General features: G+C 70.6%; 71 protein-coding genes and 2 pseudogenes. 43 read left to right on the top strand and 30 right to left on the bottom strand.

Going from position 1 to position 97,198, the window contains the following annotated elements:
• Window positions 1–114: 114 nt before the first annotated feature.
• Window positions 115–1,062: an endo alpha-1,4 polygalactosaminidase gene (locus CAP_RS30175; protein ID WP_197041419.1), complete on the bottom strand. Its 948-nt coding sequence runs from the start codon at window positions 1,060–1,062 to the stop codon at window positions 115–117.
• Window positions 1,063–1,184: 122 nt separating this feature from the next.
• On the opposite strand from CAP_RS30175, the gene CAP_RS30170 reads away from it, so the two are divergent.
• On the top strand, window positions 1,185–2,354 hold the full coding sequence (locus CAP_RS30170) for a hypothetical protein (protein ID WP_197041418.1): 1,170 nt from the start codon (window positions 1,185–1,187) through the stop codon (window positions 2,352–2,354).
• A 183-nt stretch (window positions 2,355–2,537) separates the two neighbouring features.
• Here the strand turns inward: CAP_RS30170 and uvrB are convergent, their stop codons facing one another.
• Complete coding sequence (gene uvrB / locus CAP_RS30165) at window positions 2,538–4,673, bottom strand: excinuclease ABC subunit UvrB (protein WP_044247173.1); 2,136 nt, start codon at window positions 4,671–4,673, stop codon at window positions 2,538–2,540.
• 274 nt (window positions 4,674–4,947) lie between these two features.
• Here uvrB and CAP_RS30160 point away from each other — a divergent pair, with 274 nt between their 5' ends.
• The 3 genes from CAP_RS30160 to CAP_RS30150 all read left to right on the top strand — a co-directional run bounded on the left by CAP_RS30160 (window position 4,948) and on the right by CAP_RS30150 (window position 10,860).
• Window positions 4,948–7,977 (top strand): TIGR03960 family B12-binding radical SAM protein, encoded by a 3,030-nt coding sequence (locus tag CAP_RS30160; protein WP_044247143.1) that lies wholly within the window; start codon window positions 4,948–4,950, stop codon window positions 7,975–7,977.
• A gap of 452 nt (window positions 7,978–8,429) precedes the next feature.
• Window positions 8,430–9,149, top strand: coding sequence for a sensor histidine kinase (locus tag CAP_RS30155; RefSeq protein ID WP_044247141.1), 720 nt, complete (start codon window positions 8,430–8,432; stop codon window positions 9,147–9,149).
• Between the two features lie 193 nt (window positions 9,150–9,342).
• Window positions 9,343–10,860: an NHL repeat-containing protein gene (locus CAP_RS30150; protein WP_156041273.1), complete on the top strand. Its 1,518-nt coding sequence runs from the start codon at window positions 9,343–9,345 to the stop codon at window positions 10,858–10,860.
• A gap of 103 nt (window positions 10,861–10,963) precedes the next feature.
• Here CAP_RS30150 and CAP_RS30145 read toward each other — a convergent pair whose 3' ends face one another.
• Window positions 10,964–11,419, bottom strand: a complete 456-nt coding sequence (locus CAP_RS30145; protein ID WP_044247138.1) for a YybH family protein — start codon at window positions 11,417–11,419, stop codon at window positions 10,964–10,966.
• 42 nt (window positions 11,420–11,461) lie between these two features.
• Window positions 11,462–11,854: an NFACT RNA binding domain-containing protein gene (locus CAP_RS30140; protein WP_052376343.1), complete on the bottom strand. Its 393-nt coding sequence runs from the start codon at window positions 11,852–11,854 to the stop codon at window positions 11,462–11,464.
• Window positions 11,855–11,996: 142 nt separating this feature from the next.
• Here CAP_RS30140 and CAP_RS30135 point away from each other — a divergent pair, with 142 nt between their 5' ends.
• Window positions 11,997–12,503, top strand: coding sequence for an HD domain-containing protein (locus CAP_RS30135; RefSeq protein ID WP_052376340.1), 507 nt, complete (start codon window positions 11,997–11,999; stop codon window positions 12,501–12,503).
• Window positions 12,500–14,869 carry a hypothetical protein gene (locus CAP_RS52705; protein WP_044247136.1) on the top strand — a complete coding sequence of 790 codons (2,370 nt, stop codon included), beginning with the start codon at window positions 12,500–12,502 and terminating at the stop codon, window positions 14,867–14,869. Before CAP_RS30135 ends, CAP_RS52705 begins: the two co-directional genes overlap by 4 nt.
• On the opposite strand, the gene CAP_RS45855 is transcribed toward CAP_RS52705, so the two are convergent.
• Together CAP_RS45855 and CAP_RS30120 are read right to left on the bottom strand one after the other, a co-directional pair.
• Window positions 14,858–16,213 (bottom strand): formylglycine-generating enzyme family protein, encoded by a 1,356-nt coding sequence (locus CAP_RS45855; RefSeq protein WP_156041271.1) that lies wholly within the window; start codon window positions 16,211–16,213, stop codon window positions 14,858–14,860. The genes CAP_RS52705 and CAP_RS45855 overlap by 12 nt on opposite strands.
• Window positions 16,214–16,256: 43 nt before the next feature.
• The gene (locus tag CAP_RS30120) at window positions 16,257–17,198 is read right to left on the bottom strand and encodes an alpha/beta hydrolase (protein ID WP_197041417.1); all 942 of its coding nucleotides are present in this window, start codon (window positions 17,196–17,198) and stop codon (window positions 16,257–16,259) included.
• 224 nt (window positions 17,199–17,422) lie between these two features.
• On the opposite strand from CAP_RS30120, the gene CAP_RS30115 reads away from it, so the two are divergent.
• Both CAP_RS30115 and CAP_RS30110 read left to right on the top strand, forming a co-directional pair.
• Window positions 17,423–18,106, top strand: coding sequence for a hypothetical protein (locus CAP_RS30115; RefSeq protein WP_156041269.1), 684 nt, complete (start codon window positions 17,423–17,425; stop codon window positions 18,104–18,106).
• Window positions 18,087–19,406 (top strand): N-acetylmuramoyl-L-alanine amidase, encoded by a 1,320-nt coding sequence (locus CAP_RS30110; protein WP_044247132.1) that lies wholly within the window; start codon window positions 18,087–18,089, stop codon window positions 19,404–19,406. The genes CAP_RS30115 and CAP_RS30110 overlap by 20 nt, the downstream gene beginning before the upstream one ends.
• A gap of 191 nt (window positions 19,407–19,597) precedes the next feature.
• Here the strand turns inward: CAP_RS30110 and arfB are convergent, their stop codons facing one another.
• Window positions 19,598–20,032, bottom strand: coding sequence for an alternative ribosome rescue aminoacyl-tRNA hydrolase ArfB (arfB, locus tag CAP_RS30105; RefSeq protein ID WP_044247130.1), 435 nt, complete (start codon window positions 20,030–20,032; stop codon window positions 19,598–19,600).
• Window positions 20,033–20,659: 627 nt separating this feature from the next.
• Here arfB and CAP_RS30100 point away from each other — a divergent pair.
• The 5 genes from CAP_RS30100 (at window position 20,660) to fdhA (ending at window position 26,297) form a co-directional block, all read left to right on the top strand.
• Entirely contained in the window at window positions 20,660–21,112 is a 453-nt protein-coding gene (locus CAP_RS30100) for a hypothetical protein (protein WP_156041268.1), read from the top strand.
• A gap of 112 nt (window positions 21,113–21,224) precedes the next feature.
• Window positions 21,225–21,674 carry a hypothetical protein gene (locus tag CAP_RS30095; RefSeq protein ID WP_156041267.1) on the top strand — a complete coding sequence of 150 codons (450 nt, stop codon included), beginning with the start codon at window positions 21,225–21,227 and terminating at the stop codon, window positions 21,672–21,674.
• Window positions 21,675–22,498: 824 nt separating this feature from the next.
• On the top strand, window positions 22,499–22,942 hold the full coding sequence (locus CAP_RS30090) for a hypothetical protein (RefSeq protein ID WP_156041266.1): 444 nt from the start codon (window positions 22,499–22,501) through the stop codon (window positions 22,940–22,942).
• Window positions 22,943–23,323: 381 nt separating this feature from the next.
• Entirely contained in the window at window positions 23,324–25,087 is a 1,764-nt protein-coding gene (locus tag CAP_RS30085) for an AMP-binding protein (protein WP_044247122.1), read from the top strand.
• Between the two features lie 22 nt (window positions 25,088–25,109).
• Window positions 25,110–26,297 carry a formaldehyde dehydrogenase, glutathione-independent gene (gene fdhA / locus CAP_RS30080; RefSeq protein WP_044247121.1) on the top strand — a complete coding sequence of 396 codons (1,188 nt, stop codon included), beginning with the start codon at window positions 25,110–25,112 and terminating at the stop codon, window positions 26,295–26,297.
• Between the two features lie 76 nt (window positions 26,298–26,373).
• Here the strand turns inward: fdhA and CAP_RS30075 are convergent, their stop codons facing one another.
• On the bottom strand, window positions 26,374–27,057 hold the full coding sequence (locus CAP_RS30075; RefSeq protein ID WP_044247119.1) for an O-methyltransferase: 684 nt from the start codon (window positions 27,055–27,057) through the stop codon (window positions 26,374–26,376).
• An 81-nt stretch (window positions 27,058–27,138) separates the two neighbouring features.
• On the opposite strand from CAP_RS30075, the gene CAP_RS30070 reads away from it, so the two are divergent.
• From CAP_RS30070 to CAP_RS30060, 3 genes are all read left to right on the top strand, one after another.
• Window positions 27,139–28,062 (top strand): LysR family transcriptional regulator, encoded by a 924-nt coding sequence (locus CAP_RS30070; protein WP_044247118.1) that lies wholly within the window; start codon window positions 27,139–27,141, stop codon window positions 28,060–28,062.
• Between the two features lie 89 nt (window positions 28,063–28,151).
• The gene (locus CAP_RS30065) at window positions 28,152–28,661 is read left to right on the top strand and encodes a DUF4112 domain-containing protein (RefSeq protein WP_052376338.1); all 510 of its coding nucleotides are present in this window, start codon (window positions 28,152–28,154) and stop codon (window positions 28,659–28,661) included.
• Window positions 28,662–28,762: 101 nt separating this feature from the next.
• Window positions 28,763–29,923, top strand: a complete 1,161-nt coding sequence (locus tag CAP_RS30060; protein WP_044247117.1) for an NADH:flavin oxidoreductase/NADH oxidase — start codon at window positions 28,763–28,765, stop codon at window positions 29,921–29,923.
• Window positions 29,924–29,929: 6 nt separating this feature from the next.
• On the opposite strand, the gene CAP_RS30055 is transcribed toward CAP_RS30060, so the two are convergent.
• The 6 genes from CAP_RS30055 to gltB all read right to left on the bottom strand — a co-directional run bounded on the left by CAP_RS30055 (window position 29,930) and on the right by gltB (window position 40,389).
• Window positions 29,930–30,682 (bottom strand): energy transducer TonB, encoded by a 753-nt coding sequence (locus tag CAP_RS30055; protein ID WP_044247115.1) that lies wholly within the window; start codon window positions 30,680–30,682, stop codon window positions 29,930–29,932.
• Between the two features lie 264 nt (window positions 30,683–30,946).
• The gene (locus tag CAP_RS45850; RefSeq protein WP_052376337.1) at window positions 30,947–31,693 is read right to left on the bottom strand and encodes an energy transducer TonB; all 747 of its coding nucleotides are present in this window, start codon (window positions 31,691–31,693) and stop codon (window positions 30,947–30,949) included.
• Entirely contained in the window at window positions 31,690–32,382 is a 693-nt protein-coding gene (locus tag CAP_RS30045) for an RNA polymerase sigma factor (protein WP_081865406.1), read from the bottom strand. The genes CAP_RS45850 and CAP_RS30045 overlap by 4 nt, the downstream gene beginning before the upstream one ends.
• A gap of 219 nt (window positions 32,383–32,601) precedes the next feature.
• Window positions 32,602–34,116: an acetyl-CoA hydrolase/transferase C-terminal domain-containing protein gene (locus CAP_RS30040; protein WP_044247113.1), complete on the bottom strand. Its 1,515-nt coding sequence runs from the start codon at window positions 34,114–34,116 to the stop codon at window positions 32,602–32,604.
• A gap of 128 nt (window positions 34,117–34,244) precedes the next feature.
• Complete coding sequence (locus CAP_RS30035) at window positions 34,245–35,762, bottom strand: glutamate synthase subunit beta (protein WP_044247112.1); 1,518 nt, start codon at window positions 35,760–35,762, stop codon at window positions 34,245–34,247.
• Entirely contained in the window at window positions 35,755–40,389 is a 4,635-nt protein-coding gene (gene gltB, locus CAP_RS30030) for a glutamate synthase large subunit (protein WP_081865405.1), read from the bottom strand. The genes CAP_RS30035 and gltB overlap by 8 nt, the downstream gene beginning before the upstream one ends.
• Window positions 40,390–40,664: 275 nt before the next feature.
• Here gltB and CAP_RS30025 point away from each other — a divergent pair, with 275 nt between their 5' ends.
• From CAP_RS30025 to lnt, 5 genes are all read left to right on the top strand, one after another.
• On the top strand, window positions 40,665–41,999 hold the full coding sequence (locus tag CAP_RS30025; protein ID WP_197041416.1) for a DNA polymerase IV: 1,335 nt from the start codon (window positions 40,665–40,667) through the stop codon (window positions 41,997–41,999).
• Window positions 41,996–42,970 carry a D-2-hydroxyacid dehydrogenase gene (locus CAP_RS30020; RefSeq protein ID WP_052376335.1) on the top strand — a complete coding sequence of 325 codons (975 nt, stop codon included), beginning with the start codon at window positions 41,996–41,998 and terminating at the stop codon, window positions 42,968–42,970. The genes CAP_RS30025 and CAP_RS30020 overlap by 4 nt, the downstream gene beginning before the upstream one ends.
• Before the next feature lie 391 nt (window positions 42,971–43,361).
• Window positions 43,362–44,477 carry a hypothetical protein gene (locus CAP_RS30015; RefSeq protein ID WP_275936544.1) on the top strand — a complete coding sequence of 372 codons (1,116 nt, stop codon included), beginning with the start codon at window positions 43,362–43,364 and terminating at the stop codon, window positions 44,475–44,477.
• Between the two features lie 67 nt (window positions 44,478–44,544).
• Window positions 44,545–45,384 (top strand): hypothetical protein, encoded by an 840-nt coding sequence (locus CAP_RS45845; protein ID WP_156041265.1) that lies wholly within the window; start codon window positions 44,545–44,547, stop codon window positions 45,382–45,384.
• Window positions 45,381–47,174: an apolipoprotein N-acyltransferase gene (gene lnt, locus CAP_RS30005; protein WP_063748777.1), complete on the top strand. Its 1,794-nt coding sequence runs from the start codon at window positions 45,381–45,383 to the stop codon at window positions 47,172–47,174. Before CAP_RS45845 ends, lnt begins: the two co-directional genes overlap by 4 nt.
• Here the strand turns inward: lnt and CAP_RS30000 are convergent.
• Together CAP_RS30000 and CAP_RS29995 are read right to left on the bottom strand one after the other, a co-directional pair.
• Complete coding sequence (locus CAP_RS30000; protein ID WP_052376333.1) at window positions 47,126–48,082, bottom strand: hypothetical protein; 957 nt, start codon at window positions 48,080–48,082, stop codon at window positions 47,126–47,128. The two genes, lnt and CAP_RS30000, sit on opposite strands and share 49 nt — an antisense overlap.
• Before the next feature lie 4 nt (window positions 48,083–48,086).
• A complete protein-coding gene (locus CAP_RS29995) occupies window positions 48,087–49,379 on the bottom strand; it encodes an MFS transporter (RefSeq protein WP_044247110.1) in 1,293 nt (430 codons plus the stop codon).
• A gap of 176 nt (window positions 49,380–49,555) precedes the next feature.
• Between CAP_RS29995 and CAP_RS29990 the strand changes: the two genes are divergently transcribed.
• On the top strand, window positions 49,556–51,301 hold the full coding sequence (locus tag CAP_RS29990) for a MutS-related protein (RefSeq protein ID WP_063748776.1): 1,746 nt from the start codon (window positions 49,556–49,558) through the stop codon (window positions 51,299–51,301).
• Window positions 51,267–52,817 (top strand): GMC family oxidoreductase, encoded by a 1,551-nt coding sequence (locus tag CAP_RS29985; protein ID WP_156041264.1) that lies wholly within the window; start codon window positions 51,267–51,269, stop codon window positions 52,815–52,817. Before CAP_RS29990 ends, CAP_RS29985 begins: the two co-directional genes overlap by 35 nt.
• A 6-nt stretch (window positions 52,818–52,823) precedes the next feature.
• Here CAP_RS29985 and CAP_RS29980 read toward each other — a convergent pair whose 3' ends face one another.
• Window positions 52,824–53,732: a hypothetical protein gene (locus CAP_RS29980; protein ID WP_044247107.1), complete on the bottom strand. Its 909-nt coding sequence runs from the start codon at window positions 53,730–53,732 to the stop codon at window positions 52,824–52,826.
• A 240-nt stretch (window positions 53,733–53,972) separates the two neighbouring features.
• Window positions 53,973–54,905 carry a hypothetical protein gene (locus CAP_RS29975; RefSeq protein ID WP_044247106.1) on the bottom strand — a complete coding sequence of 311 codons (933 nt, stop codon included), beginning with the start codon at window positions 54,903–54,905 and terminating at the stop codon, window positions 53,973–53,975.
• Between the two features lie 163 nt (window positions 54,906–55,068).
• Between CAP_RS29975 and CAP_RS29970 the strand changes: the two genes are divergently transcribed.
• Window positions 55,069–56,106, top strand: a complete 1,038-nt coding sequence (locus tag CAP_RS29970; RefSeq protein WP_044247104.1) for a zinc-binding dehydrogenase — start codon at window positions 55,069–55,071, stop codon at window positions 56,104–56,106.
• 280 nt (window positions 56,107–56,386) lie between these two features.
• Window positions 56,387–57,187 carry an HNH endonuclease gene (locus CAP_RS29965; RefSeq protein WP_044247102.1) on the top strand — a complete coding sequence of 267 codons (801 nt, stop codon included), beginning with the start codon at window positions 56,387–56,389 and terminating at the stop codon, window positions 57,185–57,187.
• A gap of 530 nt (window positions 57,188–57,717) precedes the next feature.
• Here CAP_RS29965 and CAP_RS29960 read toward each other — a convergent pair.
• The 3 genes from CAP_RS29960 to CAP_RS29950 are packed head-to-tail and all read right to left on the bottom strand — an operon-like array spanning window position 57,718 to window position 60,860.
• Complete coding sequence (locus tag CAP_RS29960; protein ID WP_044247100.1) at window positions 57,718–58,899, bottom strand: vWA domain-containing protein; 1,182 nt, start codon at window positions 58,897–58,899, stop codon at window positions 57,718–57,720.
• 4 nt (window positions 58,900–58,903) lie between these two features.
• Entirely contained in the window at window positions 58,904–59,743 is an 840-nt protein-coding gene (locus CAP_RS29955; protein ID WP_044247099.1) for an AAA family ATPase, read from the bottom strand.
• A gap of 19 nt (window positions 59,744–59,762) precedes the next feature.
• Complete coding sequence (locus tag CAP_RS29950; protein ID WP_044247097.1) at window positions 59,763–60,860, bottom strand: phospholipase D-like domain-containing protein; 1,098 nt, start codon at window positions 60,858–60,860, stop codon at window positions 59,763–59,765.
• 222 nt (window positions 60,861–61,082) lie between these two features.
• On the opposite strand from CAP_RS29950, the gene CAP_RS29945 reads away from it, so the two are divergent.
• Window positions 61,083–61,649 (top strand): biopolymer transporter ExbD, encoded by a 567-nt coding sequence (locus tag CAP_RS29945; protein ID WP_044247095.1) that lies wholly within the window; start codon window positions 61,083–61,085, stop codon window positions 61,647–61,649.
• Between the two features lie 77 nt (window positions 61,650–61,726).
• Here the strand turns inward: CAP_RS29945 and CAP_RS29940 are convergent, their stop codons facing one another.
• Window positions 61,727–62,638: a formate dehydrogenase accessory sulfurtransferase FdhD gene (locus CAP_RS29940; RefSeq protein ID WP_197041415.1), complete on the bottom strand. Its 912-nt coding sequence runs from the start codon at window positions 62,636–62,638 to the stop codon at window positions 61,727–61,729.
• A 275-nt stretch (window positions 62,639–62,913) separates the two neighbouring features.
• Entirely contained in the window at window positions 62,914–64,374 is a 1,461-nt protein-coding gene (locus CAP_RS29935; protein WP_052376330.1) for a serine/threonine-protein kinase, read from the bottom strand.
• 455 nt (window positions 64,375–64,829) lie between these two features.
• Here CAP_RS29935 and CAP_RS29930 point away from each other — a divergent pair, with 455 nt between their 5' ends.
• The 4 genes from CAP_RS29930 (at window position 64,830) to CAP_RS29915 (ending at window position 72,865) form a co-directional block, all read left to right on the top strand.
• Window positions 64,830–65,696, top strand: a complete 867-nt coding sequence (locus tag CAP_RS29930) for a hypothetical protein (protein WP_197041414.1) — start codon at window positions 64,830–64,832, stop codon at window positions 65,694–65,696.
• Window positions 65,697–65,703: 7 nt separating this feature from the next.
• Entirely contained in the window at window positions 65,704–70,140 is a 4,437-nt protein-coding gene (locus CAP_RS29925) for a serine/threonine-protein kinase (RefSeq protein ID WP_044247094.1), read from the top strand.
• 10 nt (window positions 70,141–70,150) lie between these two features.
• Window positions 70,151–70,819 carry a metallophosphoesterase family protein gene (locus CAP_RS29920; protein ID WP_044247093.1) on the top strand — a complete coding sequence of 223 codons (669 nt, stop codon included), beginning with the start codon at window positions 70,151–70,153 and terminating at the stop codon, window positions 70,817–70,819.
• 567 nt (window positions 70,820–71,386) lie between these two features.
• Window positions 71,387–72,865, top strand: a complete 1,479-nt coding sequence (locus CAP_RS29915; protein ID WP_044247092.1) for a DNRLRE domain-containing protein — start codon at window positions 71,387–71,389, stop codon at window positions 72,863–72,865.
• 137 nt (window positions 72,866–73,002) lie between these two features.
• Here the strand turns inward: CAP_RS29915 and CAP_RS29910 are convergent, their stop codons facing one another.
• The 3 genes from CAP_RS29910 to CAP_RS29900 form a co-directional block, all read right to left on the bottom strand.
• A complete protein-coding gene (locus CAP_RS29910) occupies window positions 73,003–73,905 on the bottom strand; it encodes a hypothetical protein (protein WP_044247091.1) in 903 nt (300 codons plus the stop codon).
• A gap of 1,208 nt (window positions 73,906–75,113) precedes the next feature.
• The gene (locus tag CAP_RS29905) at window positions 75,114–75,455 is read right to left on the bottom strand and encodes a hypothetical protein (protein ID WP_044247090.1); all 342 of its coding nucleotides are present in this window, start codon (window positions 75,453–75,455) and stop codon (window positions 75,114–75,116) included.
• Complete coding sequence (locus tag CAP_RS29900; protein ID WP_156041262.1) at window positions 75,452–76,354, bottom strand: hypothetical protein; 903 nt, start codon at window positions 76,352–76,354, stop codon at window positions 75,452–75,454. Before CAP_RS29900 ends, CAP_RS29905 begins: the two co-directional genes overlap by 4 nt.
• A 198-nt stretch (window positions 76,355–76,552) precedes the next feature.
• Between CAP_RS29900 and CAP_RS29895 the strand changes: the two genes are divergently transcribed.
• From CAP_RS29895 to CAP_RS29875, 5 genes are all read left to right on the top strand, one after another.
• Window positions 76,553–78,562, top strand: coding sequence for a class I SAM-dependent DNA methyltransferase (locus tag CAP_RS29895; protein ID WP_231511764.1), 2,010 nt, complete (start codon window positions 76,553–76,555; stop codon window positions 78,560–78,562).
• 121 nt (window positions 78,563–78,683) lie between these two features.
• On the top strand, window positions 78,684–79,847 hold the full coding sequence (locus CAP_RS48900; protein WP_197041413.1) for a restriction endonuclease subunit S: 1,164 nt from the start codon (window positions 78,684–78,686) through the stop codon (window positions 79,845–79,847).
• Complete coding sequence (locus CAP_RS29885; protein ID WP_044247087.1) at window positions 79,844–82,894, top strand: type I restriction endonuclease subunit R; 3,051 nt, start codon at window positions 79,844–79,846, stop codon at window positions 82,892–82,894. The genes CAP_RS48900 and CAP_RS29885 overlap by 4 nt, the downstream gene beginning before the upstream one ends.
• Window positions 82,891–83,664: a M48 family metallopeptidase gene (locus CAP_RS29880; RefSeq protein ID WP_044247086.1), complete on the top strand. Its 774-nt coding sequence runs from the start codon at window positions 82,891–82,893 to the stop codon at window positions 83,662–83,664. The genes CAP_RS29885 and CAP_RS29880 overlap by 4 nt, the downstream gene beginning before the upstream one ends.
• 572 nt (window positions 83,665–84,236) lie before the next feature.
• The gene (locus tag CAP_RS29875; RefSeq protein ID WP_044247085.1) at window positions 84,237–84,887 is read left to right on the top strand and encodes a glutathione S-transferase family protein; all 651 of its coding nucleotides are present in this window, start codon (window positions 84,237–84,239) and stop codon (window positions 84,885–84,887) included.
• 176 nt (window positions 84,888–85,063) lie between these two features.
• Here CAP_RS29875 and CAP_RS29870 read toward each other — a convergent pair whose 3' ends face one another.
• Window positions 85,064–85,342: a hypothetical protein gene (locus CAP_RS29870; RefSeq protein ID WP_044247084.1), complete on the bottom strand. Its 279-nt coding sequence runs from the start codon at window positions 85,340–85,342 to the stop codon at window positions 85,064–85,066.
• Between the two features lie 529 nt (window positions 85,343–85,871).
• Here CAP_RS29870 and CAP_RS29865 point away from each other — a divergent pair.
• Window positions 85,872–86,348 carry a hypothetical protein gene (locus tag CAP_RS29865; RefSeq protein ID WP_044247083.1) on the top strand — a complete coding sequence of 159 codons (477 nt, stop codon included), beginning with the start codon at window positions 85,872–85,874 and terminating at the stop codon, window positions 86,346–86,348.
• Window positions 86,349–86,548: 200 nt separating this feature from the next.
• On the top strand, window positions 86,549–87,289 hold the full coding sequence (locus tag CAP_RS29860; protein ID WP_156041261.1) for a hypothetical protein: 741 nt from the start codon (window positions 86,549–86,551) through the stop codon (window positions 87,287–87,289).
• Between the two features lie 82 nt (window positions 87,290–87,371).
• Here the strand turns inward: CAP_RS29860 and CAP_RS29855 are convergent, their stop codons facing one another.
• Window positions 87,372–88,559, bottom strand: coding sequence for an amidohydrolase family protein (locus CAP_RS29855; protein WP_044247081.1), 1,188 nt, complete (start codon window positions 88,557–88,559; stop codon window positions 87,372–87,374).
• 130 nt (window positions 88,560–88,689) lie between these two features.
• On the opposite strand from CAP_RS29855, the gene CAP_RS29850 reads away from it, so the two are divergent.
• The gene (locus CAP_RS29850) at window positions 88,690–89,499 is read left to right on the top strand and encodes a putative signal transducing protein (RefSeq protein ID WP_044247080.1); all 810 of its coding nucleotides are present in this window, start codon (window positions 88,690–88,692) and stop codon (window positions 89,497–89,499) included.
• Window positions 89,500–89,589: 90 nt separating this feature from the next.
• Here CAP_RS29850 and CAP_RS29845 read toward each other — a convergent pair whose 3' ends face one another.
• Together CAP_RS29845 and CAP_RS55865 are read right to left on the bottom strand one after the other, a co-directional pair.
• On the bottom strand, window positions 89,590–91,350 hold the full coding sequence (locus tag CAP_RS29845) for an ATP-dependent nuclease (RefSeq protein WP_044247079.1): 1,761 nt from the start codon (window positions 91,348–91,350) through the stop codon (window positions 89,590–89,592).
• 38 nt (window positions 91,351–91,388) lie between these two features.
• Window positions 91,389–91,547, bottom strand: a pseudogene (locus CAP_RS55865) (AAA family ATPase); the annotation flags it as partial.
• Between the two features lie 160 nt (window positions 91,548–91,707).
• Here CAP_RS55865 and purL point away from each other — a divergent pair.
• The 5 genes and pseudogenes from purL to CAP_RS29815 form a co-directional block, all read left to right on the top strand.
• Window positions 91,708–94,056: a phosphoribosylformylglycinamidine synthase subunit PurL gene (gene purL / locus CAP_RS29835; RefSeq protein WP_081865401.1), complete on the top strand. Its 2,349-nt coding sequence runs from the start codon at window positions 91,708–91,710 to the stop codon at window positions 94,054–94,056.
• Complete coding sequence (locus tag CAP_RS52700; RefSeq protein ID WP_044247077.1) at window positions 94,053–94,532, top strand: hypothetical protein; 480 nt, start codon at window positions 94,053–94,055, stop codon at window positions 94,530–94,532. The genes purL and CAP_RS52700 overlap by 4 nt, the downstream gene beginning before the upstream one ends.
• Window positions 94,529–96,001 (top strand): GMC family oxidoreductase N-terminal domain-containing protein, encoded by a 1,473-nt coding sequence (locus CAP_RS29825; protein ID WP_044247076.1) that lies wholly within the window; start codon window positions 94,529–94,531, stop codon window positions 95,999–96,001. The genes CAP_RS52700 and CAP_RS29825 overlap by 4 nt, the downstream gene beginning before the upstream one ends.
• Window positions 95,998–96,474 (top strand): GNAT family N-acetyltransferase, encoded by a 477-nt coding sequence (locus tag CAP_RS29820; RefSeq protein WP_052376328.1) that lies wholly within the window; start codon window positions 95,998–96,000, stop codon window positions 96,472–96,474. Before CAP_RS29825 ends, CAP_RS29820 begins: the two co-directional genes overlap by 4 nt.
• Before the next feature lie 97 nt (window positions 96,475–96,571).
• Window positions 96,572–97,198, top strand: a pseudogene (locus tag CAP_RS29815) (hypothetical protein); the annotation flags it as partial.

The following is a 97,198-nucleotide window of genomic DNA, read 5'->3' as shown; positions in this document are numbered from 1 at the left end:
CAGAGACCTTGGAGTCCTTTTCAGAGCAGGGACCGAAGGTCCCTGCTTCGCCGTACGCAGTACCGACCATCGGGAGCGTAGGGACCGAAGGTCCCTGCTTCGCCGTACGCAGTACTAGGGACAGGTGACGCGGTAAGCGTCGAGCTCGATGTGCTTGATGAGGGTGCTCAGACCGAGCGGCTGGGTCACCGCGCACACCGCATCGAGTTCGCTTTCGTCCACGTACTCCGCGTGGAGGACGGCCTTGCCTGCCGCGATGAAGGTGTCCGCGTAGAGATCGCATTCGTCGTAGGTGAAGCACTCCTCGTTCAGGGCCCAGTCGAAGTCGTCCACGAGATCGGCGAGCTGTTCGAGGTCGTTCTTGAGCCCCACCGACAGGCCGCGCTCGTGCGCCGTGGTGGCGATGAAGCGGTTGAAGTCGAGCTGATCGTCTGCCGTCAACCCGAGACCATTGTCATTCGTGTAGCCGTCGACGTTATCGGGCTCGACGCCGTCGCATCCGCGCTGGACAGCGTATTCGATCCGGGCTTGCATGATCGCGCGGACCTCCGGGGTCCGGATGTCGATCCACAGCTCGTCCTGGAAGGGCGGATCGAGGGGGCTGCCCTTCACCGAATCCGGGAAGTCCGCAGAGTCGGGCCGGTAATCCTCGAAGCTGCCTGCGCTGAAATAGCAGATCACGCTGCGGCCAGCCGCGTGCAGGGCTCCGATTTCTTCGTCCTCGGTGGTGAATAGGTCGATGTCGTATACCGGCACGTCGAACGACGTGTCGATGGGCGGGTCCGAGAGCTGCCATTGCCAGTCGACGCCTGGCTGAAGCTGCAGCACGCCGCCGCTGCCACCGTTACCGCCCCCGCTGCCCCCGCTTCCCCCTTCGCCGCCTCCACCGGATGCGCCGCTGCCACCCCCACCGGCAGCGCCGCTGCCGCCTTCGCCTGCTGCGCCGCTACCGCCTCCGCCATCACTACCGTCAGCGTCGTCATCTCCGCAGGCCGTCATGCTGCAGGCAAAGAGCAGGAAGGAAAGCGCCAGCGGTACACCGCTCCGGAACATGGGTTGCATGACCTCATCCTATGCGCGCTCCGTTACCGCAGGACAGCCCGAGGCACCGAAATGCAGGGGCATGCAGTGGCCAATCTCGCCAAGAATGCTATTGACATTGGGTGCCATTTAGGGGCTGCACGGTGGGAAGATTCGCTGTCCAGCTCGCAATGTGTGCGCTCTGCGCATCCCTGCTGCTGGTCATCACGGGCTGTGCGCGGGCAGGGCGGCCGCGCTATGCCGAGGTGCTCGGAGCATCTGGCCAGGAACCAGGAGCGGCCCTCACCGAGGTCGGGGACAAGTTGAGGCCTCCCGCGGGGGAATGCCGAGACCGCGCCAGGGAGTACCTGGCAGATCACGGTACGCTGGTGGCGACACTCTCGCCCGAGCTGCGGGCCAGGACCGAGGATGTGATGCGCGGGCTCCACCCCATCGCCCAGCGGGTCCTCGATCGGGTGCACGGGGTCTGGTACGCGCGGAACATCGAGAGCGCGGCGGCGGTGTTCCTGACATGCGGGGTCGATGAGGTCGCCGCGACGGGGGGCTTCATCCTGCTCGACGAGGCGCAGTTCCCCTTCGACAGGCCGCTGCGAGACGCCGAGGTGCCAGGGCTCTACTGGCGCGCGCTCGCGGCGGATCCGGCGGCAGTGCTCGGGGAGAACGACCCGCTGCGCAGGCCGCGGGGCTCGGGAGAGGTGGGCGCGCTCCACCACGCGGCGCGCTACTTGCTCCTCCACGAGCTGGGACATGCGCTCTCTCTGCTCACCGGGGAGTTCGTCCTCGACGACGCGCTGCGGATGCAGGTGCACGGTTTGGACGGGTTCACGGGCTTCTCCTGGAAGGTGATGACCACGGACGGGAGCACCCTCCCGGGTACACGCGGCAAGACCCGGGTACGCGCGGTGGTCCCGCGGCGCAGCCTGGATCCGATGACCTGGGGCTCGCTCCTCGACACCATCGGGGCAGATCCGGATCCCCTGGTCCCCGGTTACGCGCTGGCGCGGCCACGGCGCACGCCGGCGACACTGGCGCGGGACGTGTGCGCCGGCGGCCTCGCGCTCGTGGGCGCCGGTTTCGTGACGCCCACCGCAGCGCGCTACCCGACCGAGGACTTCGCGGAGATGTTCGCGCACGCGCTCCTCGCGGACGAGGGCAAGCTCCTGCCCGGAGATCACGTCATCGTGGACCTGCCTGGCTGCGGCCGTCGCGAGATCCGCTCGCCGTACCACGCCGCCCCCCTGGGGCCCAAGCGGGCCTACCTGGAGAGCGCGCTGGGGCTCCACTCAGGACGACGGGCCACCGCCACCCTGTAGCGGTTTGACGCCGGCACCCGGCGGCAGGAACCTGGAGAGACCATGCGGCGCTCCAGCATCCTCCTCGCCCTCACCCTGCTCGCCCTCACCGGGCTCACGGCCTGCGTTCGCCAGTCTGCGCCGCAGCAGCAACCGGCGAGCTGCCGCTGCAACCGCCGGTAGCCTGCACCCTCTGCGAGCGGCTCAGCGAGAGCCGGTCCTGCCCCGCCCCCGCGCGGTACCAGGAGGGCTCGCGCCTCCCCCACGCCGCCCCGCCCCGCCAGCCGCCGAAGCCCGCCGCTTCGGCTTGGCAGGAGCCGCGCTGATCTCGGCCACCTCTTCCGTGCCCTGCAGCGACTTCAAGCCCCGGAGCTGGTCCCGCAGACGCGCTGCCTTCTCGAACTCCAGGTTCTCGGCGGCGGCGAACATCTCCTGGCGCAGCGCCTCGATCTGGTCGGCGAGGTCGACGGCACCCTTGCCGGACTGCGCTGTCGTGGCGCGCGCCGGGCCCTTGGAGACGGCGTAGTAGTCGCGCCCGCCCGAGGTCGGCGACAGGTCGAGGATGGCCTTCTTCACCGTGGCCGGCGTGATCCCGTGCTGCTTGTTGTACTCCTGCTGGATGGCGCGACGGCGGTCGGTCTCGCCGATGGCGTTCTTCATCGCCTCGGTCATCCGGTCTGCGTACATCAGGACGTGTCCGCGCACGTTGCGCGCCGCGCGGCCAATGGTCTGGACGAGCGACCGCAGGCTGCGCAGGAAGCCCTCCTTGTCGGCGTCGAGGATCGCGACCAGCGACACCTCGGGCAAGTCGAGGCCCTCGCGCAGCAGGTTGATGCCGACGAGCACGTCGAACTCGCCGCGGCGCAGATCGCGGAGGATCTCGACGCGCTCCAGGGTGTCGATGTCGGAGTGCAGGTAGCGCACCCGTACCCCGAGCTCCGTGTAGTACTCGGTGAGGTCCTCGGCCATGCGCTTGGTCAGGGTGGTGACGAGCACGCGCTCTCCGGCGCTCACGGTCTCGCGGACCCGCGCGAGCAGATCGTCCACCTGCCCGGCCACCGGGCGCACCGTGATCTCCGGATCGGTGAGGCCCGTGGGCCGGATGATCTGCTCGACCACCACGCCCCCGGAGCGCTCGACCTCGTAGTCACCCGGCGTGGCGCTGACGAAGAGCACCCGGTTGTAGTGCTCCTCGAACTCGTCGAACTTGAGCGGGCGGTTGTCGAGCGCGCTGGGCAGGCGGAAGCCGTGCTCGACGAGCGTCTCCTTGCGGGCGCGGTCGCCCCGGTACATCGCCGCCACCTGGGGGATGGTCTGGTGAGACTCGTCGACGATGAGCAAGAAGTCCTTGGGGAAGTAGTCGATCAGCGTGGGGGGCGGGTCGCCGGGGTTCCGGCCCGAGAGGTGGCGTGAGTAGTTCTCGATGCCGTTGCAGAAGCCCATCTGCTCCAGCATTTCGAGGTCGTACATCGTCCGCTGCTCGATGCGCTGCTTCTCCAGGAAGCGACCAGCCTTGTCGTAGTAGTCGATGCGGTCCCTCAGCTCCTCGCGGATGGCGGCGATGGATCGGCGGAGCTGCTGCTGCTCGGTCACGTAATGGGAGCCCGGGTACACGGCATAGCGATCGAGCTGCCCGACCACCTTGCCACGCACCGGATCGACCTCCTTGATGGCCTCGATCTCGTCCCCGAAGAACTCCACGCGGATCGCCAGCGACTCCTCGTAGGCCGGGAAGATCTCCACCACGTCCCCGCGCACCCGGAACGTGCCGCGGTGGAAATCGATGTCGTTGCGCGTGTACTGGATGTCCACCAGCCGGCGCAGGAGCTCGTCGCGGCGGAACTCCTCGCCCTTCTCCAGCTTGATGAGCAGCCCGTGGTAGCTCTCGGCAGAGCCGATGCCGTAGATGCAGCTCACCGAGGCGACGATGATCACGTCGGGTCGCGAGAGGAGCGCGTGCGTCGCCCCGTGGCGCATCCGATCGATCGCGTCGTTGATGATCGCGTCCTTCTCGATGTACGTGTCGCTCGCGGGGACGTAGGCCTCGGGCTGGTAGTAGTCGTAGTAGCTGACGAAGTACTGCACGGCGTTGTTCGGGAACAGCTCGCGCATCTCGCCATAGAGCTGGGCCGCCAGCGTCTTGTTCGGCGCCAGGATGAGGGTCGGCTTCTGGAAGTGCTCGATCACCTTCGCGGCCGTGAAGGTCTTGCCGCTGCCGGTGACGCCGAGGAGCACCTGGAACCGATCACCTCGCTCGAATGCGGTGCAGATTTCCTGGAGGGCACGCGGCTGGTCGCCGCAGGGCTTGAAATCCGAGACCAGCTCGAAGGGGGTGGGCATGAAGAGCGGGAACTTAATGGTCGCTCGCCCCGCCCGCAACCCCGCAGAATTCCGCCCGCAGGGCAGGTTCCTCGCGACGCTGCCCGGCTCTCCGGTCTCGTTGTGGCTCGTTGTGCTTCGGCATGCCTCGTCATGCCTCTCATGACCTCGTCATGCTCCGTCCGTCTCACCTCCATGCCGCTGCGTGGCGAGCGCAGTCATGGTGGGCATTGTGGCTGAGCTGCAGTGGTTGTGCCGCGCTGGAGCCCACCGTGCTACGTGCGGGTGGCCACCCATGGATAGCCTTCCCCTTCTCCCCGACCATCCGTACGCCTCGTTCCTCGACCAGGTCGACAAGCCGGCCCGCTACACCGGCGGCGAGGTGGGGTCGGTCGTCAAGGACTGGTCGAGCGTGGAGGCGCGCGTCTGCCTGGCTTTTCCCGATGTGTACGACATCGGGATGAGCCACCTCGGCTTCAAGATCCTCTACAAGATCCTCAACGACGATCCCCGCACCCTCGCCGAGCGCTGCTACACCCCGTGGGTCGACATGGAGGCGCAGCTCACCCGGCGGGGGCTGCCGCTCGTGTCGCTGGAGTCGGCGAGGCCCCTCCGCGACTTCGATGTCGTGGGCTTCTCGCTCCAGTTCGAGCTCACTTACTCGAACATCCTCACCATGCTGAAGCTCGGCGGGATTCCCCTGCGCGCGGCGGATCGCGGCGAGGACGACCCCCTGGTGATCGCTGGTGGCCCCGTGGCGACTCACCCCGAGCCGATCGCCCCGTTCATGGATCTGCTGGTCATCGGTGACGGCGAGGAGAAGGCCACCGAGGTCTCCCTCACCTGGACCCGGCTCAAGAAGGCCGGCGTCCCGCGGGCCGAGCGCCTCGTTGCGCTGGCGCGCCTCGGCGCCGTCTACGTGCCCTCGCTCTACGAGACGCGCATCGATCCCGACATCGGTATCGGCGTGGTCGACCGCGCGCTCCTGCCCGATCTGCCGCTCCCCGTGGGCCGCGCGCTCGTCGATCTCGACAAGTATCCCTTCCCCGACGACGCGCCGACCGGCGGCCCCGAGGCCATCTTCGACCGCATGTCCATCGAGATCGCCCGCGGTTGCACCGAGGGCTGCCGCTTCTGTCAGGCGGGGATGATCTACCGCCCCGTGCGCGAGCGTGACCCCGAGCAGGTCGTCGAGACGGTGCTCCGCGCCATCAAGCGCTCGGGCCAGGACGAGGTCTCGCTCACCGCGCTCTCCACGGCGGACGTCTCCTGCATCTCGCCCCTCATCAAGAAGATCGGCGCGCGCCTCGCCGCCGAGCGGGTCACCCTCGGCGTCTCCTCTCTGCGCGCCTACGGCCTGGAGCCCGACCTCCTCGATGAGCTCAAGCGGGTGCGCGCCGCAGGGCTGACCTTCGCGCCCGAGGCTGGCTCCCAGCGCATGCGCGACGTGGTGAACAAGAACGTCACCGAGGAGCAGCTCCTCGAGACCGCCGAGCGCGTCTTCTCCCGCGGCTTCGGCAAGATGAAGCTCTACTTCATGATCGGCCTCCCCACCGAGACCGACGACGACGTGCGCGGCATCGTCCAGACGGGCGCGCGCACGGCGTCCACCGGCCGCAGGGCCGCCGGCAAGGGCAAGCCCGCGGACGTCACCGTCAGCGTCTCGACGCACGTGCCCAAGCCCCACACGCCCTTCCAGTGGGCGGCCATGGACCCCCTCTCCGAGGTCGCCCGCAAGCAGCAGCTCCTCAAGGACACCGTGCGCCCTCACCGCGCCGTCACCCTCCGGACCCACGAGCCCCACGCCAGCGTCCTCGAAGGCATCTTCGCGCGCGGTGACCGCCGCCTCGCCGACGTCCTGGAGCGCGCGTTCCACAACGGCGCCCGCTTCGACTCGTGGGACGACCAGCTCAAGCTCGAGGTGTGGGAGGAGGCCTTCACCCACTTCGGCATCGACCGGACCCGCTACCTCGGGACGTTCCCCCTCACCGCGCGGCTGCCCTGGGATCACATCGACGTCGGCCTGGAAGAGGGCTTCCTCGCCAAGGAGTACCGCAAGGCCCTCCAGAGCCGCCTCAGCCCTCCCTGCGGCAAGGTGGCCGGCATGTTCGTGCACCACACGAACCTCGAAGATGCCCGCGCCGACGAGCGGCGCCTGGTCTGCTACGACTGCGGCGTCGCCTGCGACCTGTCGCTGATGCGCGAGGAGCGCTTCAGCTTCCTCGAAAAGCTCGGCGCCGAACGGCGCGCCCTGCCGGTGCTCAAGCCCGGGGCGGAGGAGATGTCGCCCGCGCAGGATGCGCAAGAGACGCAGCACACGCAGGACGCGCAGCACACGCAGGACGCGCAGAGCGCGCAGCACACGCAGGACGCGCAGCACACGCAGCACACGAACGCTCCTTCAGCGGCGGCGAGCGATGACCCGGAGCGCAGTGCGGCCTCCCCGCCGCCCCGCGCGCCAGCCCAGGCGAAGAAGCGCCCTCCCCAGCCCCAGGGGCGAGGAGGCATCGCGTACCGGCTCCGTTACGAGAAGACCGGACCGATGGCCCTCCTCGGCCACCTCGACGTCGTGCGCGAGCTTCCCCGGGTGCTGCGCCGCGTGGGCGTGCCAATGACCTACACCATCGGCTTCCACCCCAAGCCGGACATGACCTTCGGCCCCGCGCTCTCGCTCGGCGTGATCACCCTCGACGAGTACGCCGACGTGCGGCTCGAACAGGCGCTGGAGCCCGACGCCCTTGCCGATCTCGTCAAGGCCATGACGGCCTCGAGCCCCCGCGGCCTCAATTTCCGCGCTGCAGCGCGCCTCGGCGCCGAGGATCCGCCGCTCGGCAGGGTCATCGCAGGCGCCCGTTACCTCCTCGTCATGGCGCGCGCTGCAGCAGGCGGGGCCGACGCCGAGCAGCTCCTCGCCGCCCGCTGCCGCGCAGCCATGGACGCCACCTCGCTCACCCTCCGCCGCGAGGTCAGCGGCATCGGCAAGATGGTGGACGTGCGCACCTACCTCAAGCGCGCCGAGGTGGCCTCCGCCGAGGCGCTCGCCTCGCTCGCACAGGCCGGCCTCACCGGCGACGTCGTCGCCCTCGATGTCGAGGTCGACATCCTCGGCTCCGGTTCCGTCAAATCCTCCGAGGTCGCCACCGTCATCGCCGGCGAGGACGGCGCTGCACCGCCCCACCGCGCAATCAGGCTGGAACTCTTCGGGCGCAACGAGGCAGGCCAGCGCGTCTCCCCGCTGGACCTCCCTGCCCTCCGCCGTCCGCGCCCTGCCCCCGTGGCCAAGGAGCGCGCGCCCTCCCCTGCCCTGGCGGCCGACGCCGAGTAGTCCTGCGGCTCCTGCCTCCCGCTCCCCCAGCGAACACCGCGACCGCTACACCTGGCTGAGCCTGCAGCCGAGGCCCTGCCCCCCCCTGTGCCAGCAGAGGAGCACGCCGGTCCGTGGCCCCCTGCCCCCGTGACAGCAATGTCAGGGGTCGCAGCGCGCTCAGGGGATCGATCCCCCTGTTTGCCCGAGGATTTTGCGGTCCTTCGCCCCGGGCGCACCCTCGGCACCACTCTTGCTCCTATAGGCGGGCGTCGGACAGGTCAACAGCCGGTCCCACTCGTTTCTTCCCTTCTCTTCCCCTTCGCTTTCACCTCTTCCTTGAGCCTTTCCTTCGCGCCGCCTACCGGCGCGCCGCCGGTGGCTGGAGCCGCAAGCCGACTCAAGCCACCGACGGTGTGCCGTCTTGCTTCGCTTCTTCTTCGCTTGGCTCCCTTTTAGTAACCTCTGCAGGCATGTCGGACGTCGATACCGCCGACCTGGCCTGTCGCGCCGCGCGCCTCGCTGCCGCGGGTGCTGTGGGCGCCAGCGTGGCCCACGAGCTTCGCAACGCCCTCGCCGTGGCCGAGTCGTCGCTGTTCCTCGCCCAGCGCGACCTCGACGACCGCGCCCTCGTCTCGGGACACCTCACCAAGGTCTCTGCCGAGATCCGCAAAGCGCAGCAGGTCATCGGCAGCGTCCTCGGTCTCGCCCGCGGGGAGCCTCTCCGGTGCGAGCCAGCGCCTCTGCGTCAGTTCATCGAGGGTGCGCGCCACGGCCTCGTCGCCCCTGGCCACATCCGCTTCGAGACCGCCGTCGAGCCCGCGGACCTGACCGTCTGCTGCGATCCCGTCCTCCTCGAACGGGTGTTCTCCAACCTCTACCTGAATGCCATCGATGCCCTCGCCAGCAGCCCGGAGGCCACCATCTGGACCCGTGCCTGGCGCGCCGACGAGCGCACCTGGATCGAGGTGGAAGACAACGGACCTGGCCTGCCCGCGACCGTCATGGAGCGCATCTTCGAGCCCCTCGCCACCACCAAGGTCGCGGGCACCGGGCTCGGCCTCACCCTCAGCCGGGTGATCGTCGAAGCCCACCGCGGCGAGATCACGGTGATGACGAGCAAGCGGGGCGGCGCCGTGTTCCGGCTATGGTTGCCCATCGTCAGCGACACCATCTGCTTCGGCAGCGTGTAGCAGCAGCCCTCTCGCCGCCCTCCCTACCTCCCTGATGCTCTCGTCCCGCGGGATCTGTGCATCCCATTCACTCGGCGGCGACCTCCCGTCGTCCGCCATACATGGTCCACCCTGTGCTTGGATCCACGTTATCGCCGACTTGATGGAGCGCCCCTCGCGCCCACACGCGGCACCACGCCACAGGAGCCCGGCCATGGGACGAGCTTGGAAACGGGGCAGCGCCTGGGCGCTGCTCGCCGCAATGACCACGGGGTGTAGCCTCGATGCTTCGAGCGAGGCCTTGAAGCCCCAGAGCACACCACGTGCTGAGACACCGAACGAGCCGGATGCCGAGACACCGAACGAGCCGGATGCCGAGATACCGAACGAGCCGGACACGGCGCCTTGCTCGTCTTGCCTGTTCAGCGTCGGCCTCGGTGGCCCCGGTTTCGGGGAAGGCCAGAACGCTCCTCATGGCGCCTTGCTCGCGGTCGACAGCACAGGAAACCTCCTGATTGGTGGCGATTTCCAGGGCCCCCTCGACCTCGGCAACGACAGCTTCGTCAGCACGGCAGGGAGCAGCGATATCTTCCTCGCCAGTCTCAGCGAGCAGGGTGATATCCGCTGGAGCAAGCATTTCGGAGACGGAGGGCACCAGTCGTTGACCGGCCTCGCCGCGACGCCCGACGGAGGCGTCGTCATCACCGGCATGTTCGAGGGCTCCCTGGATCTCGGCGGCACCCCGATGGAGACCGCCTACCTGGCCATCTTCCTCGCGCGGCTGGACTCCCAGGGGAGGCACGTCTGGAGCCGCTCCTTCGCGGGAGATGGACAAGCCATCGCCTGGGCCCACGCGGTCACCGTCGATTCGACGGGCGATGCCCTCCTTTTCGGCAATCTCGAAGGAACCGTCGATTACGGAGGATTTGAACTCGACAATGGCGCCCTGTGGCCGGTGATCGTCAAATTCGACGAACGTGGCGATCCCCTGTGGGGAAAGTCATTCGGCGGCTCGGTGGACCAGACGCCGGTGGCCATTGCCACGGACAGCCAGAACAACATCTACATCGCCGAAGAGTCCAAGCGCTCCGTCATCGATGGCGTGACCCTCCAGGGCGATGCCTTCGCCAACACGCTGGCGGCGAGCTTCGACCCTGAGGGCACCCTCCGCTGGGCAAGGATCTTCCGGGAGCGCCCGCAGGAGGGCCCCTCGGACGCTTCCGACACCTTCACGAAGGCCATGACGGTCGACCCGCTCGGAAACATGGTCCTCACCGGTCTCTTCGCCGGAACCCTCGACGTCGACACCGTCCAGCTCACCACGGAGAATCCCGAGAGCGGTGCCAGCTTCGTGCTGAAGCTGAACGCTGCGGGGGAAGCCCTGTGGGGCACCGCCCTGGAGAACACCTCCATCGACACGCTCAGCGTCGACTCCGCAGGCGACGTGCTGCTCGGGGGCTCTCTCCAGGGTGCCCTTCAACTCGGCGGCACCCACCACGCCTCTGCGGGCGGCACCGACACCTTCGCGGCCAGGTTGCGCAAGCTCGACGGCGCGCCTGCCTGGAGCCAGCACCTCGGCGACGCAGCCGACCAGCGGGCATCCGCCATTGCTGCCGGCAGCGCAGGCAAGGTGATCCTCACCGGCGTCTTCGATGGCCACCTGGACCTCGGCTGCGGCACCCTCTCCAGCGCGAGCGGCAAGGACCTCTTCCTCTCGGTGCTCAGGCCCTGACCCGGCGCCTCCCGCGCGCCCCCTGACCAGGGCCGCGGCCCCCCGCCCCGCCCCGCCTCCGCACGGTCCCAGCGCGGCCTCGTTCCCGGTCCTGCCCCCCCCTTCACCCCGCGCCTTCGCCCGCAGCTTCCCCTTCCTGCGCGATGACGACCTCCTGGTCCGTCAGCGACCAGTGCATCTGCACGAACACCCACCCCTCGCCGCGGCGCTCCGCCACCGCCGTCATCCGGATCCTCGGCAGGTCGAACGGACGCTCGCCCATGCGCGCCTGGAAGCGCAGGCGCGGCGTCCCCACGCACGCGGCGCGCCCCTCGGCGAGCACGGTGATCACCAGTGAATCCGGATCGACACTGACCCGGAGGTCCTGCATGGCCGCGAACTGGTGCGCGAACGCCCTCTCGAGCCCGGGCCACCCCACAATGTGCAGGTTCACCTGGGTGCCATAGAACAGCAGGGTCTCGTCCCGGGAGAACACCGCGCGCAGCGTCTCCATGTCCCCTGCACCGAAGGCGCCGGTGAACCGCGCCACGAGCTCACGGATCTCTGCGATAGCGGTCATGGTCTCCCTCGCTCACTCCTGCTTGCGCATGTGCTTCGCACCTCAATCGTCGCCCGCGCCCGCGTCTGGCGCAGCAGGCCGCACCCGCATGCTCTTGTAGCGCGCCAGCGACACCAGCCCCGCCGGAGCGCCACGCGGCTTCGACACGTCCGCCGCCTTGCAGACGTGCACCTCCACCCGCGCGCTGCCCCGCGCCTTCGAGTACCAGGCCGCCGCGGCCGCCGCGACCTCGACCACGGGCTTGGGCACCTCCACGCGCTCGGGGTTGCGCACCACCACGTGGCTCCCTGGCGTCCCGCCCCCCACGTGCAGCCACAGATCGTTCGGCTTCGCCACGTCGAACGTGAGGTGATCGTTGTCCTCGTCCCCACGCCCGATGAGGACCTCGAAGCCCTCCACCATCACCGTGCGGTAGGGTCGTCCCTTGCTGCCCACGGCGGCAGCATGCGGCGCGCTGCCAGCGAACACAAGCCACAACCCGCGCGTCCGTCCTCCCTGCCGATACCCGCACGGCCCCGCATCCCGGCGCCCGAGTTCACGCCCTCCACCGCGCGCGCTCCCGCTATCCTGCATCCCCGTGCTGGACCTCTCCGACCTCGAACAGGCAGCGCGCACCTTCGCCGCCGAGCGGCACGGCGCCCAGCGCTACGGCGACCACCCCTACACCTTCCACCTCGAGCGGGTCCGCGCCGTCCTCGCCGACCACGGCTACGGAGGCGCCCTCGGCGTCGCTGCCTGGCTGCACGACATCCTCGAAGACACCCCCACCACCCGCGACGAGATTGCCGACCGCTTCGGCGCCCACGTCGCCGCCCTCGTGTGGGCCGTGACCGGCGTCGGTGCGACCCGCAAGGAGCGCAACGCCTCCATGTACGGCAAGATCCGCGACACCGAAGGTGCAGCCCTCCTCAAGCTCGCCGACCGCATCGCCAACGTCGAAGCCGCGCGCACCCGCCCTGACAAGCTGCGCATGTACCGCAGCGAAGCCGAAGCCTTCACCCAGGCCCTCGCAGGCCTCGGCGACCCCCGCCTCTGGGCCCGCCTCCAAGCCGCCTTCGCCGCAGCGCCTCGCGACCCCGGATGACCCCGTTCACACCCTGCACCGACAGCACCAACGGCTCCCTGCCCCCCCCACCCGTGAGCCTCGTGAAGCGCGCCTTCCTCGCCGCTGCCCTGCTCCTCGCCCTCGGCGTCCCCTCGCCTGCGCCCGGCGCCGCTCCTCCTCCGCCTACGGATCCTTCCTCCCCCGCGGCCGTCGACCCCTCGCTCTGCGCCGCCTCGGTGCATGGCTGGGTCGCCCGCGCGGGCACCGAGATCGCCGTCCCTGCCTCCGCCATCGCCTGCACCGGCGACCGCGTGCGCATCCGCCTCACCCCCACCGGCGCCCCGCCCTTCGACGTCGACATGGCCCCGGCCACGCCCCGCGCCTTCCGCACCGAGGGCCGCTGGGGCCTCTCGCCCCTCCTCGAGGTCAGCGATTTCCGCACCACCCCTCTCCCCCGGCAGCACGCCTTCGACGCCTTCTGCACCTGGGTCGCCGCCCACCCCGACGACATCACCACCGGCGCCCGCGCCACCCCGAGCTTCCTGCGCAGCGCCCTTCCCCCCATCGCCCACCACGCCTGGCGTGCCCCCTGGGCGCTCCTCCTCGCCCTCCTCGCCCTCCTCGCCCTCTTCGCCCTCGCCTTCCGCGCCCGACGTCCTTCCCCCTCTTCCGACGCCTCTCTCGCCCCTTCGCCAGCCCCCTCCCCTCCTGCCCTCTCCTCCCCACCCTCCCCGGCATCTGCGCCTCCCCGCGCCCCCCTGCGCACGGCAGCGGCCCTCTTCGCCCTCGCCCTCGCCCTCCGCTGTGTCCTCGGCCTCTGGGGCCCGCTCCACGTCAACGGCCAGGGAGGCCTCTGGGTCCTCGCCGCCACCGTCGACCCCTCCGAACTCCAGCACTACGGCTCCGGCTACGTCGAGCTCTTCTCCCTCGTCCCTGCCTTCGGCGCCTCCGGCGACCTCACCCTCTTCGCCCTCAACACCGCCCTCGGCGCCCTCTCCCCGGTGCTCCTCTGGGCCCTCGCCCTCCGCCTCGGCCTCACCCCGCGCCGCGCCCTCGTCCCTGCCGTCCTCCTGGCCTTCGACCCCATCTCGGTCCTCACAGCCGCCACCGAGTCCTACTTCCCGCCCATCCTCACCTGCGCCCTCCTCGGCGCCTGGTCCTGGCTCTCCGCCGCCCACGCCGCCGAGCGCCGCCGCCCCCTCGACATCGCTCTCTGGACCCTCGCCGCCGCGGGGGCCGCCATCACCGCCGTCCGCCTCCACCCTGCCGCGTGGATCCCCACCGCCCTCAGCACCACCTGGCTCCTCCTCGGCTTCTCCTGGCTCCACCCCGCGTCGCCCTCCGCTCTCTCCGCTCTCTCCGCGCCCCCCGCTCCCTCCCCACCCTCCGCATCGCCCTCCGCGCCCTCCGCGCCCCCCACACGCCCCCCGCCCCGCATCGCCCACCACCTCGGCCTCATCGCCCTCCTCGGCGCCTTCACCGCCGCCACCCTCTGGCTCACCAGCGGCCGCGCCATCGTCGCCACCCTCGACGCCATCCACGCGGGCCACCTCTCCCGCGTCGACCTCGGCCCTGCCGCCCTCTGGCAGCACCACCGCTGGCCCACCTGGGCGCTCCTGCTCCTGCTCTCTCTCCTCGTCCGACCGCGCCGCCTCGTGCCCATGCTGTGGCTCTACACGGCGGCCGACATCCTGCTCCGCCGCGTCTACGGCCAGAGCGCCCTCTGGCAGCAGAGCTTCGACCGCCTCTACCTCTGGCCCCTCCTCCTCGGCCTCGCCGCCGCGCACCTCTCGCCCGCCCACCGCGACAGCGCACGCACCCTCCTCGCGCGCCTCCTCCCTGCCCGCCTCTCCCCTGCGCGCCTCCTCCGCGAGCGCCTCTCCCCCGCGCGCGCCCGACGCCTCTGGCGCATCGGCGCGCGCACCACCGCTCTCGCCGCCGCCCTCGCCGCCGCCGCCCTCGCCATCGCCGTCACCTGGCGCCTCCGCGAACCGCGCACCACCGACGCCCAGGAGTACCACTGGACGCGCCAGGCCCTCGCCCACGTCCCGCCCGAGTGCCGCGTCCTCTACGTCGGCATCGCCGGACGCCGCAACGAATTCCTCCCCACCTTCGTCGTCCCGAACCGCGCCCCGGGCGCCTCCATCCGCCTCGACACGCGCCGGCCTAACCTCCTCGGCGACGTCCTCGGCGACGCCCCGGGCTGCGTCCGCTACGTGCGCGTCGCCCTCTGCGGCAGCGCCGAGGGGGCCCCCGGCTGCGACGCCATCGAGCGCCAGCTCGACCTCCACCTCCTCGAACGCCGCGACCACACCTCGGTCGAGAGCTACCGCGGCTTCAGCTTCGGCCCGGACCCCCACACCGCCATCTTCGACGTCCGTGGCGTTCGCCCCTCACGGCCCTGACACAGGCGCACCCGTCGGAGCCGCGGGCGCCGCGCTCGGCGCTGCCGTCGGAGCCGCCGACGCCCCCGCGCTCGCGCTCGACGCCGGCCCGCCCGCCTTCACCCACGGAGGCGCCTGCGTGGCCACCTGCGCGAACTGGTACACGAACTTCACGTCGCCCGCGTCGCTGCCGCTCTTCAGCGGGAACGACGCCGCCCCTGGCGCGTCCGACTTCACCACCGGCTCGCCCATCTCCCCGACCGGCCCCGCCATCCGACCGAGCACCGACACCGCGTTGTCGCAGAGCCGGATCACCACCGGCTGCACCACCGCCCCGCCCTCCTCCCCCTTGCTCTCGAAGCGCGCCACGATCAGCTCCTCGTTGAACGCCGGCCGCCACCGCCACACCTTCGAGAACGTCCCCTCCGTCTTCACCTGCGCGTGCGCCAGCGCCTTTTGCAGCCGCCCCGCGAGCGCCTCGTCCACCGACGCCTCCTCCGCGAGTGCCGCGGGCTCCTCCTCCGGCGCCGGGATCACCACCTCCGCCGTGTTCGCGGTCCCCCCGCAGCACCGGAACCCTGCCTCCCAGGAGACCACCGCCGGATCTGCCGCCTTCACCGACGTGCACCGCATGTTCGCGTATGGCGTCCCCCCGAACCCGCCCCGCAGCACGCCCTTCTCTTCCCCCTCCGTCACCTTCCCCCGCTTCCACGGGCTCGCCGTCCACTCCCACACGTACCCGTGCATCGCCCGCGCCCCGAACCCGCTCGCGCACTTCTCGAACTCCGAGAGCGGCGTGTCCTTCTTCAGCCCCGTCGGACAGCTCTTCGCCTCGAACTTGTTCCCGTACTCGTAGCGCGTGTTCGACGGCCCCTTGCACGCCCGCTCCCACTCCAGCTCCGTGCACAGCCGCCGCCCACGCATCTCGCACAGCTCCGCCGCCCGCGCGCGCTTGAAGCCCGTCGCCGGCTTCTTCGTCGGATCGTTCGGGTACGGGTACACGTCGATGTCGAACTCCCCGAGCTCGACGCTCTCCCCGGCCAGCTCCTCCCCCGGCGCGCGCGGGTGATCCCCGCACGCCGTCCCTGCCACGAGCTTCCCCGCCGGGATCTTCACCGACGGCCCCGGCGTGCGCAGCAGTTCCTCCTCCGACGCGCCCGTTGTCGCCGACGATGTCCCCTTCCCTGCCGGTGCAGCAGCCGTCGTTGCGGCGCTCGACCCCGGCGCCCCCGTCGCGGCTACCGGCGCCCCGCTCTCGGCCGGAGGCGCCGCATCTTCCGACGACTTCGAGCAAGCCGCGCTGCACACCCCGAGGGCCAGCAACACCGCGGCGACCACCGAACGATCCGCACAGGTCTTGGTCACGGTACCACCGCTAGGTGTGGCTCCCGGCCGCGTCAATCCGCCCCTATTTCGGCGCCGCGGCCGCGGGCAGCGCGTCACGCACCATCTGCGCCAGATCCAGCCGCATCTCCGGGCTCACCGCGTGCCCGATCCCCGGGTAGCCCTTCAGCTCCGCCTGCACACCCCGCGCCTTCAGCGCCGCCACCGCCTCGCGCGTCGGCCCGATCGGTACCCGCTCGTCGGCTTCCCCGTGCATCGCCCGGATCGGCACCGACGTCCCCTTCCCCGCGAGCACCGCCGGCGGCGCCCACCCTCCCACCGGGAACGCCGCGGAGATCACCTCGGGGTGCCACAGCGCCAGCGCGAACGACAGCGCCCCGCCCTGCGAGAACCCCAGCACGATGGGCTTCCCCATCGTCGGCCGCTCCGCCGCGAGCGTCTTCACCAGCGCCGCCACCCCATCGGCCGCCTGCAGGATCCCCGTCCCCGTGATCTCCGCCATCAGCCCCCCCTCCAGCGCGAACCACGAGTACCCGTTCCCGAGCGGCGTCAGTCCCCGCGGCACGATGAACCGCGCGGGCTTGTCGAACCCCGCCAGCACCTCCTGGAACGACTCCGGCTTGTCCCCGCGCCCGTGGAGCGCGACCACCATCGGCAGCGTATCGGTCGCCTTCGCGCCACCGCTCAGGATCTCCAGGTACTCGATCGCCGGCTTGCCAGCCGTCGCCACCACACTCCCGCTCCCCGGGGGTGCCGGGGATGCCCCTGGCGAGGCGCCCACGGACGACACCCCCGTCGCCGGCGTCCCCGCTGACGGAGACGGTGCAGCCGACGTCGCCCCTGCCGTCTCCCGCGTCTCGCGCGCCCCTCCCGCCGAAGGCGGCTTGTCGCACCCGGAGGCGAGCCCCAGGAAGGCGAGGACGAGCGAACCAACGGCGAGGTGCCTCCGGGCGCGGCTCGTGCTGCTCGCGCGGCTCGGGCGGGAGGGGCGGGTCTGGCTGGACATGTGGAGCGTCATCGCCCCGAACCATGAACCCCGGGCCCCCGCCGTGCCAGTCCCGACGTCATGCCCCCTCCACCCGCCTACGTTCGCGCCAGCCTGCGTTCCTGGTCGAATCCTCGGCTGAAATTCACCGAGGTGTCGGGCACTTTTGAGGACCGACGAAATGTGATGCCCGCTCGTGAAGGTGACGGCTATCATGCTCGCCAATGCTGAGGATCTCACGCGAGATGCTCACGAGACTCGAGCACGAAGCGCGCCGCGATTTCGCGCAGGAGCTGCAGCGCTGGTGGAGCGCGCGCTTCCCGTGGTTCGTCGAGCTTCTCCATGACGACGACGACGCGGAGGCGACCGCCCTGCAGGTGATCGAGGAAGCCGCGTCGTGGCAGTACCTGCGCAAGGGAGACATCCTGCGCTACTCGGTCGGCTACGTCTTCTTCGGCAGCCGCTTCGCGGACAATCCCTTGCACGAGAACCTGATGCAGCGCTGCTACTGGCGGGCGCCGGTGGCGCCGGGTCTCCGCGTGGCGCGCATCCTCCAGCATGTCGACATGCTGACCTGGGACGGCACCTTCAGCGAGCCGCGAGGCTGCCTCCTGAACATCCCCGAGCTCGCGGACGGGCCCGTGGCCCCACCGTCGCCGCCGAACCTTGCGAGCGCGCTGCGAGACATCCCCGCGCGCCGCCTCGTGCACCTCGACCTCGACGCGCTGGAGCCCTTCCTGGAGCGGACCCTCCCGATGCTCTCGGCCTCCGGCGTTCCCGAGGCCTGGCGCCTGCGCGGCGCCCTCCTGGGCGTGCTCCTGGGGTGGAATTACCCGCAATCACCGGCCTATGCCTGGCTGATCGCAGCGATGCGACGCGACGACGCCGACACCATCATGAGGGGGCTCCGTGGATCTACTCACACATGAGGTCACGACCGGCGATTCCCTCTATGGAATCGCGCGGCAGCACAACGTCGACATCCGCGACCTCCAGGTGGTCCGCGGCGACCAGACGTTCGACCTGGGTGCCACGGGCAACGGCTTCGACCCCACGAGCCTCGGCCCTGGGGACAAGGTGCTCACGCCCAACGCTGCCCAGCCCTGCACGTTCGGCGTCAACGGCTGCGGGGCCGACGTGGAGGCCCAGGCGGCTGCGGCCAACGCCGACACGCAGACGTTGACCACGCAAGGCGAGGCGGTCGAGAAGGACTGCGCGGCGGCGGACGGCGATCTCTCCACCGAATCGCCGTGCGAAAAGCCGCGCTATGTCGTCGTCATCGACCCGGGTCATGGCGGCACCAGCTACACCGACAACTACGACGACAGCTCGTGGAACAACGCCATCGGCGTGGTCAGCAACGTGCTCGAAAAGACGATGAGCCACCGCTTTGCGGCGATCGTGAAGCAGACCCTCGACAACTGGGCCGGCAAATTCGCCGCCTACGTCGACATCGAGGTGCTGCTCACCAAGACCGACGAGAACCTCAACCTGAGAGGGAGAGACCGGGCGAAGGTCGCGAAGGACGCCAAGGCCGACTTCTTCGTCATCCTCCACTTCAACTCGGTCGGAGAGGGGAGTCCGTCGGTGTTCACGCGCAACGGCCTCACGAAGCGGGTGACCTGGGAAGAGCCCGGCTACCTGGACCTCACCCCCGGCGTCGTCGGTCAGACGCGAGACCAGCCCGAGGGCTTCAAGCGACGGCTCTTCTCGACCACATCGCCGATCCGCGGCGCGCAGCGGGTGAAACGGAGCAGCAACATCAACGAGGACCTCGAGCTCGTGACCAGCGACGCCTTCGCGAAAGCGGTCGTGGGCAATGTGGTCACGATGATGAAGCAGCTCGACAGCACCCCGAGCATCAAGGTGCAAGGCGATGCCGTGGTGAACACGGCCGCGCTCTCCAGGATCCATCTGGGTACGAAGGGGATCGCCACCTGCTACCTGGAGGGCGATTACATCAACATCGAGTCCGGAGACCGGCTCTGGAACCCTGTTCAATACGCCGCGAACATCGCCTCGGTGAACGGCGGCACCGCGGCCGACGCCAGCACCCTCCCCGCCGCGAACGCGATGTACGAGTCGGGATCGGTCGCGATCGCGCTCGCCATCCTCATGCCGATCCTCCGCACGGACGTCGTGGCCCGCAGCGGCAAGGACCTGGACACCCTGGTCGGCATGCTCGGCCCTCAGGCCGGCATCCAGCCCGTCCTGGAATCGCAGCCATAGCCTGTCGCGCGCCCGGACGGAGGTGCGCCGCCGTCAGATGCCCAACTTCCGTGCGAGCTTGTGCGCCATCAGGTAGTGCTCCCGGAGGGTCGGAAGGGCTTCCTGGGCGCACTGCTTGAGCGGTCCGCCATGGCGTAGTCCTCCCTCGCGATACAGCCGCGTGGGATCTCGGTCCGGGTTTGTTCGGCCCTCTAGGCCCCCTCGTCCCCGTGCCCGCTGCGGCGCTGCTTGCGCTCGGCGTTGTGCTTCTTGTTCGACAGCCGCGCCTCCACGGCCCCCCGCGGCACCCGCGCCTTCTTGCGCGGCACGGGCGCCACCATCGCCGCGCGCACCAGCGCCCGCACCTTCTCGTGGGCGTCTTCCAGGTTGCGCACCTGGTCACGGGTCTTCTGGCTCGTCATCTGGAGGAGCCCCTCCCCGTCGAGCCGCGTCTCCGCCGCCTTGCGCAGCCGCGCCCGTGCGTCGTCGGTGAGCCCCACGATGGCTTCCAGGTCCACCCGCAGGTCCACCTTCGAGGACACCTTGTTGACGTTCTGCCCCCCGGGCCCCGACGCGCGCACTGCGGTCATGCGCACCGCGCTCTCGGGGATGAACACGCTCTCGGTAATGGCAATCGGGCCGCTCATGAGGATGCACGCAAAGGGAAGTCGCGCAGGTCGCGCAGGTCGTCGGGGCGGCCCGCACGGAGTGCCCGAGCCGCCGCCGCGCGCCCCTCTCGTCGGGGACGGCCGCGGCGACGACCACCTCTAGAGCATGCCGCTCCTCCCGTCGAGGCGCGGCAGGACACGGCAGAGCCCGGCACGCCCGCGTCGACCCGCCGGGGACGCCGTGCGCCTGCCCTCCTGCAGGACCGCACCCGTGCGCACCTGCGCCTCCAAGGAGGGAGGCTGCAACCGTGAAAACTCAGGAAACACGATGGTTTAGTCCTTCCTGTGCGTACGCCTTCTCCGCTCTCTGACGTTTGTTCCCGCCGTGCCCAGAGAGCACGTCCGGTGTTACCGACGGTCACGAGCCGTTCTCGACGTAACTGGTTCTGGATCCAGTGAACGGAACAGTCTTCCCCTCTCCCGCGAAGATCCTCCCACCCACTTGACGTTTCCTGGCTTCCCCGCGGCTTCTTCTTCCAAAAGCAACGGAATCATCGCGCCGAACTGGGGGTTCGTGGACAGGCACGACTATCGCAATACCCGTCAGCACTGCCGATTGACGCATCAATCAAGATGCCTCCCGGCGCATCACACGAGGATATCCACATGAATTTCGCAATGAAGAGCGCGATGGCAGCGATGGGCGCAGCAGCGATGATGATCAGCGCCCCCGCCATGGCCACCGGAGGCGGCTACGAGAACGACTGGGAGAACGATTGCAGCTCCTGCGACAGCACGAGCCTCTTCGACTCGATCGAGAACCTCGACACCACCCTCGAGGACCTCAACGTCCTCAGCATCGACGAGATGGAGGCCTTCGAGCACTTTTTCGTGGAGACCGGTGATGTCCTCGATGGCGGCATCCTCACCAACATCCTCCAGGGCGTGCTGAACAACCTGATCCTCGAGAACATCGCCAACATCAACCTGCTGAGCGACATCGCGAACGGCAACGACATCGGCCCGATCCTCAGCGGCAACAACGTCGACCTCTCCGACCTGATCTCCGTGGACATCGATTACGAGAACCACGAGATCGTCTGGTACTACGATCACTGAGGCACCCTCCGCAGGACCCCCGGTGCTCCCAGATTGCCCGGGCCCCTGCGCATCAGGTGTCGACGACAGGGATACGGAACGCGAAACTGACGGAACGAAAAGGATTTTCACCATGAACCGTGCAATGAAGCAGACGATGATTGCGGTGGGCGCGGCGGCGGCGATGATGATCAGCGCTCCTGCGATGGCGAGCGGCGGGGACAACGACTGGGAGAACGATTGCAGCGCCTGTGGTAGCGACAATCTCTTCGATTCGATCGAGGACCTCGACACCACCCTGGAAGACCTCAATGTCCTCAGCGTGGATCAGCTCGACGCCTTCGAGCACTTCTTCGTGGAGACCGGTGATGTCCTCGATGGCGGCATCCTCACCAACATCCTCCAGGGCGTGCTGAACAACCTGATCCTCAGCAACATCGCCAACATCGATCTGCTCAGCAACATCGCGAACGGCAACGACATCGGGCCCATCCTCAGCGGCAACGACGTCGACGCCGACGACCTGGTGTCCGTGTTCATCGACGAGGAGAACAACCAGATCATCTGGTACTACGACCACTGAGGCCAGCCGCGCAGCGGTTCGAGAGCTGCGAGCTGCGGTGTGATGGGCTCCCGCCTATCCCTTCCTGGAAAGAGGGGACAGGCGGGCGTCCGCATTTCCGGCGTCACGCGAACGCGCTGCACGAACTCCTCCCCGAGCCTCCCGGCACGCCCCTCGGCGACCGTCGTCGGCACTCGGACCCCGAGTCTGGCACCCCTCGGGGGTCTCTGAACGAGGTTCGAGTTCCAGACAGCCTCCCCTCCAGGGTGCCCCCGCGAGGTTCGACCTCCCCACAACCACCCCCGAGGGGTGCCCGGACCGGGGTTCGACCTCCCCACAACCACCCCTGGGGGTGCTCGAACGGAGCTCGACCTCGCCTCGCCCAAGGGTTCGCGGCTCCAGGTCGAGGCCGTTTCCTTCCAGGATGATCGTGTGCAACGACACGTCGCTTGCCCGCGACGCCCGAGGTTGGCCGACGCCTCGCGGGCGCCGCCGCCGATGTCCAGCGCGCAAGGGTCGAGGAGGAGCAGGAGAACCGCAGGGCGCACTGGTAGGCGTGTGCGCACCTCGCAGGACTTGATGTCACTCACCCGCACGCGTGCCCGCCTACCAAGGTCCGCAGTTCCATCCGGGCCACGCTCGCCCGCCTCGTGACGCTCTCCGAGAACGCCATGCGACGCGTTGGCCCGGCCACGACGCAATCACCATTGACCATAACGAAACCCAGCGAGCAGCCCGAGAGCAGCCTGAGCCAGGCACGGCGCTCGCAAAGCCATTCACCACACGGCGCGACGCAAACGACGCCCCTATCAGCGCGAAATCGTGCTGAATCAAGGAGAATGACCATGAAGATCTCGATGAAGCTCACCATCCTCGCCATTGCAGCGGCCCCTCTGACCCTCAGCGCACCGGCCCTTGCCGATAACAACTGCGGTTCCAGTGACGAGAGCACCATTATCCAGTCGATGAACAGGGTCCTCGGGCAAGCCGAGGAGGTCATGCTCCTCGACGGTATCCAGGCCAGCAACATCTGCCTGGTGAACGTGAATGAATCGCTGAATGGCGACATCGTGACCTTGCTCGCGGTGGAGCGGCTCGCGGCGCTGAACGACCTGCAGATCGGCGCGCTGCAATCGGTGCTCTCCGACCTGATCGTCATCGCGGCCGGGGACGACGTGATCGACATCGAGGACTTCCTGAACGACAACGACATCAGCCTGGAAGACATCGTGGCCGCCGACGTCGCCTCCGGGAACCTCATCCTCTTCTACATGCCCGCGCCGGTCTGAGCCGAGGCGTCGCGCCAGGAGTGAAACGACCGTGACCAGCGAAGACGCTGGATGAATGAAGGAGGGAATCACCATGAAGAAGAACACCAGCAAGCAGCCGATGCAGGACCCCGCGTTCGCCGCGCCCACCCCCCCGGTGGCGCGCTGATGGGGGGAAGACCGGCACACCGTGAAGCACCGGAGCGCGACACGCGCTCCCTGCGACCAGCGCGCGACAGTCTGTCAGGGGCACGCGACCTCCACAGAGCGACAGGGCCGCCGCGCTTGACAGGGCCCGAGCGGGAGGCCGACCATGATGCACCGCGGTGGCGCATCGTCGGCCCCGGCGATCCCACCCGTACGGCACAGCCCACGCAGCCGCGACGAGGTCCTCGAAGACGCATGGCCGACCCGGTGAACGCGACCGACACCTTCCGCGCAGCCCGCGACTTCTTGCTGAAGCACCGGTCGGATCAGGAGGCGGCGACCGCCGGCTTCCCGAGGCCAGCCCTCGACCACTTCAACTGGGCGCTCGACTGGTTCGACGTCATCGCCGCCGGCAACGAGCGGACCGCGCTCTGGATCGTGGAGGAGGACGGCTCCGAGGAGCGCTTCTCGTACGCGGAGATGGCGCGCCGCTCGAACCAGGCAGCGCGATGGCTGAGGGAGCAAGGCGTGCGGCGGGGGGACCGCATCGTGCTCATGCTCGGCAATCGGGTGGAGCTCTGGGAGATCCTGCTCGCGGCGATGAAGCTCGGCGCGGTGGTGATCCCGGCGACGACGCTGCTCGGGACCGCCGACATCCGCGACCGGGTGGAGCGCGGGAACGCGCGGCACCTGGTGGTCTCGCCGGACGTGGCGCCCAGGCTCGGCGACCTGGGCGGCGAGGTCACCCGGATCTGCGTGGGCGCGGCGCCGGAGGGGTGGCGGAGGTACGAGGACGCACGGCGAGGGGGTGAGCATTCGCCGGACGTCACGCCTGACGTCACGCCTGGCTTCACGTCTGAATTCACGCCAGATGCCCCGACGAAGGCCAGCGACACGCTGCTGCTCTACTTCACCTCGGGCACCACGGCGAAGCCGAAGCTCGTGGAGCACACCCACGTGTCCTACCCGGTCGGGCACCTCTCGACCATGTACTGGATCGGCATCCAGCCCGGAGACGTGCACCTCAACATCTCCTCGCCCGGGTGGGCGAAGCACGCCTGGAGCAGCGTCTTCGCGCCGTGGAACGCGGAGGCGACAATCCTTGTCTACAACTACGCCCGCTTCGACGCGGCGGCGCTCCTCGCGCAGATGGCGCGGTGCGGGGTGACCACGTTCTGCGCGCCGCCCACGGTGTGGCGGATGCTGATCCAGTCGGATCTCGGCGAGTTGCGCGGGTCGCGCGGGTCGCTGCGGGAGGTGTGCGGCGCGGGCGAGCCGCTCAACCCCGAGGTGATCGAGCAGGTGCGGCGCGCCTGGGGGCTGACCATCCGCGACGGCTACGGGCAGACGGAGACCACGGCGCAGATCGGCAACGGGCCGGGGCAGCCGGTGAAGCCCGGCTCCATGGGCAGGCCGCTGCCGGGCTACGCGGTGAAGCTCCTCGATCCGGTGACGGGCGCGGAGAGCGACGAGGGTGAGATCTGCCTCGCGCTCGCCGACGCGCCGCTGGGGCTGATGGTGGGCTACCGCGACGACGAGGCGCTCGACGACGAGGTGAAGCGGGGCGGGTACTACCACACCGGGGACGTGGCGAGCCGCGACGCGGACGGGTACATCACCTACGTCGGACGCTCGGACGACGTGTTCAAGGCCTCCGATTACCGCATCTCACCCTTCGAGCTGGAGAGTGTGCTCATCGAGCACCCTGCCGTGGCCGAGGCGGCCGTGGTGCCCTCGCCGGACCCGCTGCGCCTCGCGGTCCCCAAGGCGTTCATCGCGCTGGCGAAGGACCACGAACCCACGGCGGAGACCGCGCTGTCGATCCTGAAGTACGCGCGCGACCACCTGGCGCCCTACAAGCGGGTGCGGCGCCTCGCGTTCGCGGCGCTGCCGAAGACGATCTCGGGGAAGATCCGCCGCGTGGACCTGCGCAAGCAGGAGGCGGAAGCCCGGAAGGATCCGGAGGCGCGGCCCGAGGGGGAGTTCCGCTACGAGGACTTCCCCGAGCTGCGTCAGTGACACACACAGGCAGGAGGCATCCATGGCGAGCAATCGTGGGGTGGTTTATCTCGGACCGGGCAAGGTGGAGGTGCAGTCCATCGACTACCCGAAGTTCGTGGATCCGCGCGGGAAGGAGATCCACCACGGGGTGATCCTCAAGGTGGTCTCCACCAACATCTGCGGCTCCGACCAGCACATGGTGCGCGGCAGGACCACGGCGCCGGCGGGGCTGGTGCTGGGGCACGAGATCACCGGCGAGATCGTGGAGAAGGGCAAGGACGTCGAGTACCTCGACCTCGGGGACCTGGTGACGGTGCCCTTCAACGTGGCCTGCGGGCGGTGCCGGACGTGCCGGGAGCAGCAGACCGGCGTGTGCCTGAACGTCAACGACGCGCGCGCGGGCGGCGCCTACGGCTACGTGGACATGGGCGGCTGGGTCGGCGGGCAGGCCGAGTACGTGCTGGTGCCCTACGCGGACTTCAACCTGATCAAGTTCCCCGACAAGGCGCGGGCGATGGAGAAAATCCGGGACCTGACCATGCTCTCGGACATCCTGCCCACGGGCTTCCACGGGGCGGTGACCGCGGGGGTGGGGGTGGGCTCGACGGTGTACGTGGCAGGCGCGGGGCCGGTGGGGCTCGCGGCGGCGGCGTCGGCGCAGATCCTGGGGGCCGCGGTGGTGCTCGTGGGCGACATGAACCAGGAGCGGCTGAAACACGCGAAGGCGGTGGGCTTCGAGCCCATCGACCTCACCAAGAGCGACAGGCTGGAGGACCTCATCGAGGCCGTGCTGGGGGTGCCGGAGGTGGACGCCTCGGTGGACGCGGTGGGCTTCGAGGCGCGCGGGCACGGGGCGCAGGCCGACACGGAGGCACCGGCGACGGTGCTCAACGCGCTGATGACCATCACCCGGGCGAGCGGCGGGATCGGCATCCCGGGCCTGTACGTGACCGAGGACCCGGGCTCGAAGGACGAGGCGGCGCAGCACGGGAACCTGCGGATGCGGCTCGGCCTCGGCTGGGCGAAGTCGCACCGCTTCTACACGGGCCAGACGCCGGTCTTGCAGTACAACCGCAAGCTGATGCAGGCGATCCTGCACGACCGGCTGCCCATCGCGAAGGCGGTGAACGCGACGGTGATCCCCCTGAGCGACGCGGCCCGCGGCTACGAGGAGTTCGACAAGGGGGCGGCGAAGAAGTACGTGCTCGACCCCCACGGGCTCCTGTAACCCGCGCCAGCATCACCTGCGCCTGCGTCGCCTGCGCCTTCACCTGCGCGGCGACGCGCGTCCCCGCCGCCTGACCTCACCCCGCGTCGCCGCGCCCCACCCAGCACGAGACCTCGACCTTGTCGCCGAGGGGGAGCAGCACGCTGACGTAGCCGTTCTGCGGGTCGTTCAGGTAGTCGGCGTAGGGGCGCAGGTCCTTGTTGGACATGTTGTCGGCGGCGATGAGCGCGCCGGGGCGGAGGCGGGGCTCCAGCATCTGGAGGACGGGGAGGTAGAGGTCCTTCCAGCCATCGAGGAGGACCATGTCGATGGGGCCTTCGAGGTCGCGGAGGGTCTCCCGGGCGTCGCCCTCGCGGATCTCCACGAGGTCGGCGAGGCCGGCGTCGGCGAGGTTCTGGCGGGCGCGCTTCACCTTCTCCGGGTGCAGCTCGGTGGCGATCACCTTGCCGCCGCCGTTGTCGCGGAGGGCGGCGGCGAGGAAGGTGGTGGAGATGGCGAACGAGGTCCCGAACTCGACGATGGTGCGCGCCCGGACGCCCGAGGCGAGGATGTAGAGGAGCTGGCCGACCTCGCGCGGGACGGGCAGGTAGGCGTTGCGCATCAGCTCGGACATGGCCGCGGCCTCGGTGGGCGCGCCGTTGCGGGCAGGGTGGTCCCTGAGGCTGGCGATGATGGCAGGGTCGCCGGCGGCGGCGTCCTGGAAGAGGCGGTCGAGGGTGTTCTTGACGGCGGGGCTCTGGAGGGTGCTGGTGGCGCGCATGGTGTTGCTCCTTGGCCCTGGAAGCTAGGCCCGGCAAGGCCACCGCTCCAGTGCAAGGCGGGCAAGGTAGAGTTGCGCGGCATGCATTCCATGGACCTCGGTCTGCTCGCGGCGCTCGATGTTCTCCTGCAGGAAGAGAGCGTGCTCGGGGCCGCGCGGCGGATGGGCTTGAGCGCGCCCGCGATGAGCCGCACCTTGTCGCGGCTGCGGGAGCTGCTGGGCGATCCGCTGCTGGTGCGCGCCGGGCGCGGGCTGGTGCCCACGGCGCGGGCCCTGGAGCTGGGGCCGCGGGTGCGGGAGATCGTGGCGGCGGCGGAGGGGCTGGTGCAGGGGGACGGGGCGCGCGACCGGGCGACGCTCACGCGCAGCTTCGTGGTGCGCACGGGTGACGCGCTGCTCGGGATGGTGGGCCTGGAGCTGCTCGGGGCGCTCCGCGCGGAGGCGCCGGGGGTCACCCTCCGGTTCGTGCCGCAGGGCGACGAGGACGTGGCGGCGCTGCGCGAGGGCAGAATCGACCTCGACGTGGGCGTGATCGTGGGGATGGGGCCCGAAGTGCGGGTGCAGACGCTGCTGAAGGATCGGTTCGTGGGCGTGGTGCGCGCGGGTCATCCGCTGCTGCGGGGGAAGATGACGGCGAAGCGCTTCGCGGGCCATGACCACGTGGGGGTATCGCGGCAAGGCAAGGTATGGGGGCCCATCGACGAGGCGCTCGCGAAGAAGCGCTTGAGCCGGGTGACGACGCTGGTGGTGCCGAGCGTGTACGCGGCGCTGCACGCCATCGCCGGGTCCGATCTGGTGGGGGCGATGGCGTCTCGTTTCCTCGGGCAGCCGGCGGCGCTCCTGGGGCTCGTCACCTTCCCGCTGCCCGTGAGCACGCCGGAGATCACCATCGCGCAAGCCTGGCACCCGCGCGTCGATGCCGATCCCGCCCATCGCTGGCTGCGGGGAGCGGTGCGCGAGGTGTACCGGACGTGCCTGCCGCCGCCGGTCTCGCCAGCGCGGTAGGAGCCCGAGGCGAGACGCGGCGAGGCCCGGTGAAGTCAGGCGCGCTGGCCCGAGGGCGTGCGGTGCTTCCGGATGCTAGGGTTGCGGCGATGCCCTCACCTTCACGGCGCGACGATCTCACCCCCGAAGGAACGCGCGCCCGCCTCGATGAGCTGTCCGCCCTGCCCCGAGACCGGGAGATGGAGAGAGCAGCGACGCTGGTGCGCTGGCTGGACCAGCGCTTCCTCGATCCGATCATCGGCCTGGTGGTGCCCGAGGTCGGCGATCTCCTGACGTCGGTGGCGGGGCTCTACCTGGTGGTGCTGGCCGTGCGGAGGAAGCTGCCCGCGGTGATCATCGCGCGGATGCTGCTGAACCTGGGGTTCGACGCGCTGATCGGGGCCGTCCCGGTCCTGGGAGACCTGTTCGACTTCGCGTACAAGGCCAACACCCGGAACCTGGCGCTGCTGGAGGCGCGGTACGAGGCGCAGCAAGCGCAGCCGTCGGACTGGGTGGTGGTGATGGCAGCCGTGGTGTTCCTGGTGGCGTCGCTGGCGATTCCCGTCGTGCTGGTGGGGTGGGTCCTCTCGTGGGTGTTCGGGGGCCGGGGCACGCCCTGACGCACACGCGACCACCACGTGAGCCCGCGCCGCGTGCACGGTGAGGGCTTGCCTGTGCTCGGTTCGCTCTTATGGTTGCGCTTTCCCAAGGAGCTGCCGAGATGAGCGAGCCTGCATTGTTCGAGCCTCTGACCCTGCGCGGACTGACGCTGAAGAACCGCGTGGTGGTGTCCCCCATGTGCCAGTACTCCGCCGTGGAGGGCGCCCCGACCGACTGGCACTTCGTGCACCTCGGGCGCTTCGCGGTCGGCGGGGCCGGGACGGTGTTCGTGGAGGCCACGGGGGTGGAGGCACGGGGGCGCATCACCCACGGGGACATGGGGCTCTACAACGACGAGCAGCAGGCGGCGCTGGCGCGCATCGCGGCGTTCGTGAAGTCACAGGGGGCGACGCCGGGCATCCAGCTCGCCCACGCAGGGCGCAAGGCGAGCACCCAGCGGCCGTGGCAGGGCGGGGACGCGATCACCAAGGAGAACATGCTCCCCGGGGAGCCGCCGTGGACGACGGTGGCGCCGAGCGCGATCCCGTTCAAGGAGGGGTGGCACACGCCGGAGGCGCTCAGCCTGGAGGAGATCGCCGCGCTGAAGGAGGCCTGGGTGAGCTCGACGAAGCGGGCGCTGGCAGCGGGCTTCGAGATCGTGGAGATCCACGCGGCGCACGGCTACCTGTTCACCGAGTTCCTGTCGCCCGTGGCGAACAAGCGCACGGACGCCTACGGGGGCAGCCGGGAGAACCGGATGCGCTTCTTGCTGGAGGTCACGGAGGCCGTGCGCGCCGTCTGGCCCGAGGACCGGCCGCTGTTCGTGAGGATCTCGGCCGTTGACGGGACGGAGGGCGGCTGGACGCTGGAGGACAGCGTGGTGCTCGCGAAGGAGCTGAAGGCGCGCGGGGTGGACGTGGTGGATTGCTCGTCGGGCGGGGCGACGCCGTCGATGGCCACAATCAACAGGCCGGCGCTGAGCTACCAGGTGCCGTACGCGGAGGCGCTGCGGCGCGAGGCGGACCTGAAGACGATGGCGGTGGGGCTCATCGTGGACGCGCACCAGGCCGAGGAGATCCTGACCTCGGGCCAGGCCGATCTGGTGGCGCTCGGGCGGGAGATGCTGGACGACCCGAACTGGACGCAGCACGCACGGGCGACGCTCGCGCCAGAGAAGCTGGGCGACAAGGCGTGGCCAGACGCGGTGGGCTACGCGATCCCGGGGCTCTACAAGGCAAAGGCGAGGGCGAAGGAGGCGAAGGAGGCGAAGGAGAAGGGGTGAGAGGCTTCACTCGCGCCTGAAGCGGAAGGTGAAGACGTAGCGCACGTTCTCCGGGCGGCCGTTGAAGTACATCGGCCGGTAGCGGTGGGTGGCGACGGCCCGGAGGACGGCATCGTCGAGGTAGGGCAGGCCCTTGAGGATGCGGCAGTCGCGCGCTTCACCGCTGGTGGTGATGGTGCACTGCACGAGCACGGAGCCCTCGACGCGGGCGGCGCGGGCCTCAGGGGGGTAGGCGGGGGTCGCGCCGGAGAGCAGGACGGGGCGCTCCATGCCGCTGCCGAAGGGGATGACCTGGTAGCTCGGCTTCGGGGGCGGCGGCGGGGGCGCGGGGCGTGGGGTGAGCGCGGTGCCGGTGCCGCCTGGGGTGCCGCCAGGGATGCCGCCGGGGACGCCGCCAGGCTCGCCGTAAGGGTCGCCCTGGGGGTCGCCTTCGTCGACGGCTGGCTCGTCCACGGCCGGGGGCTCCGGGGGCGTGGGCGGGAGGTTCGGAGGCGGGATGACGGCGCGGTCCGGGCGAACGCGGGGGCGCTGGGGCTGGGGTTTCGTGGCGGTCCTGGTGGCGCCGCCGAGAGGAGGCGGAGGCGGCGGCGGGGGCACGTAGAAGGTGACCTCGGGGGGCGCGGTCTCGGGCTCGGGATCACGGCGCGCGGCGTGGAGCGCGAAGGCGAGGAGCGCGGCGTGGGTGGCGACGGCGATGACGGTGCCGGTGCCGAGGCGGCCTCGGGGGACTGCTGCGCGGTTCAGGACGGCGTCGAACATGGGCGTGCGTGCTCCTTGGTGACGGGTGGTGCGCGTAACTCGGGGGTCGAGGCGATCTGCGGACGGATCTCGGCCTTGCCGCGCGCGGTACGGGCACGCGGGGGTGCCGTCGAGAGAGGTCGGGCCGCGCTGCAGCGGTGCGGCGCGGGAAAAGGGTGTGCGTCGGCCGTGCTGCAGGCCCGGGGGCGGGCGCTGCGCGGCGAGAGCGTCAACGACTGTCAGCGCGTGGCCGCGGGCGCCGCGCGCAGGGAACCTCGGAACGTGTCAGCGCGGCAGCTTGAGCCGCACGGTGAAGACCTGCTCGACGGCGGTGGGGACGCCGTGGTGGGTGGCCGGTGAGAAGCGCCAGGTGGCCAGGGTGTCGAGCACGGCCTGGTCCATGAGCGGGAGTGACTGCTGCACCTGGCAGTCGGTGAGCGTGCCCTGCTCGGTGACGGTGCACTTCACGACGACGTAGCCCTCGACCCGCGCGGCGATGGCTTGCGGGGTGTACGCAGGGTCGGCGCCGGAGAGGAGGACCGGCTTGGTGTCGGCGAGGATGGAGCGCGGGGCGACGGGGCTGACGGGGCTGAGGTCGACCTCGACGGCAGCGGTGGGCGCGATGGGCTGGCGCAGGGCGGAGACGAGGAGGACGACGACCGCCGCGGCGGCGAGGCAGGCGGAGGCCGTCTGGAGCAGGCCGAAGGCGCGCGGGGGGCGAAGGCCGGCGCTGAGGACACCGCTGAAGAGGGGAGCCGCCTGAAGGGTGTCGCTGCGGCGCGCGTGGGCGGCGGCGGCGGGTGTCGCTCTGCGGGAGGACGGCGCGACGGCAGGAGCCACGGGAGGAGGGGCGCTGGACGCGGCGGACGCGGCGGGGGCGACGTCGTCGAGGCCGAGCGCGGCGAGGGCGCGGGCCCTGGCTGCGGGCGGGGGGACGTCGGCGCCGGAAGCGCGGGCGGCGCGAGCAGCGCGGAAGAGCGCGCCCTCGAAGGAGGGGTCGGCCTCGTCGGACCAGCGTCGGGGCTCGCTCATGACTGGCCTCCCTGCGGCCTCTGGACCTTGCGCGCGGCGGCGCGGGAGAAGGCTTCGCGCGCGCGCCGGAGGCGGGAGGCGACGGTGCCCATGGGGATGGCGAGCATGGCGGCGATTTCCTGGGTGGAGAGTTCCTCCAGCTCGAAGAGGACGAGGACGACGCGGAGGTCGTCGGGGAGGGTGGCGAGGAGCGCGTCGAGGAGGGCGAGCTGTCGCCTGTGCTCGACGATCTCGTCGGGCGCGGGGGACGGGTCGGTGCGGGGAGGGAGGCCTTGCTCCTCCTCGGAGGGGACCTCGCGGCGCCGGCGCTGGGTGCGGGCGGCGTGGGCCGCGACGTTCACGGCGGTGCGCAGGAGGAAGGCGCGCTCGCTGCCTTCCTGGATGGTGTCGATGCGGCGGGAGGCGATCATGAAGACCTGCTGGGCGCAGTCGTCGAGGTCCGCCGGAGCGGCGCCGAGGCGGCGGAGGGAGCGCCACACGGCGTCGAAGTGCTGGTCGACCATGGCGCGCAGGCGGGCGGCGGAGGCGGCGGAGGTGGAGGTGGTGGAGGCGGCCCAGGCGCCGTCGACCTCGGGACCAGGATCGGCAGCGACGCAGGTGTCGTCGGGGTCTTGGGCGCCTCCGGGGGCGCCGTGGTCGTCGGCAAGCGCGAAGGCGAGGTTCGTGCGCGGAAAGGGGAGCACGCTCATGGGATGGTCCTCTGCCGGCGGGAGCGGCACGGGAGCGCGGGCGCCAGGGGTGCGCCGGAGGCTCGTGCAGGATCGGGGACCACGAGAGGTAAATTCCCGCGGGTCGACGTTCTGATCACGAAAAATGATCGGGCGGTCTCCGGAGGCTCGGAGATGGCGGGGAGCCGCCGTGGGGCGGTGGGGGTCAGCGGGGGAAGCCGCCGTGGGGCGGCGGTGGGGTCAGCGGGGGAAGCTGCGGCAGGCGGCGTCGTACTCGGCCCAGAAGCCGGAGGCGGGGTCGACGCCGTCCGGACGTGCCTCGCGGGGGGCGGCGGCGGAGCGCAGGTAGTCGTGGAGCAAGGGGCGGAAGTGGGGGTGGGCGCAGGAGTCGATGATGTCCGCGGCGCGGTGATGGGGGCTGCGGATCTCCGTGTTCCGGGCGTAGCCCTGCTCGGTGACGATGCACTTGATGTCGTGCTCGGTGTGGTCGACGTGGCGCACCACGGGGAGGATGGTGCTGACGGTGCGGCCGTCCTTGAGCCGCCGCACCGAGGGGGTGTGGAGGAGGCTCAGGTAGGCGTTGCGGAGGAAGTCGCCGCTGCCGCCGAGGCCGTTCACGACGCGGCCGCCTTCGAGGGTGGTGGAGTTGGCGTGGCCGTAGATGTCCACCTCGATGGGGGTGTTCATGGCGATGACGAAGAGGCGGGTGATCAGCTCGGCGGAGTTCGAGAGCCACATGGGGCGGAGGACGAGGCGCTCGCGGGTGCGGTGGAAGAGGCGGGCGAGGTCGCGCTGGCCGGCCGCGGAGAGGGAGATGGCGGTGGAGGAGGCGCTCTCGAACTTCGCGTCGTCCTCCATGAAGCGCATCATCCCGTCCTGGAAGACCTCGGTGAAGAAGCGGAGGCGCTCGAACGGGGAGTCGTACAGCTCGCCGATGACGGCGTTGGCGATGTTGCCGACGCCCGACTGGAGGGGCGGGATGCGCTTGCCCCAGCCGAGATCTTCGCGGCAGCGGGCGAGGTAGGCGACGACGTGGCGGGCGATCTGGCGCTCGGTCTCGGTGGTGTCCTTGAAGTCGACGGGGTAGTCGGGGACGTTCGACTCGACGACGGCGACGACCTTGGCGCGGTCGATGGGCACGTAGGGGGTGCCGACGTGATCGGCGACGTTGGTGATGGGCACGGGCCAGCCGACGTGGGGCGGGACCGGGGGAAGGGCGATGTCGTGGAAGCCCGTGTAGTCGGGGGCGGCGGTGTTCACTTCGAGGATGATGCGGTCGGCCTTGGCGAGGCCCTCGGCGGAGACGCCCACGGAGGAGGTGAGGATGACGCTGCCGTCGGGGCGCACGCGGGAGACCTCGACGACGGCGACGTCGACGCGGCCGTAGAGGCCGACCATGAGGTTGCGCGCGAACTGCGAGAGGTGGACGTCGGCATAGTCCATCTTGCCGGCGTGGATCAGCTTGCGGGAGGCGCGCGAGGACATGTAGGGGCCGCGCCGGTGGAGGAAGGGGGCGAGGGGGCCCTCGACCTCCTCGGAGAGGGAGGCGCCGCTCAGGAGGGTGAGGTCGGCGGCGCGGCCTTCGGCGGCGAGGTGGGCGGCGAGGGCCGGGAGGAAGCGCTTGGGCTCCCCGGCCTTGGTGAAGCCGCTGGTGACGAGGGTGTTGCCAGGCGCGACGAAGCGCACGGCTTCCTCGACGGGCATGGCTCTGGAGAGCAGCTCGGCGCTCTCGACGCGGTTGGCCAGGGAGGACATGCGCGCGAGTATGGCATGGGCCGAGGGCTCGGGTGACGCGGCGCGTGAGGGGCACTGTGTCGCAGGGCGGGCGGCGGCGATGATCGGGGGACGGCGCAGATCAAGCGGCGCAGATCAGGCGGCGCAGATCACTCGGCGGCGAGAGGGGCTTTCTCGACGTGGGGTGCGTGGGGCGCGCGCGGCGCGTGAGACGCTTGCGGCGCGCGGCGCGCGAGGTGCGCGTCGACGGCCTCGGCGGCGCGGCGGCCCTCGGCGATGGCCCAGACCACGAGGGAGGCGCCACGGGAGGCATCGCCAGCGGCGAAAACCCCGGGGACGCTGGTGGCGCCGCCGCTTGAGGTGATGTTGCCGCGGGCGTCGAGGGCGACGCCGAGGTCGGTGAGCAGCGGAGAGCGCTCGGGGCCGACGAAGCCCATGGCGAGGAGGACGAGGTCGCAGGGGATCTCGAGATCGCTGCCGGGGATCTCCTCGACGCGGCCGCCGTCGAGGCGGATGCGGACGGCGTGGAGGGCGCGGACGTGGCCGGCGTCGTCGCCGAGGAGGCGCCTGGTGAGCACGGCGAACGCGCGCTCGCCTCCCTCGTGGTGCGAGGAGGAGGTGCGGAGGGTCATGGGCCACTCGGGCCAGGGGTTGGTGGAGGCGCGCTCGCTCGGGGGGCGGGGCATCAGCTCGATCTGAACGACGTTCGCGGCGCCCTGGCGGTGGGAGGTGCCGAGGCAGTCGGCGCCGGTGTCGCCGCCGCCGAGGATGATGACGCGCTTGCCGGTGGCGGTGATGGCCTGGTCGCCCGGGATGGTGTCGCCGGCGACACGGCGGTTCTGCTGGGTGAGCAGCTCCATGGCGCGGTGGACGCCGCGCAGTTCGCGCCCGGGGGTGGTGAGCTCGCGGGCCTGCATGGCGCCGATGCAGAGGACGATGGCGTCGAACTGCTCCCGGAGCGCCGCAGCGGTGATGTCGACGCCGACGTCGACGCCGGTGCGGAAGGTGACGCCCTCGCGCGCGAGCTGGTCGGCGCGGCGGTCGAGGAGGTGCTTCTCCAGCTTGAAGTCGGGGATGCCGTAGCGGAGCAGGCCACCCACGCGGTCGTCGCGCTCGAAGACGGTGACGGCGTGGCCCTTGCGCGCGAGCTGCTGGGCGGCGGCGAGGCCGGCAGGGCCCGAGCCGACCACGGCGACCCGGGTGCTGCGGCGGGCGGGAGCGGGGTGGGCGACGAGGGGCGCGTTGGGCGCGTCGGGCGCGTTGGGCGCGTCGGGCGCGTTGGATACGAGCCGCGCGGCGATGGAGCGCTCGACCTCCTTGATGGTGACCGGAGTGCCCTGGAGGTTGAGGACGCAGGAGGCCTCACAGGGCGCGGGGCAGACGCGGCCGGTGACCTCGGGGAAGTTGTTGGTGGCCTCGAGAGCCTCCACGGCGTCGGCCCAGCGGCCGTGGGTCACGTGGTCGTTCCACTCGGGGATGAGGTTGCCGAGGGGACAGCCGCGGTGACAGAAGGGGACGCCGCAGTCCATGCAGCGGGAGGCCTGCTCGCGGAGGGGGGGCTCCTCGAAGACGGGCTCGAACTCGCGGTAGTCCTGGAGGCGCTCCTCGACGGCGCGGGGAGCGGGCTTCTGCCGCTGGATCTTGAGGAAGCCGCGCGGGTCACCCATGGATGGCCACCATGTCCTTGGAGCGCTGGGAGCTGGGGCCCGAGAGCCTCGGTGAGGTCAGGGCTGGATCGGACGCGTAGCTGCGGGCGAGGCGCTCGGCGAGGGGGAGGTCTACGGAAAGGCGGCGGGCTTCGAGGGCGCGGCGGTACTCGCGGGGGACGAGCTTGACGAGGCGGGGACCCTGCGCGTGCTGGAGGTCGAGGAGATCGCTCCAGAGGTCGAGGAGGCTCGCGGCCTTGGGGCTCCCGGTGCGGGCCACGTGCTCGCGGAGGACGGCGGCGATGGCGTCGGCGTCGCCAGGGGCGAGGGGCTCGATGGCGTCGCTCGCCTCGGGGTGACAGCGGGCCCGGAAGGTGCCGTCGTGGTCGAGGACCACGGCCACGCCGCCGCTCATGCCGGCGCCGAAGTTGCGGCCGGTGGGGCCGAGGACGATGACGACGCCGCCGGTCATGTACTCGCAGCCGTGGTCGCCGACGCCCTCGACGACGGCGAGGGCGCCGCTGTTCCTGACGCCGAAGCGCTCCCCGGCGCGGCCGTTGAAGAAAGCGCGGCCGCTCGTGGCGCCGTAGAGGACGGTGTTGCCGACAATGACCTGCTCCTCGGGGGCGAAGGTGCTGCCGGCGGGAGGACGGACCGCGAGGATGCCGCCGGAGAGGCCCTTGGCCACGTAGTCGTTGGCGTCGCCGTCGAGGGTGATGGTGATGCCGCGGGCGAGGAAGGCGCCCAGGCTCTGGCCGGCGCTGCCGTGGGCGTCGATGCAGAGGGTGTCGTCGGGGAGGCCGGCGTCGCCGTGGCGGCGGGCGAGGACGCCGCTCAGCATGGCCCCGAAGGCGCGGTCACGGTTCCGGATGCGGCGGGTGATGCGCATCGGGGTGCGGGCGGCGAGCGCGGGCTCGGCCTCGGCGATGAGGCCGTGGTCGAGGACGTCGCGGAGGTTGTGCTCCTGCGCGCCGACGCAGCGGGTGGGCTCGGTCTGGGTCTCCTTCGGGAGGTAGAGCAGCTCGGAGAAGTCGAGGTTCTGGAGGCGGGGCGTGGGGAGGTCGCGGCGGGGGGTGATGCAGTCGGCGCGGCCCACCATCTCCTCGATGGTGCGGAAGCCGAGGCCCGCCATGAGCTGCCGCGCCTCCTCGGCGACGAAGAACAGGAAGTTGATGACGTGCTCGGGGGTGCCGGTGAAGCGGCGGCGCAGCTCGGGGTCCTGGGTGGCCACGCCGACGGGGCAGGTGTTGAGGTGGCACTTGCGCATCATCACGCAGCCGAGGGCGACGAGGGGCGCGGTGGCGAAGCCGAACTCCTCGGCGCCGAGCAGGGCGGCGATGACCACGTCGCGGCCCGTCTTGAGCTGGCCGTCGGCCTGGAGGCGCACCCGGCCGCGGAGGCGGTTCATGACGAGCACCTGCTGGGCCTCGGCGAGGCCGAGCTCCCAGGGCAGGCCGGCGTGGTGGATGGAGGTGAGCGGGGAGGCGCCGGTGCCGCCGTCGTGGCCGCTGATGAGGATGACGTCGGCGTAGGCCTTGGCGACGCCCGCGGCGACGGTGCCCACGCCGGCCTCGGCGACGAGCTTGACGCTGATCCGGGCGGCGGGGTTGACGTTCTTGAGGTCGAAGATGAGCTGGGCGAGATCCTCGATGGAGTAGATGTCGTGGTGGGGCGGCGGCGAGATGAGGGTGACTCCCGGCGTCGAGTGGCGCACCCGGGCGATCACCTCGTCGACCTTGTGGCCGGGGAGCTGGCCGCCCTCGCCGGGCTTCGCGCCCTGGGCGATCTTGATCTGGATCTCGTCAGCGTTGACCAGGTAGTGGGCGGTGACGCCGAAGCGCGCGGAGGCGACCTGCTTGATGGCGCTCCGCCGGGAGTCGCCGCTCGGGTCGAGGGTGTAGCGCGCGGCGTCCTCGCCGCCCTCGCCGGTGTTGGAGCGTCCCCCGATGCGGTTCATGGCGACGGCGAGGGTCTCGTGGGCCTCGCGGGAGATGCTGCCGAAGGACATGGCGCCCGTGGCGAAGCGCTTGACGATCTCCTTCGCGGGCTCGACCTCGTCGAGGGGGACGGCGGGGCCTGCGGGTACGAGGTCCCAGAGGCCGCGCAAGGTGCTGGGGCGCTCGCGCTGGTCGTTGATGAGGCGCGCGTACTCTGCGTAGGTCGTGGCGTCGTCGAGGCGCGTCGCCTTCTGGAGAGCGGCGATGCTCTCGGGGCTCCAGAGGTGGTGCTCGCCGGTCGCGCGGTAGGCGTGGTGGCCTCCCTCGGCGAGGCGGCGGCGGCGCGTGGGCGCAAAGGCCGCCGCGTGGCGGGCGCGGACGTCCTCGGCGATCTCGCGCAGGCCCACCCCGCGGATGCGGGAGGCGGTGCCGGCGAAGTGCTCGTCGATGACCACCTGATCGATGCCGACGGCCTCGAAGATCTGGGCGCCCTGGTAGCTCGCCAGGGTGCTGATGCCCATCTTGGACATCACCTTGAGCACGCCCTTCTTGAGGGCCTTGATGTAGCGGCGCGTCGCGTCCTCGGGGCTCACCCGGACGCCGCTCTGGCCGCCGGGGAGCGCGCCGTCCTCGGCGAGCGTGGCGACGGTGGAGAGCGCGAGGTAGGGATTCACCGCGCCCGCGCCGTAGCCGAGGAGGAGGGCCATGTGGGCGACCTCGCGGGCCTCGCCGGTCTCCACGATGATCCCTGCGCGCGCCCGCAGGCCCTGGCGCATGAGGTGGTGGTGCACGGCGCCGAGCCCGAGGAGGGCGGGGATGGGCGCGTGGTGCTCGTCCACGACGCGGTCGCTGAGGATGATCACGCTGGCGCCGTCCGCGATGGCGCGCTCGGCCAGGACGCCGACGCGGCGGAGGGCCGCGCGCAGCGCCTGCTCGGGCTCGACGTCCATGGGGAAGCCGAGGGGGATGGTCTCGGCGCTGAAGTCGGCGACCGGGTTCTGACGGAGCCTGGCGAGGTCCTCGTTGCTCAGGAAGGGGTGGGGCAGCTCGAGCTGGCGGCAGTGCCGGGGGGTCTCTTCGAGCAGGTTGCCTTCACACCCGAGGCAGCTCACGAGCGACATCACGATCTCCTCGCGGAGCGGGTCGATCGGGGGGTTCGTGACCTGGGCGAAGTGCTGCTTGAAGTAGCGGTAGAGGAGCTGGGGCTGGTCGGAGAGGACGGCGAGCGGGATGTCGATGCCCATGGATCCCGTGGGCTCCTCCCCCTGCGCGCCCATGGGCCCGAGGAGGAGGCGCAGGTCCTCCTGGGTGTAGCCGAAGGCGAGGCGCAGCCGTTCGGCGTCGGCGCGCCCGAGGGTGGGGACCTCCTCGGCGGGAGGCAGGTGGTCGAGGTCGATCTTGTTCGCTTCGAGCCAGCGGCCGTAGGGGCGCTGCGAGGCGACGCGGGTCTTGATCTCCTCGTCGGAGACGATGCGCCCCTCCTCGACGTCGACGAGGAGCATCTTGCCGGGCTGGATGCGGCCCTTCTCCTTCACCAGGGTGGGGTCGATGTCGAGCACCCCGAGCTCGCTCGCGAGCACCACCATGTCGCCCGTGACCACGTACTTGGCGGGGCGAAGGCCGTTCCTGTCGAGCGTGGCGCCGATCAGGCGGCCGTCGGTGAAGCAGATGGCGGCGGGGCCGTCCCAGGGCTCCACGAGGCAGCCGTGGTAGGCGTAGAAGGCCTTCTTGGAGTCGCTCATCGCCGGGTCGTCGACCCAGGCCTCGGGGATGAGCATCATCATCACGTGCGGCAGGGACCTGCCGGAGGCGACGAGGAAGTCGGCGACGTTGTCGAAGGCGGCGGAGTCGGAGCCGCCGGGGCGCATGATGGGCCGGAAGTCGTCGATGTGGTCCTTCCAGTACTGGCTGCGGAGGAGCCACTCGCGGGCGCTCATCCAGGTGCGGTTGCCGCGCAGGGTGTTGATCTCGCCGTTGTGCGCGATGAGGCGGAACGGGTGGGCGCGATCCCAGGTGGGGAAGGTGTTGGTGGAGAAGCGCGAGTGCACGAGGGCGAGCTGCGAGACGGCGCGCGGGTCGGAGAGATCCCGGTAGAAGTCCGCGATCTGCTCCGGGAGCATGAGGCCCTTGTAGACGACGGTGCGCGACGAGCAGGAGACGATGTAGAAGTCGTCGGACCAGGCGGCTTTTCCGGCGCGCTTACGGATCAGGTACAGGGTGCGCTCGAAGAGGTCGGGGGCGCAGGTGCGCCCGATGAAGAGCTGGCGGATGTGGGGACACGTGTCGCGCGCGATGACGCCGAGGGCCTGAGGCGCCGTGGGGACGTCGCGCCAGCCGAGGACGCGCTGGCCGTGGTGGATCACCGTCGCTTCGAGGATGGCCTCGTAGCGACGACGCGTGGCTGGATCGGTGGGGAAGAAGCACATCGCCACGGCGTAGTCGCCGGGCGGGGGAAGCTCGCCGCGCGCGCCGTGGGCAGGCGGGGTCGCGGCGTAGAGCGCGTGGGGGATCTGGAGGAGGATCCCGGCGCCGTCACCGGTGCAGGGGTCGCAGCCTGCCGCGCCGCGATGCGTCAGGTTGCGCAAGATCTCCAGGCCCTGAGCGACGACCTCGTGGCTCGGCGTGCGCTTCAGGGAAGCGACGAACCCGAGGCCACAGGCGTCGTGCTCGAAGGCCGGATCGTACAGACCTTGGCGGACGGGAAGCGGCATGGTGGTTCTCTGCTGGGGCGCGTCGGCCTGGGCGGGGGCAACATCACCGCGCGCAGGCGTCGGACCGGACTGCAGAAAGTAAACACAACAACGCGCCGCGTCGAGAATTTCCGCACGGACGTGCGAGACGCACCTGCCGGGTTCTGACCTGGGTGGCGTGCGTCAAGCGAGGGCGTCGAGAGCGCAGCAGGGAGTCCCAGAACGTCGAGAGCGTCGGCAGGACTGGCAAGACAGGTGCGGTCGGCGCAATGCACGCTATCTTCGGGCGCCCGGCGATGGCTGTTCAGCGCGCGATCTTGCACGTCGACATGGACGCTTTCTTCGCGTCGGTCGAGGTGCGCGACGACCCGCGCCTCCGGGGCAAGCCGGTGCTGGTCGGAGGCGGTGGCCGGCGGGGGGTGGTCGCCACGGCGAGCTACGAGGCGCGCCGCTTCGGGTGCCGCTCCGCGCAGCCCATGGCCCAGGCCCTGAAGCTCTGCCCGGAGGCCGTGGTGGTCGCCCCCCGGCACGGGGTGTACGTCGAGGTGTCGCAGCAGGTGTTCGACGTCTTCGCGCGCTTCTCGCCGCTCGTGGAGGGGCTCTCGATCGACGAGGCGTTCCTCGACATCTCCGGCACCGAGCGCCTCCTCGGGACCCCGCGCCAGGTGGCCGAGGCGCTCAAGGCAGAGGTGAAGGCGACGACGGCGCTGACGTGCTCGGTGGGCATCGCCAGCGTGAAGTTCCTCGCGAAGATCGCGAGCGGGATGAACAAGCCCGACGGGATCACCGAGATCCCGCCGGGGACCGAGCTGGCCTTCCTGACGCCGCTGCCGGTGGGCGCGCTGTGGGGGGTGGGGCCGCGGACCGAGCAGCGGCTGGAGCAGCGCGGCATCCGCACGGTGGGCGACCTGCGTCGGCTCGGCGAGAAGACACTGACCGACTGGCTCGGCGCACACGGGCAGCACCTGTACCGGCTCAGCGCAGGCCTCGACGAGCGGGCAGTCATCCCCGATCGGGAGGCGAAGTCGATCAGCAACGAGGACACGTACGCGGTCGACGTGGTCGGCGTGGAAGCGCTGCGTCAGAGGCTCCTCTCGCAGGCGACGCGCGTGGCCGACAGGCTCGTGGCCGAGGGGCGCAAGGCGCGGTGCGTGCACCTGAAGATCCGCGACATCCACTTCGTCACCGAGAGCCGGCAGTGCACGCTGCCCCGGCCCGTGAACGATCACCGCGCAATCTACGAGGCGGCGTGCAGGCTGCTCGACTCGGTGGAAACCGAGGGCCGGAGCTTCAGGCTCACCGGGGTGGGGGTGGCCGACTTCGACGCGGGCAGCGCGCCCGTGCAGCTCGGGCTGTTCGATGCGCCGCGTGAGATGCGTGAGATCCGTGAGGCCCCGCGCAAGGAGTCGCTGCAGGAGGTGATGTCCGCGGTGCGGAAGCGGTTCGGCCACCAGGCGCTGTTCCCGGGCGACGCGGGGAGCGAGAGGCGGCTGGGATCGAGCGGCGCCATCACCCACACCCGGCCCGTCGCGGGAGAGGAGACGGAGGCGGGGACGGACGCCAGACGCGGCGAGGCGAAGGCCGACGGGGGCAAGGGCCGGGGGCGAGGTCGGCTAGGCTCGGGGCCATGACGGGACTGGTGATCGCCTGCACGGCGACGTTCGGTGAGGAAGCGGATCGGGTGCTCGTGGAGGGGGTGGCGCCGCACGCGCTGACGCTGCCGGCGGTCAGGGCGGCGACGAACCTCGCGCCCGCGGCCCAGAACGCGGCAGTGCTGGACGCAGAGGTGGTGCTCGGCCAGCCGAGCCCCGAGGACCTCCTCGTGGCGCCGCGGCTCCGCTGGGTGCACCTGAACAGCGCGGGATACACGCGGTACGACGTGCCCGAGGTGCGCGCGGCGCTCGCGGCCCGGGGGGTGGCGCTGACGACGAGCAGCGGGGTGTACGACGATCCCTGCGCGGAGCACGCGCTCGCGCTCCTGCTCGCAGCGTCGCGGCGGCTGCCGGAGTGCGTGGAGCTGCAGCTCGGCGGGAAGGCGTGGCCATCGAAGGCGGTGCGCGGCCGGAGCGCGCTCCTGCGGGGGCGACGGGTGCTCTTGCTCGGGTTCGGGGCCATCGGCCGCCGCCTCTCGGAGCTGCTCGGACCCTTCGGAGTCGACCTCGCCATCTTCCGGGCGCACCCCCGGGGCGATGAGCCGGGGCGGGTGGTGGGACCCGAGGCGCTCGGAGAGGCCTTCGCCTGGGCGGAGATGGTGGTCTCGACCCTGCCCGAGAACGAGGCGACCCGCGGGCTCGTCTCGCGCGCGCTGCTCGACCGGATGCAGGCCGATGCCTGGTTCGTCAACGTGGGCCGCGGGACGACGGTGGACCAGGGAGCCCTGGTCGACGCGCTCGCGGCACGCCGCCTCGGGGGCGCGTACCTCGACGTCACCGATCCCGAGCCGCTCCCCCCCGATCACCCTCTCTGGACGGCTCCCGACTGCTGGATCACGCCGCACACTGCGGGCGGTCACCGCGGGGAGATGGTTGCACTCGTGCAGCATTTCCTCGCCAACCTGCGCCGGTTCGAGCGCGGAGAGCCGCTCGTCGACCGCGTCGTGTGATCCTCTCCTGAACCCGCGACCCGCGACCCACGCGCTGGCCAATTCCTCCATTGCTGGCCAATTCCTTCATTGCTGGCCAGTTCCTCCATGGATGGATGATGTTATCGGTACTGGCCCTGCGCGACGGCCTCGCGCCGACGTGCACGCCGCAACGGCGTAGCGCGCCGCGTTATCGGAGGATCGATGTGATACCCTGTGGTTACGGGTGCTTGACATCACGATAGGCGTTTGGTCATGTGCGCTGGCAGGTCTGTCCCCTGAGCATGACGCATTCGCGGCTGAGGGTCACACCGCCACGAAATGCACCGGCCCATGCCCCCTGAACGACTTCCGGGAGGGGCTCGTTGAGCATCGTCGCCGCTGGCGACGCAAGTGAAGCAAGGAGATGAAGATGCGCGACAAGTCCATCTCGAGTCGAACGTTGCAGAGGCACATCGTGCGCCTCGTGCTGATGCTGGGGTTGATGCTGGTGGGCGGCAACGCTTTCGCCAATACGCTGACGCAGAATACGTCGTGGACCATCGACCGGAGCGGGACCACGACGAAGTACCGGGTCGCCGCCTATGGCGACTCCATCTTCGCCGGCTATTACGGCAACATTTCGCGCGCGGCGAAGCGCGCGGCCCCGCTCGTGCAGGGCGAGTACCTGTCCCAGTCGTGGAACACCGACATCGAGGTGGTCCGGCGCTGCAAGTCGGGCGCGCGGGCGGACTCCGTGTACAACGACAAGATCGTCGCCGAGAAGTCCTACATGCAGGACCCGAGCACGCGCGTCGTCGCCTTCGAGATGTGCGGCAATGACTTCCTGCAGGCGCGCAGCGCGTTCGCCGACCAGACCGGGACGTGTAACCTCGCGGTGATCGACAACGCCCTGGCCGCGTGCACCACGTACCAGGAGAAGGCGATGCAGTTCATCAACGCGAACGCGCACGCCAACGTGAAGAAGAAGCAGATCATGAACATCTACTACCCCGGCTACGACGCGGACAACGTCCTGTCGAGCTGCACGGACTCGTCGGGGCAGAAGATCAACAAGCAGCAGGCCTTCATCCCGCGCCTCGCCAAGAGCAACTGGCGCGCCTGCAACTACGCGAAGCAGTACGGCTTCGATTGCGTCGACGCCTTCGCCGACTTCATGGGCGCCGATTACGACACCAATGGCGACGGCCTGGTGGACTCCGAGGCGCTCCGGTGGCGCAGCGGCGAGACGGAGAGCGCCTACGTGACCCGCATCAGCACCACGCTGCGCGGCACCATCCGCGACGCGAACACCCACTACGGGTCGAGCGGCACGAGCTACGACTACATCCAGTCTGACAACACCCACCCCACCTACTACAGCGACGCGACGGTGTACCTCGGGTTCATCGGTGGCTCGGGCTCGGGCACCGGGGCGGCGGAGTACTCGGGGTCGCAGATCTCGGGCGGCAAGAACCCGCAGTGGAATCGCTTCGGGCACGAGCGCGCCGGGTGGCTGCACGCGCTGCTCAACCCGTCGGCGCCCTGACGCTCTGCTCTACGTGAGAATACGTGAGAATACGTGAGAACGAAGCGCGCGTAAGAACGAAGCGCCCGTGAGAACGAAGCGCCCTGCCGGAAAAAACAGCGTCGGCCCGCGACGCTCCGTCGACGAAGACGGGGTGGTGCGGATCGAGCTGCGGCAGGGCGCTCGTCCATTTCGGGGCTGGATGATGGCTGCGGCGCTCTCGACGTTCGCGGCGGCGGTCGTCGGCGTGGGCCTCTGGCTCGGCGCTGGCGCCATGGCCGACGGGAACGGGCGTGGGGGCGGGAGCCGCGGGCACGAGGCGCGGGCCACGGGACGAGGGGACACGCGCACCGCAAAGGGGAGCGGGGCAGAGGCGGGTGAGGCTGCACCACGTGGACGCGCGGGGACGCTCGCGGGACGGGGAACGCCCGGTGGAAAGGGCGCGCCGGGAGACGGATCCGGGCAGATGGAGAGAGGCGACGTGAACGAGGACGGCGAAGCCACGGCTGCCGCGAACCCGGGAGCGGTGGAGGCCGAGGGGCCTTCGGGAGCCCCCGAGGAGCGGACCGGCCTCCGCGCCTTTCCTCCGCACGGGACCAAGAGGATCAAGGAGGGCATCGTGGTGCCCGAGGACTTCCCGCTGCCGCCGGGGTACGTGCGCCATTACCAGGCCACGGACAGGGGGCAGATGCTGGAACCGATCCTGATGTTTCATCCCGACCACCGGCCGGTGGACGCGCAGGGCAACCCGATCCCGCTGCCCGAGGACCGGGTGGTGCCGCCGGAGATGGTGCCGGAGGGGCTCCAGGTGGAGATGCTGGAGGTGCCCGAGGGCGCGTATGCGGGGCCCGAGGATCAGCAGCCTGGCAATGGCCCCGAGAGCGGCGAGGGAAACTCCGGGGACGGCGAGGCGGACCCGGCTCCATGACCTGGGTCGTGGAGCGCGTGGAGCGCTGGATGCCGCGCCACCTCGCGCGGGGGCGATGGACGGGGTTCGTCGCCGGAGCGGTGCTGACCGCCGGGTTCCTCGCGGTGTGCGGGCGCATGGAGGCGCCCTGGTTCGTGCTGCTCTTCGTGGCCCTCGTCCCCTGGGTCTGGGCGCTCGATCGCGCAGCGTCGGCGGCCGAGGCGGTGGGGGCGGGGGTGCTCCTCAGCGTGGCCTTCGCGGGGGCGGTGTTCCCGTGGTTCCCGACCACGGTGGAGCGGTATGCGGGCGCGGGCGCGGGCACAGGCGTGGTGTGGCTGCTCTTCCTCGTGGCAGCGCCGGTGCTCGAACCGCAGTTCGTCACCTTCGCGCTGACACGGCACCTCGCGCGGCGGCAGGGCGCGGGGCTCCTGGCGCGCGGCGCGCCCCTCCTGGTGTACGTGGGGACGGAGCTGCTCCTCCCCAAGCTCTTCTTCGACACGCTGGGGCTCGCGCTGTACCCGTCGTCCTTCCTGCGGCAGGGCGCCGACCTCGCCGGGGTGCACGGGCTGACGCTGCTCGTGCTGGCCGTGAACGACCTCGTGGTCGCGGCGCTGCAACGCACGGTCCGCGACGGCGCACGTGAGCCCAGAGCGCGGCCCGGAGAGGAGGCCGTCGCCCGGGAGCCTGCGTGGAGACCGCTCGCGTGGGCGGCAGGTCTCGTGGGGGTCGCGCTGGGATACGGCGCGGTGCGGGTGGCGCAGCTCGGGGGGCCGGGGGAGGGCCGGGGGCTCGTCGTCGCGGCGGTGCAGGCCAACATCACCAACTACGACCGCCTGCGGGCCGAGAAGGGTGCCTACGACACGGTGCGCACCATCCTCGACGCGCACCTGGCCATGTCGGCGGAGATCCGGGCCCGCAGCAAGCCGGACCTGATCGTGTGGCCGGAGACGGTCTACCCGACGACGTTCGGTCACCCCCGGAGCGAGGCTGGCGCGGCGTTCGACGGCGAGATCCGGGCCCTCGTCGCGGAGACCGGGGTGCCGCTCGTCTTCGGGGCGTACGACACCGACGGGGAGCGGGAGTTCAACGCGGCCTTCTTCCTGGGCGCGGCTTCGGGCGGCAAGGCCCCGGGCGCGAGCTACCGGAAGCGGATGCTGTTCCCGCTCACGGAGTGGGTGCCGGCGGAGATCGACTCGGACTGGCTCCGCCGCGAGATGCCGTGGGCCGGGCGCTGGGCACGGGGACCCGGGCCGCGGGTGATCGACCTCCCGCTCGGGCGGGGCGACGTGCTCTCGGTGGTGCCCCTCATCTGCTACGACGTGCTGTTCCCTGGCTTCGTGGCGGAGGCCGCGCGTGGGGGCGCAGACCTCATCGTCACCATCTCCAACGACTCGTGGTTCCCGGACGTGCGGGCGCCGCGTCTCCACCTGATCTCGGCCGCGTTCCGGAGCGTGGAAACGCGCTTGCCGCAGGTGCGGGCGACGAACTCGGGCATCTCGGCGATGATCTCGCCGACGGGAGAGATGGTGGCCACCGCGGGCTGGGAGCAGCGCGAGACGCTCACGGCCACGCTCGCGGGGGCCGGACGGCCCGTGACGCTGGCGATGGTGCTGGGGCCGTGGCTTGGGCCAGCGGCGCTCGTGGGAGGGCTCGCGCTGCTCCTTGCGTCGCGACACCGTGCGCGGCGCGCGCCAGCGCCGCAGGCGCAGACCACGCCGCAGGCGCAAGCAGAGGCGCCGACGAGGCCACCGCCAGAGGCGGCTCAGCGCAAGAGGAAGAAGAGGACAAAGCCGGGGACGACCACGAAGTAGGCCACGAAGCAGACGATCTCGATGGCCCGTCGAATGCCCTCCGCGCGCGCCGGCATGGCGGAGGTGAGCAGGATGCCGATGGCCTCCGTGGCGAGGCGCCAGCAGCTCGCGTACACGATGAGGCCCCCGGCGGTGCCCATCCAGAACTCCGAGAAGGTCCGGAGGTACGAGGCGAGCCCGAAGAGCTTGTACTGGCCCGTCGGAGAGCCGAACCGGATCATCTGGTCGAGGCGGAAGATGATGCCGGTGAGGACGAGCGGCGCGACGACGTGCTTCACGCCCAGGTACACCCAGCCGCGGCGGCCGAGCTTGTGGCGGGCAGCGGCGAACGCGAGGGCTCCGTGGGTGGGCACGGCGGGCGCCGCGGGCACGGCGGGGAGCGCCGCAGACACGGCAGGGAGCGCCGGGACGAGGAGGCCGAGGAGCGTTGTGGGATCGTCGGTCTCCAGGTCGTAGCGGAACGCGCGGCCCGAGGTCATGCGCAGGGCGATGCCGGCGCCGGGGATGGGGATGCGCCAGGGCGTGAGCCCGGTGATGGACGTGGCGGGGATCTCGAACCGGACGGTGCCCCGGGTGAGGACCAGGTGGTCAGGGAGGACCTCCAGGGTGACCCGGTTCAGGCGGCGCAGGAGGACGCACAGGGCCACCGGGATGGCGGAGAACAGAGCGAGGCCCATCGCCACGGCGCGGGGCGGGGCCGTGTTGGTGCCCTCCAGGATGTCGTGGACGAGGTGGGAGGCGAGGTAGAGGACGTTGAGCACCGCGACGCCCAGCCACACGCCGGCAGCGACGCGCGCGGCGGGAGACCAGGCGCGCACCTCGTTGCGGGTGCCGGTGCCGGTGCCGGTGCCGGTGCCGGTGCCGGTGCCGGTGCTGGTGCCTGTCGCCGCAGGGGTGGTCTCCTCCACGGGCTCAGGAACCTGCAGGGGCTTCGGTGGGGGGCGCGACGGCGGCCGGGCCCTGGCCGCGGGAGGCAGGATCGTCGCGGTAGAAGACCATGGTGAAGGCCACGAACACCGCCCACATCGCCCCGAGGTGGTAGAGCATCATCTCGCCGCCGTAGCGCTTGAAGATCATGCCCACGATGGGCGGGCCCATGAGCATGCCGCCGGCGTAGAACACGTTGTAGATCGAGTTCGCGCGGCTGTAGTCGCGGGGGTGGGTGACCACGCCCGTCAGCGCCAGCGCGATGGGGGACATGGAAGCCAGGGTCGCGCCCGCGCCGATGACCGCCGCGCACATGAGCCAGTAGGAGTCGAGGAACACGAAGCCGAGCGCGCAGCACATCCCGCCGAAGGAGAGGATGCGGACGACGCGCAGGTGGCCGACGCGGTCGGCGATGCGGCCGAAGACGTTCGAGAAGACCAGCATGCCCAGGCAGAACAGGCCGGGCAGGATGATGGTGTCGCCGCGGGGGATGCCCTTCGACTCGATGAGGAAGAGCGGGAGGAACAGCACCAGCGAGGCCTGGAAGTAGCCGTAGGCGTAGGCGCCGAAGCAGGAGGTCTTGATGCGCCAGAGGATGGTGAGGCTGCTCGGGCGATCGTCGCCCGCCACGCCTGCGAGCGCCGCTCCTCCCTCGCCGGTCCTGGCGAGGGCTGGCCCGTCGGTCGTGGTGGCGTCATCGCCGGGCGCTTCACCGTGCTTCGCGTCATCGGCAGGGAGGCGCAGGGCGAGGTAGATCGTGGACACCAGCGCGAACACGCCGGCGATGACGAAGGCGGCGGGGACCGGGAGGATCTTGGTGATGCCCATCGCGAGGATGGGGCCGATGACGTAGCCGCTGGAGAGCCAGATGGCGTAGAGCGAGGTCAGGTGCGCCTTGTGCTCCTTGTCCGTGCGGTGGAGCAGGATGGTCTCGGAGCTGACCCACACCCCCACGGAGAAGAGGCCGTCGAAGAAGCGCAGGCCGGCGATGGACCCGTAGCTCGGCATGAACGGGAAGGCTGCGACGCACGCCGCGTACCCGAGCATGACGGTGGTGAGGGTCCGCTTCCCGCCGAACTTCCGGATGAAAAAGCCGATCGGGATGGCGAACAGCACCAGGCCCGAGGCGAAGAAGATCGCCAGCGTGCCGATGTCCTGCTTCGAGTAGCCCTGCGCGTCGAGGTGCAGCGAGGTGAGGGCGATCGAGATGCCGCAGGCCAGCCCGAACAGGTGGGTGCCGCGGAACAGGCGGCTCAGATGGGGGTCGACGGGACTCACCGGCGCATCCTACACGAGCGCGGGCGACAGGGCAGAAAGCGCGCCCGGTGGCGCTGCGGCCGGGGGAACACTGCGCCGGGGCCCAGCCTACCTGCGCGATGCGGGGAACGTTGCCGGCCACCGGGTGTCGGGATAGCGTCGCTGGTCGGGCCCCGACCGGCGTCACCCGGAACTCCATGACCGAGCTCTCCCTCGACACGCCGACCGACACGCCGACCGACGCGCCGACCGACACGCCGACCGACGCGCCGACCGACACGCCGACCGACGCGCCGACCGACGCGCCGCCCATCCCGGACCTGCTCTCGCTGAAGGCGGCGGTGCGGGTGAAGGTCGACGAGCTGCGTCAGGACCTGGTGTTCGCCTTCGCCACCCGGGGCGCGTCCGACGTCTTCGAGCGGGCGCTGGAGGAGGCGAGGCTCCCCGCGTCGCGCTGGGACCGCGCCTGCTTCGCCCGTGACCTGTTCCTCGAGGACCTGGTGAAGCGCGCGCTGCCCGTGCGCGCCGAGGGCCGCGGTTACGCGCCGTGCCTGCCCTACCTCCTGCGGGTGATCACCTCGCCCCCGGAGGATCGGGCGGTGGTGACGTTCCGCCGCGCCATCCTCGACGAGCTGGCAGGGAGCGAGGCGCGGCGCGCGGAGCTGGAGAAGGCATACGTGGCCATCCTCCGCCTCCGCCAGATGCTCTGCGCGGGGAGGCTGGCGACGGCGCGGGGGCGGCGCCTGGAGATCCTGAGGGCGGCCCACGGGGCCTTCGAGGCGCTCGCGGGGTCCTTCGAGGGAGCGACGTCGGGGCTCGGGCGGCTCCGCGCGTTCGGCCAGGCAGTGCGCGCGAGCGCTGCGTACCGGCGCCTCGACGCGCTGCTCGACCACGACCAGCACCTCGGCACCGTGGACGTGCAGGTGAGCGTCGGCGCGGACGGGGAGCTGCGCAGCTTCAAGGTGCTGGCGATCCGCGAGAACGCCTCGAACCCCTTCTACACCTCGCCCGTGGGGCGCTTCTTCAAGCGGGTGATGCTGTTCTTCCGCGGCTACCGGATGAACGGCGACGAGGTGGCGGAGCGCCTGCTCGACGACGTGTTCACCGGCCTGGAGGAGCCGATCGCGCTCCTGTTCCAGGCGCTCGGGGACATGGAGGTGTACCTCGGCGCGCTCGGGCTCCGCGACAACGCCCGCGCCAAAGGGCTCGCGGTGTGCCTGCCGGAGCTCGTGGAGCGGAGCGAGGAAGGCATGGACGTCGAGGGCCTCTTCAACCCCCTGCTCCTCGGCGGAAAGGCGACGCCCGTGCCCTGCACGCTGCACACCGAGGGGGGCTCGGTGGTGGTGGTCACGGGGCCCAACTCGGGCGGCAAGACGCGCCTCTTGCAATCCATCGCGCTCACCCAGCTCCTCGGCCAGGTGGGCCTCTTCGTCCCGGCGCGGGCGGCGCGGCTGCCCGTCGTCTCCGGGCTGTTCGTCTCGCTCATCGAGGAGGCGCGCGCCGACCAGCCGGAGGGGCAGCTCGGGATGGAGCTGATGCGCATCCGCCGCATGTTCGAGGAGATCTCCGTGGGCGCCCTGGTGCTGCTCGACGAGCTGTGCTCCGGCACGAACCCCTCGGAGGGCGAGGAGATCGCGCGCCTGGTGATCTCGCTCCTCCCCGAGCTGGAGACGCAGGTGTTCATCACCACCCACCTCCTCCAGCTCGCCGAGCACCTCGCCTCCGAGCGCCCCATCGAGCGCCTCGGCTTCCTGCAGGTGGAGCTCGACGCGCGGGAGCAGCCCACCTACGGCTTCGTCCCCGGCGTGGCGCGAAGCTCGCTCGCCCACAAGACCGCCGCGCGCCTCGGTGTCACCCGCGATGAGCTGCTCGCCCTGATCGCGACCAAGCGGTATACCACGGGTCACCGTGCAGCCGCCGCCGAGCCCCGCGAAACACGCTGATCTGGTCGTCGTTGGCGCGGGCTCCGCGGGCGCGGTCATCGCGTCACGGGTGACGGAGCGCGAGGATCGCGACGTCCTGCTCCTCGAAGCCGGGCCCGACTACCCAGATGCCGGGCGGCTCCCTCCCGACCTCGTGAACGGCAGCCGCAACTCGTGGCGCATCCACGACTGGGGCTACCGCCACCGGCCGACCCCCAGCCAGATCCCGTTCGTGTACCCGCGCGGCCGGGTCGTGGGGGGCAGCTCCGCGGTCAACACCTGCATCGCCATCCGCCCGCGCCCGTACGACCTGGAAGAGTGGGCGGCGCTCGGCCTCCCCGACTGGGGCTGGGAGGCGTGCCTGCCCTACCTGAAGCGCCTCGAAGACGACCGCGACAGCGACGCTCCCTGGCACGGCAAGGGGGGCCCCGTGCCCGTCCGCCGCCACCCGCCGGAGGAACTGGCGCTCTTCCAGGCCGCGTTCGTGGAGGCCGCCCGCGGACTCGGCTACCCGGACTGCCCCGACACCAACGACCCGGCCACCGAGGGCGGCATCGGCGCGCACGCCATGAACAAGATCGGCGGCGTGCGCATGAGCGCCGCGCGCTGCTACCTGACGCCGGAGGTCCGCGCCCGGTCGGGCCTGCGCCTCTCCGCAGGCACCCAGGTGCGGCGCGTCCTCTTCCGGAACCGGAAGGTGGAGGGCATCGAGATCGATCGCGGCGGTCAGGTGGAGCGGATCGCGACGCGCAAGGTGGTGCTGTCGGCCGGCGCGATCGCCACGCCGGGCATCCTCCTCCGCAGCGGCGTGGGTCCACGCGAGGACGTGGCGCGGCTCGGGGTGGAGCTGGTCTCCGAGGTGCCGGCCGTGGGCGCACGCCTCCTCGATCACCCGGGCGCTGCGATCTTCCTCCTGCCGCGCCGGAGGGGCCTCTGCCAGCTCACCGATCCTTTGATCCAGACGGTGCTGACCTACACCTCGGCCGAGAGCCCGTACCCGCTCGACATGCAGGTGCAAGCCGGCTCGTTCGTGCCGCTCCACCCCCGGCTGACGCTGCCGCTCTTCAGCCTCATGTGCTGCATCGGCAAGCCCCAGGGGCTCGGCGAGATCCGGTACACGAGCACCGATCTGCGGGTGGGGCCGGAGATCCACTCGAACTTCCTCCTCGACCGCGAGGATCACCGGCGCGCCGTCGAGGCGCTGATGCTCGCCCGCGAGCTGTGCAGGATGGAGCCCATCCGCCGCCTCGCGCGGCCACTCTGGCCCCTCGACGGCACCCTCGCCGACCGCGCGCGGCTCGGCGCCTGGATCTACAAGAGCTGCGGCTCCGGCTATCACCCCTGCGGGACAGTTCCCATGGGCCCCGAGGGCGCTCCGGCCGCCGCCGTGGATGGCCGGGGCCGGGTGCGCGGGGTGGAGGGGCTCATCGTGGCAGACGCGAGCATCATGCCCACCATCCCCAGCGTGAACACCAACGTGACGACCCTGATGATCGGGGAGCGGTTCGGGGAGTGGCTGCGCGAGGGCGCGCTGTAACTCGGCTCAGCCGCCGGCGCAGCCTTCGAGGGAGGCCATCATCACCCAGAAGGCGCGCGCCTTGTTCTCGCAGCTCTCCTGCGTGGTGTGGGTGTACTCGTAGCCGGTCGAGCCGTCGTTGACGACGTAATGCGGGTGCTCCATGGGGATCTCCACGCCGTCCACCGTCGCCGTGTGCCGCTCGCCGTTGTAGTGGGCGTCGAGGTCCTCGAAGTCGTAGAGGATCTTGCCGTATTGCTTGGCGTAAGCGCGGATCTGCTCGTTGCGCGCGGCGCGGTTCACGCCCTCGTACTCCTCCTCGGCGGTGCCGGTCATGTAGATGAACGTCACGTCCGGGAACTCGTCTTCGAGCATCGACATCGCGGTGAGATACTGGTCGACGGTCTGCTCGGTCTGCGCCGAGATCTCGTACGACCAGGCCCACATCGAGTAGCGGATGGTGGGGTTCGCGCTGAGGATGGCGCGCACGCCCTCCAGGCCTTGCTCGGTGGCCCAGTAGCCGTCGCCCTCCTGCGAGTCGTCATAGGTCCGCATCCCGTCCCACATCTTGAGGACGTTGGTCTCGGAAGGGAGGCCGATGCCCTCGGCCTCGAAGCCGTAGAGCGGGTTCGACGCCTCCAGGCTGTTGGCGCCCGCGGTGAGCTGCGCGCCGTGCGAGCGGTGGACGTAGTGCACCACGAACTCCGACGCCTTGAGCTGGTTGATGCAGCTCTCGGAGATCTGGTCGAGCCCGGTGAGGGTGTGGTCGAAGGTCTGGGCGTCCGCGGGGTCGCCGGTGGGCGTGTAGGACGTGGTGTTGCCCGCGCCACTGCCGTCCGAACCGTCGCCGCCGTCATCGCCACCACAGGCTGCGGCCGCAAGGGAGAGCGTCAGACCAAGGAACAGGAGACGAGGAAAGCGGTGAAGTCGGTTCATGGTGCCTCACTCTCGCAGATAGCATCGATCCTGCCAGCGAAGAGGGCACGGGTTTGCCCTGCGTTCTCCCCGCAATCTTCCCGCGATCGACGCGTCGCAGCCCGCGATCGGTCTGTCAGTCCTGTCAGGGTCCCGTGAACTTTGCGCGATGCATGGCGAGGCGCGATCGGCAGTACGCGGCCCGAAGAGCGCGTGCTGCGGCCGCGGGCATGCGCGGGACGCGTGGCATGCTCGGCAAGCTCAGCGACGGCGTCGGATGCGGGGGCGGAGCGCGACCACCTGGGCAGGCCGGCCGTCCGGGCCGCCCGTTGGCGGAGGCGCCGGCGGGAGGGAGAGGACAAGCCGCTCGATGCGCGACAGGGCGTGCAGCGTTGCCGCCTCGGCATGCAGCTCGGAGAACGGTCCGTCGAAGGCGATGACCAGGAGGTAGATGTTCGCGAAGGCCCGCGCGAGCAGGCCGAAGCCCTCCTCATGCACCGACTCGCGCACGTGCCCCGGGCTCGACGACGCCCCCATGAAGCGCCGCCCCTCGGCGATGGCGCGGGCCACGAGCAGGTGGCGGTGCCAGCCGGCTTCGTCGCGGGTCCGCCCCCCGAGCCGCGCGCGCATCGCCCGGATCTCGCGGCCAAACTCCGCCGCCATGGCGTCGCTCACCCCGGTCCTCCCCAGCGCAGCGCCGAGGGTACCTTCCGGAGCGGCGAGCAGCGGCGCGAGCGCCACGCCCGCAGAGCGGGCCCGTTCATCCAGCGCTGCGGCGCGCAACGCGGCATCCACGTCCTCGCTGGGGCCGCGGGTGTCGGAGCTGGCCCACAGCACCGGCGACGTCGCGTCGATCACCACCGCGTCGGCCCCCCCCGCGCGGGCCGCCAGGTCCGCCAGGGACGCCGTGAGCGCCTGGCCCACCGGCATCCGGCCACTCGGCTGATCCACGTGCGCCATCCCGGCAGCCAGGCCCGCGAACGACTCGACGAGGGTCTCCAGCCTGGCGCGCTGCTCCTCGACCTCCGGCGGCGGCCCCTCGAAGATGGCCACGATGCGCCAGCCGCCGCCCAGCTCTCTCCAGAGCACGGAGGGATCGTCGGGCGGATCGCCCCCCAGCTCGACGCGGGCGTTCTTCGCACCCAGCTCACGTCGCACGAGCTCCACCAGGCGGATCAGCGGGCCTTCAGGCACCCGGGGAGCCTAGTCCCGGCTGTCCCCAACCGCAACTTGGCGGCCGTATCCGCCCCGGTACGAACCTGCGGGGCATTCTGGGGCAGGTTCGGGAACCCGCGTCGGGGGGACGCTTCTGGCAGCGCCCTTGGGGGCGAGACGCGGCCCGTCTAGGCTCGCCCCCATGCAGACCGAAGCGATGGTGTTGAGCCGCCACGGCGGCCCCGAGGTCCTGGAACGTCAGACCATCGAGCTGCCGGAGCCCGGCCCCCGGGAGGTCCGGATCCGCATCCACGCCGTGGCCATGAACCACATGGACCTGTGGGTCCGGCGGGGCGGCCCTGCCTTCAAGCTCAAGTATCCGCACCGGCTCGGGTGCGACATCGCAGGCGTCGTCGAGGCCCTCGGCCCTGGCGCGCGCGGGGCGACCGTGGGCCAGCGGGTGATGGTCTCCCCCGGTCTGTCCTGCGGGGTGTGCCGGGCCTGCGTCGCCGGCCGCGACAACCTGTGCCGGAGCTACCGCATCTTCGGCGAGAACACGCAGGGGGGTTACACGCGCCACCTCAACGTCCCCGACCAGAACCTCCTCCCCATCGGCGACACCCTGAGCTTCCCCGAGGCCGCCGCCGCGCCCCTGGTGACGCTCACCGCCTGGCAGATGGTCTTCCACAAGGCCCAGGTCCGGCCCGGGCAGACCGTGGTGGTGCACGCCGCAGGGAGCGGTGTCTCGACGATCCTCATCCAGCTCTGCAAGCTGGTGGGCGCGCGGGTGATCGCCACCACCAGCTCCCCGGCCAAGGTGGAAAAAGCCCGCGCCCTCGGCGCCGACGAGGTGATCGACACCTCGAAGGACGCCTACGTCCCCGAGGTCAAGCGCCTGACCGGCAAGGCGGGCGCCGACGTCATCTTCGACCACCTCGGGGGCACCTTCCTGGAGCAGGCCGTGGTGGCGGCCGCGTGGGGCGGGCGCATCGTCACCTGCGGGGCGACTGCCGGGTTCGAGGCGAAGCTCGACATGCGGCAGATCTTCTTCCGGCAGGTGGAGATCCTGGGCTCGACGATGGGGAGCAAGGGAGACCTCGCCGAGGCGTTGCCGCTCCTGCTGTCGGGGCGGCTGCGAGCACCTGTGGACCGGGTGATGCCGCTCTGGGAGGCGCGCGCGGCGCACGAGGCGCTGGAGGCGCGTCAGGTGTTCGGGAAGGTCGTCCTCTCGGTGGAGTAGTTGCGCGTTCGGGAGGTTGTGCTGGGGGGGCGGCGGGTGTGCCGGTCTGGCCGGCCCTCTGGAGGGGGGCCTACGGTGGTTCACACGGCCTACCGGGTGGGGGACGGAGGGTCTTCGAGAGGGCCCACGGTGGTTGATGCGGGGTAGCGACCCAGTTGACCCCTCTATGTCCCAAAGGGTTCGCGCAAACGGGACATTCTTCTCGTTTACGACGTTGCGTTGACGGAACCTCTAACTTGGCGTCGCCTGCAAGCGGGGGGTGTCCGGTGGAGGCTGACTGATGGGAAGCAACGTCAACCACGAGGAGCGTGCCGCTCGAGCGTGGCCTGTTCTCGTGAGTGCGGCTGCACGCGGCCGCGAGATAACGTACGGCGAGCTGGCGAACGCGATCGGCGTGCATCACCGAGCCGTTAGCTGGCTACTAGGCCCCATCCAGGATTATTGCCTCGAAGAGAAGCTTCCCCCTCTCACGATCCTCGTTGTGCAGGCCGGCGCGGGACGGCCTGGAGGCGGCTTCATTGCCTGGGACGTTGGCGACTTCGACGAGGGTCTCCGGCGCGTCTGCAAGTTCGACTGGGCCAGCATGGGGAATCCGTTCGACTATGCCTTCAAGGCTGGAAAGACGCAGGAAGCGCTCGCCGCATCTCTCGTCAACACCCCTGAGCGCTCCGAGGAAGTCTACACGCTGGTCCGTGCACGAGGCATCACCCAGCGTGTTTTTCGCGCCGCGCTCCTGCGGGCATACCGCGGCGCGTGCGCTTTCTGCGGATTGTCGTTTCCTGAAGCGCTGGAGGGGGCGCACATCGTGCCGTGGCGGAGCTGCGCTCCGCACGAGCGGCTCGACCCGAGGAACGGTCTGCTTCTGTGCTCGACGCATCACCGGCTGTTTGATGCCGATCGGCTCACCCTCACGACCGACTTCGTCATCGAGCACCATGACGCGGCCGACAGCGAGGGCGAATACAGTGCCGCCGACGAACACCTCACGCGGCGCCTGCACGGGCGGCGCGCAACGGTCCCTGAACGGCACGACCTGCGCCCGCGCACGACCTACATCGTCCGCAGGAACAAGATGCGCTGATGCGTAAGCGCAGCGAGGACATGCTCCTCGTGTCCTAACAGAGGAGGCCTCATGTCCCAGTTGGGACACCGGCTCATCCGGCCAACCGCTGGGAGCCTGCAGAGCCTTCACGTTGAGGGGATCACGCTGATTCATCCGGCCAACCGCTGGGCGTCCGTATGGCCCTCACCCCCTCCTCACGACGCCGCCACTCCCACGCCAACCACCCCTCCCCGAGAGTCTGCTCCCCCTGAGCCACCCCAGGCGGAGAGGGGGCGGGGCTCTCGGTGCCGAAAGCAGAGGAGGGCAGTGCGGTGGCGCGAGGCGTCTCTGCAGGGGCCAGAGTGAAGGCGGGCCAGCTCTGGGGCCCGCCGCAACGTCGGCCCCGGAGGAGACGCCTCGCGCCACCGCACCGCCCTCCGCCGCGCAGGCGCCGAGAGCCCCGCCCCCTCTCCGCCGCTCAGACCTGCACGACCGCCTCGCCCACCTCAACGCCTACCAAGGCCCTCGCCCCCGCACACACCGCTCACGCCCTCACACCGCTCACGCCCTCACGCCTTCCGCCCACCCCGCACCAGCTCCCCCACCGCCTCCCCCAGGCCCTCCAGCGTCATCGCGAACATCGGAAACACCGCCCGGATCGCGTCCACCGTCGGGTGCGGCACGCTCCCCACCCCATCCGGGTTCAGCCACACCGCCCGGTCGAAGTGCTCCCGCAGCATCATCAACCACGCGAGCCCCGGCATCCGCCCATCGTCGCCCCACCCCGAGCTTCCGTGCAGCTCGTAAGGCGCCATCGACGCATCCCCCACCATCACCAGCTTGTAGTGAGGTCCGCACTCCCGGAGCAGGTCCCGCACCGAGACCGGATCTACCAGCCCCTCGGTCCGGTAGATCTTCCCGTAGATGCAGTTGTGGAAGTAGTACGTGCGCAGCTCCTTCCAGTGCGTCGCCCGCTTCGCCGCGCTGAACACCTGGCTCATCAGCGCCGCGTACGGATCCATCGAACCGCCCACGTCCATCATCAGGATCACCCGCGTGTTCGGCCGGCGCGGAGGCCGGGTCACCACCTCCAGCTCGCCCACGTTGCGGGCCGTCGCGTCGATGGTGCCCTCGATGTCCAGCTCCTGGTGCGCGCCCTCCCGCACGAAGGCCCGCAGCTTCCGCAGCGCCACCTCGATCTGCCGCACGTCGAGCACCAGATCGCTCCGGTAGGGCCGGTACTTCCGCGCGTCGGCCGTGCGCATCGCCCCGCCCCGCGCCCCGCTCCCCTGCCCTCCCACCGAGATCCCGTCGGGGTGGTAGCCGCCGGTACCGAAGGGGGATGTCCCGCCCGTCCCGATCCAGCGGTTGCCGCCGTCGTGGCGCTCCTTCTGCTCCTTCAGGCGCTCCTCGAACCGACGCAGCACCTCCTCCAGATCGAGGCGCTCGATGCTGGCCCGCTCTTCCTCAGTCAGCTCGCGCAGCTTGTAGGGGTCCTTGAGCCACGAGAGCAGCTCCTCGACGAGCTGCTTGGACTCCACGGCGACGCCCTTGAAGGTCTTCGCGAAGGCCAGGTCGAAGTCGTCGAGGTGGGCCTCGGAGTGCACCAGCATCGCCCGGGCCACGTGGTAGAAGCCGTCGAGCGACGACTCGTGCAGCCCGGCCACGAGCGCCTTCGCCAGGCCCACGGCCTCCTGGGCGCCGACCGGGACCTTGCGGGCGCGCAGCTCGTAGATCAGCTCGAGGAACATGGGGCTACGACCGGTAACGCCGGCCGCCGGCGAGCTGATCGGCCAGGGCCACGAGGTCCTGCTCCTTCTTGAGCAGCGCCCCGAGGAAGGGCAGCGACTTGTCGAGCTTCACCTCGGTGATGCCTGCCTTGCGCAGCACCGAGATCCAGTCGATCAGCTCGCTGGTGGAGGGGCGCTTGCGCAGCTTGGTGTTGGCCCGGATCTCGTAGAAGACGCGCATCGTCTGATCGGCCAGCGACTGCTCCAGGTCGGGGTGGTGCACCCGCACGATCTGGCGCATGAACTCGGGCTCCGGGAAGTCGATGAAGTGGAACACGCAGCGGCGCAGGAAGGCGTCGGGCAGCTCCTTCTCGTTGTTGCTGGTGATGATCACCACCGGGCGCTCCTTCGCGGCGATCTCCTCGTTGGTCTCCAGCACCCGGAAGCGCATCCGGTCCAGCTCGTGGAGCAGATCGTTCGGGAACTCCAGGTCGGCCTTGTCCACCTCGTCGATGAGCAGCACCACCCGCTGCGGGGCGGCGAAGGCGCGCCCCAGCGGCCCGAGCTTGATGTAGCGCTTGATGTCGCGCACGTCGCCGTCGCCGAAGCGCGAGTCGTAGAGGCGCTGCACCGTGTCGTACACGTAGAGGCCGTCCTGCGCGCGGGTCGTGCTCTTCACGTGCCAGGGGATGAGCTCCATCCCCAGGCCCTGGGCGATGGACTCGGCGAGCAGCGTCTTGCCGGTGCCCGGCTCGCCCTTGACGAGCAGCGGCCGCTCCAGGACGAGGGCGCAGTTCACGGCGGCTTCCAGCGATTCGTTGGTGAGGTAACGCTCGGTGCCGCGGAAGCGGCGGAAGTCTGTCATGAGGCCGTACTGTAGCACTTCATAGCCACTCTCGCGCCAGGAAGGCGGCCCAGGTGGCGGCGCGCTCGACGAGCGAGCGCTGCTTCCAGAGCTGCTCGGTGATCTGCGCGCAGTGGGTGATGTCGTCCTGGAACATGCGCTCCATGGAGGCTGCGAAGCCCTCGTCCTCCACGAAGCAGTTGACCTCCAGGTTCTTGCGCAGCGACTGGGCGTCGAGGTTCGACGAGCCCACGGTGGACCAGCGGCCGTCGATGACCGCCGTCTTCGCGTGCAGCACCCGGCCGCGCCACTCGTAGAGCTTCGCGCCTGCCTTGAGGAGGTGGCCGTAGAAGGCGCGCGAGGCGAAGAGCACCGCGGGCACGTCGGTGGTGCCGGCGACCATGATCCGCACGTCGACGCCCCGGCGCGAGGCGTCCCCGAGGGCGCGGATCATCCGCAGGGGCGGGAGGAAGTAGGCGTTGGTGATCCAGATCCGGCGCTTCGCGCGGTCGAAGGCGTGGCGGTACTCGTCGCGCACCCAGCGCTTCCGCCGCGGCAGGCCGTTGCCGACGATGCGCACCTTCGGGTCGGGCCGCCGGCCGTCGTAGCCGTAGCGGCGCTCGTCGAGGGGGGCGCCGCCGGACCTGCGCCAGGTGCGCAGGAAGAGGTACTGCAGCTCCGCGACCGCGGGGCCTTCGAGGAGCATCTGCGTGTCGCGCCAGCCGCCCCCGCCTTCGGTCACGGCCGCGTAGTCGTCGGCGATGTTCATCCCGCCGGTGACGCCCACGTGGCTGTCGACGACCAGCATCTTCCGGTGGTCGCGCCGCAGGAACTTCGCGAACGGCGTGTTCACGGCGAACGGGTGGAACTCCAGCGTGCGCACCCCGGCCGCGCGCAGATCGGCGAGGTACGACGTGGTCACCGACGAGCCCCAGGCGTCGTAGAGCAGGTTGACCTCGACCCCGGCCGCGGCCCGCTCCGCCAGGGCCTCGGCGAAGCGCATCCCGGTGCGGTCGCTCCGGAGAATGTACGTCTCCAGGCAGATCGTCTCCCGGGCGCGCGCGATGGCGTCCAGCATCACCGGGAAGGCTTGCTCCCCGTCGCGGAGCAGGGCCAGCCGGTGCGCGCCGACGGACATCGCGGCGTACGTGGAGCGCGGGGGCTCGGGTGTGGGTTCAGGTCGCGTCCTGGACCTATAGCGCGAAGTCGGCCCCTGAAAAAGTCCAGCCGGGGGCGAAGTGGGGCCCCGCTCGCTTTCGCAGGAACTTCGGTGCCGGGCGGGCGTCGCTTCGATCACCGCAGCAGACGAGAGCGCGCGCCTTTGCGCGCCGCACCGGACAAGCGCGCGGAGGAGGAATGTATGGGCGGCGTCGACGTGGGCACGACCTCGAACAAGCGGGCCATGAACGCGGACCTCAACATGGTCCCCTTCATCGACCTGCTCATGGTGACCATCACCTTCCTCTTGCTCACCGCGGTGTGGGTGACGAACTCGCGCCTGGAGGTCAATGCCCAGGTGCCTGGCCAGGCGGGGTGCGGCGAGGCGTGCGCGGCGGAGACCGCCCTCGTCTTGCACGTGCACCTGCAGGAGGATGGCTTCGGGCTCACCTGGAAGCAGGGCCCCACGGTGGTGAGCGAGGTCAAGATCCAGAAGCAGGAAGTGCAGGTCGGGAGCGACAGCATGACCGCCATCCGCTACCCGGGGCTCGCCGAGACCATCCAGAGCGAGTGGAAGCGCGCCGGCGCGCACCGCGACGTGTCCGACCGCAAGGTCGACCAGGCCGTCCTGCACACCGAGAACGGCACGCCCTTCCGCGAGGTCGTGGCGGCGCTCGACGCGATCAGCAGCGCCCGTCGGGAGATGTCGCTTCCGAACGGCAACCGTCAGCTCGTCGCCGCCTTCTCCACGACCTTCGCCTCACGCTGAGTGTGTCACCCTGAGCGCGTCACCCTGAGCGCGTCACCCTGAGCGCGGGATGACCCGGGCAGGACCGCGAGCCCGCTTCAGGGGTGGGCGTCGCGCAGGCCCGGGGCGCGCAGGATGGTCTCCGTGGAGGGGGCGAGGCCGAGGCGCTCGGGACAGGAGTAGACGTTGAGCAGCTCGCCGCGGCCCATCGTCGTGAGCGTGACCCCGAGCGCCACCGCGAGATCCATGGTGAGGCCCCTGCCCACGGTGGTGCTGACGATCACCGGGATGCCGGCGGCGGCGGCCTTCTGCACGATCTCGAAGCTCGACGCCCCGGTCACCACCAGCACCGTGGGGCGCTCGGCGTCGGAGGCGAGCCGGATCCCGGCGCCGAGCCGGCGGTGGCGGAGCAGGTCGCCCACCACCTTGTCGGCGGCGTTCTGGCTCGACACGTCCTCGTGCGCGGCGAGCAGATCGCCCTCGGCGCTGAAGGCGGCGGCGGCGTGGAAGCCGCTCTTGCGGAGGACCGGCGGAGAGAGCACCTCGAAGCCTCTGGCGCACGCCGCGACCGCCCGGGGGGAGAGCCTCGGGCCCAGGGGCAGGGCGCAGGAGGACGCAGCCGGGGCGCCGGGCGGGTTCCTGCCGCAGACGGCGCTGAGGATGGTGAACCTGCGGCTGTCGAGGGCGTGCTGGATGTCCACGTGCACGCCGGGCGCAGACTGGACGTCGAGCACGTCGCCCGAGCTCTCCTTGCAGGGGTGCCAGCAGGGGTTGATGCCGCTGATGTCGTCCAGAGAGCGGAGCACGCCCTCGCAGTAAAGGAAGCCGAGCGCGAGGTTGTCGTCCGCCCCCGGGGTGCGCCAGGTCAGCGCGACGGGCTGACCGTTGACCCGGATCTCGAGCTGCCCCGGCGCCGGCGCCGTGCCCCGCGGGATGGCGTGCGGAACGTGTGGCGGCGGCTGGAACCACTCCATGCCAGTGCCATCCGGGCGCTCAGCGCTCCGGCCCATGATCTCATGCGATACCATCTGTCCCATGTTTCCTCTGCTCAGGTCAGGCGGTCGACGCCGACAGTTCAGCGGAGTGCAACCCTGTGGCCAGGCCCAGACAGTCTTCACGGACGGACCTGTCAGGGGATGCGCCTCGCCGGGTGTGCAGGGGGAGACACGGTCCAGGGGCACCGTGGCGGTCGAGGTGTACAGGCGATACGCAGTCACGCCGGGAGACGGCACGTGGTCGGCACATGTGCCGCTCCCGGAACGAGGTGAGGGGCCCGTCACGGGGCTCAGGCCTGAACGGCCGGAGGTGGGGGCCAGGTGGGCAGGTCGGAGAGGGGTCCTCCGAGCAGCTCGGGGGCTCCGGAGAGCCTGAGGAGCGCGGCGGCGACGTGGCTCCTCACGTGTACCTGCACCCTCGGATCGGCTTCTGGGCGCGCCGTGAGCGCGTCCGCGAGGGCGCGGGCCTCCCCGGCGGCGAGGCGCGGGTCTTCGGTGTCGGTCTCCGGGCGCGCCTCCGCGCTGGTCGGCGCGGCGTTCGGCGCGCTGGCCGGCGTGCTCCCTGGCGCGGCGTTCGGCGCGCTGGCCGGCGTGCTCCCCGGCGCGAGTATCGGTCGGAGCGGACGCGCGGCGAGCAGCAGGGTGCCCGCGGCGAGCACCACCCGGTAGCCGAGCCCCTGCAGCGCGTCCTCGGCCAGGTCGAGGGCCCGGCCGAGGTCCTCGATCGCCTCGACGTCCAGCTCGCCGTCAGCGTCGACGCAAAGCTCCACACAGATGCCTGCGGCGAGGCCGTCGTGCAGGGCCACCTCGGCGGGGGCGGGGCCGCCGGCGGCCTCGCACAGCGCCGCGAAGAACGCGCTGACCGAGGCGAACCGGCGCTCCGGCGCCTTCTCCAGGCAGCGCAGCACCACCGCGTCCACGGCCGGCGGCACCCTCACCTGCGTGCTCGGGCGCGGCGCGGGGGTCTCCACGTGGCGCCACGCAAGCTCCACCTGGTCGTCGGACCAGAAGGGATGATGCCCGGTGAGCATCTGGAAGAGGAGCAGCCCGAGCGCGTAGACGTCGGTGCGCGGGTCGACCTTGCCGCCCAGGATCTGCTCGGGCGCCATGGCGGCGAGCGTGCCCACGTGCCGCCCGGCGGTGGTGAAGCCGGAGCCTGGCTCCTCCCCCCGGGAGAGCTTGGCGATGCCGAAGTCGAGGAGCTTCACCCGGCCGTCGGGCCCCACGAGCACGTTGCTCGCCTTCACGTCGCGGTGGACGATGCCTGCCTCGTGCGCCGCGGAGAGCGCGGCGCAGACCGGCTGGAGCAGCACCAGCGCCTCGCCGAGCGGCAGCCGCCCGCGCCCGTGGAGGAGCGCCGAGAGCGGCTCGCCGGGCAGGTACTCCATCACGTAGTAGGGGCGCCCGTCCGGGAGCTTGCCGAGGTCGTGGATGTCGACGATGGCCGGGTGGTGGACGAGGCGCACCACGCTCACCTCGCGCACGAAGCGCTCGACGGCGTTGCGCGAGGTGGAGAGGGAGGCGTGCATCACCTTGATCGCGGCGAGCCCCCCGCCGTCCGGCCGGAGCGCCGCGTACACCACCCCGCAGCCGCCCTGGCCAATCACGTGGTCGATCCGGTAATCGCCGAGCACGTGGCCCGGGAGCAGCGCGGCCTCGGAATCGCCTGGATGCTCGCCGGGGCGCACGGTGAACGGCAGGGCCTCGGGCATGGCGCCGGCGATCAGGGTGAGGTCGTCCATCGACGGCATGGGAGATCTGCATATACCAGCGAATGCGTGGACAGGCCACGCGACCGCCTGCCCGTCGTCCGACGCTATGCGCACGACGGGTGGGTTCCGCCTTGGCCATGGCAATGGTCAGCGCCGTGACAGCAGACGCACATGGGCGAGGATCGGCGGCGATCGGAGGGGAGCGGTGGGGAGAGGCGTGGAGAGGCGAGCGGCTCGCATCGATGATCGAGCCGCGCTTTCCATCGCGGGACGAGCGCCGGTTCTTGCTGTACAAGATCGTTCGATGGTCGTCCTGCGCAGCGACGGCGACGGGTTCACGGGGGAATCCGTCCCATCCTTGCGAACGGGCACACCGCCCCTGCGAGGGAATGCCCCGCGGCGGCAACCTTGCCGTCAGCGCCTGCCCTGACCGGGTGGGCCGAGCATCTGCGGCGCGCCCCGTCTCGCCGCGCTGATCCCGGGGGGGAATGATCGTGCTGACCAGCCATCGAACATCTGGAGCCATTGCGCTCGCCGCCGCTTTCATCACCACCGTCGCGGGCTGCGCGCCTCCGCTGTCGGAGGACGCCGACGACGACGCGCTCATGGAGGAGGACGTCGACACCGCGGAGAGCGCGCTGCTCGCCGAGAACGCGCTCAACTGGAATGCGATCAACTGGAACGCGCTCAACTGGAATGCGATCAACTGGAACGCGCTCAACTGGAATGGCCTGCTCCCGGAGGCGCGGGCGCGCCTCCAGTCGACCGGGAGCGACGGCGAGCTGGCCCGGCACGCGATGCGCTACGTGGTGAGCTGCGCCCTGCCCTCCACGGCCTCGTTCGACTTCTCGTGGACGGACGAAGACGGGGTGGCGCACGCCGAGTCGTACCCGGGGCTGATGGCGCTCGCACCGCAATGGCAGAACGCCCCCATCATGGAGGACGAGGCGCGGTGGGTGTCATCGTGCCTGATCTCCCGGGTCAACCTGTACGGGGTCTCGGTGCTGCTCTCGTCCCGCTCGTGGCACAGGGAACTCTGGCAAATGTCGAGCGAGGAGGCCGGAACCTTCAACCACCAGGAGGGGGCGTTCTGGGGCAACCTGTTCACCAACCCGCCGACGGCCTTCGCCTGTTACGACCAGCACGGCGTGGCGTACGCGCGGCAACGGCAACGCGCCTGCGCCGCCGGCCACGTGAACGACCAGGGCGCCATTGAATCGTGCGGGATGATCCAGATCGTCGGCTCCTGCCAGCATCATTGCGTTTCCAACGGAGATTCGCTCGGTTTCTGGGGAGGGTGCACGTCGAGCGCGCCCAGGCCAAGCTATAGCTTCAACGTGATCACGGTGTTCCTCGACTAGATCAGGCATGAACGCCACCGACATTGCGAGCGAGAGGCGCCCGGCGAGCGCCACGGGGGCGCGCTGCCAGGAATGCGGCAGGCGCGTGCCGCGGGCCCTGGGCTGTCCCGAACATGGTCCCCTCCCCCGGCTCGACCGCTGCCTCGTTTCCCTGGACGACGCGGAGGAGGTCGCCCCCGAGGCGCCCGTCGTCGCCGGACTGCACACGAGCGGCGTGCTCGGCTGGGGCGGATTCGGGGTGGTCTATGCCGTGGAGCGCCACGCAGACGGAGCGCGCCTTGCGCTCAAGCTGGCGCGTCGGAGCATCCCCGGGGCCGCGGCGCGCCTCCTCCGTGAGTCCGAGGTGCTCCGCGCCGTCGGTCCGCCCTACGTGCCTGCCGTGCATGGCGAGGGCGTGCTCGCGGACGACGCGCCCTACGTGCTCATGGAGCGCATCGAGGCGCCCACGCTCGCCGAGCTGATCGGCGTCTCGGGCTGGTCCGTCCCGCTGCGCGCGGTGCTCACCCTGGTGAACGCCATGCTCGTCGCGCTGGAGGCGGTGCACGCGCGGGGCATCGCCCACGGCGACCTGAAACCCGAGAACATCCTGGTCCACAGCGGCCAGCGCGCGACGCTCATCGACTTCGGGTCGAGCCTTCGGGTACGAGAGGCGCGAGAGGCGCGGGAGGCGCGGGAGGCGCGGAAGACGTGTGGCGGACGCGACTCCCACGACACGTGGAAGACGAGCGGGATGGCTGCGTTACAGGCTGGCGCGGGCGATCACGGCGCGGGCGATCACGGCGCGGGCGATCACGGCGCGGACGATCACGGCGCGACGGAGCTGGCCATCCTCGGCTTCCCGGTGGGCACGCCGGAGTACATGACGCCCGAGCAGTGCGACGGCAGCGCCCGCGTCGATGCGCGGAGTGACGTGTATGCGATGGGGGTGGTGCTCTACGAGCTGCTCACCGGCAGGACACCCTTCTGGGGCCCACCGGCCGCGGTCCGGGAGGCCCACCGGAGCCGCCGCCCCCCGCGTCCCTCGGTGGTGTGGGCGGTGCCGGAGCCGCTCGAAGAGCTGGTCCTCCGCTGCCTCGCGAAGCGCCCGGAGGACAGGTTCCGCCACGCGTCCGAGCTGCGCGAGGCCCTGCGCGAAGTGGCCCTCGGCCTGGACGACGCACGCCCGCCGAGCAGCGCGCTCTGGAGGCGCGCGCCCCTCTCGATGACCCCCCCCTCGTCACGGCTGCCCCCCTCCTCACGGCTACCCCCTTCGCTGGGAGGACGGCGCCGGGTGGGCCTCGTGTACCTGGAGGTCACGGTGAGCCCGCTGGCGCTGCAGCGCCGCCTCCTCCAGCTCGGCGGCGAGCTCGCGCACGTCTCCGGGCGCCGCGCGGTGGCGCTCTACAGCCACGACGTGGGCGAGAACCCGGCGCGCCGGGCCCTGCGCGCGGCCCAGGCGCTGGTGCAGGAGGGCCTCTGCGACAGGGTCCGGGTCGACCTCGCCCCGGTGCACGTGCAGCGGCGGCGCGACGGGTCGGCCCGCTACCTGAGCGCCGTCTTCAGGCGCGAGGACAACTACCCCGGGCCGCGGGATCCGGCCGGCGTGCTCCTCAGCCCCGCGGCGGCGGCAGTCCTCGCCGCTCACCTCTCGCTGTCGCCGAAAGGCCCCCTGCCGACGCGCGGCGCGACCCCTCCACCTTCCCTGCCCCAGGCTCTCCTACCGGACACGCCGGACACGCCGGACACGCTGGACACGCTGGACACGCCGGACACCATGCACGCCTCGGTCCTGCCCCTCATCGGGCGCCGGCAGCTCCTCCAGGCGCTGCTCGACAGCGCCCGCGCGGCCCTGGAGAAGGGTCCCCCGACCCTCGTCACCCTCACCGGCGACGTGGGCACCGGCAAGACCCGCCTCGCGCACGCGCTCTGCACCCAGCTCGCCCTCGTGGTGCCGGGGGTGCTGGTGCTGGGCCTCGGCCCCCGCGAGCCCGGCGAGGGAGGCGGGGCGCTCGGCGACGTCCTGCGGGTGGCGCTCGACCTGCCGCGCTTCGCGCCGCCCGACGGCGGGGAAGAGCTGCTCTCCGCCCGCCTCGGCGGCGCGCTCCCCCCGCCCCAGGTGTGGCCGGCCGTGGCGCTCGCCCTCGGGTGGCTCCCGCCCGACGCGCCCGAGCTCGCGGGCCTCTCCGCGGCGCCCTTCGCCCTGCGCGCGGCGCCCATCCGGGTCGCGGGCGAGGCCCTGCGCGCGCGCTCGTCCCAGGGAGGCTGCGTGGTGGTCCTCGACGACGCCCACCTCTGCGACGAGGCGGTCATGGCCGCGCTGGAGCACGCCACGCGCGATGGCTCGGGAGCCGGCTCGGGAGCGCGCGCGCGGCTCTGGGTGTGCGCCCTCGGCAGGCCGGCCCTCGCGCAGGTGCACCCTGGCTGGGGCGCCCGCGCCGCGCGGCACGAGGAGCACACCCTCGGCCCGCTCGACGCCGAGAGCGCCGAGGCCCTGTGCCGCCAGCTCCTCTTGCCGGTGCTCGACGTGCCCACCGCCGCGGTGCGGCGCCTCGTCGAGCGCTCCTGCGCCATCCCCCTCCTGCTCACGGAGCTGGTCCGCGGCCTCAAGCGCGAGGGCCTCGTGCACCGCGACCCGGAGACCGGCGTCCTCCACCTCGCCAGCGAGGAGCTGGAGCGGCTCCCGGAGCTGCCCATCCTGGAGTGGCTCGCCGACCGCGAGCTCGACGCACTCCCGCCCGCGCTCCAGGCGCACGCCCGCCTCGTCGCGCTGCTCGGCGACGACATCGAGGTGGCCGACGTGCGCGCCGTCCTCCGCGAGATGGAGCGGCAAGACGGCGCCGACGAGCTGCCCCTCGACGCCGAGGCCGGCATCGCGCGCCTCGTCGACGTCGGCCTCCTCGCGCGCAGCGCCGACGAGCGCCGGATCTCGTTCAGGCACCCGCTGCTCAAAGACACCATCGCCCGCGGGGCCCGCTCGGACCTCAAGCTGCGCGTCCACCACGCAGCGGCCAAGCATTACCGCCGGACCGGCGCCCCGGAGCTTTCGCGGCTGGCGGGGCTGGCGCGGCTCGCGCGGCTCGCGGTCCACGCCGCCGCCGCCGGCCTCACGGAGGACGCCGCCGCCGCCTACCTGTCCCTCGGCGAGCACGCGCGCGACAGGCACGCCTACCTCGACGCCGAGATCGCCTTCAGCCACGCCCTCGCCCTGGGCGCGCCGCCCACCCGGGCCGCGCGGGGACGGGGCCAGATGCGCTCCCGGCTGGGCCGCCACGCCGAGGCGCTCGAGGACCTGGAGACCGCGCGCGCGGAGGCCGCGAAGGCCGGCGACGGGGTGGGCGAGATGGAGATCCTCCTCGAAGAGGCCACGGTGCTCGACTGGATGGGCAAGTACCGCAGCGCCCGCGACCGGGTGCGCGCCGCCGCCGCGCTCCACGCTGCGGCCACGGAGCCGCCGTCCTTCGCGGCCTCCGCGCGCGCGGTCGCCTCCGTCCCCGGCTCGGCGCTCCGGCCGAGCGTGGCGCGCCTCCGCGTCGAGGCGCAGCTCCTGCTCGGCGAGGGCCGCTCGCTGCACCGGGACGACCTGGAAACCGAGGCCGCGGCCACCCTGGAGCGCGCCGCCCAGGCCGCCGCGGCGCTCGGCGACGAGGGTCACGAGACGCTGGTGGTCGCGCGCCTCATGCTAAGCTTCATCCTCCCGGGCCTGGACCGCCTGGGCGAGGGCGCGCGCGCGCTCGACGAGGTGATCCAGCTCTGCGAAGCGCGCGGCGACTGGATGCACCTCGGCCCGGCCATGAGCAACCGTGGCCTCTTCCGCAGCTACGCCGGCGACCGCGAGGGCCTGGTCTCCGACCTCGAACGCACCATCGCCATCGGCTGGGACCTCGGCCTGCCGACCCTGGAGCTCGGCGGCCACTTCAACCTGGCCGAGGCGCTCTACCAGATGGACGACCTGCCCGCCGCCGAGCCCCACCTGCGCGCCGCCGCCAGGGTCGCCGCGCGCCAGTTCGGGAGCGGCCGTCCTCCGGCCGTCATCCCCCTCCTCGACGCCCGCATACGCCTTTACCGGGGCGACGAGGCGGCCGCCGCCACGATCGCCGCCGAGGTGCGCGCCCACGACACCCTCTGCCGCGCCCGGGGCGCCGACGACGCCACGCTCACCCCCTCCGAGGACGTGCTCTGCACCATGATCGCGCTCGCCACCGGCGGCACCGGCGGCACCGGCGGCACCGGCGGCACCGACGATGCGGCCTGGGACGCCCTGGAGGCGCGCTCGCAGGTGGTCTCCGTGGGCCAGGAGCGGATCGAGGTGCTGGAGGCCCGCGCGCTCGCCGCCCTGCGCCGCGGCCTCACCGCCGACGCCGCCCGCCACTTCGGCCGCGCCCTCTCCCTCGCCGAGCGCATCCCGAACGCCATGCGGGCCCGCCTCCAGCGCGGCCTCACCGCGGCGAGCGCAGGCCTGTGCTAGTGCTCTCCGGGTGCGGGTCCTCGCCATCGGTGACATCCACGGCTGCTCCAGCGCGCTCGACGCGCTCGTCGACGCCGTCGCGCTCCGCCCTGGCGACCAGCTCGTCACCCTCGGCGATTACGTGGACCGCGGCCCCGACTCCCGCGGCGTCCTCGACCGCCTGATCCGCCTCGCCGACGAGGGCTACCTCGTGCCCCTGCGCGGCAACCACGAGCAGATGTTGCTCCGCGCCCGCACGAACCCCGACCTCAAGGCCATGTGGTTCCGCGTCGGCGGCGTGCAGACCCTCGCCTCCTACGCGCCTCCCGGCGGGCGCGGCACCTTCGACGACATCCCCGCCGCGCACTGGACCTTCCTCGAACGCACCTGCGCGACCTTCCACGAGACCGACACCCACTTCTTCGTGCACGCCGGCGCCGCCCCCGACGAGCCCCTGGCCCGCCAGCGCGCCTCCGTGCTCCTCTGGGAGCCCTTCATCAACCCCCGCCCCCATTGCTCCGGCAAGGTGATGGTCTGCGGCCACACCGCGCAGCGCGACGGTCGCCCCCGCAGCGTGGGTCACGCCATCTGTATCGACACGTGGGCGTGCGGCGCTGGTTGGCTCACCTGCCTCGACGTCGGCAGCGGCCAGCTCTGGCAGGCAAACCAAGAGGGAAAGATTCAGCAAGGCTGGCTGTAGCCCCGCGTCATCGCGACGCTCCGCCCCGACCGTGTCGCAATGTGCGACGCGTGGTTCGCGCGGATCCTACCCTGTCGGGGTGCTCCCCTCCGATTTTCCCGCAATGGGTTCTGCCCAAGGCGACGCATTGCAGTGGCGCCGCGCCCGGAGGGGGAGCGATGGACCTGCTGGCCGAGTTCGCCATGTGGCGATGTGGCGATGTGGCGATGTGGCGATGTGGCGATGTGGCGATGTGGCGATGTGCACATGAGGGCTGCGCAACACCGAGGTGGTCCTGATCACCCGCAGATGGGCGCATGTCCGCGTGGTCGCGGATGGACACATCTGCGCCCATGTCTGCCAGGGTGGACGATTGAGATCCGTTGCATGACATAACACCGCGCCTCAATCGCGCGCGCGCCGCATTGGCGCTTGACATACCAATCACTATCGCGTTGAGTGACACTCGACTTTCTATCAGGCCCGACCTCATTCGGGTGCCTGCGCGATCAAGGTCATCCTGGTAGCGCGCACCCGGAGGAAGTCACGGAGTCATCGGACCCATTTCGATCCGGAGGAAGACACGCCATGACGTCCACCAAGCATTTCGCGCTGCTCTGTGCTGTTGCCGTTGCCACCATTCCCGCCTGCATGACCGGCCCTGCTCCGGGCGACGACGCCCTCACCGACGAGGTGGGCACGTCCGAAGAGGCGCTGTCGTCCGCGGGCGCGGTGTGCCTCGGCCCGAGCGTGGCCACGAAGGATGCGGTCATTTACGAGATCGAGCCTGGCTGGAACAACGGCGCCAGCGAACAGCTCAGCGTCGGCTTCTCCAGCAACAGCGGCCTCCAGGAGAGCCTCCTCCAGTTCGACGTCTCCGGCGTCCCCGCCGGCGCCACCATCGTGAGCGCCACCATGACCCTCCACCAGCTCTACCGCACCGGCACCCCGGCCACGGTGAACGTCCACGAGGTCAACGTTTCCTGGGCCGAGAACAGCGTCACCTGGAACAGCTTCGGCGCTGGCGCCGCCTCCTCGCCCTCCACCTCGTTCGGCGTGAACAACGACATCGTCCCCCGCCAGGTCTCCCTCACGAGCCTCGTGCAGTCCTGGGCCGACGGCACCCCCAACAACGGCCTGCTCCTCGCCGAGCCCGGCCTCACCCAGACCGCATTCCGGAGCCGCGAGAGCACCAAGACCACCCAGCGCCCCACGCTCGACGTCTGTTACGTGACGTGTACCGACGGCATCCAGAACGGCAACGAGACCGCCGTCGACTGCGGCGGCGACGGGTGTGCGCCGTGTGCGACCTGCGATGACGGCGTGCAGAACGGCCTGGAGACCGGCGTCGACTGCGGCGGCGCCTGCGCCCCCTGCGCGACCTGCGACGACGGCGTGCAAAACGGCGGCGAGGGCGGCGTCGACTGCGGCGGAAGCTGTAGCGCCGCCTGCCCCACCTGCTCCGACGGCGTGCAGAACGGCGGCGAGGGTGGCGTCGACTGCGGCGGGCCTTGCAGCGCGGCCTGCCCCACCTGCTCCGACGGCGTGCAGAACGGCGGCGAGGGCGGCGTCGACTGCGGCGGGCTTTGCAGCGCGGCCTGCCCCACCTGCTCCGACGGCGTGCAGAACGGCGGCGAGGGTGGTGTCGATTGCGGCGGGCCTTGCAGCGCGGCCTGCCCCACCTGCTCCGACGGCGTGCAGAACGGCGGCGAGGGTGGCGTCGACTGCGGCGGCACCTGCAGCGCGGCCTGCCCCACCTGCCATGACGGCGTGCAGAACGGCGGCGAGGGCGGCGTCGATTGCGGTGGGACCTGCAGCGCGGCTTGCGCCACCTGTCACGATGGCGTGAAGAACGGCAGCGAGACCGGCGTCGACTGCGGCGGGAGCTGCAGCGCGTGCACCCCGACGCCGCCCGCCTCGACGTGCGGCAACGGCATCAAGGAGGCCGGTGAGCAGTGCGACGGCCACGACACGGGTAGCCTGGTGTGCACGGTGGTCAACATCCTGCTCCCGGCCTGCACGAGTAGCTGCAAGCTCCGGTTCCCGCTGCTCTGCTCGCTGCCGTGACCCCCGCCGCGGGGCCCGGCCATCGCGCCAGGGCCCCGCATCCGGGTGCCTTCAGGTCAGGCATTCACGCCGGCGCAGGCCAGGCTCACGCCTGGCTCACGTCCGCGCGTGAAGGCGTGTCCGCCCCTCCAGCCACATCAGCCGAACGAGAGCGCCGTGCCCGGGCTCGCCACCTGCGGCGTGGCGGGCTTCTTGGTCGGGTCGAGCGGCTGCGCCAGCGCCTGACCAGACGGCTGCGCGGGTGCAGGGGTGGTGGGCTGGGCGGGGGGCGCCTCGGGCTCCTCGCTGTCCGTCTCGGCCGACGCAGGCGCGTACAGCGCATCGAGCGAGAACTTGTCGGCGAGCGCCGGGGTGCCGAGGCGCTTCGACGCCGCCACGGCAGCTTTGCGCGCGCTGCGGGCCAGGGTGATGATGAGGCCATCGAGCAGGTCCATGCGCTCGGTCTCCAGACGCGTGCTGGAGCCGGTGGTGGCCAGGTTGCTAGCGCGCAGGGTGGTGAGGGCCGCCGTGAGATCGGCGACGGCCTCGGGCCCACCGCGGTCGGCCGTGGCAGTGACCACGGGGGGTGCGGTCAAGCCGTTGAGGAGCACGTCGAGCTGCTCGGCGAGCTTCTCGCCCTCGTGACCGGCGTTCTTCGTGGCACGGAGGCCGCCCTCCACCTGGAGCGCGGCGGCGATGCCGCTGTCGGTCCCCTCGTACCGGAGCGTCCGGGTGACGCTGTCGAGGATGGCGCGCGCACGCAGCCGCTCGCGGCGCGCGCGCCGGAGGGCCAGCTCGTGGGCGTTGACCGTGGCCGCGTTGCCGCCCCGGGCGCCGGTGCGGTTGACGGACTCCTGAAGGAGCGTCTCATGCGCGTCGACGAGGCGGGTGGCGTCGGGGGCGCCGAAGCCGTGGAGCGCGAGATCGGGGCCGTGCGTCAGCAGGGCCTTGAGGTGCCTGGAGGCGAGGTTGAGGACAGTGATCGAGCTGTATCGCTTGCCGATGGAGATGTACTGCTCACGGGCGATGGCGGAAATGGTGACGAGATCGATGAGAGCCATTGCGGTCGTTCCTTGTCTGCTTTCCCTGGGGCAGGGCCCCTGGGTGGTGGTGTTGCTGCGCTGCTTGCGTCGGCATCACGGTGTTGCACGGGGCGCGGTGTCGTCGCCCTGCCGGGATGCCGACCTGCGGTCCCGAAGGCCGCGTGGTGGTGTTGATCAGAGTCGCTGGTGATGTTCGGACACGCTGCGCACAGGGTGGGTGCTCTCCGGCCGCGACGTGGAGGATCCATGTCGTGAGCGGGGAGCAGTGAGGGCAAGGCGTCGGTGCTGCACGCGCTGCCATCGCCACTCCGGTGCGAAGCGCGCCGATGCATTTGCAAGGGGTGCGCCAGCGGTAGAAAGGTGGCGTGGGGTCGGGAGCGACGTCCGCCATGGTGGAGGAGAGCGCCGCGGGGTCGGGAGCTGGCGGGACGTGGTCGGGCGTTCCGGCGACGTGGTCGGGAGTTCGCGCGACGTGCTCGGGAGCTGGCGGGGACGTGGTCGGGAGCCGGCGAAACGTGGTCGGGAGTTCCGGCGACGTGGTCGGGAGTTCCGGCGACGTGGTCGGGAGTTCCGGCGACGTGGTCGGGAGCTGGCGGGGACGTGGTCGGGAGCTGGCGAAACGTGGTCGGGAGTTCGCGCGACGTGCTCGGGAGTTCGCGCGACGTGCTCGGGAGTTCACGCGACGTGCTCGGGAGTTCGCGCGACGTGCTCGGGAGTTGCGAGTTCCTGCTCGGGGCAGCCGGTTTTGCGGTGAAAAGGGGCGCGCGGAGGGTGCGGGGTAGCGACGAAGAGGGGGGAGGAGAGGGCTGGACGAGGCGGGGAGCGAGGCGGAAGGGGGGGAGGGTGTCCGCTATGGTGGAGGGGGCCGGGAATGCTGGAGAGGGTGGGGCGCGGATTGACCACGCAACGGGTTGCTCGGTACCGAGCAATGGGTTGCGTGGTACCGAGCAATGGGTTGCGTAGGGGTGGTCCTTACGGTGGCCGGATACCGCGAGGTTGAGCGGTGGAAAGGGCCGGCGCCCCGGGTGGGAACCAGGTCGGGAGGGTGTTGGCAGTGTCGCGTGGGGGCAGCGGAGAGCGTCTGAGGGCAGGTTGGAGCCGCCGCGGGGCAAGCGTGTCTCGGCAACCACGGAGGCGCGTCCGAATTGCTACGCAGGTGGGGTGGGTAACGTCCTGGGACCTGGAGGCGTGACGGAGTGTCGGGGCCGAGGCGGATAGGTCGCCGGCTATGTGAACCCGAAGAGCTGGCGAAGCGCGACGAGCACGTCGGGAGGGCAGGTGCCAACGTGCCGCAGGCTCGGATCATCCTCGCGCAACCTGCCGGCCCCGCGCCGGGTAAACCAGGTGGGCTTGTCCAGCCCCAAGGACGCGAAGGCGTGATGGCTGCGGTCCACGAAGACCGGTGGAGGCTCCACGTCGACCGGCGGAGGTTGAGAAGTCCCGAACGCGACGAACACCCACCAGACACCGTCGATCGGGTGACGGCGGAGGACGACACCGGGCCGATTGTCCTTGGTTCCACCGTAAGCGCGGATGGCAGCGCCAGCCGAGATGACGATGGCGCTCACTCGTCCTCGGGAACCCCGACGAGACCTGCCCGGACGTCGGACGCGAACCCGGCGAGGAACGCCGCGTCCGCCTCCTCCGCCTCGCGGAACAGTGCTTCCAGGTTCAGGAGGCCCTCCGGCTTCCTGGGCCCCACGTCGTAGCCGCCGCTCGCGACGATCCGCGCAGTCTCACGAACACCGTTCAGCCATGCGTCCGCGAGCGCGCTCGCCAGCCATGGCTCTGGTCTGCGGCCATCCACGAGGACTGCGAGAATGGCTCCGACCGCCACGAAGCCACGGCACTGCTGGGTGGCGATGTCGACGAGGGTGTGGGGCACGACTGCGCCCTCATGAAGCGACCACGGTCGCACGCTGAGCGCTGCGAACACCCAGGAAGCGTGCGGAGCACCGTCCTTCCCACGCGCCGCGACCTCATCGAGTGCTTTCTTGAGGGCGTGAAGCAGAGCGACGCCCTCCCGCAACCCCTGCAGGAGCTTGCCGGTGACGTTTCGCCCCAGCATGCGCACACCACGAGAGTTCTCACCTGGTTCCCCGGTCAGCTTCAGGTCAGGAACGACGAACGTCACGGCTCCGGTGTCCGAGGCAGGAATGCTGAATGTCCTCAGCTCCATCACAGCCGCATCGAGGCGCGCATTCAGGTCTTTCAAATCGTGCGCGCCCAGCGCGTGGCGACCGATCGCAAGGAGCGCTGCAAGCTCGGGTGGAACTTCAGCCGGGACCGCGGTCAGAGGCTTCTCCACCCGCGTGAAGGACAGCAGCTCGAAGAGCGCTTGCAGCCAGGTGGGGAACCGGAACGGCTGAACTGCGTCGACCGACATCTCTCCCGCCAGTCTAATCGAGGTCGCTGCGCCGAGCCACGGCCCTGGACGCCAACGACGGGTTGGACCGCTTGTGAGCACGAGCAGGTGCCTATGTGTCCACGGGGAAGGTACGCACGTCGCGGATGGTCATGAAGCTCATCCTGGCAAGAGCTTCGCGCAGGGGGCAAGGACGCACGAGGAGACACCTCCAGCATCCCGGCAACGCTTGCCAGGCACCAGGGAGGATTGTCCAGGTTCCAAACGACGGTTCCCTCGCGTTACGTTCATCCCTTGCCGATGATCACGAAACGAGACGTGCTGGAGAAGTTGACGCGGGACGAGCTGGCAGAGCTGGCAGAGCGGCACGATGTGCCAGTGCGCGACCGCCGCTCTCGGGGCGCGCTGGTGGACGGCCTGGAGGCGCATGCGCCGGCCGTCGCGGCGTTGCTGGGAGGCTACTCCCGCGACCGCCTCAAGGAACTCTGCCGCGCCCTGGGCCTGGAGGATGGCGGCCGGGAGAAGGCGCTCCTCCTCGGGCGCCTCGGCGGCGGCGACGGGACCCAGGCGGAAGCCGCGGAGGGCGAGGAGGACGAGGCGCCCGTCCGTGGAGGGCGAGGTCGCGCCGCGCCGGTCGTCTCCGGCTCCGCACCAGGCACGTTCGAGCGGCGAGGCTCCGCGCCAGGCACGTTCGAACGGCGAGGTCCGACACCGACGGAGGTGCTCGCGGAGTCTCGCGCGGGCCGCATGCGTGTGGCGGCAGGAAGCGCACCCGCCAGCGGCGGCGGCCTCCCGGTGGAGCAGCTCGAACTGGCCGTGGGCGGCAAGCTCACCCCTGCCGAGTTGCAGAAGAAGCTCTGGGCCGCGGCGGACATCCTGCGCGGCTCCATCGATTCGAGCGACTACAAGAGCTACATCTTCGGCCTGGTCTTCCTGAAGCGCCTCTCGGACCGCTTCGAGGAGGAGTGCGAGGTCCTGCGCGCGGAGGGTGTCGACCCCGAGGACCGCGATGAGCACCCCTTCTATGTCCCGAAGCAGGCCCGCTGGGCAGAGATCCGCAAGAAGTCCGAGAACCTGGGCGAGGTGCTCAACAAGGCCTGCCACGCGCTGGAGGACGAGAACCGCTCCCTCCAGGGCGTGCTCGCCGGCATCGACTTCAATGACGAGCGCCGCCTGGGCGACGCGCACAACCGCGAAAGCGTCCTGGACCGCCTGCTGAAGCACTTCTCCGGGGTGAACCTGCGCAACGACCACCTCTCGGAGCCCGACATGCTGGGCAACGCCTACGAGTACCTGATCGAGAAGTTCGCCGACGACGCGGGCAAGAAGGGCGGCGAGTTCCGCACCCCGGAGAAGGTGGTCGACCTGGTCGTGGCCCTCCTGGAACCCCGCGAGGGCATGCGTATCTGTGACCCTACCTGCGGCTCGGGCGGCATGCTCCTGGGATGCGCGCAGTACGTGAAGGCGCACGGCGGCAACCCGGTGAACCTCGGCCTGTTCGGCCAGGAGAAGAACCTCGGCACCTGGTCGATCTGCAAGATGAACATGCTGCTGCACGGCCGCCTCAGCGACCGCATCGAGAAGGGCGACACCATCCGGCTTCCGCGGCTGCTGCAGGGCGAGGGCAAGCTGATGGTGTTCGACCGGGTGCTGGCGAACCCGCCCTTTTCCCTCGACGAGTGGGGCCGCGACATGGCGGAGAAGGATCCTTTCCGCCGCTTCGGCTACGGCCTGGCGCCGAAGACCAAGGGCGACCTGGCCTTCCTGCAGCACATGGTGGCGACGCTGAACGAGAAGGGGAAGGCGGGGGTGGTGATGCCCCACGGGGTGCTGTTCCGCGGCGGCGCGGAGGGCGAGATCCGCAAGCGGATGCTGGAGGAGGATCTGTTCGAGGCGGTGATTGGGTTGCCGCCGAACCTGTTCTTCGGGACGGGCATCCCGGCAGCGATCCTGGTGCTGAGCAAGGCCAAGCCGGCAGCGCGCAAAGGGAAGGTGCTGTTCGTGGATGCGTCGCGGGAGTTCCAGGAGGGGTCGGCGCGGAACTACCTGCGGGACAGCGACGTCGAGAAGATCGTGCAGACGTTCCGGGAGTTCGCAGCGGTGGAGCGGTACGCGCGGGTGGTGGAGGTGAAGGAGATCGGGGCAAACGACTGGAACCTCAGCATCAGCCGTTACGTGGAGACGGCCGAGAAGGGGGGGCGGACGGACCTGGGGGCGGCAATCGGGAGACTGCGGGAAGCGGAGCGGGCGCGGCAGGCAGCAATGGAGAAGATGAACGGGTTTCTGAAGGAGCTTGGCTATGGCGGGTAGCCAGCCTTGGCCGGAGGAGGCACTGGGAAGCATCTTGCGTCAGATAGATGCTGGATGGAGTCCGCGGTGTGACCCACAGCCCGCGAAGTCAGGGGAGTGGGGTGTACTCAAAGTCAGTGCTGTGACCTGGGGTAGATACAATCCTGAAGAAAACAAGCGGCTGGTTGAAGGACTCCTTCCTCGGCCTGAAATCGAAGTAAAGCCCGGCGACCTGATCCTTAGCCGTGCGAACACACCCGAGCTTGTTGGTCGTGCCGTCCTCGTGAAGTACACGCCACCGCAGCTATTGCTGAGCGACAAACTCCTGCGACTGCGTGTCGATCCAAACCGGGCAGTGGCAGACTTCGTGAACATCCTTCTCGGGTCTGCTCAGTGTCGTATGCAGATCGAAGATGCGGCGACCGGGTCGAGCCGATCCATGAAGAACATCTCGCAAGAGAAGCTTCGGCAGATCGTCATTCCCGTTCCGCCGCTCCCCGAGCAGCGCAAGATCGCCGCCATCCTCTCCTCGGTGGACGACACCATCGAGAAGACCCAGGCCGTCATCGACGAACTCCAGGCCGTCAAGAAGGCCATGATGCAGGAACTGCTGACCCGGGGCATTCCGGGACGGCACACCAGCTTCAAACAGACTCCCATCGGCCATGTGCCTGAGACATGGGCTGTAGTGCCATTGGGGGAAGTACTCTCAGGCCTTGACGCTGGGTGGAGCCCGCAATGCGAGTCTGAGCCGCCTCAAGAAGGCCGATGGGGTGTTCTCAAAGTCAGCGCTGTGACCTCGGGAGTATTCCTACCGCAAGAGAGCAAAGCACTTCCGGAAGGCCTTGTACCAAGAATTGAAATCGAGGTGCATGCAGGCGATGTGCTGTTGGCTCGTGCAAACGGCGTACTGAGTCTTGTTGGTCGAACTGCGTACGTATCGTCGACCCGCCCGAAGTTGATGCTATCGGATAAGCTATTGCGCTTGCGCTTTGAAGAGCGCAAAGCGAATAGTCTCTACATACATTTTTGCCTCCAATTCGAAAACATTCGACAGCAGTTGGTGGATCGAACAGGGGGCAGCCAGATGCGGAACATCTCACAAGCCGCTCTTCGGGAGGTGCTTGTTCCAGTTCCATCGCTGCAGGAACAGACGATGATCGCTGATGCGATCCATTCTGTTCTCAAGGAGGAGGAACACGAGGTGTCGTACCAAAGAGAACTTGCGAGGACCAAGACTGCGCTTCTTTCGCTCCTCCTCACCGGCGAGATCCGCGTCACCCTCGACCCCGAGCCCTGCCCATGACCACCACCGCCGGCGCAGGCTGGAACGAGGACAAGCTCTCCGAGCGCCCAGCCGTCGCCCTCCTCCAGAAGCTCGGCTACCTCTACCTCCCCGCTGCCGCCCTCGACGCTGGTCGCGGCGGCAGCCTCCGCGAGGTGGTCCTCGCCGACCGCCTCGGCGCCGCCCTCCGCAAGCTCAACCCCTGGCTCTCCGACGCCAACGTCCACAAGGCCATCCGCGCCATCATCGGGGCCCAGGCCGCGAGCCTGATCGAGCTGAGCAAGCTCCTCCACGGGCACCTCACCGCCGGCATCAGCCTGGAGCAGGACCTGGGGAAGGGCACGCAGGGGCAGACGGTCCGGTTCTTCGACTTCGAACAGCCCAGGAACAACGATTTCGTGGTCACCCGCCAGCTCCGGGTGAAGGGGGCGCAGCGGGAGGTGATCCCGGACATCGTGCTCTACGTGAATGGCCTCCCGCTGGTGGTCATCGAGTGCAAGAGCCCCACCATCGGCGAGAAGTGGAAGACGGACGCCATCCACACCCAGCTCCTGCGCTACCAGGAACTCGACGAAGCGTACCGCAACCTCGGGGCGCCGCAGCTCTTCGGGACGGTGCAGCTCCTCGTGGCGACCTGCGACCAGGAGGCGTTCTACGGCACGGTGGGCACGCCGCAGCGGTACTACGCGGCGTGGAAGGAGCCGTATCCGTACAGCCGGGAGGAGATCGCCCGGGTCGCGGGGAGGGAGCCGACGCCGCAGGACGTGCTGATTCACGGCATGCTCCACCCGGACAACTTGCTCGACATCGTGCGGAACTTCGTGGTCTTCGAGCAGGACCAGGACACGCAGCGGCTGGTGCGGAAGGTGTGCCGCTACCAGCAGTTCCGGGCGGTGAACAGGGCGCTGGCGCGGGCGCGCGAGGCGAAGAAGGTGACCGGGCGCGGGGGCGTGGTGTGGCACACCCAGGGGTCGGGGAAGAGCCTGACCATGCTCTGGCTGGCGCTGAAGCTGCGGCGCGACAAGGAGCATGAGAACCCGACCATCGTGCTGGTCACCGACCGGGTGGACCTGGACGCGCAGATCAGCGGGACGTTCCAGCGCTGCGGGTACACCAACCCGGAGCGGGCGGAGAGCGTGAAGGACCTGCGGCGGCTGCTCACGGGAGGGGGCGGCAGGACGGTGCTCACCACCGTGCACAAGTTCCAGGAGGTCACGGGCACGCCGACCGTGCGGGGGAACAAGGGCCTGCGGACGCCGCGGGTGGGGCAGGCGGTGCTCTCGGCGGAGCGCAACGTGTTCGTGCTGGCCGACGAGGCGCACCGCACCCAGTACGGGGGGATGGCGGCGACGATGCGCAATGCGCTGCCGAATGCGGCCTTCTTCGGGTTCACGGGGACGCCGATCGACAAGGAGGACCGGAGCACGCTGCAGACGTTCGGCGATTACATCGATACCTACCCGATACAGCAGGCGGTGGCGGACGGGGCGACGGTGCCGATCCTGTACGAGGCGCGGCTGCCGGAGCTGCGGATGATCGGGCAATCGCTGGACGCGCTGTTCAACCGGGTGTTCAAGGACCGGAGCCTGGAGGAGCGGGAGGCGATCAAGAAGAAGTACGGGACGGAGGAGAGCATCGCCCGGGCGCCGCGGCGGGTGGAGGCGATCTGCGCGGACCTCATCGAGCATTACGAGACCAAGATCCAGCCGAATGGGTTCAAGGCGCAGATCGTGACCACCAGCCGGGAGGCGGCGGTCACCTACGCGGAAACGCTGAAGCGGCTTCAAGGGCCGCGCGCGGTGGTGATCATGTCGAGCACCAACAAGGACGAGCAGGCGCTCGCGGACCACCACACCAGCGAGGCGGAGCGGCAGGACTGCATCCAGCGCTTCCTGAACCGGAAGGACCCGCTGGCGATCCTCATCGTGTGCGACATGCTGCTCACCGGGTTCGACGCGCCGGTGGAGCAGGTGATGTACCTGGACGCGCCGCTCAAGGAGCACACGCTGCTTCAGGCCATCGCCCGGGTGAACCGGCTCGCAGAGGGGAAGACGCACGGGCTCGTGGTGGATTACTGGGGGGTGTCGCAGGCGCTGGAGGAGGCGCTGAAGGTGTTCGCGCCGCAGGACGTGGCCGGGTCGATGACGCCGCTCGCGGACGAGCTGCCCCGCCTCCAGGCGCGGCACGCGACGGTGCTGCGGTTCTTCGCGGGGGTGAAGGACCAGAGCGACCTCCAGGCGTACCTGAAGGTGCTGGACGACGCAGCCGTGCGGGCGGAGTTCAACCTGGAGTTCCGGCGGTTCAGCCAGAGCGTGGACATGCTGCTGCCAGACCCGCGGGCGCTGCCCTTCCTGGCGGACCTGCGCTGGCTCGGGAAGGTGCGGCAGGCGGCCCGGGTGCGGTTCCGCGACGCGACGCTGGACATCAGCGACTGCGGGGCGAAGGTGCGGAAGCTGATCGACGACGCCATCGCGGTGGACGGGGTGAAGATCCTCATGGAGCCGGTGGCGCTGTTCTCGAAGGAGTTCGACGCGCGGCTCGCCGCCCTGCAGAGCGATGAGGCCCGCGCGAGCGAGATGGAGCACGCGCTGAACGACGAGATCCACGTGAAGCTGGAGGAGGACCCGGTGTTCTACTCGTCGCTGAAGGAGCGGCTGGAGAAGATCATCGAGGACCGGAAGGCGAAGCGGATCGATGACGCGAAGCAGCTCGCGTTGATGGTCCAGGTGCGGGAGGACATGGAGGGGAGAGGCGGCGCGGAGGAGGCGCTGGGGCTGAGCGCGGCGGGGGTGGCGGTGTACGGGCTGCTCGAAGAGGTGCGGCCGCTCCAGGTCGCGGAGAAGCGGGACCGGCGCTACAACGAGGCGAACAAGGCGCTGGCGGAGGTCCTGCTGCTGACGCTGGAGCCGCAGATGCAGATCGTGGACTGGACGGAGAAGGAAGACGTGCAGCGCGAGATGCGCCGGCTGATGAAGCGGCAACTGCAGGCCGCGAAGCTGGAGGCAGAGAGGATCGAGCCGCTGGTGCTGAAGGTGATGGAGCTGATGCGGGTGCGGAAGGGGCGATGAGGGGAGAGGAAGCGTCGGCGGTCACGTTCGGGGGGAGCGTGATCCGGTACGCCATCCGGCGGAGCGGGCGGCGGCGGACGGTGGCGGTGGCGGTGGACGCGCGGGGGGAGGTGGTGCTGAGCGCCCCCGCAGATACGGCGGTGTCGCGGCTCGACGGGGTGGTGCGGGCCAAGGGGGCGTGGATCCTGGAGAAGGTGCGGGGGCGGCGAGGGACGGCCCGGGCGCTGCCGGCGCGGGAGATGCGCAGCGGGGAGACGTTCCTGTACCTGGGCAGGCAGGTGCGGCTGCGGGTGGAGGCAGTGGGGGCCACCGAGGAGGCGCGCGGGAAGGCGCTGGGCGCGGGGAAGGCGCGGACGGCGCTGCGGGCAGGGCACCTGGTGGTGGAGGTGGACGAGGCGCTGGAGGGGGCCGCGCGCGCGGAGGGGGTGCGGAAGGCGCTGGTGCGGTGGTACCGGGCGCGGGCGAGGGCGCGGCTGAAGGAGCGGGTGGCGCGGTGGGCGGCGGCGATGGGGGTGGAGGCGCCGGAGGTGCTGATCCGGGAGCAGCGGAAGCGCTGGGGGAGCTGTGATGCGCGGGGGGTGGTGCGGCTCAACTGGCGGGTGATTCAGGCGCCGCTGCCGCTCGTCGATTATGTGGTGGTGCACGAGCTGGTGCACCTGACCCACCCGGAGCACACGCGGGAGTTCTGGGCGGCGCTGGGGCGGGTGATGCCGGACTACGAGATGCGCCGGGAGGAGCTGAAGCGGCTGGGAGCGGTGCTGGTGTGGTGAGTGGCGACGATGGCGCACGCGAACGTCGTCATCTCGGACGCGAGGCACTGCTTGAGTGCGCGGCAGGCACTCCTCTTCTATCACCACGCGCGAGGGCATTCTCGTTCGGTGGGCCAAGAAGAGCAGCGGAGAGACCTCGATGAGACATTCGCTACCGGCATCATGCTCACGCTGCTGGCATTCGGCTGCGAACCGCCGGGGAACGAGGCCGTCGAAGAAGGTCCCCGCGTTACCTCTTCCGATCGCATCGACGATGCGCTCGTCAGCGACCCCGCGATGCAACCTGCTCCTGAGCTGCGGAGCCGCTTCGAGGTGGCTGTCAGGGAGGCTGAGTCTAGCCTTCCAGAGGATGATGTTGCGGCAGGTGGGACCTCGAACGCCGGTCACCCAAGTTCGAGTGCAACACCCAGCATGGCTGTCCCTTCTCGGTACCGTGCCCCGGGGCCGCCGTGTGCATCGTCACTGACTGTGGCACCGGTCGTGTCCTGGCTGTGATGCGCCGATTCCTCTCCTCAACCAGCAAGCTGCGCAGGCGGTTGACGGGGCGGAGGTGCCGATGGTTTTCTGATTCGATGAAACCTGCGTTTTATTACCATCCGTTCTCATCCTATTCGCAGAAGGCCGAGACCGCGTTCTATGAAAAGGGCGTGGAGTTCGAGGCCAAGATCATCGATGGCAGCGAACCCGTGCAAAGCGAGTTTCAGGCGCTCTGGCCGATCAAACGCTTCCCCTTGCTCGTCGCAGGGGAGCGGCTCGTTTTCGAGGCCACGTCGATCATCGAGTACCTCGACATCCTCTATCCCGAGACCTACCGCCTCATCCCCGAAGACCCGCTTGCCGCGGCGGAGGTGCGCATGTGGGATCGGTTCTTCGACAATTACGTGAGCTATCCGCAAGGGCGCCTCGTCTTCGCGGCGCTGGGGCGCGAGGCGGATGATGGCGGCGCGAAATGGAAAGCGGCGCTGGACACGGCCTATGCGCTGCTCGATCGTCGCATGGAGGGCCAGGAGTGGGTGGCGGCGGACCGGTTCAGCATGGCCGATTGCGCGGCAGCCCCCTTCCTGCTTTATGCAGACTGGAGCCATCCGATCGGGTCGCGCTTCGGCCATCTCTGGGCCTATCGCCAGCGGCTGCTGGCACGGCCCAGCTATGCCCGCGCTCTGGACGAAGCGCGCCCTTACCGCGCGGGGTTCCCGCTCGGGGCGCCGGTAGGGAGAGATTGAAGGCGGTCGCTCCGGAAGAAGCCAGGCCCGAGACCTGAGTGCCATCGTCCGATGGCGCGCAGGCGCTACTGGCGCAGGGCTTCCTCGGGTGGTGGCCGGTTTCACCCCTGGAAGCACCATCGATCGCGACGACGCAGGAGCAAAACCGGCTACCACACGGATGGGTTCGTGAGGGCCTACTTGCACGTGGCATCCGGACGATCCCACTCGCCCCACATCTTGATCCCGTTCTGGTTGACGCAGCGGGTTGGAGGACCCCAGTCCAGGTGGCCGGTCTCCGCGCAGGTGGCCTCCCAGTTCGAGCCGTGGGGGATGTTCCAGAGGACCGAGGAGAACTGGCGGAACCCTGATGACTTGCAGCCATCGTCCTTCAACGGCCCCCAGTTTGCGGCCCAGGCCTGGGAGACGATGAGGAGCACGCCACCGAGCAGGCTGGGAATGAGCAACTTACGCATTGCGATCTCCTTTGAAGGCGCGTCGAGTGCGCCTTTCCCAGTCCCTAGGAACCGATGAATCCAATGTCAATACGCAATGACACGACGCCGTGAGAGCACAAGTCCAGGCAGCCGCGCCCACGCATTGCAATGAGCCCTGGCCTTCCAAAATCCAGGCAGCCGCGCCCACGCATTGCAATGAGCCCTGGCCTCCGATGCTTTGCCGCGTCGCCCTCGAAAGCAGGTCGTCGGGAATTGATAACGTGAACGCGGGAGCAGTGAACAGTGCTCGCCTGGGGACAAATCTCGCGCGGGAGGGGCGGGATGGAGCAGGACGGGGCCCCTGCCCGGGGTCTGGGTCCCTCCGCAGAAGGCGCGGCCTCCTCGGCGCATACGCGCCTGCTTTCCTCCGGGACTTCGAGTGAATGCGCGCACAATCCGGCGCGAATACACGCACCAGGACCATTGCCGGCGCGCTTGACGTCCCCTGGAGGGGCGTTACATGCATCGCCAGAGGTGCAACATGAAAAGGATGGTAGCGGATAAACCCGTGAAGTATTTCGCTTATGGGCTGCTGGCGATCGGCGGCGCCCTGGCGGCGTGGACCGTGTCGGAGCCCGCATCGGCGGCCACGGCTTGCCGCGACATCGACACCGTCAAGGAGAGCGCTGACCTGAACAAGAATACCGGGATGGGTGGCCATGTCACCCAGCACATCCTGGGGATGGCTCCGCCGCCAGGCATGTCCCAGCAAGGGAAGACGCTCTTCAAGGACGGCGAGAAGTTCGGGAGAGCCTGGGGCCAGTACACGTCCATCACGAACCCCAAGATGTGCACGGGCAATTCGAGCATTCAGCAGGTCTTCAAGATCAGCGGTCTCGTGGATGCATTGTCCTGCAGAGCGGTGGATGGCGCGGGGAAGTGCACCGAGTACGACTCGTTCGCTTCAGACACCATCGCCTTCGCGTTCATCAACAACGGCGGCAAGTGGATCCTGAACACGGCCTATCCGGTGCCGATGCCGTGATGGCGCGGGCCCGCCGACCCGCGGGATCTCGCCAAGCTTGCTGCGGTCCGCAGCGACGTGGTCGGGTGAGGAGGTACGGCACCGGGGAGGCTCGCCATGGCGCGGCGCCCTCGGTGGTGGATCCTCACCCGAGCGTGTCGCTGCGTGGATTCGCCGGCGAAGCCTTGAAAGTCCGGTGGGGTTGGGTTCATTCTGGGTGAATGAAACCCAACCTGTGGCGGGCGCTGGGTGTGCTGGGATTCTTCAGCGCCTCTTGCTTGACTGCGATGGCCTGTGACGACGGGGACGACGGCGGCGCGGGGGCCTCGACGTCGAGCACCGGAGGCAGCGGCGGGGCGAGCCCCGGATCGGGCGGGAACGGCGGAGAGACGCCGGGCGTCGGTGGATCCGGAGGGGAGACGCCTGGTGCTGGAGGCGCAGGTGGCGCGGGCGGGGGCGCGTCGGCGTGCGCGAACGACGACATGTACGAGGACAACGACGTGGCCATGACGGCGACGCCGGTGCCCGTGCCGCCTCCGGACCCCGGCAATCCGGACTGGTTCGTCGACGCCTCGGTGGATGCCTACAAGTGCAGCAGCGACGACGACTGGTACTTCGTGAAGACCTCGTTCAGCGTGATGGGCAACGACCCGCCCGACACCCGCTACTGGACGCTGGTCCTGCAGGCCGCGGGCGCCGGGTCCTGCGGCGCGAGCTGTGACGATGTCGTGCCTCCCGCGGGCCCGCAGAGCACGGTGACCGTGGAGGTGTACGACGCGACCTCCATGGCGCTGCTCGGCACGGAGACCTCGGACGTGGGGCTGGTCCGCATCGAGGGCTACGGGGCGGCGTTCGCGAACGACGTGGTCTTCCGGGTCTCGGGGCCGCCCGAGGCCGTCTACGAGTACGAGTTCCGCACCACCGTCCGGAGCGACGCCTTCGAGGACGAGTGCGAGTGCTGAGCGGTAGCTCCGGAGACACGCGCACGCGCTGAGCGGCAGCAGCCTCGGGAACAGGTGGGCGTCGTGGGCCCACACCGGGGAGCTACTTCAGGCGCCTCAGGCAGGCGCCCAGCCACCTCTCGGCATTGCCGCGCAGAATGGGCGTGAGCACCTCGGGTGGCAAGGCGAGGCCGCGGTACTCGCCCCGGGTGAGCGCCTTCAGCGGGGGCTGGGTGCGCCAGAAGGCGAAGCGCTCGGCGCGCAGCACGCCGAGGTTCGCCTCCCACTGGAGGTCCCAGGCGCTGGGCCAGTCGGGGCCGGCCTGGGTGGGGACGAGGTCCGAGCCGAAGAGGAAGCGCTCGGGGGCGCGGGCGATGAGGCTGCGGACGCGGTCGTGCTCGCGCTCGAAGCTGGCGAAGCCCTCGGCGGCGAAGGCGGCGGAGCCGTTGCTGGTGTCGAAGAGCAAGCTCGGGTGGGCCTTCATGAGGTCCTCCAGGCGATCGAGGGCGGTGCGGGCGCCGCAGAAGTGGGCGCAGACCAGGTTCAGGCCCGGGTGGGCGCGGAGGACGCTGTCGAGTTCCGCGCGGTAGCGGACGGTGTTCACGTGCAGGAGGACAGGGATGCGGCGGGCGGCGAGGGCTTCCCAGAGGGGGCGGTGGGAGGGGTCGGCGAGGGGGCGCTCGTGCAGCTCGTGGTTGCCCTGGTAGAGCTTCACGCCGCAGGCGCCGCGCTGGACGAGGGCGTCGAGGTCCGCGGGGCGCTGGGCGGCGAGGTCGAGGGCGACGAAGGGGATGAGCGTGCCGGGGTGGGCGGCGGCGACGTCGAGCACGAGGTCGTTGGCGGGGCCCAGCTCGGCGAAGGGGCCACGGGCGCGGGCGCCGGGGAAGAGGGGGGAGCTGGAGAGGATGACGGCGCGGGAGATGCCGTGGCGCTGCATGCGTTCGAGGAGCGCAGGGACGGCGGCGCGGGCGGGGAGGTGGACGTGGAGGTCGAGGATGCCGCCGGCGGGGGGCGCTGGCGTGGCGGAGGCGGGAGAGGCGGCGGACGCGGCAGAGGCGGCGGAGGCGGCAGAGGCGGCGGAGGCGGCAGAGGCGGCAGAGGCGGCAGAGGAGGAGGGCGCCGGGCCGGGGGCAGGAGCGTCGCGACAGGCGGCGGAGAGGAGCAGCAGCGCTGGGAGCAGGGGCCACGTCCTGACGGGTGTCGCCGCGGCGAGGAGGGCTGGAACGCGCCGGGGTCGCGGGTTGGCTGTGCTTCCCGCACCGGGGCGCTGGTTCATGCCGGCCATCGTCATCCTGCGAGTCTAGTCCTTCCAGTCCTGCGCCCGAGCCCAGTCCTGAGGGTCTGCACCAGGAGCGGGTCAGGCCCTGCGGTCGCTGGCTGATCCCGGGGTTCCGTGACAGCCTGAGGCCAGGAGGTACCGAATGCGTGCGTTCGTCACCGTCAGGAAGTACCTCGATGCCACCGAGGCCGAGCTGGCGCGTGCACACCTCGACGCCAACGGGATCGAGGCGCGCGTCTCGGAGCCGACGGGCTTCAACCCGATGCTGAACCTCGCCGCGGGCGGTGTGCGGCTGGAGGTCCTCTCGCTTCAGGTCGAGCAGGCCGAGAAGCTGCTTCAGGAGGTCGCCACCACGCACATCGATCTCGGCGACGCTGAGGACGACGCCGAGCCCCGGAAGGGAGGGCAGACCGTGCGCTGCCCCCGCTGCGAGCTGGAGTACTGCTTCCATGAGCGGGTGGGGATACCGCGGCGGTTCGGGAGCGCCCTGTCACCGCTCGTGGCCGTGGTCTCGCTGCCGTTTATGCTCTTCGGGCCGAAGCGGTGGCATTGCCGCAAGTGCGAGCACGTCTGGGATGACCCGGCGGAGGGGCCGAAGAAGCCCACGCGCCTCGCGCCCGGGGAGCCCGAGCCCGTGTTCCGGATCAGCCGGGCAGCGCGGGGGCGCGGGTTGATGCTCGGGGCCGTCGCCGGGTTCCTCGCGGGCGTCGCGCTGGACGATCAGCCCACGGCGCTGCTCATGCTGGTGGGCGCGCTCTTCGGGTACTTCATCGGCGGCATGCTCCGCGTCGACTACTGCTCGGGCCCCACCTGCCGCGCGCCCCTGCCGGGCGGGAGGAAGACGTGCACGGCCTGCAAGGGGGCGGTGGTGGGTCGGGTCGACTCCGCCGCCGAGCACTATGCAGCGGCCGCCGACTTCCGCCGCGAGATGGCGGCGTGCCACGCCCGGTAGCGCAGCGCGAGGAAGGGCCTGCGACGGATGCCCTTGCAGGTGGTCCTCGGGGCAACCCCGGAGGTGCGCCTTCGAGGGGGGTCCCTGGGCCTATGTACCCATGTAATCGAGCAGCTTGCGCACTTCGTCAGGGATGAGCGTGGAGGCGACGAGCGGAGCCGCGCTCACCTTGGCGCGAACGACGTTGGGGATGTCGCTCTTCACCTTGTTCTGGAGGGGCAGCGGCAGCTTCTCTCTCACGCGCTTCAGGATGAAGTCGGCGCGCGCATGGCCCTGCTGCCAGACCTCCGGGTGGCTCCTGACCTCCTGCTCCGCCTGCTGACAGGCGTCATAAAAAGCCTTTGTCGTCGTGGCCTGGGAAGCTGGCTTGAGGCGAATCCAGACAGGAGCCAGATGAAAGGCCGCGTCGCGGCACAGGATGTCGTCTCGATTGGCAGCTTCAATCGCCTCCTCCACCCATTGCAGGAGCTGAGCCTCCGAGGGCGCCGCGGGGCTGGCTGGAAGCGACTGGCGGATCCAGGCGGTGAGGTGGGTTTTGTCGAGGAAGAGGCACTCGATGCTGTGCCGCGACCATACGAGGCCGACTTCCTCGATACCGGCAGCTTTGTCGAGCTGCGGTGAGGCGATGGTCGGGGTGCGGTGGTAATCGCGGTCGAGGATCCGGATGATGCGCACCGGACCGCTCCCCGGGCTGTCCTTGAAGAGTGGCGCGATGGCCTTCTTCAGGACGTCCTTGGCCTCGGCGTTGTCGACGCCCGTGAGCTCGGCGAAGGTCCAGCTCCGGAAACGGTCGTGCTTGAGCTTGTCGTTCGCGAAGTACACGGCAGCGCAACGCTCCAGGATCACGCGGTCCGTCTTGCCCTCGTGAAAGCAGATCTTCCGCGACTTCAGGAGCTGCAGGCTCGCGAAAGGGGACAGGTCGCAGAAGGTCCGGAGGGCCTCCATGCACCCGCTCTCGCCAGCAAGCTCGGTGGCGGCGACGGGGGAGCTGCGATCGACGCTGAGCAGCACCGCATCGTCACGCTGCCCGAGCCGGTTGATCATCTCGATGGAGTGGGTGGCCATGACGACCTGGGCGCCAAAGCCAGTGACCAGATCGGCGATGCGGGCGCCGGTGTCTCCCTGGAGCCGCGGGTGGAGGTGGGCCTCTGGTTCGTCGAGGAGGAACAGCAGGGGGCGACCCTGGGCCTTCCGGCTCTGATACCACTTGAGCGAGGAGAACAGGGCGACGAGGGCGATGAGCCCGGTCCCGGCGGAGGCCAGCTCGAGGTTGCCGTTGGAGTCGCGGAACTGCGCCTGGAGGTACTGGACGGCATCAAGCTCCTGGGTCGAGGTGCTCTTGATGATCTCGGCGTTGACGCTCATCCGTAGCGCGTCGTTCAGCTCCTTGAGGGCAGCACCGTCGAGACGAGCCAGGAGGTTGCGCACGATCCTGCCCTGACCCCCACTCTCCAGGTGGCGCTCGATCCAGGCGCCAGAGCTGAAAGCCTCGTGACGTGTGGCGCCGTAGAAGGAAGGAACAAAGACTGCAATGGGCTCCTTGTCGCGCAAGGCGTCGTGCAGCAGGCGAGAGAGGTGCTTCGACTTTGGCGGGACGCCCTCGATGGCCTGCATGGCCGCCGCGCTCTGCACCTTCACCGTGAGCTTCAAAGCCTCGTTCCGGCCGTAGGAGAGGCTCACGAAGGCGCGCTGGATGGTGGAGTCCGCATCGAAGGTGAGCGTGATGGCGATCCCTTCGTCGGTGAGCTTGTCGGTGAACAGCTCCTCGGCGCGCGTCGTGGGGAGAAACGCCTCGTCGTCGCGGATGGGGTAGTCCCACCAGAGGACGATCCAGCCTTCCTTGTCCAGCACCGGGTGCAGGCCGTCGGCGGCCAGGACCCACGAGAGCGCGGCGCAGCCGAGGAGAGCGCGGCGCAGCCGAGGCGGATCGCGTGCAGGATGGAGCTCTTGCCGGAGCTGTTCGGGCCGAGCAGGACGCTTACCGGCCGCAGCTCGGCCTCCAGGGACTTGAAGCCTCGGAAACGCTTGATGTCGATGTGGCTCAGCATGGGGTCGCTCGGGACTGGCTCGCTCAGAGATACCAGCAGGGCGCATATCACCCCAGCCGGATCGTCCGTGCTGACAGGCAGGGAGGCGCGCCACGACGCCACGATGGACGAGCGGCAGCGGCTTCCCGCGGCAGGCGCCATGCGGTAGCACGGGGGCGCGATGAGCACCGACGTCAAGGCCACGGTCCCCTCCCCTGCCCCGTTCCCCGGTGATCCTGCGGTGGATCTGGCGCTGGCCCGGTCGCACAAGCTGAGCGCGGAGGAGTGGGCGCGGGCGTGCGCGCACCTCGGGCGGGAGCCGCAGTTCGCGGAGCTCGGGGTGATCAGCGTGATGTGGAGCGAGCACTGCTCGTACAAGAGCTCGCGGGTGCACCTCGGGAGGCTGCCGACGACGGGGCCGCGGGTCATCCAGGGGCCAGGGGAGAACGCGGGGGTCGTGGACATCGGCGACGGGTTCGCGGCGGTGTTCAAGATGGAGTCGCACAACCACCCGTCGTTCATCGAGCCGTACCAGGGCGCGGCGACGGGGGTGGGCGGGATCCTGCGGGACGTGTTCACGATGGGGGCGAGGCCGATCGCGAACCTGGACTCGCTCAGGTTCGGCAGGCCCGATCACCCGCGCACGGCGGCGCTGCTGCGCGGGGTGGTGGCCGGCGTGGGGGGTTACGGCAACTGCATCGGGGTGCCGACGGTGGGCGGGGAGCTGTCGTTCGACAAGGCGTACGACGGGAACATCCTGGTGAATGCGTTCACGTGCGGCGTGGTGCGCGCGGACCGGATCTTCTACGGGCGGGCGAGTGGGGTGGGGAACCCGGTGATCTACGTGGGGGCGCGGACGGGGCGCGACGGGATCCACGGGGCGACGATGGCGTCGGACGAGTTCTCGGCGGAGGGGCCGAGCAAGAGGCCGACGGTGCAGGTGGGAGACCCGTTCATGGAGAAGCTCCTGCTGGAGGCGTGCCTGGAGATCTTCGCGGAGGACCTCCTGGTGGGCATCCAGGACATGGGGGCGGCGGGGCTCACGTCGTCGTCGGTGGAGATGGCGGGGCGGTCGGGGAGCGGGCTGCTCCTGGACCTCGATCGGGTGCCGCGGCGGGCGAAGGGGCTGACGCCGTACGAGATGCTGCTGAGCGAGTCGCAGGAGCGGATGCTGCTGGTGGCGAAGCCGGGGTGCGAGGCGCGGGTCGAGGAGATCTGCCGGAAGTGGGAGCTGGAGGCGGCGATCATCGGGCAGGTGACGGACACGGGGCGGTGGGTGATCCAGGCGACGCCGGGGTACGATCCGCTGGCCGATGCGCCAATCGCGCGGGCGCCGGTGACGGTGTGCGACTTGCCGGTGGACTTCCTGACGGACGCGGCGCCGAAGTACGACCGGCCGCAGCGGGAGGACGCGGGGCTTCCGGGGCGGCGGGCCTTCGACGCGGCGACGATTGCGGCGCCGCAGTCGTGGAGCGCGGAGCTGCTCGCAATGGCAGGGTCGCCGAACCTGGGGTCACGGCAATGGGTGTGGCGGCAGTACGATCACATCGTGCGGGGCGGGACGGAGGTGCGGCCGGGGAGCGACGCGGCGGTGGTGCGGGTGCCCTGCGAGCGCGATGGGGTGCGGGTGGAGAAGCTGCTGGCGTTCGCGGTCGACTGCAACGGGCGGCTCTGCGAGCTGGATGCGTTCCAGGGGGCGGCAATGGCGATCGCCGAGGTGTGCCGGAACGTGGTGTGCGGGGGGGCGGAGCCGGTGGGGATCACCGACTGCCTGAACTTCGGCAACCCGGAGCGGCCGGAGATCATGCGGCAGTTCGCGCAGGCGATCGACGGGATGGCGGCGGCGTGCAAGGCGCTCGGGGTGCCGATCGTGAGCGGGAACGTGTCGCTCTACAACGAGACGGACGGGCGGGCGATCCTGCCGACGCCGACGGTGGGCGCGGTGGGGCTGGTGCGCGACGCGGGCGACGTGACGCGGGCGGGGTTCCCGGAGGCGGGGCTGTCGGTGCTGCTGCTCGGAGGGAGGCGCGGGGGGCCGCTGGGCGGGTCGGAGTACGTGGTGCGTCACACGGGGGAGGTGCAGGGGGAGCCGCCGGGGATCGATCTCGCCGCGGAGGTGCGGCTGCAGGCGGTGCTGCTGGAGCTCTTGCGGGCGCGGCCGCGGCACGTGCTGAGCGCGCACGATGTGTCGGAGGGCGGGCTGGCCATCGCGCTCGCCGAGTGCTGCGCGGCGGTGGATGATCCGGCGCGGATGGTGGGGGCGATGGTGTCCTTGCCAGAGGAGGACGAGGGGCTGGCGGCTGGGCTGTTCGGGGAGGCGCCGGGCCGGGTGGTGGTGACGGTGCGGCCCGGGGACGAGGCGGAGGTGGCGCGGATCGCGGGCGCAGGAGGCGTGGGGGTGACGCTGCTGGGGTCGACGGGAGGGGGGCGGCTGTCGATCGCGCGGCAGGGAGCGCTGCTGGTGGACGTGGGGCTCGCGGAGCTGCGGGAGGCGCGGGAGCGGTGCCTGGAGGCGATCGTGGGGCGGTGAGGGCCATGGGCGTGGGCCGCAGCGTGGGGCTCGGGAGGGGGGCGGAGCGGCGGCTCGCGGTGGTGCTGGGCGCGATGCTCGGGGAGCCCGCCGGGATCGCGGAGGATGTGGCGGCGTTCTTCGGGCAGTACCTGCGGAGGGCGCCGCTGCTGGCGGCGGTGGGGCTGAGGCTGATGGTGTGGGCGCTGGAGTGGCTGCCGGTGGTGTTCGTGGGGAGGCCGCTCCCGGCGAGCGCGCTGGGGCCGGAGGTGCTGGCGCGGTATCTGGGGCGATGGGCGGGGGCGCGGAGCTACCTGGTGCGCGAGGGGTTCTTCCTGGTGAAGATGGTGGCGCTGCTGGGGTGGGGGGCGCATCCGGCGGTGCGGGCGCGGTACGGGATGCCGGGGGTGGCGGTGGTCAGGGCGCCGGGAGGCGCGGTCGTCGGGACGGCGGAGGGGGCGGTCGCAGGGGCGCAGCAAGGGACGGAGGGGTCGTGAGCCACGCCGAGGGGTCGTGCGATTTCGTGGTGGTGGGGAGCGGCGCGGGCGGGGCGACGGCGGCGATGATCCTGGCCGAGGCGGGGCGGGAGGTGGTGCTGCTGGAGGAAGGGCCGGCGGTGCGGGACGAGGACCGGGGGCTCGGGACGAGCGAGGCGTTCTTCCGGCTGTTCAGGGCGGGGGGGACGCAGGTGGCGGTGGGGCGGAGCGTGATCCCGGTGCTGCAAGGGCGGTGCGTGGGGGGGACGACGGTGGTGAACGGGGCGATCGTGTGGCGCATGCCGGAGGACGTGCACGCGCGGTGCTTCGGGGCGATCGGGGCGGCAGAGGCGATTCCGCTGCGGGAGATGGAGCGGTGCTTCGACCGCATCGAGCGGGACCACGCGGTGGCCGTGACGCCGGAAGGGCTGCTCGGGAGGAACGGGCTCCTGATGCGGGGGGCGGCAGAGAAGCTGGGGCTCGAAGGGCATGTGATCCGGCGGAACGTGCTGGCGTGTCAGGGGTCGAGCCGGTGCCTGGAGGCGTGCCCGAGCAAGCGGAAGCAGAGCGTGGAGCAGACGTACGTGCCGCGGGCGGTGGCGCGGGGGGCGCGGCTCTACGCGGGGCACGAGGTGCGGCACATCGAGGTGCAGGGGGGGCGCGCGGTGGGGGTGCAGGGGCGGGACGCGGAGGGGCGGGCGTTCCGGGTGACCGCGCGGCGAGGGGTGGTGGTGGCGGCGAGCGCGGTGCAATCGCCGCTCCTGCTCCAGCGGTCGGGGCTGGGGCCGCGCGGGCAGGTGGGGGCGCACTTCATGGCGCACCCGGCCGCTGCGGTGTCGGGGGTGTACCGGGACGAGGTGAAGCTGTGGCAGGGGGGGACGCAGACGTACGAGGTGGATCACTTCCGGCAGGAGGGGTTCAAGCTGGAGACGGCGTCGCTGCCGCTGGAGCTGGCAGGGGTGCGGATGGCAGGGTTCGGGAAGGTCTTCCAGGAGAAGATCGGCGACTACCAGCGGACGGCGGTATGGGGGGTGCAGGTGCGGGCGGAGGCGGAGGGGAAGGTGCGCCGGGGGCTCGGGGGGACGTCGATCGCGTACACGCCGGAGGCGCGTGACATGGAGCGGATCCGGCGGGGGGCGCGGGTGCTGTGCGAGATGCACCTCGCGGCAGGGGCGACGCACGTCTACCCGGGGGTGCACGGGGGGCCGGAGGTGGTGCGCTCGGAGGCGGATCTGCGCGCGCTCGGGGAGCTGCCGCTGGACCCGAGGGCGTGGAGCTTGATCATCAGCCATGTCTTCGGGACGTGCAGGATGAGCCGGGACGCGCGCGGGGGGGTGGTGGGGCACGACTTCGGGGTGCACGGGGTGAAAGGGGTGTGGGTGGTGGATGCGTCGATCTTTGCGACGACGCCCGGGGTGAACCCGCAGCATTCGATCATGGCGCTGGCGATGCTCGCGGCGGAGCGCATCGCGGAGGAGCGGGCAGGATGATCGAGGTGCTGGCGAACCACGCTCACTTCGTGGAGGTGCTGGCGAAGCTGCACCAGCAGGAGTGGGAGCCGATGCTGCCGTGGATGACGCCCGAGGAGACGCTCGCGGAGTTCCAGGACCACGCGCAGCGGGCGACGTTCCCGACGACGCTGGTGGCGGTGGAGGCAGGGCGGCTCCTGGGGTCGGCGAGCTTGATCGCGCGGGACTTGCCGGAGGAGGATCTGCCGGGGTTCGGGGCGGTGACGCCATGGCTGGCGAGTGTGCTGGTGCTGCCGGAGTTCCGGGGCCAGGGCGTGGGGAGCGCGCTGGTGGAGGCGGTGGTGGCGCACGCGCGGGGGCTCGGGGTGCCGCGGCTCTACCTGTTCACCGAGGGACAGGAGGGGTTCTACCGGCGGTCAGGCTGGGTGGACGTCCATCGGTTCGTGCTGCGCGGGGCGCCGGCGACGGTGATGGCGCGGGAGCTGGCGAGGTGACAGGACGGAAGATTCGGCAGTCGGGATTGGGGTAGTCTCGGTGGGCTACCCCGGGGTGGGCGCGCTTCGTCTCTTCTTGCAGCAGGGAGCCTTGCACATGGACCGTTCGCTTCGCTTTCGTCGGGTGCTCGCCACGCGGCTGTTCCAGATCGTGGGGGCGGCGGCGATCGCCGCACCGGCTGCGCTGGCGAGCTGCGGTGGGGATACGGTGGGTGGACCGGGGGAGGGGGAAGGCGGGGCTGGGGGGGCCGGGTCGACGTCGACGTCGACGTCGACGTCGATGACGACGACGAACACGGACGTGACGACCTCGACCAGCTCGGGGGCGACGACGGTGGAGGCGTGCTTCGAGTGGCTGGCGGATGAAGCCTGCCCGCCCGTGAACGAGGCGCTGCCGTACTTCCAGCAGAGCGATTGCGTGCCTCCGGGCTACACGATCACGGAGGCGGTGCTGGATGGGCCCATCGAGGAACCAGCGCAGTGCTGCTACACGGTGCAGCGAAGCTCGTGCGGGATGGGGGGGATCGGGCGGCCCTTCCTGGTGGATGGGCAACCACTGACGGCGACAGCGACGGCGACGGCGACGGGGGCTGGGCGCCGTGCGGGGGGCGGGTCGAAGGGCGGGTGGAGCAGCGACGGGCCGTCGCCGCAGGTGGCGGGGCTCGGCGAGGAGGAGCGGGAGACGCTGGCGGCGGCGTGGGCGGGGGACGGGCTGATGGAGCAT

Source organism: Chondromyces apiculatus DSM 436 (genome assembly GCF_000601485.1).
In the GTDB taxonomy this organism is placed as follows: Bacteria; Myxococcota_A; Polyangia; order Polyangiales; family Polyangiaceae; genus Chondromyces; species Chondromyces apiculatus.
The sequence above is the reverse complement of the archived record's forward strand: the minus strand, read 5'-3'. Positions and strand labels throughout refer to the sequence as shown.

Coding starts and splice junctions, on each gene's coding strand:
- CAP_RS30120 (WP_197041417.1), bottom strand. CDS start 17,198: ATGTCCAGCCAGACCCGCCCCTCCCGCCCGAGCCGCGCGAGCAGCACG.
- CAP_RS30035 (WP_044247112.1), bottom strand. CDS start 35,762: ATGGGTGACCCGCGCGGCTTCCTCAAGATCCAGCGGCAGAAGCCCGCT.
- CAP_RS29870 (WP_044247084.1), bottom strand. CDS start 85,342: ATGCGTAAGTTGCTCATTCCCAGCCTGCTCGGTGGCGTGCTCCTCATC.
- CAP_RS29955 (WP_044247099.1), bottom strand. CDS start 59,743: ATGACAGACTTCCGCCGCTTCCGCGGCACCGAGCGTTACCTCACCAAC.
- CAP_RS30115 (WP_156041269.1), top strand. CDS start 17,423: ATGCTCACGAGACTCGAGCACGAAGCGCGCCGCGATTTCGCGCAGGAG.
- lnt (WP_063748777.1), top strand. CDS start 45,381: ATGACCTGGGTCGTGGAGCGCGTGGAGCGCTGGATGCCGCGCCACCTC.
- CAP_RS30025 (WP_197041416.1), top strand. CDS start 40,665: ATGGCTGTTCAGCGCGCGATCTTGCACGTCGACATGGACGCTTTCTTC.
- fdhA (WP_044247121.1), top strand. CDS start 25,110: ATGGCGAGCAATCGTGGGGTGGTTTATCTCGGACCGGGCAAGGTGGAG.
- CAP_RS29910 (WP_044247091.1), bottom strand. CDS start 73,905: ATGGCTCTCATCGATCTCGTCACCATTTCCGCCATCGCCCGTGAGCAG.
- CAP_RS29915 (WP_044247092.1), top strand. CDS start 71,387: ATGACGTCCACCAAGCATTTCGCGCTGCTCTGTGCTGTTGCCGTTGCC.
- CAP_RS29960 (WP_044247100.1), bottom strand. CDS start 58,899: ATGTTCCTCGAGCTGATCTACGAGCTGCGCGCCCGCAAGGTCCCGGTC.
- CAP_RS30020 (WP_052376335.1), top strand. CDS start 41,996: ATGACGGGACTGGTGATCGCCTGCACGGCGACGTTCGGTGAGGAAGCG.
- CAP_RS29990 (WP_063748776.1), top strand. CDS start 49,556: ATGACCGAGCTCTCCCTCGACACGCCGACCGACACGCCGACCGACGCG.
- CAP_RS29965 (WP_044247102.1), top strand. CDS start 56,387: ATGGGAAGCAACGTCAACCACGAGGAGCGTGCCGCTCGAGCGTGGCCT.
- CAP_RS30060 (WP_044247117.1), top strand. CDS start 28,763: ATGAGCGAGCCTGCATTGTTCGAGCCTCTGACCCTGCGCGGACTGACG.
- CAP_RS29850 (WP_044247080.1), top strand. CDS start 88,690: ATGCGTGCGTTCGTCACCGTCAGGAAGTACCTCGATGCCACCGAGGCC.
- CAP_RS30095 (WP_156041267.1), top strand. CDS start 21,225: ATGAACCGTGCAATGAAGCAGACGATGATTGCGGTGGGCGCGGCGGCG.
- CAP_RS30085 (WP_044247122.1), top strand. CDS start 23,324: ATGGCCGACCCGGTGAACGCGACCGACACCTTCCGCGCAGCCCGCGAC.
- CAP_RS30090 (WP_156041266.1), top strand. CDS start 22,499: ATGAAGATCTCGATGAAGCTCACCATCCTCGCCATTGCAGCGGCCCCT.
- CAP_RS29895 (WP_231511764.1), top strand. CDS start 76,553: ATGATCACGAAACGAGACGTGCTGGAGAAGTTGACGCGGGACGAGCTG.
- CAP_RS29855 (WP_044247081.1), bottom strand. CDS start 88,559: ATGACGATGGCCGGCATGAACCAGCGCCCCGGTGCGGGAAGCACAGCC.
- CAP_RS29950 (WP_044247097.1), bottom strand. CDS start 60,860: ATGTCCGTCGGCGCGCACCGGCTGGCCCTGCTCCGCGACGGGGAGCAA.
- gltB (WP_081865405.1), bottom strand. CDS start 40,389: ATGCCGCTTCCCGTCCGCCAAGGTCTGTACGATCCGGCCTTCGAGCAC.
- CAP_RS30040 (WP_044247113.1), bottom strand. CDS start 34,116: ATGTCCTCCCTGGCCAACCGCGTCGAGAGCGCCGAGCTGCTCTCCAGA.
- arfB (WP_044247130.1), bottom strand. CDS start 20,032: ATGAGCGGCCCGATTGCCATTACCGAGAGCGTGTTCATCCCCGAGAGC.
- CAP_RS29925 (WP_044247094.1), top strand. CDS start 65,704: ATGAACGCCACCGACATTGCGAGCGAGAGGCGCCCGGCGAGCGCCACG.
- CAP_RS30075 (WP_044247119.1), bottom strand. CDS start 27,057: ATGCGCGCCACCAGCACCCTCCAGAGCCCCGCCGTCAAGAACACCCTC.
- CAP_RS29880 (WP_044247086.1), top strand. CDS start 82,891: ATGAGGGGAGAGGAAGCGTCGGCGGTCACGTTCGGGGGGAGCGTGATC.
- CAP_RS30045 (WP_081865406.1), bottom strand. CDS start 32,382: ATGAGCGTGCTCCCCTTTCCGCGCACGAACCTCGCCTTCGCGCTTGCC.
- CAP_RS29980 (WP_044247107.1), bottom strand. CDS start 53,732: ATGAACCGACTTCACCGCTTTCCTCGTCTCCTGTTCCTTGGTCTGACG.
- CAP_RS30055 (WP_044247115.1), bottom strand. CDS start 30,682: ATGTTCGACGCCGTCCTGAACCGCGCAGCAGTCCCCCGAGGCCGCCTC.
- CAP_RS29970 (WP_044247104.1), top strand. CDS start 55,069: ATGCAGACCGAAGCGATGGTGTTGAGCCGCCACGGCGGCCCCGAGGTC.
- CAP_RS30065 (WP_052376338.1), top strand. CDS start 28,152: ATGCCCTCACCTTCACGGCGCGACGATCTCACCCCCGAAGGAACGCGC.
- CAP_RS30150 (WP_156041273.1), top strand. CDS start 9,343: ATGGGACGAGCTTGGAAACGGGGCAGCGCCTGGGCGCTGCTCGCCGCA.
- CAP_RS29875 (WP_044247085.1), top strand. CDS start 84,237: ATGAAACCTGCGTTTTATTACCATCCGTTCTCATCCTATTCGCAGAAG.
- CAP_RS30015 (WP_275936544.1), top strand. CDS start 43,362: ATGCGCGACAAGTCCATCTCGAGTCGAACGTTGCAGAGGCACATCGTG.
- CAP_RS30070 (WP_044247118.1), top strand. CDS start 27,139: ATGCATTCCATGGACCTCGGTCTGCTCGCGGCGCTCGATGTTCTCCTG.
- CAP_RS52705 (WP_044247136.1), top strand. CDS start 12,500: ATGACCCCGTTCACACCCTGCACCGACAGCACCAACGGCTCCCTGCCC.
- uvrB (WP_044247173.1), bottom strand. CDS start 4,673: ATGCCCACCCCCTTCGAGCTGGTCTCGGATTTCAAGCCCTGCGGCGAC.
- purL (WP_081865401.1), top strand. CDS start 91,708: ATGAGCACCGACGTCAAGGCCACGGTCCCCTCCCCTGCCCCGTTCCCC.
- CAP_RS29860 (WP_156041261.1), top strand. CDS start 86,549: ATGAAACCCAACCTGTGGCGGGCGCTGGGTGTGCTGGGATTCTTCAGC.
- CAP_RS30160 (WP_044247143.1), top strand. CDS start 4,948: ATGGATAGCCTTCCCCTTCTCCCCGACCATCCGTACGCCTCGTTCCTC.
- CAP_RS30145 (WP_044247138.1), bottom strand. CDS start 11,419: ATGACCGCTATCGCAGAGATCCGTGAGCTCGTGGCGCGGTTCACCGGC.
- CAP_RS29885 (WP_044247087.1), top strand. CDS start 79,844: ATGACCACCACCGCCGGCGCAGGCTGGAACGAGGACAAGCTCTCCGAG.
- CAP_RS29940 (WP_197041415.1), bottom strand. CDS start 62,638: ATGGGCCGGAGCGCTGAGCGCCCGGATGGCACTGGCATGGAGTGGTTC.
- CAP_RS45850 (WP_052376337.1), bottom strand. CDS start 31,693: ATGAGCGAGCCCCGACGCTGGTCCGACGAGGCCGACCCCTCCTTCGAG.
- CAP_RS30175 (WP_197041419.1), bottom strand. CDS start 1,062: ATGCAACCCATGTTCCGGAGCGGTGTACCGCTGGCGCTTTCCTTCCTG.
- CAP_RS30100 (WP_156041268.1), top strand. CDS start 20,660: ATGAATTTCGCAATGAAGAGCGCGATGGCAGCGATGGGCGCAGCAGCG.
- CAP_RS29935 (WP_052376330.1), bottom strand. CDS start 64,374: ATGCCGTCGATGGACGACCTCACCCTGATCGCCGGCGCCATGCCCGAG.
- CAP_RS30155 (WP_044247141.1), top strand. CDS start 8,430: ATGTCGGACGTCGATACCGCCGACCTGGCCTGTCGCGCCGCGCGCCTC.
- CAP_RS29820 (WP_052376328.1), top strand. CDS start 95,998: ATGATCGAGGTGCTGGCGAACCACGCTCACTTCGTGGAGGTGCTGGCG.
- CAP_RS29945 (WP_044247095.1), top strand. CDS start 61,083: ATGGGCGGCGTCGACGTGGGCACGACCTCGAACAAGCGGGCCATGAAC.